Origin of the sequence: Chitinophaga sp. CB10, from assembly GCA_001870995.2 — a bacterium.
In the GTDB taxonomy this organism is placed as follows: domain Bacteria; phylum Bacteroidota; class Bacteroidia; order Chitinophagales; family Chitinophagaceae; genus Chitinophaga.
On sequence record MLAV02000006.1, the window covers coordinates 1 to 115343 of the forward strand.

Consider the following 115343-nt stretch of genomic DNA (forward strand, 5'->3'; position numbering starts at 1 on the left):
TTCATGGTCAAGATTAAAGTTAATGAATCAATTCATAACTCTAATTCTTATGGCCGAAGTTCGGGGAAGTCTACAGCTACTTTCCGTAAGGAACTTCCCGTTATTGCAGAAAATGATTTAAAGAAGGAAGTGCCTCAAAAACAACTAGGTTTATGGTAATTGTACCACTTGGTCTCGGAAGAAGAGTATTTTTATCAATAAAGTAGTTAGGAGCATATAAAAGCCGCTTAAATATAGCATTTAAGCGGCTTTTTTGCTTTAATAAATTGTAACTGTCAGAGTAGGATGCGTTTTTGCATATTCTTTTTATGCTGGAATTAATGGTGTGAGTTTCTGAATGGCTGTGCCATTTTTAATTTCACATTCCCAGACCCTAATGACAATCCAGCTTCGAGTCATCAGATACTCATTTACCACTTTATCACGAGCGATATTGCGTTCACGTTTTTTTATCCAGTATTCTTTGTTTTGTGAGGGGCGTGTATTACGGCAGTCGTGCCCATGCCAAAAACAGCCATCCGTAAAGACCGCCGCCTTTAATGCAGGAAATGCAAAGTCCGGCTTTCCAAAAAGATTATATTTTCTCCTCCAGCCTTTTATGCCTACTGATTTGAATAGCTGTATTAATTTTAATTCGGTTGATGCATTACCAAAAGATTTGACTTTTCTCATCACCTCGCTGCGCTGCCTCTTGTGAAATACATCTGCCATATTTACTGGTTTAAATTTGAAGGAAGCTCTATCATTAAGGATTTATCAATCTCGACTTTATCTACGCGGTTATTATAAGTTTTTACTAGACTTACAATACTTTGTTTTAATTGGTCGCTTGAGAATGTGCTTAACTCTTCAATGTTCTGAGAAATAAACGATTCTAATGATTCGACAGCAATTTGTCCTTCACAAAGTTGCTCTCCTAATTCCCTTGCTGCCGCAAGCTTTGAGTCTGGTACAAGTAAGAATGGTTTAAAGCCTTGATTTATGTTTTGCTGACATTTTTCAAATACAGCAAGCATTGGTGCGACAGTAACGTGAAAAACAGTGTTGTTTATACAAAAATCGCCTAACCTATGAGTAGGTGCATCTGCTGCGCTCGTAGGCTCGTTTGAAATTTCTATGTCAGGAAAACGAAGCTGCAGCTTAGCGCCGACGAGGTGCTGCGCCACAGGGCCGCCTTTATTTTCAATTTGAGATGCTTTTATCAGTTGATGGATGATTTGCCAGGTCGAATGTTTGGCGTCAAACACGAGCTTGAGTTTTTGGCGGTTATGATAATCCCTTACTCTGTCCACTAGATACGCTTGAAATGAAGTCAGTATTTCATTGCGGTCAGTTTCTGGTAAATTTTCCAGCCCCATTGTAGTTAATGCCTGGAGAAGTGGTCCAACTTCAGCCAACACGCCACGATTAGTCCGACCACCCTCGCGTGCAAATGGGCGATTCTCATTAAAGCTTCTAAGGATGGCAGATACGGCGTTGCCACCAGCTCCTTTAATTTGTGCGCCCCCGGCCGCAAGGTGAGAACGCAATTCTAAATCGTAACTTCTTTTTAAACGATCCAACAAAACTAAGCTAGCTGCAATAGTGCCAATTGCGGGACCTCCATTTGCTTTTACTAATTTTAGGGAAGCGTACCAGTTTTCAAAAATAGTGAATGGTTGATTAGCTTGCATTGAGTACTAGATTTTCCGCGTTTTCTTTTAGTTTTATCAGCAGGGGGTTAAGGTAGTTTTCGGCGATCCAGGTTACAACAGGGACACAAACAGCATCTCCAAAACCAAATAAATCTCGATTAATGTTACCAGTTATTGTGTAATTGTCGGCGCCCATTAATCTGGCGCATTCTCTTGGTGATACAAGGCGAACGGAAATTTTGTTTTTCCCGGCTCTAATTAGAATTTGTCGAGCACTACCACCCTTAGGAGTTCTCAGGCAGCCGGCGATTCCATCTGAACGTACTTCAGCCATGGAATTTCCTTCCCTAATCCGACGGAAAGCAGTAAAATAGGTATAATCCTTACCCTTCTTAGCTTCCTCAAGTAGAACGCGATGGCGATCAAACGTCTGGTTAAGTAAATATTCTACTCGCTCCTCACTCCACCATTCTTTTGCTGTATCTGGAAGGTCTTCAATGATGTCCAAAAGCTGTATTTTCCGTTTTGGCAATGCCGGAAGTGACTTAATGTTCCAATTGATTTCTGGATGGTCACATATGAAGTTAGCTAACTTAGTTGGGCGAATCTCGCTTTCATAAAAAGATAATTGTCTTTCTTCAACAACGGTGTCATTTTGCTCAAGCTTCCCGACAATAAACAGCCTAACGCGACTTTGAGGAACAAAATGCGATGCGTCAATAACAAACGCATCAACGGCATATCCTAACTTATTCAGGGCAGTCAATGCGCTGTGAAAATCTTTTCCATTATGCGAGGTTAGGAAACCAATAACATTCTCCAACAAAATCACTGAAGGCTTATTTTCTTGCATTTCCTCCAGAATTCTTACAAACCCCCAAAATGCTGATGATTGCTTACCAGAAAGCCCTTCTCGACGTCCCGCATGAGAAAGGTCAGTACAAGGAAAAGATGCTGTGGCTAAATCAACTTTTGGAATAGATTTGCCTGAAATCTGATGTATATCTCCTAATTGGAAATGGTTTTCTTTATCATTGAAATGTTGCTGATACATGAACTCTTTTGATGGATCGATATCATTTGCATAAGCAATATTCCATCCTGCATTCTCTAGTCCCATTCTCATAAGGCCTATTCCTGCAAAAAATTCAGCAAATACTTTTCCATCACTCTGGATATCTACTATTTTATTTTTTATCGGGGACATGATCAATCAATTTGATATTATAAAATAACATCCTGTATAAGGAGACTATTTTTATAAATTCTATTTGTCAAATATTCAGGCAATAATACTAATTATTTTAGCAATATCCAAAAGAGTATGAGTTGTTATTCATATAATAAAATTTAGTGTTTTTAATTTTACGGAAAATTAGGATGATCCCAGCTATCTAAATTAGCTAAATTTAGGGCCAAATAGGTTGTGTTGTTTTTCCTACCTTTTATTTCCCACCATTTTCCCCTATCTTACCCATCTCATAAAAATCCACATCACCCACATGAAAAACAAACTCACATTCCTCCTCCCGCTACTCTTCTCCCTATCCTGCCAGCAGGCCACACAAGAAACCCACTGGGTCCCCCTCTTCAACGGCAAAGACCTCAACGACTGGATCGTAAAAATCCACCACCACGATGTCGGCGATAACTTCGGCAACACCTTCCGCGTAGAAGACAGCATCATCAAAGTCCGCTACGACCAATATGGCGATTTCAACGACCAGTTCGGCCATCTCTATTATAAAGAACCCTTCTCGCATTATCACCTGAAATTCGAGTACCGCTTCGTAGGCAAATGGTATCCTTCCGCGCCGGAATATACATTACTAAACAGCGGCGTGATGTTTCACTCCCAGGATCCACGCACCATGCCTAAGGAGCAGGACTGGCCCATTTCAGTGGAAATGCAACTACTTGCGGGGCTAGGGGATGGCAATGCCAGGCCCACCGGCAACATGTGCTCTCCCGGAACCAACGTGGTATATCAAGGGAAACTGGACCCGCGGCATTGTATTGAGTCCTCATCCAAAACCTATGACGGTGAGCAATGGGTGAGGGGAGAACTGATTGTACTTGGCGACTCACTCATCACCCATATCATTAATGGCGATACGGTATTGCAGTATTCGCATCCTCAAATTGGCGGCGGTGTAGTAAATAACTATGATCCTAAGTTGAAAATAGACGGAAAGCTGTTGTCGGAAGGGTACATCGCTTTACAAAGCGAAGGGCAGCCGGTGGACTTCAGGAATATTCAAATCCTTGATCTCAGGCCGGCAAAGAAATAGGTTGGGATTATCTTATCATTCCTTAAGCAAAGGCGGTTCTTCAATCGCCTTTGCGTTTAGGCAGGCCTGTAATACTGTACGAATTAAAGTGAAGACCAGCCACTAATCCATACACTCCCTCTCCCCAAAAACTACCAACCATCGCCTTCTCACTAACTACCTCTACTTTATCCTCTTCTTCAATTCCAACCCCAACTCCTTAATAACCGCCGGCTTATCCGTCATAATACGCTTACCCAGCTCTTTCCTCGGGCAATTCTTATTGTACTTCGCACCCCAATCCATTATTTCAATGACGATGGGTAGCAGATCCGCGCCTTTTTGAGTAAGACTATATACAAACTTCGACTTGTTTAAAGGCGAAACTTCTTTTACCAAAATTTTCTCCGATTCTAAAAGGTTCAGTCTGTTGACGAGTATGTTGGTCGCTATCTTTTCTTCAGAGGCCAAAAATTCGCTAAAGGATACCTTACCTCTTAACATGATGTCGCGAATGATCAATAACGACCATTTATCGCCAAAAACCTCCAGAGAACAGCTGATAGGGCAATCCGATCTTTTGTTTTCCATAAAAAAATAAGTTATTGCATTTTGCAATTTCTTTTTATATTTGTTATTGTATTTTGCAATAACAAATTTATCCATTTTGAAACTAACTGATCATGGAAAATCCATTTGAACCAAAAAAGCTATTGGAGGCCTATTACAACGGTTTCTCCAGGAAAGAAAATTGGGAACTTACCTTATCGGACGACTTCCGGTTCATCGGTGGGGATATGACGAACCCAAGCCCTGTAGTAGGGAAGCAGGCCTATATTGAAGTTATCAGGCGCTTTTCACAACGATTTGAAAGTATGCGTGTCCAGCAAATGATTGTGGAAGGGGATAAGGCCAGTGTAATCGGTAATTATGACTTCATCTTTCCAAATGGCGCCAAATAAACGGGAATGTAGCGGAATACTGGACAATTGGCAATGGCAAACTCACCTCTCTGACGATTTTTTTCGACACGCTTACTTTTGCTAATAATATGAAATAGCGTAAGGATTTTACAGTTACTCCAGCTCATACTCACATCATTACATTTGCTATACGATCCAGGTAGCATTGCTCTACTAAGCAATCGCCCCAGGTTACTTCAGCTATATAATCCTGCCAGATCCTCATCTCCAAAACAACCCAACCTCATCAATTTTCAATCTCCCCAACCCACCCCCCCAAAAAAAATCCCCCTCTGTCACCCCATTATCATTTCCCATAGAAACATTTACATCTTTCTATATTTCCCCTATCTTTGCCCCGGAATCAATCTATTCCCCGAATGGACAACAAGAAATTTGAAAAAATATCCCGCGCCCTCAGCGACGCCAGCAGGATCACCATCCTGCAGCAAATCAGGAAAAAGCAGGGATGTTTGTACTGTGCAGAGATAACCGAAATGCTGGACCTTACCCAACCTTCCGTTTCACACCACCTGAAACAACTGGTAGAGGCCGACCTCCTCATACCCGAAAAAGAAGGAAGGAATATCAAATACATCTTAAACCAGGATGTCCTGGCCGACTACATCGCCAGCCTGAACTTCCTGAGAGGCTAATTTTTCTTTAAACACCAGGAAAACAATCTCATCACCCTTATTATATAGATACATTCAAATATTTCAAACTAACATCCCATGAAAAAGTCAATATACGCAATGGCTCTTGGAGCTTTCGGCATTATCACTACAGAATTCGGCGTTATCGGCGTATTGCCCAATCTGGCACAGGTGTTTAAGGTGTCCCTGGAAACGGCGGGCTGGCTCCTTAGTGCGTTTGCGCTGACAGTAGCAGTATCTTCTCCGTTCATAACGGCACTCACGACCAACATCAACCGCAAACTGCTGATGTCATTGGTATTGGCGGTATTTGTTGTATCCAACATCCTCTCGGCATTCGCACCCAACTTCACCGTACTGATGATTGCCCGCGTACTGCCGGCCTTCCTGCACCCGCTCTTCTGGAACATCTCCCTGGCGGCGGCTTTCAAGGAATCAGGCAGCAAGGCAGTATCCATCGTGATGTCCGGCGTAAGCATCGCCACGGTAATGGGCGTACCGATCACCACCTACGCAGCTGAATTCTTCAGCAACTAGCAGGCGTCTTTCTTCCTGGCGAGCTTCGTCAGCCTGATCGCATTCCTCGGGTTGGTATTTTATGTACCATCCATGCCGGCCACCAGGAAGTCGGCAGGGGATAGCCAGCTGTATGTATTAAAAAGCCCGCTGTTATGGTTGAATTTAATTTCCACCATCCTGATGCTCGCCGGAATGTTTTCCAGCTACGGTTACCTGGCCGCCTATATGGAAAAGATCACCCACATGAACGGCACCCAAATCAGCGTCATGCTGCTCCTCTTCGGCGGTATGGGCGTACTGGGCAACTGGCTTACAGGCAAGGCCCTGAGTAAAAACGTCATGCTCACCACCCGCGTATTCTTTACAGCGCTGATCATCGTGCAGATCCTCGCTTATATGTTCGGCGGCCTGTTTGTGCCAATGGTCATCCTGCTTTCCTTATGGGGCGCCATTCATACCGGCGGTTTCCTCATCGGAAACATCCGCACCACCCGCTCTGTTCCGCACAGCGCGCTGGAATTTGTGAACAGCCTGCTCACCTCCTGCTATAATATCGGCATCTCCCTCGGTACCATGCTCGGTGGACTGATCATCGCCAACTTCGGCGTGCACCACGTAGTTTGGATGAGCGTTGGACTGCTGGCAGTCAACCTCGGTCTGAGCTTCGTCACCTTCGGTGAAAAACATCAGCAGCCGGCTCCCGCTACAGAGCTGGAAAAAGAAGCAATGGCGATAATGCATGCATAAAAATGCATACCAACCATAAATAAAGACGCCTGTCGGGATTACCACCCCCGGCAGGCGTTACACCGCTAATCCTGCTCAAGCCCGCACTCCTCCAAACATTTCCCATATCCCTCCCCGTTACCCATGTCGCCACTCCCCACATTTCATTTCTTTTTCTTAACCGAATGCCTTAAATTAAATTTAGATTTGCTCACCTCTGACAATCCAACGCTATGGCTAAATATTCAATTCAGGTAAATGGCAAAAAGCACGAAGTAGACGTGCTGGAAGACATGCCATTGTTATGGGTACTCCGGGATATCATCGGCCTCAAAGGCACTAAATTCGGCTGCGGCAAGGCCCTCTGCGGCGCTTGCACCGTCCACCTGAACGATGATGCCATCCGTTCCTGCAGCTATCCCATCTCCGCAGTTGGCGACGCCAAAATCACCACGATCGAAGGATTGTCCGAAGAGGGAGATCACCCTTTACAACAAGCCTGGGAAAAATTCGTTGTACCGCAATGCGGCTACTGCCAAACCGGCCAGATCATGAACGCGGCAGCCCTGCTGAAAAAGAACGCACACCCTTCCGCACAGGAAATCGAACAGGCCATGCAAGGCAACCTTTGCAGATGCGGTACCTATAACCGCATCAAGGCCGCCATTACAGCAGCAGCCAAATAATTTCTCCATCCTTAACCAGCGTACATTCCATGAAAATATTCGCTCCTTTTCAAAAGAAGAAAGACAGCAACATCAGCACCGAAATTTTCAGCGCTTCCAGGAGGGATTTCCTCAAGGTGGGCGGCCTGCTGACCGGCGGCCTCGTACTGGGCGTCAGCTTTTTTAGCTGTAACGAAAAAGGTAAAAAAATAATAAGCATCGCGCCCAACGTGTACCTGCAAATTGGCTCAGATGGCGTCGTAACCATCGTCGCGCATCGTTCCGAAATGGGGCAGGGCATCCGGACCTCCCTTCCGCTGATCGTGGCGGACGAACTGGGGGCCGACTGGAAAAACGTTCGCATCATCCAGGCGGTAGGGGATGAGAAAAAATACGGCAACCAGAATACCGATGGCTCCTTTTCCATCCGGCAGTTCTATAAACCCATGCGCGAAGCCGGCGCCGTCGCCAGGCTGCTGCTGATAAGGGCCGCAGCCCAACGCTGGCAAGTTCCTGCAGAAGAATGCGACACCGAAAATGGGAAAGTCCTCCATAGAAACTCCGGCAAAAAACTGGATTTCGGAGAACTCGTGGAAGCGGCTAAATCATTACCCGTTCCCGCAATAACCGAAATCAAATTAAAAGACAACAGCCAGTTCAACCTGATAGGTAAGGAAACGCCTATCGTAGACCTGCACGATATCGTTACCGGCAAAGCCGTCTTCGGCATCGATGCCGCCACAGAGGGCATGAAAATCGCCGTCATTAAAAGATGCCCCGTTATCGGCGGCGCAGTAAAATCCTTCGACGACACGAAAGCCCGCGCCATTCCAGGCGTTATCAAAGTAATCGCCATCAAAGGCCCCGGCCTGCCGGCCACGCTGCGCAAACCTCTCAGCGGCGTAGCCGTGATCGCGGATAATACCTGGGCCGCCATCAAAGCCCGCGACCTCCTGGAAGTAGAGTGGGACCTGGGGCCCAACGCCACCTACGATTCCGCCCAACAGATCGAAGAGCTGAAACAGGAGGTAACGAAAAACGGTACCATCCGCAGGAAACGAGGCAACTTCCAGGCGGCAAAAGCCGCTGCCAAAAAAGTAATCGATCATACCTACGTAGCGCCTTATCTCGCCCACGCCACCCTCGAGCCGCCCACAGCCCTCGCCGTGGTGAAAAATGACAGCTGCGAAATCTGGGCCTGCACACAAAATCCGCAGGGAGCGCGGGAAGCGGTAGCGGAAGCGCTGGGTTTCCAGGTCGACAAAGTACGGGTGAATATAACCCTGCTCGGCGGTGCATTCGGCCGCAAATCCAAGCCGGACTTCATCGTCGAAGCGGCCCTGCTGGCAAAGGAATCCGGGTTGCCCGTAAAAGTGCAATGGACCCGCGAAGACGATATTCATTTCGATTATTTCCATGCGCTGAGCGTGCAACGCGTCGTGGCCACGATCGATAATGAAAATAAACTGAGCGGCTGGGAGCATCACATCGCCTATCCCTCCATTTCTGCGACGGAAGATGCAGCCGTACTGCAACCCAGCGATGGGGAACTGGGGCTCGGCGCCACCGACTTCCCATACGATGTGCCTAATATCAACGTCACAACCCACGACGCCAAAGCCCACCTGCGCATAGGCTGGCTGAGGTCAGTACGCAATATCCCGCAGGCCTTCGCCGTCGCTACCATGTTAGACGAAGTAGCGGAAGCCAGGGGAGTGGACCCGGTAGCCAACGCGCTGGAGCTGCTCGGGGAAGACCGTAACATCACCTTCAACGAAGAACTGGTCAAAACTACCTACCAAAACTACGGGGAAGATATCGCCAATTACCCCTGGGAAACCGCCCGCATGAAAGAGGTCATCCGCCGCGTAGCAAAGGAATCCGGCTGGGGGAAGTCCATGCCCAAAGGTTCCGCGCTCGGCTTCGCCGCCCACAGGAGCTTCCTGACCTACGTCGCCTGCGTGGTGGAAGTACAGGTAGACGCCAATAATAAAATCACCATTCCCAATGTGTACTACGCGGTAGATTGCGGCCTGGCAGTGAATGTAGACCGCATCAAATCCCAGTTCGAAGGCGGCGCCCAATTCTCTGCCAGCCTCGCCCTCAAAAGCAGGATCACCGTGAAAAACGGGCAGGTGGAGCAAAACAACTTCGATGGCTACCAGATCATCCGCATGCCGGAATCCCCGGGGCAAATTCATGTGCACATCGTGGAAAGCGCCGCCAAACCAACAGGTATCGGCGAGCCGCCAGTGCCGCCGTTTACGCCGGCGCTTTGCAACGCCATTTACCAGGCCACAGGAAAACGCATCTACACCCTGCCCATCGACCTCGCTACCTGATAAGGTGCAGTTAAACCAAATAAGAAGAGGGGGGAACCCAGCGCAGGGAATCCTGTTAAACATCGTTGCGTCGCACTCTTCAACTGTCAGCTCCCTGTTGGGCAGGATCAGGGAGCCCATGACCCGCCATTGCCTCCCATCCCGTATTAGATAATCTCCATCAATTATTCCCCCTTTCTCTACAATTTTAAATTTTTCCTTCTTAGATTTGTTTTTCATCAATTTTGCCCATACACGCAAAATCTTCCTTTTATACCTGCGTTTGTAACTCCCTGTACACCTAAATATTAAAATTGTCAACCATAGAAGCACACGGGGAATTAGAACTGATCCAATCTTTTCAGCGGGGGGAACGCCTGGCATTACTGGAAGTGTATAACCGCTACCAGAAAGCCTTGTGCTTCTTTGCCGACCAGCTGACCGGCGATACCATGGCCGCTGAAGATATCGTTTCCGAATGCTTCATTAAAGCCTTCCAGCAAAGAGAAAATTTTCCCACCCTGGGTCAGTTGAAATCTTTTTTATACACCGCCGCCAAAAATGCTGCCCTCAATTACCTGAAGGCCGCAAAACGCCACAGTGATATCCATCACGCCCTCGGCGAAGCAGGGGAGCGGTTCTCCGCCGATGTGGAACATGCCTATATCCGCTCGGAAGTCATGCAGCACATCCACCGGGAAATTGAAAAGCTGCCGCCACAATGCCGGCAGGTGGTACGACTCTCCATCCTGGAAGGCCGCTCGGCTTCCGAAATCGCCAGCGAACTTAATATGGCCTACCAGACGGTGCTTAACCAAAAAGCCAAAGGCGTGGCATTGCTGCGCACCGCCATCCTTAAAAACAAGTTACTTTCCCTACCCATGCTTATTGCAGCCCTGTCCATACTGGACCGCTAAAAAAATTTTTAAAACGGACCGGTATATAATGAAGAGATAGTTGTTTTACTAGTATATCATGAGGGAAAAAAGTCATTATATCGCCGAATTGATCGGTAAATACCTGGATAACAGCCTGACCGCTGAAGAACAGCAGGTACTAACGGAATGGACCAACGATTCCGATACCAACCGCGCTCTTTTTGAAGAGATGACGGACGAAAGGCGATTGACAGCACATCTGCAACGACTATACGCTTATGATTCCAACAGGATCATCCAACAGATCAGCCAGGCCGTTCCTGCATTCGCTGAACCGCCGGTGATCCCGGTGCGCTCCTACCGCTCCCTGAAAAAATGGGGCTGGGCGGCCGCAGCAGCGGTGCTCCTGGTGGCAGGCGGCGCTTACTTCTGGTCCGGCCATCAGAAAAATATCAGTCGTGAACTGGCCATGCACCAGGCGGACATCAAGCCCGGTACCTCCGGCGCTGTGCTCACCCTCGCGGACGGCAGCCAGCTTATTCTCGACAGTATGCACAGCGGCGTAATCGCCAGCCAGCAAGGCGCCTCCGTGATACTCGGCTCCGGTGAGCTGATCTATGATCCAACAGCCAGCAAAAACGGCGCACTGGAATTTAATACCATGACTACGCCCAAAGGACGGCAGTTCCAGGTAACCCTGCCCGACGGTACCCGGGCATGGCTCAACGCTGCCAGCTCCATCAGGTACCCTACCACCTTCGCTGCCAACGAAAGAAGAGTGGAGGTCACCGGCGAAGTATTTTTTGAAGTCGCGCAGAATGCCAACAGTCCCTTCTTCGTAGCCGTAGGAGATAAGGCCGCCATTGAAGTACTCGGCACCTCCTTTAACGTAAACGCATACACGAACGAAGCCGCCGTACGTACCACCCTCGCCGAAGGCAGCGTGCGGGTAATGGCCCTGCCCAACGGCAAAACCGCCAGCGTCGTGCTGAAACCCGGTCAACAGGCCGCCGTCGCCAATCAACAGGTCAGCCTCACGCAAAAGGCAGATATGGAAAAGGTAATGGCCTGGAAAAATGGCCTCTTCAACTTCGACGGCGCCAGCCTCGAAGAAGTGATGCGCCAACTGGAACGCTGGTACGATATCGAAGTTGTATATGAAAATGGCATACCGCAGACCCGGTTTATCGGGGAGATGAGCCGGCAAATAGCTTTGGCAGATTTATTAGAGATTTTAAAGAGAACGGAAGTCGACTTTAGAGTGGAAGGACGGAAGCTGATTGTATTGAATAAATAATGTAATAACAGTATAGGAATGTAAAAATAAAAGGCCGGAAATACCGGCTGGGAAGAATATTGCCTGAAAAATTTAACGAAGTAAAAAACCGCCACGGATTCCGGCCGCGACGGTTAAACGACTCAGTTATTTCAAAATGGTCTTTTGCAATTCTCATTTATTAAACAACCAAATCTCATGCAATTTATGCAAAAAAAACGCTATTGGCCCCCTGATTATGCAGGGAAGCGTCGTGGCCTTACCAAAATCTGCCTCGCTATGCGTCTTACCATTATTCTATTAACAATGGCCATCCTGCAGGTTTCAGCCGCAGGACACGCCCAATCCGTTACGTTATCAGGTAAAACTATACCTATCAAACAAGTATTTGCCGCCATCAAACAACAAACGGGCTATGTAGTGTTCAGTAACAGCAACGTCCTCAGTGAATCGGAAACAGTCTCCCTTTCCGCTAAGGATATGGCCTTGGAGGAACTCCTGGACGAAATCCTGAAAGACCTCCCCGTCACCTACCTGATAAAAGACAAAACCATCGTACTCTCCCGCAAACCGGCCGCCACACCGGTAGCCGCGCCGCCCATCAGCATCTCCGGCGTTATCCGCACAAGCGCAGGCGAACTGCTGCCAGGCGTGTCCGTCCGCATCAAAGGCACCAGTAAAGGAACAATCACCTCCAGCGATGGATCGTTTTACTTCACCCACCTGCCGGAAGATGCCGTCCTGCAGATAACCATGCTCGGCTTCGAACCCATGGAGATCGTAGTGCGCCAGTCCGCCGGCGGCTATACCGCCTTCGCCGCCAAAAAGGAACAAAGCAGCTCCCTGCTCGTCACAGACGGGAATAACCTCGTGATGAATATCACCCTCAACCGGAAAGACTATGAAATGAACAACGTAGTAGTAACCGGTTATATGAATGTAAACAAGGATAAATACGTAGGCGCAGTGTACTCCATCCGGGCGGACTCCATCAAGGTCGCCGGGGAAACCACCATCGACCAGATGCTGCAAGGCGTAGTGCCGGGCATGTCCGTAATGGTACAATCCGGCCAGGTAGGCGCTGCTCCTAAAATCCGCATCCGTGGTACCTCCACGCTGCTCGGCAACCAGGAGCCCCTCTGGGTGGTAGATGGCGTGATCCAGCGCGATCCCCTGCCCATCCCCAACGGTAACGGCTCCCTCGCCGGCGACGCAAAAGAACTGCGCCTGCTCGCGTCCAACGCCATCTCCTGGCTGAACCCGAACGATATCGAAACCATCACTGTCCTGAAGGATGCCTCCGCAACAGCGATATATGGCTCCCAGGCAGCCAACGGCGTGATCGTGCTAACCACTAAGAAAGCCCGCCCCGGAACGCTCTCCGTGTCTTACAATAATAACCTTAGTATAGGCCAAAGGCCTGACTATGGCATGTTCGACCTGATGAACTCCCAGGAGTTAATGCAGTTTTCAAAAGAGATGTACGAGGGGCGCGACAGCTATACCAACACCCTGCTGCCCATCGGCTACGCGGCCCTCATCCAGCAGCTGCAATCCAAACAGATTGACTACAATACCTATCTGCAACAATACCGGAAACTGGAACAACAGAATACGGACTGGTTTAAATTACTCTTCCGCAATTCCTTTAACCAGAACCACAGCGTGAGCATCTCCGGCGGCTCTGAAAAAATTACCAACAGAACCTCGCTGAGCATGCAACAGCAGAAAGGGGAAGCCAAAGGCAACGACCTCACTACCTTCTCTGCTTCTTCCAACACCACCCTCCGTTTTGGGAACCGCCTAACGGTGAACTTCCTGCTGAACGGTACTTTCAGGGAAACCAATGGCTTTGCCTACGGCGTAAATCCTTTTGATTACGCGTACAATACTTCCCGCACCATCCCGATGTATAACGACGACGGCACTTTCTTCTACCACGAAAAACTGGGTGAAGGCAGTACCGTCTATCCGAATAAATTCTCCTATCTCTACAACATCCAGAATGAGCTGAACAACACCGGTAATAAAAACACATCTACCACGCTCGCTTCTACGCTGGATGTACGTTATGAAATCGCGAAAGGACTGGAATACCAGGGCTTACTGTCCTATTCATCCGCCACTTCCACCGGCAAGTCCTACGCCACGGAGCTGTCCTACTATATCACCCAGACAAGGGGATATGAATTTGGTACCGTGCTGGCCAACTCCCCGGAGGAACTGGGCAGCCGCCTGCCTTTCGGTGGTATCGCGCAATTTGAGAATGCCAGCAACACCGGCTATACCTTCCGAAACAGCCTGGTATATAACCGCTTCATTGGCCTCAAACACAACATCACCTTACAGGGCGGTATCGAAGCCAGGTCCAGCCTGCTGGAATCCAACAAGGATACCCGCTACGGTTACCTGCGCTACCGCGGGGAAAGCTATGCTCCCGTGCCCTTGCTGCCTGCGCTGATCACCCGTCAGAACGCGGATAACCTGAATGACCTGATGCGCACTAATTCCGGCATCACCAACCAGCGCAGCAACTTCCTGAGCGAATACATTACCGCGGTGTACAGCTACGACTCCCGGTATATCTTCAACTTCAACTCCCGCCTTGATGCGTCCAATCGCTTCGGGCAGGATAAAAATAAACGATTCCAACCTACCTGGTCTGTGGGTGGTAGATGGCGCCTGGCCAATGAGAACTTCATGAGTTCCCAAACCTGGCTGAATGCGTTCGACCTTTCTGCCACCTATGGCTACCAGGGTAATGCGGTGGAAGCGGTTTCCCCTTACCTGATCGCTACAGACGGTGGTTTGAGCAATATCTTCAAACAATATACGCTCAACATTAAGTCCCTGCCTTATCCGGACCTGGGCTGGGAAAAAACAAAGTCCTACAACTTCGGGGTGGACTTATCCTTCTGGAACGGCCGCCTGAACGCTACCGCCAACTACTACGGCAAAGTGAGCGATGTACTGGCTTCCCGCCAGGTGCCGGTGGAAAACGGTATGAGCGCCGCTACCGTATTCGGCTCCCGGATGGAAAATATTGGCTATGACCTCATCATCAGCGTGATGCCGGTAAAAACAAAAGACGTTACCTGGCAGGTATCTGTGAACACGGGTAAAGCAAAAAATAAACTCACGCAGAATGAAAGGACCAATTCAAGAGAAGACTTCCTGAACGGTACCGCCATCGTTAACGGGGAAGCATACTCTACTTTCTATTCCTACTCCTTCGCAGGCCTGAACCATAACAACGGCATACCGATGTTTAATTACATGGACATCAAGCCTACTGCCAACGACCTGGACTTCCTCGTGAAATCAGGGAAGCTCGAGCCGGACTTCACGGGTGGCTTCAATTCCAGCCTGCGTTATAAGAACATCACTTTTTACGCGCAGTTTGCCATGGCGTTTGGCGCTACCAAAAGGGTGCCTTCCTACTATAACGCCAGCGGCGCGCCTACGCCGGAGCAAAATGTGCCGCGCATCCTGAAGGACCGCTGGAAGCAACCGGGCGATGAATTGTACACCAATATCCCGGCCGTGCCGCCAGGTAACCCGCGCTACATCGAAATCAACCTGCCGACATTAAACCCGGGCCTCGGCGTATCTCCATATACGTTATTCAACATGTCTGATTTCATGACGGCCAATGCCGACTTTATCCGCTGCCGTTCCCTCTCGCTCAACTACGAGTTTGACCCGGTATTGCTGAAAAGAGTACGTATCAAACGCCTGAGTACAGCGGTGAGCCTCACGAATCCTTTCCTCCTCACTTTCGATAAAAAATGGAGAGGATACGATCCTGAAACCGCAGGCTGGCCTGCACGCAGAATGGCATCTATTTCTTTTAACATGACACTCTAACAATAGCGCATGAAACTCAAATCATTAATATTAGCTGGTGTTACAGGGCTGCTGACCCTTTCAGGCTGCAGCAAATTCCTGGAAGAAAAATCGCAGAGTGAAGTGATCCCGAAAACAGCGATCGACTACCGCGAGCTGCTGATAGGTTCCGGATATATGAACAATTCCGAACCGATGAACATGGTGTATTTTATGGATGACGACGTGGACCTGTTCATCGAGTACGCAAACGGCCAGGAGTCGCCCGTGGGCCAGTACGACGCCAAATACAATTACCTCACCTATACCTGGCAGCCCAAGCAGGCCGATATGAACGGGGTAGGGGACTACATCAGCGAAGACCCGGCCAATACGCCTTACGCCGGCTATTACAAATGGATCATGGGATGTAATGCCGTCCTGGAAAACATTGATAACGCCATCGGCTCCGATAAGGATAAAGCCCGTGTAAAGGCAGAAGCGCTGGCCGTAAGGGCCTTCTATTACTTCCGCCTGGCAAACCTCTACGGGGAACCGTATAACTACCACCCGCAGTCGCTTTGCGTGCCGCTGAAACTCAATTCCGGCATGACGGACAAGCCCCTGAACCAAAACACGGTGCAGGAAGTGTACGACCAGGTAGTGAGCGACCTGAAGCTGGCCGCCAGCCTCATGGATCCGCTGCCCATCGTCCGCAAGGATTATCATATCAATCAGCCGGCCATCCATATCCTGCTGTCCAGGGTGTACCTCTACATGGAAAAATATAACGAAGCCGTGGAAGAAGCCAACAAGGTATTTGACCAGGGCGGCGTACTGGCTGACCTGACTGCCATGGAGGCCAGCGCCTGGCTTACCTACGCCAACCCGGAAGTAGAGTGGTTGTTTGGCGGTAACACGCAGCCGAACCAATCTACCTACGTACCTGCTCCCGCGTTCAGGGCCAGCTTCGACCCGGCCGATGTGCGGATTACCAAAGGCATCCAGGTGCAGCCTGCGACCTTCACCCCGCTGGTGATCAAACTGCCTACCGGCGCTGACCTCGGGCAAACGCTGCGTACCCCGGAAGCGCTGCTCAACAGGGCGGAAGCCTATGTGCAGCTGGGCAAATTATCCGAAGCTGTGGCGGATTTAAATAACCTGCGCCGCAAGCGCATCCCCGGCTATACGGATATAGCAGTTTCCGATAAAGCCACGCTGCTGCTGGCAGTGCGGGAAGAGCGCCGCAAGGAATTCTGCTTTGAAAACTTCCGCTGGTTCGACCTTCGCCGCTACGGTATGCCAAGCATCACGCACCGTTACCAGCATGAGCTGGGCGAGCCTATCCTGCAATACAAGCTGGCGGAAAAGGACCCGGCCTACACGCTGCCTTTCGCTACCAGCTTGCTGACGAGGAACCCGGCATTGAAACAAAATCCTTCAGGCATGGCGCCGGACAGGATCGGACAATAATATCTCACAACCCAATCAATCATAAAATGAAACATAGATTAATTATCGGTTGTATCTGCAGTGTACTGTTTTTTGCCTGTAAGAAAGACGAAAAGATAGGCCCTCCGGCACCCGTCGCACATGACTACCAGCTGCCCCAGGGCAATGCCTCCGCGGCCGCCAACGACAGGATTCAGCAACTCTACGATACCTACGGGTCCTACTTCCTGTATGTATTTACCCAGAAGGATTTCGTGTGGGTGCCTTCCACCGGCGGCGCCTTCTCCAAGATAGATACCGCCGTACTGGGCAAACCGGAATACGTGATGGATATGCTCAACTTCCTCGATGACATCTGGCTGAAATTCCTGCCGGACTCCTTCAAAAAAGCACAGGGCATCCCTTACCGCGTGCTGCTGGCAGATACCATTAAAACGTATAGGGGTCCGGGTTACCCTCCCGGAATGGAGTACCTGTACTCCGATTACAAGGTGATCGATAAAGCCATCTGCTTTGCCGGCATGAACGACTCCCTGCGGAAAATGACGCCGGCCGATAAGGTGAAACGTAAGAATATATTCACCGGCGCTATCTGGAACTATTACCTGCAAAACAAGATCATCGAAATACCGGCTGCGTTTTACAAGCTGACGGATTACGTGACTACGCCTGCAACGCCGAATACGCCCGCCAATTTGGAAGCCTTCCGGCAAAGGGGTTTTCTCCCGGCCAGTTACAGTACCTTCAACGGCGCTGCGCAGGAGTGGTACTATGGAACGTTTTCCTGGGGTACGGCGCAGTCTTCAGACGCGGGCGCTTATCTTTTCCACCTGACAACCAGAACGGATGCACAAATGGAACCGTTCCTGAAGTATCCGCTTATCAAACAGAAATTCGATTTTTTGGTAACCTACTTTAAGTCCAAATACAACATTGACGTTCGCGCTATCGCGAATGCGACCTATTGATCCTGACTATCCTTTTCACCCGGGGGCGTAAAGTCCCCGGGATTGAAAAAGCAGGTCGCCGCCTTTATTCCCTGCATCTTAAAACACACCAGCATCGTGTAGGCCACGCCTATGCCTGCTATATTATTGAATAAACAATCCGTAATGAATGGAAAACACCATCGTAAAAGTTGAAAACTTATCTCACCGCTACGCAGCGCAATGGGCGGTAAGAGATATAAATTTTGAGATCAACGGTCAGGGCGTTGTTGGCCTGCTTGGATCTAACGGAGCCGGTAAGTCCACGACCATGAACATCATTTGTGGCGTATTAAAACAAACCAAAGGCGAAGTGTATATCGCCGGTGTTAACCTGAAAGATAATCCGGTGGAGGCCAAAAAGAATATAGGCTTTATGCCGCAGAAACTGCCGCTGCATTACGACTTCACCGTAGAAGAATACCTCACCTACTGTGCGGACCTCCGCATGGTAGAAAAATCCCGCGTGAAAAAAGCCGTTGCGGATGCGCTGGAACGCTGTGGCGTAGCGCACTTCAGGGACCGCCTCCTGCGCAACCTCTCCGGCGGTTACCAGCAGCGGGTAGGCATCGCGCAAGCCATTGTACACGACCCGAAATTTGTGGTGCTGGATGAACCTACCAACGGCCTGGATCCTAACCAGATCGTGGAAGTCCGCAACCTCATCAAACAGATATCCGCTGACCGCGCCGTACTACTGTCTACCCACATCCTCACGGAAGTACAGGCCACCTGCCGGGAAATTAAAATGATCGAAGAAGGCCAGATGGTATTTTCCGGATCGCTGGAAATGTTTAACAACTACATAGAGCCGAATACGCTGGTGATTACGCTGGACTCCCCGCCGCTATCCGAAGCGCTGATGGCGCTGGAAGGCGTGAAATCCGTGGAGCAGCTCACCCCATACCGGTTCCGCCTGGGATACGACGGGGAAAAGAAAACCGCGCAGCGCGTGGCCGCCGAAAGCGTAAATAATGAATGGGGACTGATGGAACTCATTGTGGAAAAGAGTTCCCTGGATGCGGTATTCGCCAGGTTATCCAAGAAAACCAACAAATAAAAACCTGATAAAAGATATTTCATGAGACGTGTTTATAAAATCGCCAAGGCTGAATTATTTACCCTCTTCTATTCGCCCATAGCCTGGATGATCCTCGTTGTATTTGCATTCCAGACCGGGATGGTGTTTGCCGGACTGCTGAAAGAAGTGCTGCATGCGCAGAACATCGGCTTCGGCAACTCCTTCATCACTGCCAACTTATTTGCCGGCCAGCTGGGGCTCCTCTCCGCCGTCCAAAAATACCTCTACCTCTATATGCCGTTGCTTACCATGGGGCTCATGAGCCGGGAGTTCAGCAGTGGTTCCATCAAACTGTTGTATTCCTCCCCGGTTACCTCCTCGCAAATCATCCGGGGCAAGTTCCTGGCCATGATGATCTACAGCGGGTTGCTGCTGGCCATCCTCCTGGTGTATGTCATCATCGGGATGATCTACGTAAAGCATTTTGACCTGCCATCCGTACTCTCCGGGTTGCTGGCCATCTACCTGCTGATGTGCGCGTATTCCGCTATCGGCCTATTCATGTCGTCCCTGACTTCCTACCAGGTAGTAGCCGCGCTTGGTACGCTCGTGCTGCTGGCGGCGCTGGGCTATATGAGCCAGGTATGGCAGGATATCAGCTTCGTTAGGGATATCACCTACTGGCTGTCCATCTCCAACCGTTGTAATGAAATGATCCTGGGCCTCATCTGCAGCGAGGATGTACTCTACTTTGTGATCGTAACGGCCATGTTCCTCATGCTCAGCGTCCAGAAGCTGCAGGCAAACCGCACGCATCAACGCTTTGCCATGGTATGGGGCAAATACGCCCTCGTGGTAGTTGCTGCCATGATGCTGGGCTACGCTACATCCAGGCCTATGCTGATGGCGTATTACGACGCTTCCGAAACGAAAAGGAACACCCTCACGCCCAAGAGCCAGGAAATCATGCACAAGCTCACCGGCGGCCTTACCATCACCACTTATGTGAACCTGCTGGACCGCGAATATTACAACGGCATCCCCAGCCAGGTCAATGAAGATAAGGAACGGCTGAAGCAGTACATCCGCTTCAAACCGGAAACCAAAATGAAATACGTGTACTATTACGATAAACCCAGCAATAACCCACGGCTCGATTTCGTGTACAAAGGCAAGAGCCTGGAAGAAATGGCCCGCAAGGAGGCAGAGCTCCGGGAGCTGGATTTCGATATGTTCCTCTCCCCGGCACAAATCAAAAAACAGATCGACCTGACGGACGAAGGCAATACTTTCGTACGCCTGGTGGAAAGAGAGAACGGCCAAAAAGCCTGGCTGAGGATTTATGACGATATGTTCAAATTCCCGACGGAAGCGGAAGTAACGGCCATGTTTAAACGAATGGTGATGAAGCTGCCTAGGATCGGCTTCCTCGGTGGGCAGGGAGAGCGAGCCATCGAAGGCGACCGCATCAGGGATTACACCCTCTTCTCCTCCGTGAAAACGTTCCGTTACGCGCTCACCAACCAGGGCTGCGACGTGGAAACGCTGGACCTTTCCGGCGATAAGGAAATCCCCAAGGGCGTGGACCTGATCGTGATTGCCGATATGAAAGAAGCCATGGACTCCACCGTGAAAAGAAAGATCGACGCTTACATCGCTGCCGGCGGCAACCTCTTCGTAACGCTGAAGCCGGGTTCCAAAGCCATGGAAGATTTCATCGCTCAGTTTGGCGTAAAAACCATACCGGGCCAGCTGGTGCAGCCTAAGCTGGATGTGCCTTCCAACGTAGTGATGTGCGTGGCCACGCCGCAGGCGGAAAAGCTCCAGGAAACCTTTGCCAACATGACGGAGCGCCACCAGTATGTAGGTATGGTGAAAGCCGCAGGGCTCGTAATGGCCGAAGATAAAGGCTTCAAAGCCACGCCCGTGCTGCAAACCGTTGATTCCATGCAAACCTGGAATGAAGTGCAGACCATCGACTACGTCAACGACTCTGCCACCATTGACGCCACTGCCGGCGAACGGGTAGATACCTTTGTAACCGCCATGGCGCTTACCCGCAAAGTGGGCAATAAGGAACAGCGCATCATGGTGCTGGGCGATGCGGACTGCATCAGCAACGGCGGTATGACGCCGCCAATCAGGAGATACGGCGCCGCCAACTTCTCCGTTATCCCCGGTACCTTCGGCTGGCTGTCCTACGGCACCGTGCCCGTGGATGTGAGCCGCCCGCGCTCTTCAGATAACGAAACCACCCTCTCCAAAACCAGCCTGAAAGTAGTGAAAGCCGGCATCATGTACGTGATCCCGGGGCTCCTGCTGATAGGCAGCACCATTTTACTCATCAGAAGAAAAAGAAAATAAATTGTAACGGTATGAGTTTAATGACCGATAAACAAACGCTGTCCGACCTCAACATCTTTGGTAAACAGGGCGCTGATGGCATCTACGCCATCTTCAACAATACCTATACCAGGGGAGGAGCGGAGCTGCTGGAAGAAATGTTCCGCAACCCGCTGTCCGACAAGGATGCGATCAACGCCCGCAGCGGCGTTATCCGCGCCTTTGCCGCAACGGAGCTGCCGTTCCCCTACCAGGTTGCCTGGTTTGACGCTGCGGAACAATACCTGGATAACACGGATGAACGCAGCCGGTTAAACGACCAGCAGGATAACCTGGGCAGGAAGCTGAACCAGCTCATCGCCGGAGACAATGCGTACAAAGGCATTGAAAGGGGAGTGGAGAGCCTCATCCGGATACTGCAAACCACCGTTTCCTTCGCAGCAGCCATCCGGGAAAGGCTACAGCAAGTCCCCCACAACAGGGAGCTGACCATGGCGGATGCCCTCCTGCAAATGGAGGAATTGCAACTCATGCTGCAGGAATCTTTAAAACATAAATTACCTTTTGCCAGGGTAGCGGAGTACGATAAAATACTCCGCTTCCGGCAACGGGAGGCCATAAAGCAATTGTTGCAGCAGCTGTACCTGGCGGACGTATATCTCTCGGTCGCGAAAATAGCGGTCGCCAACAACTTTGCATTCCCGGTAGCATTGGATAAAACACTGCAGCAGGTAACCCTGGAAGATTTTTACCACCCCGCGCTGAAAAGCCCTGTGGTCAACAGCATCAGCATCTCGCTTTCAAACAACGTGGTGTTCCTCACCGGCGCCAACATGGCCGGTAAATCCACTTTCATGAAAGCATTGGGAATAGCGATGTTCCTCGGGCAAATGGGATTTCCCGTGCCGGCGTCTAAAATGGAATTCTCCGTCAGGGATGGCATTTTTACCACCATCAACCTGCCGGATAACCTGACCATGGGCGCCAGCCACTTCTACGCGGAAGTATTGCGTATCAAGCAAATCGCCCGGGAGCTGAGCCGGGATAAATACCTCTTCGTCATCTTCGATGAACTCTTCCGGGGCACCAACGTGAAGGACGCATTTGAGGCCACCGTAGCGGTAACCAGCGCCATCGCCCGCAGGAAGAACTGCATGTTCGTCGTGTCTACCCACATCATCGAAGCCGGCGATGTACTGAAGGAAAAATGCAGCAATATCAATTTCGTATATCTGCCAACGTTAATGGAAGGTAACAGGCCCGTATATACGCACAAGCTCACTCCCGGTATCACGGCGGACCGTCATGGAATGCTGATCATTCAAAACGAAGGGATACTGGATATTCTCAACAGGAAAAAACAATAAAGGATATACCATGCGCTTTATTGCTGATAAACAAACACTGGAAGATTTGTCGTTGCTGGGAAAGTATAACCCCCATTCGATATTCAGCCTGTTTAATAAAGTAAAAACCAGGGGAGCGGAAAAACTGCTGGAAGCAATGTTCCTGCAGCCTTTGACGGATGCCGGCCAGATCAACGCGCGCAGCGCTATCCTGCAGTATTTCACGGCCCACCCGGCGGAATTCCCCTTCGCGGATGAGGCCCTGGATAATATGGAAGCCTATGTGGACGAAGGTACGGACAGCAGCAGCCTGCTCTCTTTCCTCCGCGTGGGCAGGAAGAAGCTGGCCAACGTCATCCTCCGCGATGAAGCTTTTGAACAGGAGCAACAACGGATCAGCAGCACGCTGAAGGTATTGCAGACCTGCAAAATACTGCTCGCAGCTATTGAGGAGAAAGGCTGGCAGCGGGATTCCCCCTGGGAACAGTGGGCCGGCGTAGTAAGGCCCATCGTACAGGATGCCCGGCTGCAGGGCTTATCCGGGGCAAACTTGTCCTTCTCTGCCCTGGCAAAATTACGCCACCTGCTGACCGGCGTATTCCGGGAGCAACTGAAAAAAATGCTGGCCCTCACTTATGAGCTGGACCTCTATATCGCCGTTGCAGGCGTAGCGCGGGAAAGGGGCTTCTCCTTTGCCACGGCGCTGCCCAAAGGTGGCAACGTACTGTCCGCCGAAGGCATCCGGCATCCGGGTTTATCCAACGCCGTAGGCAACGACCTGCGTTTCAGCAGCGCCCGGAACGTCCTTTTCCTCACCGGGGCCAACATGGCGGGTAAATCCACCCTCATGAAATCTACCGGCATCCTGGTGTACCTGGCGCACATGGGGTTCCCCGTGGCGGCGGAAAATATGCGCTTCTCCGTGATGGACGGCATCTATTCCTCCGTGAATGTGCCGGACGATATCAACAAAGGCTACAGCCACTTTTACGCGGAAGTGCTGCGCGTGAAAACCGTGGCGGCAGAGGTGGCGGCCGGCAAATCCCTCTTCATCATTTTCGATGAACTGTTTAAAGGCACCAACGTAAAGGACGCTTACGACGCCACGCTGGCAGTAACGTCCGCCTTTACGGCGTATCACGAATGCTGCTTCATCATCTCCACCCACATTTTTGAAGTGGGCCACGCGCTGATGGAAGCAGGGGAGCAGATCCAGTTCCGCTACCTGCCTACGGTGATGAAAGGGCATGTGCCGCACTACACCTATAAGCTGGAAACCGGCATCACTACTGACCGGCAGGGCATGATCATCATTGAAAATGAAGGCATCCTGCAACTCTTATAGCTTTTAAAATTCCACGTTGTGTTTGCACTCATTGTTACAACAATTTCAAAAACGTATATGCATCATCGTTATAAGGCAGCCGCCGCGCTGATATTATTGTCCGCCTCGCTGCAGACTGCCACCGCACAGCAGCAGGAGCTGATCCCGTTTGATACCGCCGTCAGAACCGGACAGCTGCCCAATGGCTTTACCTACTACATCCGGAGGAATACGGAGCCCCAGCAGCGGGCCCTGTTCTACCTGGTCAACAAGGTAGGCTCCATCCTTGAAGATGACGACCAGCAAGGGCTGGCGCACTTCATGGAACATATGAACTTCAACGGCACCACGCATTTCCCCAAGAATGAACTGATCGACTACCTGCAGAAAGTAGGGGTGCGATTCGGGGCTGACCTGAACGCCTATACGTCGTACGACGAAACCGTGTACCAGCTGCCCATCCCAACCAACAACCCCGCGCTGGTGACCAAAGGCATTGAAATCATGCGCGACTGGGCGCAGGGCGCTTTGCTCGAAACGGATGATATCAACAAGGAACGCGGCGTGATCCTGGAAGAAAAGCGGCTGCGCGAAGGCGTGGGCGCCAGGCTGCAGGAAAAGACGACGCCGGTGATCCTGAATAATTCCAGGTACGCCTACCGCTCGCCCATCGGTATTGACTCCATTTTGAAAACATTCCCGGTAACGGCTATACGCCGTTTTTACCACGACTGGTACAGGCCCGATCTGCAGGCCCTGATCATAGTGGGGGATATCAATCCCGACCAGGTGGAGCAACAGGTAAAGCAACAGTTTGCCAGCCTGAAAAATCCCGCGAACGCCCGCCCAAGGCCTGATTACACTATCCGGCTGACGGGGAAAAATCAATGGCTGTCCCTCACGGACCCGGAGATAACAACAACGGAACTCGAGATCATCATCAAACACCCCGGCACGGAATTGAAGACCACGGCGGATTACCTCAACGCCATGAAACGGGGGCTCTTTAACCAGCTGCTGGCTTACCGCCTGAGCGAGCTGAGTCAACAGCCGAACCCGCCCTTCCTCGGGGTGAAAGCCGGTATCGGCAACCTGACCGGCGGACTGGAGCAGTTCGGCTTTTCCGTTACCGCCAAGCCGGGCAAGCTCAAGGAAGCTTTTGACGTGGCCTGGTCGCAAATCGAACAGGTGAAGCGGTATGGCTTTACCCAGGCGGAGCTGGACCGGGTAAAAACCGCCTACCTGGCCAACCTGGATAAGGCCAGCCGGGAAGTAAGCAAAACTGCTTCCGGCAGCTACGTGGCGGAGTACCAGCAGCACTTCCTCCAGGGCGCCGCCACGCCGGGGTTTGCATGGGAATATGATTTCGTGAAGAAAGTAATGCCGGCCATCAGCCTGGCCGATATACAAGCGGTAGCCAACCAATACATTGCAGCCAATAACCGCGATATTTTCGTGGCAGGTCCGGAGCGCGAGAAGGCAAACCTGCCGGATTCCGCTACCGTACAGGGATGGCTGGCTGCCATCAGCGCCGCATCGTTGCAACAGTATAAAGAGGTAGCGGCCAATGAAGCGCTGCTGCCGAAAATTCCCGCCGGCGGCAAGATCATCTCCCGCAAAAAAATCCCTGCCGTAGGCGTGGAACAGCTCACCCTGAGCAATGGCGTGAAGGTATGGCTCAAACCTACCAGCTATAAAAATGACCAGATACAGTTTACTTCCTTTGCGCCGGGCGGTATCAACAAATACAGCGATGCGGATTATCCCACCGCTTCCAATACCATCGGCATTATTGCCGGCAGCGGCCTGGCGAACTTCTCGCCCATGCAGCTCTCCCGCATGCTGAACGGGAAGTCCGCCTCCGTGGGAGCGTATATTGGTGGCCGTAGTCAGGGCATCAGCGGCGCCTGCACTACGGACGACCTGGAAACCGCCCTGCAGCTGATTTACCTGCGTTACACCGCGCCGCGTAAGGATACGGTGTTGTTCGATAACGCCGTGGCCAGGTCCCGCGAGCAAATCCGCAATAAGTACGATAACCCGGGCAATGTATTCAGCGATACCGTCAGCAATGTGCTGAGTAACTATCATTATCGTTTGAGCCCCGTCACGCAGGAGCGGCTGGATAGCGTGAGCCTGGAAAAAGCTTACGAAATTTATAAGGACCGCTTTGCCGATGCGGCCGATGCCAACTTCGTATTCGTCGGCAACTTCCAGCCGGATAGCATTGCGCCGCTGCTGGCCACTTACCTGGGCGCGCTGCCGGCGCTGAACCGGCACGAACAGCCGGTGATTCTACACTCCTCCGTGCCAAAAGGCAAGCTGGTTAAAACAGTGGAAAAAGGGCAGGATAACAAAGCCACCGTGTTGCTGGTTTATCATGGCGACTGCAAATACAGCGAGGACGAGAGCATGCAGCTGCAAGCCCTGGCGGAAATCCTTCAATACCGGCTGCTGACCAGCCTTCGCGAAACTGCCGGGGAAGTGTACACGCCGTCCGTACAGGCGTCCATGAGCAGGGAACCGGATCAGCGTTTCTCCATCAACATCTCCTTCGGTTGCGCGCCGGAACATGTGGAACACCTGGTAGGACTGGTGCAGCAGGATATTGAGCACCTCCGGAAAGAGGGCGCCACCGCCGATGAACTACAGAAATACAAAGCCGGATTACGCCAGCAGGTGGAGTTACAGGTAAAAAGCAATGAGTTCTGGTTACAGTACATTGCCGCGAAAGTGGAAAGGAAAGAAGCGCTGAAACCGCTGCCTGACCTGGAAAAGCAGCTGGGCAAAATTACCGGCAGCTCCATCAGCAAGGCCACCAGGCAGTATTTGAGCGGGGAGAATTGCATCCGCTTTGTGGCGTTGCCGGAGAAGAAACAATAACAGGAAAGAAAGATTTTCTCATAAGCAAAGACCAATTAAGTTAGATGGCAGCCGGACTTCGCGTCCGGCTGAATCGTTTCCTTACCCTTCCCCTTCAGCTCCACCTCCGAAATCACCGTCGCCACAAATATCATCCCGCCGCCTGCCAGCAGCCGCCACGATAACTCCTCCTGCAACATATAATACGCCGCCAGCGCCCCGAATACCGGCTCCAGCAGGTAAATAATCGCCACCTTCTCCGCGCTGATATACTTTTGCGCAATATTGGACACCGTGTACATATAAGCGGTAGAAAACAGCGCGCAATAGCCCACGCCCGTCCAAAAGCCGGTGCTGACGGGCAGCCAGTTGGCAGAAGTGTCAAACAAGGCAAGGCCACCCGTGATCACCGCGCAGGTTGCAAACATGGGCACAATAGTCGGTATAATCTCTCCCACGGCCGATTTGCGCTCCACCGCAATCAGGTATAAACTAAAGCTCACCGCCCCGGCAATCGTATATAAATCGCCGGCGGAAAATTTAAGCTCGCCTTTAATACAAATTACAAACAGGCCGGCAAGCGCCAGCAGCGCGGAAAACCAGGCTTTAAAAGGCATAGCGCTGCGGTACAGCAGCATTTTGAACAGCGGCACCAGCACCACGCAAATCCCGGAAATAAAGGCCGCCTGCGAGGCGGACGTCTGCCGGATGCCCTGGGTCAGCAGCAGGGTGCCCATTACCAGCGGCACGCCCAGGAAAACGCCCGTTGCCAGGGCTGCCCGGTCCATTTTTTTAAAATACCTCCTGAAAAGCAGCGCCAGCACCAGCGTAGCGCCTATGAACCGCCAGAACAGGAACGTCGCGGTCGACTGTCCGTGGATCGCCCATTTCGTCACCGAATAGGAAATCCCCCAAAACGCAGTGCCAATGATCAGTAATACGAGAAAAAGCCCCTTTCTACTCATGGATTAACTAGCTATAGGCTGCTAATTTAAATCATCCGGGCGGATTAACAGTTTCCGGGGGGAGGGGAGGGTGGGGTACCCGGCGGGAGGATGCCTGTTGAGCCGCCGTTGCGTCGATTTCTATGACACTGCCAAATCATACTGGTAGTTTTTTTGATAGTATTTTCTCGCATTTACACAGGCAAAGATTCTGAGGATTATTTTGTTTCGGATAGCATTGAGAACACTCATTTTAGGCTTTCCCTCTGCCACTTTCCGATCATAATAATCCTTAAGATCCCCTTTAAACCGGATTGATCCTACGGCCAATAGATGAAATAATTTTTTAATGTTTTTATTCGCTTTATGGGATATTCTTTCTCTTTTTTTAAGTTTTCCTGAAGCGTTCATAAATGGAACTACACCACTGTAGCAAGCATATTTTTTAGCCTCCGTGATATTTATGAACTCATTAGTTGTTACGATCATACTAACCGAAGTAATTAAGCCAACCTGGTCTACACTTTGGATATATCCGTCTAGTTCTGCCAATCGTTCATCGCTGGAGATAAGGGACTTCATCTCCTTTTCCAGCTTAATAATTTCTTTCTGAGCGAGTTCTATAGCTACCTTGCAATGACTGGCAATAAGTGTATGGGTTGTCGATGTATTAAATGTTTTACTTTCATTCAGTGTTGTTTCATATTGATGCTGGGTGCTCTTGTATTTATCGCGAAGCATTAATAGGGTTCTTAACTGCAGTATCACCTCTCGTGGTTGGTTCCAGAGCCTTACCTGTTCTAGATTTTTAGATGCATAAATGGCAATCCGTTGTGCATCTTGCTCATCACTTTTTCCACGATCAAGTCCTTTGCTTTCTGTGATTTGGGCACCAGGAATAACCCAGATTTTGGCACTTAATTCTACCAGAATATGTAACAAATGATGATTATAGATTCCAGTATATTCCATTGCAAACAAGCTGCTGTCTATAGTATAACCGAAGCTCTTGCATGTTTGCCGTATCCAGGAATTTATAGCGGCGGGTTTGTTTTTAATTTGTTGTTTATGCAAAACACCTTGTGGTCCATAAATACACATGTCTAACCAGTCTTTACTGATATCTGTTCCAATGAAATACTTAATCTGTGCCATCATTTTGTTTTAATATAGCCAACCATTACCGATTACAATCAAAGCCTTGCTAATGGGGTATTACCCCGAATTTCTATTTGAAGCCTAATCGGTAAAACAACGACACAGGATTAAAACGACGCTTAGGCCTTTAACCTTGCACTCTGTTAATGCGCCTATGCCGTTGGTTGACCTTAATATTCCTTAAAGAACAAAATAGTATTAGTATTTATCCTTTTCCTCAAATATTTAATTATGGACAAATTTAAAGGCACTCTTCAACTGTCGGAATCCTTCCGGGCAGATACGAGAAAGGCGCCCCACTCGCGTGCAGGCGCCCTCTCTTCTTCATCCTCTTATTGCCATTTTCTAACCAAACAATAGTTCCTTAACTGATCTTCGTCATCGATAATTCCCCGTGTATAATCCCCTTCACCGCTGTCAAAGCGTTGGCCAGCTGCTTCAACAGGGATGCTTTTCCTTTTACGGCAATGATCTCCATGCAGTTGTCGTGGTCCAGGTGAATGTGCTGGGAGCAAAGGATTAACTCATGGTAATCATGCTGGATGTCCGTGATCTTGTCCAGCAGATCCCGCTTGTGATGATCAAACAGCAGGGTGATAGAGCCGCCCACCACCTCGTCCGTCTGCCACTGCTTTTCCACCTCCATCCGCCGGATCAGGTGGCGGATAGCCTGCGACCGGTTGGGGAACTGGTTATCCGCCATGTAATTATCCAATAACTCCAGGACATTTTTTTCAATCGAAACCCCGAAACGTACCACTTTCATATAACTTCAACTTAGAATGCATTTACCAGGTACAATACCCCAACGGCAAACAGGCTGGAACGCTGCTGCTCATTCGCGTCCGCTACCAGGCGCCTGTATTTGACCTGGTTGTTATAGTAATAACCAAACAACTTCATGTTTTGGCTGGCAACCGGCTTGTACTCAAAACCGGCCAGCACGCCTATGTTCTGGCGGAAGTTTTTGCCCGCCGCGTTGCTGCCCTTCGTCTGGCTGCTGGTTTCAAAGATGCCTTTGGTAGTAATAAACCATCCCGGCACAAACTCATAATCCAGCCTTAACACCGCTCCCTTATACTGCACATCTCATGCAGGACCCCGACATCATTATCCTCGATGAGCCTACCAACCACCTGGACGTCTACTACCAACACTTTTTAATGCATAAGCTCAAATCCTTTGTGGCGGCGGGCCGCACGGTGATTGCCGTAATGCATAACCCCACGCTGGCCTGCCAGTTTGCGGATGATTGCTATTTTATGGTGGACAGGAGGGTAGTGCCCGCAGGCAGTGGGGGGCCGGCGGAACTGGATATGCTGAAAGCCGTGTATAGCACGGACTTCCTGGAGGTGCCGCATCCGGATTTCAAAATCGTATTGCCGGTAGGGTGCGCGGCCGGCAAGCGGCGCTAAGGTAACCGAAGGGCGTACGCTTACCGGCAACACCGGACCCCTGGCATATGGCAAACGCATTTGCCAGGGTGCGGACGGTAGTATTTTCCGGCAGCAGCCTTAAATCTTTCTCTCCCCCCAAAAAAATTTCGGTGTATTTAATTCATTAATCGTAATATTGCAATAATACAATGATTAAAGATGGGCGCTACCAAGACAGACTTATTTACAAAACAGCAGAATGAGATTGCCGCTATGGCCAAGGCTATCGCGCATCCGGCGCGCATCGCCATCCTGCAATACCTGGTGAAGAAGAACGCCTGCGTATGTGGCGACCTCGTGGATGAACTCGGGCTGGCGCAGGCCACCACCTCTCAGCACCTGAAGGAGCTGAAAACGGCGGGCATCATACAAGGCTCCATCGAAGGCGCCAGCGTTTGCTACTGCATTAATCCGAAAGTCTGGAAGCAGTACCGGGACGTGTTTAAGGCCTTCTTCAAGGAAGTAGACCCGAAAAAGAGCTGCTGCTAAATTTTTTATCATCAATCATTGTAATATTGCAATAATACATTAAATCCACTGCCATGCCTACGGACGAACAAATGAAAGACCTCGTCAGACAGAAATACAGCGAAATAGCCCTGCAGGATAAATCCACCAATGCGGCATCCTGCTGCGGTTCCGGCTGTTGCTCCACGGAGGTGTACAATATCATGAGCGACGATTACTCCGCCCTGGAAGGCTACAACCCGGATGCGGACCTCGCCCTCGGCTGCGGCCTGCCCACGCAGTTTGCGAAAATCAAAAAAGGCGATACCGTGATAGACCTCGGTTCCGGCGCGGGGAACGACTGCTTTATTGCCCGCCATGAAACCGGCGAAACCGGTAAGGTGATCGGCATTGACTTCACCCCGGCCATGATCGAAAAAGCCCGCGCCAACGCGGAAAAGCTGCAGTACAACAACGTGGAGTTCCGCCAGGGCGATATTGAGAAAATGCCCGTTACCGCCAACGTAGCGGACGTAGTAGTGAGCAACTGCGTGCTGAACCTGGTGCCAAACAAAAACGCCGTGATGCAGGAAATCTTCCGCGTACTCAAGCCCGGCGGCCACTTCAGTATTTCCGACGTGGTGCTAATCGGCCAGCTGCCGGCTGGCTTGCAACAAGCCGCTGAAATGTACGCCGGCTGCGTATCCGGCGCCATCCAGCGGGAGGAATACCTGGGCCTGATCGCACAAAACGGTTTTCAAAACATCAGCATCCAAAAGGAAAAACCGATTATCATTCCGGATGATATCCTGGCCAACTACCTGGACGAAACCGCGCTGGCAGCCTTCCGTACAGAGGATACCGGTATTTACAGCATCACCGTATATGCGGAAAAGCCCGCCGCCGCCTGCTGCCCGCCGGGTTGCTGCTAACCGGCTCCTCCATCAAAATCAATCTGTATGAAAAAAATTCTCGTACTCTGCACCGGCAATAGTTGTCGCAGTCAAATTGCTGAAGGCTACCTGCGCCACTTTGCCGGCGATAAAGCGGAAATTTACAGCGCCGGCGTGGAAACGCACGGCGTCAATCCACGGGCCATCGCCACCATGGCGGAAGACGGGATCGACATCTCCGGCCATACCTCCAACAACCTGTCGGAGTACAGCCATATCCCTTTCGATTTCGTAATCACCGTGTGCGACCACGCTAAGGAACGCTGCCCGGTGTTTCCCTCCACGGCGCAGCAGTTTCATGAAAACTTCCCGGACCCGGCCAAAGCCACCGGTTCGGAGGAGGAGGTCCGCCAACAGTTCCGTGCGGTGAGGCAGCTCATCAAAAATTATATGCAGGAATTTGTAAAAAATAACCTCTGATCGCAATGATGCCCGGTTATAATAAAGGATGAGGTGACCAGCGTTGGGATTACTATCGGGCATCGTTGTGTCACTCACTTCAACGGCTGGAATTCTGTTCCCACGGCGGAGGAACGAAACATCCGGTACCCTGATCCGCAACATTTTAACCCCTTGCAAACGCCCGTAAATATTATTTTTACGGCATGACAGCACGGAGCATTTTCATCTTATTTGTACTACTACGCCTTACGGGGCAGGCAGCGGCGCAAACGGCGATGGTCAACCCCGTTGCCCGCAGCAAGCAGTCCCTCAACGGAACCTGGCAGGTAATCATTGATCCTAACAACACGGGGGAGTGGCTCAAGGTCTGGCAGGAACGCAAGCCGGAAAAAAAGACGGATTTTTTTGAATACGGCTTCGACAACGGGCCTATGTTACGCGTTCCGGGCGATTTCAACTCCCAGCTCCCGGAGCTTACCTATTTTGAAGGTACCGTCTGGTACAAACGAACGTTTAACCATACGCCCACGGATAAACGATTATTCCTCTATTTCGAAGGGGTGAACTACCTGGCGGATGTGTACCTGAACGGCGTAAAACTCGGCAGCCACGAAGGCGGCTTTACGCCTTTTCAGTTTGATATTACCAGCCAGGTAAAGGCCGGGGAGAACGCCCTGGTGGTCAAAACCAACAACCAGCGCCAGCTCAGTGGTCTGCCTTCCTTTGGGTTCGACTGGCTGAACTTCGGCGGCATCACCCGCAACGTCTGGCTTATCGAAACGCCCGCTACTTACGTGGACGACTATACGGTACAGCTCAAAAAAGGCAGCCTGAAAATCATCGCCGCCACCGTGCAGCTGAAAGGCCCGCAGGCCGCCGGCAGCGAGGTGCGCCTTAACATCCCCGAACTCCGCATCAGGAAAAAAATAACTGCGGATGCTAACGGTTACGCATATATGGAATTTCCGGCGCAGGTGCAGCCATGGTCCCCGGCCGCCCCTAAGTTATACCAGGTGGTACTGGAAACCTCCGCGGAAGCTGTTACAGATACCATCGGCTTCCGCTGCATTGAAACGAAAGCAGGACAGGTATGGCTGAACACTCACCCCATCTTCCTGAAAGGGGTGAACATCCATGAGGAAAACCCCTACACCGGCGCAAGAGCCGCTACCGCGGCGGACGACAGCGTGCTGCTCCGCGCAGCAAAGGACCTGGGTTGCAACCTGGTACGGCTCGCACACTACCCCCACAATGAACAAACCATCAGGCTGGCGGAAAGAATGGGCCTCCTGGTTTGGGACGAACTGCCCATCTACCAGCATATTAATTTTTCGGACGCTGCCGTGCCCGTGAAGATGGAAACCATGCTGAAGGAAATGATCCGGCGGGATAAAAACCGCTGTGGCGTGGTCATTTGGAGCCTCTCCAACGAAACATACCCTTCCACCCCCGGCAGGAACAAGGCGCTCATTGAACTCACCGCGGCCTGCTGCGCACTGGATTCCACCCGCCTGGTCACCCACGTGACCAACACCCAGCAATACGCCGGCAATGTGGTAACGGTAACGGATACACTCTATCATTTTGCGGACCTCATTTGCGTGAATGAATACATCGGCTGGTACGTGCCCTGGCAGGGCAACCCCGCTGATACAAAATGGCGGCTTGCCTTCGGTGATAAACCCGTGATGATCTCTGAATTTGGCGGGGAAGCTTTATACGGCCAACGGAAGGAACCGGAGGATATGGCCGCCTCCTGGTCGGAAGCCTACCAGGCGGAGATTTACAGGAAGCAGTTGGCGATGTTTGAAAATATCCCGCACCTGGCCGGCGTATGCCCCTGGATATTGTTTGATTACAAATCCCCCGGCCGCATGCACCCCGTGTACCAAAAAGGTTATAACCGCAAAGGCCTGCTGAGCGAGAAAGGAGAGCGGAAGCAAGCCTGGCAGGTGATGAAAAATTATTACGGCAAGCGCTGAGCTTCCCCGGGGAAAGTCAGCGTAAACACCGTGCCCTCGCCCGGTGTAGAGGCCACGCTGATCTCAATATCATGGTACTTCGCAATAGTATGCGCAATGGATAAGCCCAGCCCGTAGCCTTCATTTTCCTTCTTCTCCACTTTTTTGAAACGCTGGAAGATGCTGCCCAGCGCCTCCTTCGGGATGCCGATGCCGGTGTCCCGGATGTGCAGCTGGTAAGGCTTTCCGGGCAGGTTGGTTTCGCTGACGATGATGGCGCCGCCGGGTTTGTTGTACCGGATGGCATTGTTCAGCAGGTTATAGACGAGCTGGAAAATCAGGTCATGGTTCAGGGAAGTGAGGACCGCCTTACCCGGCAGCTGCATGCGGAAGCTCAGCTGCTGTTCCACCAACCGGTGTTCCAGCTCTTCCCGGACCTCCGTCACCAGCCCGCTGACGGCAAAGCTATCCGAAAGGGGAAACTGGTTGTTCTCGATCCGGGAAATCAGCAGGAGCGAATGCACGATCTTTTTGAGGCGCTGCAAGGTCTTCATCATATCCATGATCCTTTTTTCCGTTGCCTCCGGCAACTCTTCGATCAGGAGATTTTCCATCTTATGTTGCAGGATGCCGATCGGCGTCATCAACTCATGGGAAGCATTGGCGGTAAATTCCCGTTCCTTCTCAAACGCTTCCCTTACCTGGCCCATGAGGGCGGTAAGCGCATCGTCCAGGTAACGGAAATCCGTAGTGGTAGTTTGCAACGGCGGAGGGATTTCCTTAAACGGAAACTTCGCCTGCTGCAAGCGTTTGTGAATGATGGCGGATAATGGCCGTAACAACAACCGGGTGTAGATAAAATCGAGTACGATCGTACTCACGATCAGCGCGATGAGCACATACAGCGCCACGCGCTGTAAGGGCTGGTTATATTGCCCGATGCTGGCCGTCGTTTTACCGATTTCCAGCATGTAACTGTGCTGATGATCCCGGAATGTATAGCTCAGCACGCGGTAGGTGAGGGTATCGCCCTCGACTACACGCTGTTGCGTGGTAATGGTGTCCGGCACGGGAATTTTGCCGGCGGGCTCCAGTGAAATATACTCTTCTTTCAGCATGGTATAGCTGCCATAGCTGGGCTCTCCCTGTAAATACGCATCTATGCCGCTTTTGCCAATCACCTGCAATACTTTTTTCTTTTGCATTTTCAGGTAGTAATCGTTGTACTGAAAAGCAATGCGGTTGACCAAAAAAGGCAATAGCCATACGAACAGCGCTACGATGGCCAGTTTGGAAAGCGTGATAAAGAGGGTGAGTTTGGTAAAGAGCTTCACGGTCAGATTTTTACTTTATAACCAACGCTGCGCACCGTTTGAAGCCAGTCCACCGGCGCGCGGGCGGAAAGCTTCTTGCGGATATTTTTTATATGCACGTCAATGTAATTGGAATCGTAATCATCATCGGCAAAGCCGCCCCAGATGTGTTCACTGAGCTGCATGCGCGTCACCGGCCGGTTCTTGTGCAGGAGCAGGTAACTCAGCAGGTCAAATTCTTTTTTGGATAGGGCAATGTCGGCTTCGTCGTTACAGCTCACCGTCCTTTTTTGCAGGTCCACCTTAAAATCGCCGATGACGATGGTGGCATCCTGCATGCCGAATTTCCGGCGCAACACTGCCTGCATCCTTGCCTGCAATTCCAGCAGGGAGAAGGGTTTGGGCAGGTAGTCGTCCGCCCCGAGGTCCAGCCCTTTGATGCGGTCTTCCAGTTGCCCGCGTGCGGACAGGATGATACAAGCCGCATCCGGGCAGCTTTTCCGCGCTTCCTTCAGCAGCATAAGGCCATCTTTGTCTGGCAGGCCGAGGTCCAGCAGGATGAAGTTGTAGGCATTGTCCTCTATTTTTTCCAGTCCTTCCCTGGCCGTGAAAGCCAGGTCGCAGCTGTATTGCGCCTTGGTCAGGAAGGCTTCAATTTCGGCGGCCATCGATCTTTCGTCTTCTACGATCAGTACTTTCATAGCATCAGAACTGGTAATAAAAGCTGACATTAAAAAATGAATTCAGGTTGCCTGCTCCCGTTTCCGCTTTCTGCCCGAGTAAGGACAGCTGGTAGGCTGCTTCCAGCATGTAATGGGCCCTGTGGTAGGCCAGCGGTACCCGGAGGTTATAGGAGAGGAGGTTGAATTGCGTGCTGCTGGTAGTGCCGGTTTCGGTGCTGCTGCTTCCCTGGCCGGGCAGGCCGGGCAGCGGAAGCATGCCCAGCAGGCTATCCCGGAGGAATTTCTCCCGGGTGTAGGTCTGGTAAAAACGCTGGGTGCCGCCGGTAACTTCCAGTTGCGGGGTGAGCGTAACCAGGTCCTTTCCCTTGAAAATGCTGCCGAGGGAAATTTGTTTTTCTGTACTCAGCGTAACAAATACGTCCTGCTGCTTGCCGAAGTGGTAGTCGGCATTGATGCCGGTGGTCATCCAGTACGCGTACTTCAGGCTGGCGCTGGCATTATCCGGGTTGGCCGCCTGCAGGAACGGGGAGTTGGCCGGGTAGAAGGTATGGCTGTAACTCAGGTCGGCCGTGAGTTTTTTGCCCATCTTCCATTCAAATCCCACGCCGGCCGCGCTGGCGGAAACGATCCTGCCGGAGTCGTTGAGGAGCCGGTAGCCGGTGCCTGTGAAGTAGAGTCCGAACGGAAACCGCAAAGCGGCGCTGGCGGCCACGTACGGCATTCTTTCCGCGGCTTTTTGCCCGTAATAGCTGGCGTCCGAAACGTAGGTGGCGCCGATGGTGAGCGTGGTTTTGCTGCGCTCCGCAGTGGTGTCGGCCGCGCTGTGTACAGTTGTAGTGTCGGTTTGCGCAAACGCCGGCCGGCTGAAGAACCAGGCCAGCATCAGCGTCATGATGTATTTGCTCATGGGTGATGCGTTTCTAAAGGGTTATTCCCACCTTGGGCCTGATGATCACAGGCTTGATGATTTTGATGGGTTTAACCGGAATAGGTGCAGGTATTGGCAAAGGCTTTACCTGTCGTCGTGATTTTGGTACTTCTTTGATGATGTCCGGCAATTTTCCGTCCTGCGGGGCCTCGGTGGGCTTAGGCGCGGGAGGTACCGTATCCGATGGGAGAGCTGTGCAGTGCATTCCCGCTACATTCCCCATGGCGCGTGCACTGGCGGCCACCGGCCGGGCAACGGCGAGGATGGCTGCAAATGCAAACTGATATATTAAAAATTGCTTCATTGGACATAAAAATACAGGTTTTTGCGGAAGTTGATACCTGCAAAAACCTGTATTTATTTAGGATTAGAGCCCTTTAAGGCCCAGTGTTCCTGTAGTGATGGTTTGTACCCGTACAGGAGCGGCCTGTATTTTCAGGGAATTATTTACGGCGCTGTGCACGTTGGCGGCGCCTTTTACGCGGGCGGCAGCGGCTTTGGAGGTAGCGGCGCCGGCGTTAACGGCGGTTTCGGTGTGGGTTTTGACTGCTGCATTGGCGGCGTTAACGGCGCTTTCAGTGTGTGCATTTACTGCTGCATTGGCGGCGTTGGCAGCATTGATCGCGCCTTCCTGGGCCTGTGCGGCGTTAGCTTGTACGTTGGCGTTAGCAGTGTTGACTACGCTGATGGCGCTTTCTGTGTGTGCATTCACTGCTCCCATGGTGGTATTGGCGGCATTGATCGCGCCTTCCTGCGCATTACTCTTCGCAGTATTTACCACGGCCGGGTCCACCGTCACAGCGCCTTCCTGGCTATGTGCGGCACTGGCCTGCGTGCCGTTTGAACCGGTTTTGATGTTAGCGGAAGTAGCGGCATTGCCGGATACCTGCTGATTGCCGGCGGTAGCGTTTACGCTGGTTTTGCTGCCGGCTTTCACCTGTGCAGGTTTTACTTCAGTAGTTTGCGCAAAGGCGGCCCCGGACATCAGCAGGGCGGCAACCAGGAATGAACTTGCTTTCATCTTTCAGAATTTATGGTTAATAATTTTTTTGTGTTAACACAAAGCTAGCAGGGGAAGATGAAGGGAAGATGAAGAATGGAATCGGGGAGGCTGCCGGATCAGGATATTTATTACTATCTTTAAGCCCTTCACAGGAAACCCATGGCAAAACAACCCGCGCTACATAAAAAACTGCCGCATTACACCCTTGGCGACTTTCGGCATCTTCACCGGGAAGCGGACGATCGCTCGTCCTTCGGATATAATAATATCTCCCCGGAAAAAAAGATAAAGGGCTTTGAAATATATAGCAGCGAAGGACTGGTATCCTCCATAGGGCCGCTGAAATCGGATTTTTTCCGCATCAGTATCACCCTAAGCGGGGGCGTGGATGTGCAGCTGGGGCTGGAACAGTTTCGCCACCAACCGGGGACCTGTAGTTTTACCTACCCGGGGCTGGTATTCAGCAAATCCAATATTCAACCCGGTACCTTCGGTTATTACGTCCTCTTTGAGGGCGACTTCCTAGGGGACTATATCCGCCCTGACTGCCTGTCGGAAGAATTTCCCTTCTTCTGCGTGGAAGGGCAACTCTTCATCCAGCTCACCCCGGAAGAAATCACCCGGGTGGCCGATTTTGCGGGGCGCATCAACGAGGAGCTGCAAACCCTGCGCCCCGGCCGGGAAAAGGCGGTGCGTATGTATTTCTACCTCCTGCTGCTGGAAATAAAACGCAGTTACATCGCCCAGGGGCTGCACCTGACTAAAACGGATACACGGGTAGGTTACCTCGTGCCGCGGTTCCAAAGGCTGGTAAGCCGGCACTTCCTGAAAAAGCGCAAGGTGGCCGAATATGCCGCCCTGTTGGGCGTTACGCCCAACCACCTGAACCGGACCATCAAAGAGGCCACCGGCCATACCGCTTCCGACGCCATCAGCACCATGCTGGTGCGGGAAGCCAAAGCCCTGCTCCGCTATACGGACGATCCCATTTCTACCATCAGCTTCCAGCTGGATTTCAGCGATCCCGCTGCCTTCACCCGCTTCTTTAAAGAACATACCGGGGAAACGCCCCAGGCTTTCCGGAAAAATGCATAATCCGGTTAAGTGATGGCAGCAATGGGATAACAACCGCCTGCTGCTTTCCTACGAAATTTGCTGGTATAAAATTTCAACGATATGCCAGGAAAATTCGAAAACAAACGCGTAGTGATTGCAGGCGGTTCCACCGGGATTGGTTTTACCACAGCAAAACTGCTACAGGAAGCAGGAGCGGAAGTGATTGTTACAGGTCGCTCCGCGGAAAAGTTACAACAAGCCAAAGCGGCACTCCCACGTATAACCGTTGCCGTTGTCGACAGCAACAACCGGCCGGAGCTGGAACAATTCTTTCAAAGCACCGGCAAGATCGACCACCTGGTGCTGGCCCTCAGCGGCGGCAAAGGCGCCGGGGCATTTGCATCCCTGCCATTGGACGACCTCCGCACCGGCTTTGAAGGTAAATTCTGGCCGCAGTTAAATACATTACAGGCGGCTATACCACACCTCCATACATCGGGCAGCATCACGCTGATCACCGCCGCCTCCGCTGCCATGCACCAGCCGGGAGTGGCAGGCCTTGCCGCTATCAACGGTTCGCTGGAATTGATGATTCCTTCCATCGCCAAAGAATTACAACCTTTACGGGTAAACGCCGTTTCGCCGGGCGTAGTAGACACGCCCTGGTGGGATAGTATGTCCGCCGCCGAAAAGGCAGCCGCATTTGAACACTTCGCCGCTCAAACGCTTACCGGCCGCATAGCACAGCCGGAGGAGATTGCCGATGCGGTGGTATTTCTCATGGGTAATGGCAATACAACGGGAACGGTTATACGTTGCGACGGGGGGCTCTCTTTATAAAGTCTGGCAGACAGGATGAACGTAAAAAAAACCTCCCGCGGGAGGTTTTTTTTTACTCGTATAAAACAACGGCGATGCGGGTGACGCATCGCCGTTACCAGTTTAATACTTCGTCACCAGCTTCACCCACTTGTGCACGCCATCGTACACAAACAAATAATACACCCCGGTCTGGCAAGCCGAGATATCCAGCACAATCTCAAATTTTTTGTCGTTCTTCCGGATCATATTCGATTTTACGAGGAACCCATTTATATCGAACAGCTGCATGAGGTATTGCTTACCGTCATCCTTGTTGTCCAGCTTCACTTTCAGCAGTCCGTGAGTAGGGTTGGGGTACACCATGATCTTGATGCCGTCATGCTTGCTGTCAAGTCCGTATATCAGTACTGATTGCGCAACGCTGTCCGCCGGCAGGTAGTTTTCATTTCCCGCAGCGGTGGCTAGTATGCGCACTTCTCCTTCAGCCGTACCCGTTAGTTGCCCGTTAGCAATGGTTCCCGGCCCAGCGACTACTGCATACGCCACCGGCAGGCCCGCGCTGGAGCTGGCGTTCAGCAGCGTCTGTTCGCCCACCGCCTTGGGAGGGATAGGGGCAAAGGTGATAGTTTGCGCAGCTTTATTTACCGTAAACGAAACCGTATCCGCAGCAGGGAAGTAGAAATCATCCCCTGCCTGGGAAGCCCGCAGCGTTACCGTGCCTGCGCCGGTCAGCGTCAGCATTTCCCCGTCAAATGTGGCGGGGCCGGAGAGCACTTCCAGGGTGGTTTCCAGCTCGGAGCTGGCGGTGGCCGTTACTTCAAAAGGCGCGTCCCCAAAGGTTTTCTCAGGGATGTCGCCAATAGAGACGGTCTGCTTCTTCCGTTGAAATATTTCCCATTCGGCAAACTGCGTACCTGCGTAACCGTTATTGGCGGTTATGTTGAGCCGGTAATACTGGTACGGCGTGGTATTGGTAAAGGTAAACAGGCGCAGCTGGTTCCTGCCGGTAAAGGTTTCATTGCTGCGGGTATCCAGCGTGACCCAGTTCACGCCGTCCGTTGAGCCCAGGAAGGTCCAGTCCTTCGGATCCCGCGTGGCTACGTCGTTAGCGGAAGTAATCGTATAGGAAACTGCAATGGCAGGCACGCTGGACTTGTATTGCACCCACAAGGCGGTTTTGCCGCTGATGTAATATTTGGTAGTCGCCTTATTGTCGATCAGGCTGGGGAAGTTTTCCGCCGGCTTGGAGCTGTTCGTGTATTGCGCAGTGATAACGCCCTTGTTGTCCGTAATATCGAACGGATCCTCCGCTGCGGGTTGCTGCTGCGGATTTTTCAGGAGTTCTATTTCCGCCAGTTGCAGCCCCGCCCCGCCGTTGTTGGCCGTGATGTTCAGGCGGAAGTAGCGGTAGGCGGTTGTATCGGTAATGGGATAGGTTTTAGTGATGCCGGTGGAGTCAAACGTTTCACCGGTGCGACTATCCAGCGTAACCCAACTGAGGCTGTCGTTCGAAGCCTGCAGCTGCCAGTTGCGGGGATTCAACGCTGGCGCTCCTGCGGGAGCGGTCAGCGTATATTTCACCAATACCTCCGGCGTTTTGGAGATGTACAGGATCCACGCTGCCGGCTGATCAATGTAGTAGCGGGTGGATTTTTGATTATCCGTCAGGCTGGTGAAATTCTCAGCCGGGTTGTCAGTATTGGCGTATTGTGCGCGTAACGTCCCGCCGTTTCCGCGGCGTCAAAGAGGTTGTTTTCTATCGTAAAGAATGCGCCGTCCGTGCCCATTTCATCATAGCGGCCATAGCCCCAGACGCGGAATATCTCCGAGCCGTTGCCGGACCCGCCCATGTTCTGGAAAAAGCAGCTGTCCACCTTATTGTAACGGGCGCCCGACGCGTGATTGCCAACGGCCGGCTGGTGGTGGTTCTTGCCGGTGAAGTAACATTTGTCCATCCGGTTATAGGAGCCTTTAAAATACACCCAGTAGTAGCTGGTGGACCTCACCGGTGGATTGTATTTAATGAAGGCGGTATTCGTCAGCCGGCAGTTGGAGGAGTTGAAGTTGACGATAGCCCCGCTGCTCAGCGCGCCGCCTTTAAAACACAACCCGCTGGCCACGAGGTTGGGAGCGGAGAAGGTGAGGGTAGAGGCGCCCGTCAGGATAACTTTCCCCGGCGTTTGCGCCCGCAACACCACCTGCCGGGTAGCGGTGGCCGTAGCGCCGAAGTTGATGCTGACGTCCGTCCAGACGCCGTTCATCATCACGATGGTGTCGCCCGGCGCTGATGCGGCAATAGCGGCGTTTAACTGGGAGCCGCTGGCGGCCGTGCGCACGGTTTGCGCGGTGGTGGTTTGGGTGATCCCTACCGCCAGGAAGCAGGCTGCTATCCAGCTGCGTTGTAGGAAATGCCGTTTTTTTAACGTAGAATTAAGCGTCATAGTTTTGGTTGTTTATATAAGAAAGGGTGATGCGCAAGTACGGGGTATATTCCTTTTTCTCGAAGGGGGGGCACTACCGATACTATGACTAAAATAGGTATTCAATCGATTGCAGAGTGGGATGATTTTAGCGGGGATTGATTGTTTTTTGCTTAAAAGTGCTAAGCCTTAAAAAGATGAAGACACGGTATTACCTTTTGGGGTTTTTATTTTTGATGTGCGTCGCCTTGTATTACTACAATTCAAAAGAACAGCGGCTAAAAAGACAGATCAAATGCTGGAACGAAAGAGTCAGGGAATTTCAGGACAGCGCCAGGCATTAAGGTACTTCTTTCAAGTACGGCATATGGAGCAGTGATATTTTAAAAATAACCAGGCATTTATACCCTGGTTCCTCCTCCATCTCCCCAAAAAAATAAATTAAAATATTTAATAATAACCCTAACGCCAATTTTCTTCCCGGAAAATAATTGTCACAATTACAATTTATTTTTTACTTTAGTCTACGCTTGCACGCCAAGCATCCATTATACTGTTTAGTGAACAGCTGATAGCCTCAGCCCTGCATCCTTTTAGGATATTTTGACACGTTATAAAGATTAGATGCCCAAAAAAAACGTTATGAAAAAAGTTCTTCTTACTGCCAGTCTCTTCATGTTTTATAACTGCGCAGTAACCGCTCAAACCACCCTCCGGCACGCGCCGGAAGGCTTCGATACGCCCCGGCCACAAACCGCCAAAGGCGTCATCGACACCATTCAATACCCGTCCAAAACAGTTGGCGCCACCAGGAGAGCCCTCGTGTACCTGCCGCCGGGATATTCCCCGCAAAAGCAGTACCCCGTGCTGTACCTCCTCCACGGCATCGGCGGGGATGAATTTGAATGGCTCCACGGCGGTCAGCCACAGGTCATACTCGACAACCTGTACGCGGATCATAAGCTGGCCGATATGATCGTAGTCATGCCCAACGGCCGCGCGATGAAAGATGACCGCGCCACCGGCGATATCATGGCCAGGGATAAAGTGGAAGCATTCGCCACCTTCGAAAAAGACCTGCTGCAGGACCTCATCCCCTTCATCGAACAGCAGTACCCTGCCCTGAAGGACCGCGAGCACCGCGCCATAGCAGGGCTCTCCATGGGAGGAGGGCAGTCGCTTAACTTCGGCCTCGGCAACCTAGACCAGTTCGCCTGGGTAGGCGCTTTCTCCGCCGCGCCAAATACCAAAAGCCCGGAGCTGCTCGTGCCCGATCCCGCAAAAGCCAAACAGCAACTCAAACTCCTGTTTCTCTCCTGCGGCGATGGCGACCGGCTCATCACCTTCACCAGCAGAACGCACGAGTACCTCGACCAGCACCAGGTGCCGCATATCTACTACATAGAACCAGGCGTACACGACTTCAAAGTCTGGAAAAATGGCCTCTACCTCTATTCGCAATTCCTCTTCAAACCCGTGGATACCGCAGCCTATAAAAAGTATTCTACCCTTTGAAGATGATTGTCTAACAGTTCTTTGCCGGCACGCCGGCACACAAATGTCAACCACGTTATAAATGAAAAAACTATTCTTTTTCATACTAATCGCTATTGCCACCCCCGCGCTCGCACAGGAATACAAGAGCTACCCCATGTGGAACCCGGCATTGCCCGTGGAGCAACGGGTACAAGACCTCGTATCCCGCCTGACGCTGGAGGAAAAAGTGAAACAAATGCTGAATGCCGCGCCGGCCGTACCGCGACTCGGGATTCCGGCGTACGACTGGTGGAACGAAACCCTGCACGGGGTCGCACGTACGCCATATCCCGTAACGTCCTACCCACAGGCCATCGCCATGGCGGCCACCTGGGATACGGCGGCATTACACCTCATGGCCGATTACTCCGCCACCGAAGGCCGCGCCGTTCATAACCGCGCAACCGCAGAAGGGAAGAGCCACCAGCGCTATATGGGCCTCACCTACTGGACGCCCAACATCAATATCTTCCGCGATCCCAGGTGGGGCCGCGGCCAGGAAACCTATGGGGAAGATCCCTATCTCACCGCCAAACTGGGCGCCGCCTTCGTACGCGGCCTGCAGGGCGATGATCCGAAATACCTGAAAGCAGCCGCCTGCGCCAAACACTTCGCAGTGCACAGCGGCCCGGAACCCAGCCGCCACGTCGATAACTTCTCGCCATCCGCCTACGACCTCTGGGATACCTACCTGCCGGCATTCCATGAGCTGATCGTCAACGCAAAAGTCGCCGGCGTCATGTGCGCCTATAACGCGGTAAACAACCAGCCCTGCTGCGCCAACGACCTGCTGATGGTGGACATCCTGCGGAATAAATGGAAATTCGACGGTTATGTAACGAGCGACTGCTGGGCCATCGACGACTTCTTTAAATACCATAAAACGCATAAGGACTCCGCTTCCGCCGCAGTGGACGCCGTGATGCACGGAACGGATATTGAATGCGGCACCTCCGTGTACTATACGCTGGTGAACGCCGTGAAAAACGGCATGATCTCCGAAGAGCAGATCAATACCTCCGTGAAAAAACTCTTCACCATCCGCTACCGCCTCGGCATGTTCGACCCGCCGGCCATGGTGCCATACGCGCAAACTTCCGGCGCGGAGCTGGAATCCCCGCAGCACGTGGCGCATGCGCTGAAAATGGCCCGGGAGTCCATCGTACTGCTGAAAAACAACAACCAGCTGCTGCCCCTCCGCAAGAACCTGAAAAAGATCGCAGTCATCGGTCCTAATGCGGACAACAGGATCGCCGTGCTGGGCAACTACAACGGCATGCCCTCCCGCGTGGTAACGCTGCTGGATGGCATCAAAGCCAAACTGGGCCCTAACGTGGAGACGATATACGAAAAAGCGATTAATTATACGGACGATACCCTGCTCGTTTACCGCGACATCGCGCCGCTGCTTTCCTTTAATAATCAGCCCGGCGTGCAGGCGGAATATTTCAACAACGACAACCTGGAAGGTACGCCGCTGGCAACCGCCCTGGAAAAGGAAATCGATCACTATTGGCCAGAAGGCCAGACGCCGGCGGCAGGACTCAATACCACCAGGTTTTCCGGCCGTTATACCACCTTCCTGAAAGCGCCCGCCACGGAAACGATGAACTTTGAAGCGGATGCGGACGACGGTTATCGTATATACGTTAACGGTAGACTCAGGATTGACGCCTGGCTGCGTAACCGCTGGGGCGCACGCCAGTTCCAGCTGCCGGTACAAAAGGACAGCAGCTACAAAATCGTCGTAGAGTTCTATCAAAACGAAGGCAACGCCAGCATCCGCCTCAAGGCAGGCAACCGTGTGAAAACGGATTTCAGCGCGCTCGCGCAACGATTGAAAGACGTGGACGCCATCATCTTTGCCGGCGGCATCTCCCCGCAACTGGAAGGAGAGGAAATGCCGGTGAAAGTACCGGGTTTCAACGGGGGCGACAGAACCTCCATCCTCCTGCCTGCCGTGCAAACGCAGCTCCTGCAGGCACTCCAGGCCACCGGCAAACCGGTCGTGTTTGTGATGATGACCGGCAGCGCCATCGCCTGCCCCTGGGAAGATAAACACCTCCCTGCCATCCTCAACGCCTGGTACGGCGGCCAGCAGGCAGGTACGGCCATCGCGGACGTTCTGTTCGGGGATTACAATCCCTCCGGCCGCCTCCCGGTTACCTTCTACCAGTCGGACGATGACCTGCCCGGCTTTAGCGACTACTCCATGAAAGGCCGCACCTACCGCTATTTCAAAGGAACGCCCCTGTATCCCTTTGGCTATGGCCTCAGCTACACCCGCTTTACCTACAAGCAACTGCAACTGAAAGGCAACACCGTTACGGCGGTGGTAACCAATAGTGGTAAGGTGGGGGGAGAAGAAGTAGTGCAGCTGTACATTAGTCACCCGGGTATCAACGGCGCTCCCGTACGGTCACTCCGTGGGTTCCAGCGCCTCTGCCTCCGCCCCGGCGAATCCAGACAAATCAGTTTTACCATTACGCCGGAAGCAACCACGCTGCTGGATAATAACGGGGTCGCCTATACGCCGAAAGGCAACATCATGATCAGCGTCGGGGGCGGACAGCCAAACGTTGCCAACCCCGCCACCAGCAATGTACTGACCACCACCGTTGATCACCTAACGCTTTAACCATGAAAAAACTACTCTTACTGGTATCCATTATATTCGGGTCCGCCCTGGCTGCCTTCGCGCAACAGCAGGGCAACCCGGTGATTTATGCGGACGTGCCTGATATCTCTGTCATCCGCAATGGCGACACGTATTACATGAGCAGCACCACCATGCACCTCTCGCCGGGCGTGCCCATCATGAAATCCAAAGACCTCGTCAACTGGCAGCTCGTCAGCTACGCGTATGATCGGCTCGACAGTTCGGATGCGCTCGACCTCGCCAACGGCGCAAACGCCTATGGTAAAGGCTCCTGGGCCAGCAGCCTGCGCTACCACAAAGGCGCGTACTACGTCAGCACTTTTTCCGGTACTACCGGTAAAACGTATATCTACAGCACGAAGAACATCGAAAAAGGACCCTGGAAAGCAGTGTCGTTCAAACCTTCCCTGCACGACCACTCCCTGTTTTTCGACGATAACGGTCGCGCCTATATGATTTATGGCAGCGGTAAAATCATGCTGGCGGAGCTAAAGAGCGATCTCTCCGGCATTAAACCCGGTACGGAGCCGCAGGTGCTCATCGCCAATGCCAGCAGTCCGGCAGGGCCCAATGTAGGCCTGCCGGCGGAAGGCTCCCAGCTGTTCAAATACAAAGGGAAATACTACCTGTTTAATATCTGCTGGCCTAAAGACGGCATGCGTACGGTGGTGATCCACCGGGCGGACCGCCTTACGGGCCCTTACGAAGGCCGCATCGGCCTGCAGGACAAAGGCGTGGCGCAGGGTGGCCTGATCAGCACGCCGGCAGGGGATTGGTACGCCTACCTGTTCCGCGATTACGGCGCGGTAGGCCGCACGCCTTACCTCGTACCCGTTACCTGGAAGGACGGCTGGCCCGTTCTCGGAACGGACGGCAAAGTGCCGGATACCCTTCACCTCCCGCCCAGCAAAGGTTACAACCCGGGCATCGTTTGCGGGGATGAATTTTCCCGCCAGCCGGGGGAACCCTCGCTGCCGCTGGCCTGGCAATGGAATCATTATCCGGACCGGGAACACTGGTCCCTGACGGCCAGGCCGGGCTACCTCCGCCTCACCACCAGCCGGGTAGACGCTGAGGTGACCCAGGCCCGTAACACCCTCACCCAGCGGACGTTCGGGCCGCTGTCCGCCGGCGCCACGGCCATAGACGCCAGCGGGATGAAAGCCGGCGACTGCGCCGGGCTGGTACTGCTGCAAAAAAATTATGGCTGGGTAGGCGTAAAAGCCAGCGCAAATGGTAAAAGCCTCGTCATGGTGAAAACGCAGGACGGGCAGCCGGTAGAAGCAGCGAGCGTGCCGCTGTCGCAGGACGTCGTGTACCTCAAGGCAGTGGCGGATTTCAGGGACAGGGCGGACAAAGGCTATTTCTATTACAGCCTGAACGGGACCGACTGGCGGCCGATTGGCGACGTGTTGCAAATGGCCTACACCATTCCGCACTTCATGGGCTACCGTTTCGGCCTGTTCAATTTCGCTACCAGCGCGCCTGGCGGCCATGCGGACTTTGATTACTTCCATATCGATGATAAACAGGTTGAAACTGCCTACTCCCCATCCGACAAAGGGTTGAAGGATTACTACCGGGATTATTTTCCTATAGGCGCCGCCGTTACCCCATGGGCCCTGAAAGGGGAGGAGGCGGCGCTGATCAGGCAGCAGTTCAGCAGCCTGACACCGGAGAACGCCATGAAAATGGCCGTTATACATCCCCGGGAAGGGCAGTACAATTTTGCAGGGGCGGACTCCATTGTGGCCTTTGCCGTACGCAACGGCTTAAAGGTCCGTGGCCATGCGCTCTGCTGGCATAACCAGGCCCCGGGCTGGATGTTCAGGGACGAGAAAGGAGATACCGTCTCCAAAGCCGTATTACTCCAACGCCTGAAGGAGCATATCACCACCGTGGTAACGCGGTACAAGGGTAAAGTCTATGCCTGGGATGTGGTGAACGAAGCCATCAGCGACCAGCGGGATGAGTTCTACCGCAACTCCCCCTGGCTGCGCATCTGCGGCCCTGAATTCATTGAAAAAGCTTTCCGCTGGGCCCATGAGGCGGATCCGGACGCGGTCTTGTTTTATAACGATTACAATGAAATCAATCCCGTCAAGCGCGCAAAAATCATCCGCATGATCAACGGGCTAAAGGAACAGGGCGTGCCTATCCATGCCGTTGGCCTGCAGGCGCACTGGGCGGTCAACGAACCGTCGGCACAGCAGCTGGAAACCACGTTGCAGGAGTTTGCAACGCTGCAACTGCCGCTGCAGATCACGGAGCTGGATATATCCGTGTATCCGAAGGAACACGAATCCCGGGCAGCCAAACCGGCGGACTCCCTGACGGCCTACACGGCGGAGCGGGAACGCCTGCAGTCGGAGCAATACAAACGCTGCTTCGACCTGTTCCGCAAATACAGGCAGGTCATTACCGGCGTTACTTTCTGGAACGTGTCCGACCGGTATAGCTGGCTGGATAACTTTCCCGTGAGAGGCCGCAAGGATTATCCGCTGCTGTTTGACCAGCAGCTCAGGCCCAAGAAGGCCTTCTGGCAGGTAGCAGTTTTTTAGAAATTATCTGGTACTGTAAAAACCCGGTAAATGCAGCAGGAAAACCACATCAAAGATTTGCAATTGCGTATAGCCCTGGAGGATATGAAAGCCTACAATGCGCTCTATCTCCTGTTATTCGATGGGCTCCACCGGTTCGCCTATTCCATTGTAAAGTCAAGCGAGGTGGCGGAAGAAGTGGTGTCGGATGCATTTATAAAATTGTGGCAGGTGCGCCATACCATCAATAACATCGATAACCTTAAGGTCTATTTGTATGTGATCACCAAAAACTTCGCGCTCAACTACCACGCGCAAAAGCGCAAAGTGCATATGGTTCAGCTGGACGACCTGGAAGTAACGGCCGTCATGGAATTCAACAGCCCGGAGAACGTGTACATTTCAAATGAGATCATTGGTAAAATACAAGCAGCGATCCGGCAATTGCCCCCGCAATGCCGGATCATCTTTCAGCTCGTCAAGGAAGACGGCCTGCGGTACAAGGAGGTAGCCGCCATCCTGGGCCTGTCCGTACTTACCGTCCGGAACCAGCTGGCCATCGCGATCAGGAAAGTGATGGAAGCGCTGCCCCCGCAATACAAAACCCTCTTCCAGTTCCAGAACCGTTTTTCCCCTTCCTGAACCATCACAAAAAAAATTTTATTTCCCTTTGGTACATTTTCACATTTCCACTTGTCCTTATTATAACAGTTAGCTGTATATGCCGGTAGATCAAAAATTTTGGTTATTAGTAAGTCTGAAGTTAAGCGGAGAAGCAACTCCTGAAGAACTGGCGCAATTGGATCTGCTGGTGGCGCAGGACCCTGAGCTGAAAGCGCAGGAGCAACTGCTTGCTTCCATCTGGCATACTAAACAGCAGGCCTCCGGCGTCAGCAAGGAGGATGCGCTGTCCAAACACCTGGTACGGCTGCAGCAGCTGCAAAAAACTGCGGAACCGCAGGAAGCGCCGCCGGCGCCCGTACAAGGCGCCGCCAAACGCTGGTACTGGCTGGCCGCCGCGGCCCTGGTATTCGGCTGCTTTGCCGGCGTCAAATACCTGTATAACGCTAACGGTTATACGTCCGATCCGCTGGCCAGTCACGTTTATACCGTAAAGCCAGGCCAGCGCATGAAAATACAACTCCCGGACGGCACCGGCGTATGGCTGAACGCAGGCAGTAAAATGTCGTACGCCGGGGATTTTAAAGGAGAGAAGAGGGAAGTGCAACTCTCCGGGGAAGCGTTTTTTGATGTGGCGGCGGATAAGAACAGGCCGTTCATTATCCATACCCACACCATCGACCTGCGGGTGCTGGGTACGGCCTTCAACATCAGGTCGTACGAAGATGAAAGGGAAACGGAAGCGGCGCTCGTAAGAGGAGCGGTAGAAGTAACCCTCCGCAACGACCCGGGAAAAAAGATTATCCTGAAACCAAAAGAAAAAATACTGGTAAACAGCTGCCGCAATGATAGCGCTGTTTACACCCTGACCGGACCAAAATCAACGGAAGAAAGCCCCCTGATAGTACTCAGCAAAATACGCTACTGGGGCAGAGACAGCAGCAACAACCTGGAATCAGCCTGGGTAAAAAACCGCCTCGTGTTCGATAAGGAAACGCTGGACAACATCGCGGGAAAAATCGAACGCTGGTATAATGTTCAAATTAATATTACCGACAGCGGCCTGAACGAAGCAACCTACACCGGTGTGTTTGAAAACGAAAAACTGGAAGAAGTACTGGAAGCATTACGACTCACCGGCGGGTTCCACTATTCTATTAATGGAAATACAGTAACGATCAACCGAAAATAAAAATCTGATACAAAAAGCAAAAACAAAACAGAAGGTAAATGTAATTCTCCACGTGCCTTCAGGCGGAGCTTTGTCCTGCCGGGGCGAATAGTATTATTTCACGTTTGACAAGTTATGAACAACATGGCCAAAAAACTGCTGCCTGCCTGGTCCCTTACCGCAAGGTGTACCCTGCTGATCACCGGCATGCTCTTCCTGCTATCCTTTACCAACGCGCCTTCCCAGGATGCTATCAGCCTGACCTTAGACAAGGTGGACCTCATCCGGGTATTCAAGGCAATTGAAGCGCAGGGGCGCTACCGGTTCGTGTACAAAGAAGAAATTCTTCCGCGCGAAAAGCGTGTAACCATTCACGTTAGAAACGCTTCGGTGGATGAAGTCCTCGGCATCGCCCTGGAAAACACCACGCTCACCTACCGCAAAATCAACAGCAACCTCGTTACCATCGTACCCCTTACGCCGGAAAAAAGTCCTTCCGCCATAGGCGACCCCGTGAAAGGAAAAGTCGTCAACGAAAAAGGCGAACCGCTCCCCGGCGCCTCCGTAGTGGAAAAAGGTACCAGGAACTCCGCCATCACCCGCGCGGATGGCTCCTTTTCCATCCAGGTATCAGACCCTAAGGCGGTACTGCTGGTGACCTTTGTGGGCTACGCCCCGGGGGAAACAACGCTCAAAGCCGGCCAAACCTCCGTAGCCATTCAGCTGCTGCCGGTATCCGTATCCATGAACGACTTTGTAGTCGTTGGTTACGGCCGCCAGAAAAAAGAAAGCGTGGTAGCCGCCGTATCCCAGGTGAACGGGGCGGTGCTGGAACGCGCCGGCGGTGTGTCCAGCGTAGGCGCCGCGCTGACGGGTAACCTGCCCGGGCTCATCACCTCCGCCAGTACGGGCCTCCCCGGCGAAGAAGATCCCCGCATCATCATCCGCGGACGCAGCACCTGGAATAACTCGGACCCGCTCATTCTCGTGGATGGCGTGGAAAGGCCCATGACCAGCGTCGACATCAGCTCCGTTGAATCCATCTCCGTCCTGAAAGACGCTTCCGCCACCGCCGTATTCGGCGTGCGCGGGGCCAACGGCGTTATCCTCATCACCACCAAAAGAGGGCAGGCCGGCAAAGCTTCCATCAGGGGTACAGTCAATACCATCATGAAAGTGCCTTCCAAACTGCCGGGCAAATACGACAGCTACGACGCGCTGCGCATCCGCAACCAGGCCATTGAATATGAACTGGCGCTGCGGCCGGAAGGCTGGAACGACTACCTCCCGGAAGCCATCCTCCAAAAATACCGCAACCCAGCCAGCCTGGAAGAGGCAGAACGCTATCCGAACGTGGACTGGGCTAAAGTGCTGTTTAAGGATTACGCGATGTCCAACAACGCCAGCGTAAACATCAGCGGCGGTACCCGTACGGTGAAATACTTCACCAGTGCCGACTTCCTCAGCGAAGGCGACCTGTTCAAAATATATGACAACAAGCGGGGATATAAACCGGGATTCGGTTTTAAGCGACTCAACGTACGCAGTAACCTCGATTTCCAACTGACTCCCTCCACCTTGTTCAAAACAAATCTCTTCGGCTCCTATGGCGTGCGTAAAAGTCCATGGGGCTTTAACGGTACGCAGTACGGCGCGTGGATAGATGCCTATACCACCGCGCCGGATGTGTTTATGCCGGTATATGCGGACGGCTCCTGGGGCTTCTATTCGCCCAGCGAAGGCAGGGCGGAAAACTCCGCCAGGTCCCTGGCGATCGGAGGTATCCAGTACCAGACGACTACCCGCATCACTACCGACTTTACCATCGATCAAAACCTGGATATGCTGGTGAAAGGCCTCCGCTTCAACGCCACCGTATCCCTGGATAATACCTTCGTGGAAAGCGACAGGGGCGTTACCGACCTCTATAACGATACACAGCGCAAATGGATAGACCCTGAAACAGGCCTCGCCATTTACAAACAAAAACTGGATGGCGTTACCAACTTCGACTTTCAGGAAGGCGCTAAATGGAGAGCCGCCCCGGGCGCCGTTACCGGCAACCAGCGCAGGCTGTTCTACCAGGCGCAACTCAACTATGCTACCACCATCGGCCAGAAACATAATGTATCCGCAATGGGACTGTTTAACAGGAACCAAAGCGCTTCCGGCAGCGAAATTCCCAACTACCGCGAGGACTGGGTATTCCGTACTACCTACAACTACGCCGGCAAGTACATGGTGGAATATAACGGCGCTTACAACGGCTCTGAAAAATTCAGTGAAGCAAACCGTTTCGCTTTCTTTTCCTCCGGCGGGGTAGGCTGGATACTCTCCAAGGAGAAATTCATGGAGTCGCTCAAATTCCTCGATCAGCTGAAAATCCGCGCTTCTTACGGGCAAATCGGGGACGATAATATCAACGGCAGATGGTTGTACATGTCCCAATGGGCATATGGCGGCCAAACGCGCCTGGGCACCTCCGGCGTGGATGCGGAAACCAGCCCTTATACCTGGTACCGGGAGTCCGTAGTAGGCAACCCGGACCTGCATTGGGAAAAGGTAGAAAAGACCAACCTGGGCCTGGACTTCGGGTTTTTAAACGGACTCGTGTCCGGTAAGGTGGACTTCTTCCGCGACCTGCGCAGCGAAATCCTGCTGGCAGGCAGCAGCCGTTCCATTCCTTCCTACTATGGCACCACCGCCCCGGTAGCCAACCTGGGCCGGGTGAAATCGCAGGGCTATGAAATAGAACTGCACCTGAATCATACGTTCAGGAATAAACTCCGCCTCTGGGCCGACCTGAATATGACCCATTCCGAGAATAAAATCCTCGAGGCGGACAACCCTTCCTTGCTGCCGGATTACCAGAAAACAGAAGGCAAGGAAATCGGTCAAACCTACTCTTACGTCAGCCAGGGTATTTACAACACCTGGGATGAGCTGTACGGCAGCACGATCAACAATACGAACGATAACCAGAAACTTCCCGGTAACTATTACCTGGTGGATTATAACGGCGATGGTATCATTGATGCGCAGGACAACATCCCTTACGGTTACTCCTCCTGGCCGCAGAATACCTATAATGCTACCATCGGTGCGGACTGGAAAGGCTTCAGCGTGTTCGTACAGTTTTACGGTACCAACAACGCTACCAGGCAGGTAGTATTCAATAGTCTTAGCTCCCAAAGTCACCTGGTATATGATGAAGGCGCCTACTGGACGAAGGATAACACAACGGGCGTGATCCCCATGCTGCGTTGGTTATCCACGCCGGCGGGCTATTACAGGGGTACCCAGTATATGTACGACGGTTCTTATGTACGCCTGAAAAATGCGGAAGTCGCCTATACGTTTAACAACCGCTTCATCAAACACCTGGGCCTGGCCTCTTTGCGGGTGTACCTCAATGGCAACAACCTCCTTACCTGGACTAAAATGCCGGACGACAGGGAATCCAACTTCGCCGGCACCGGCTGGGCATCGCAGGGGGCTTACCCTACCGTGAAACGCTACAACCTGGGCGCTAACATCACATTCTAAGCTATTCCACTATGACAAAGCATTATATCAAAACTTTACTGCTCGCCTTCGGCATCATCGTTGCCGCCGGCCTGGTATCCTGTAAAAAGTACCTGGACAGGGCGGACGAGTCTATCGTATCCGGTGATGACGCATTCAAGAACTTCACCAACTTCCAGGGCTTTACCGAAGAGCTGTATAACTGCATCCCCGATTTCAGCAATGCCTACTGGACCAACTCCTGGAACTGGGGGGAAGATGAAATCCAATCCACTGCACGTGATTTTCATTTTGTGGTAAAGATCGACAATGGGGACTTCTGGGGCTGGCAGGCCCAATACGATGGCTGGCAGGCGGGCTGGATGGATCGCAACAACACCAATACCAGCGACGACCGCTTTTCCAAATCCCTCTGGCGGCTGGGTTGGTACGGCATCCGCAAAGCCAACCTGGGACTGGCCAACATCGGGAAGCTGAAAGATGCTACCGACGAGGAAAGAAACCTCATCAAGGGGCAACTCCTTTTCTTCCGGGGTTGGTTCCACTTTATGTTCATGCAATATTTTGGCGGCCTGCCTTATATAGACAAGGTGTTGCCGGGAGATCAGAAGCTTACGCTGCCCCGCCTCAGCTACCAGGAATGTGCGGACAAGGCAGCTGCCGATTTCCAGGAAGCCGCTAATATTCTCCCCGTTCACTGGGACAATACGACGGCGGGCAAGCGCACACTGGGAAAAAATGCGCTGCGTATCAATAAAATAATGGCGTTGGGCTACCTCGGTAAAAACTATTTATGGGCCGGTAGTCCGCTGATGAATTTCGTAACCAACGGCAATAAAAACTACAACGCAGATTACTGTAAAAAAGCGGCGGACGCTTTTGGCGCCCTGCTTTCCCTCTGCGAAAGCGGTGAAGCGCCTTACAGCCTGATCGAGTTCTCCAAATACTACACGAATTTTTATACCATCGGCCAGAACTGGCTGATGCCGGGCGGTACAGAGGCTATTTTCAGAGGTCCTTACTTCAATGGAAACAGCTCCAACTGGGGTACCAGCAAGCAATACCAACCTTCATTTTTATCAGGGGGAGATGTAAAGTTCCTCCCCACAGCGAATTACGTGGATTACTACGGCATGGCCAATGGCTTACCTATCAAGGATATCACCCAGGCGGATCCGGAATCAGGCTACGACCCTGCTTATCCCTGGAAGGGCCGTGATCCGCGCTTCTATAATGATATTGTATTTGATGGTGTAAAATGCGTGCAGGGCGCCACTACAGACGAGGCTAACCGCTACGCGAACCTCTATACGAACGGCAGCTACCGCAACATTTCTACGGGTAGCCGTACAGGTTACCTGCTCTACAAATTCATTCCACGTACGGCGAATGAGTATGACCAGGGTTATTCCTACGATAAAAGCCTCAACATCCACATCCCGTATATGCGCCTGGCGGATGTGTACCTGATGTATGCGGAAGCCGCTGCAGCGGGCTATGGCTCGCCAACGGCCAGCGCTTCCAACTACGGCAAAACAGCAGTGGATGCGGTAAACGTGATCCGCGACCGTGCCGGCGTGGGGCATGTGGCCCCCAGGTTCCTCGCTTCGCCGGATGCATTCATGGAAGAGGTGAGGAGGGAACGCGCCGTAGAGCTTTCATTTGAAGGCCACCGCTTCAACGACCTGCGGAGATGGATGCTGCTGATTGAAAGTCCGTACACGCTGAAAAAATCAATCGAATTTGACCGCGCAGGCACTTTCAATACCACTGATCCCAAACTCAACCGCGTGATCAACCTGCGGGAAGCAGTGATCCTGGAACGCAAGTTCAGTATGAAACATTACTGGCTGCCATTGAAAAATTCTGACGCCAGCATGTACCTCGAATTCCCACAGAATCCCGGCTGGTAACAACTAAAAGGAAATAATCATGAAATATATAAAAACAACCATCCTGCCTTTTGTACTGCTGGGCGCCACTTCGTGGAGCCTGCCCGCGCAGGATAAGAACTATAGCGAGATCGTGGCCAAATTGCAGGATACCGCCCGGCCGGTAACACAGCCCCAACAGGTACAGGTAGCCTTCCGCAAGGCCGCCCCGCAGGACCTCGCCGGCTACGTGCCGGTGGTGAACATGGAGGAACTCATGCGCCAGAACTACCTCACCTATCCGCTGGATGGTATGGAAGCGCTGGCCCCCGGCTTCAACGGCAACAGCCTCTGGGGCATGGGTAGCTACCTCCTCCTGATCGACGGCGTGCCACGCGATATCGGGAATGTAATGCCTACGGAAATCGCACAGATCTCCTTCCTGAAAGGAGTGGAGGCAGTGGCGCTCTACGGCAGCCGCGCCGCCAAAGGCGTGATCTGCATAACTACCAAAAGAGGGCAGGCCAATAACACCCGGATCGACGTAAGGGTAAACTCCGGTCTGAACGTGCCTAAGCGCTATCCGCAATACCTGGGCTCCGCCGAGTATATGACGCTCTATAACGAAGCCAGGGCCAACGACGGGCTCGCCAAACTATACAGCGACGAAACGATTTATAACTACGCCGCCGGCAAAAATCCTTATCGCTATCCTAACGTGGACTACTATTCGGACGAGTACCTGAAAAAGATGTATAGTCGCCTCGATGCCACGGCGGAAATTTCAGGCGGTAACGATAAAGCCCGCTACTACACCAACGTCGGCTACTGGACGGCCGGCTCCCTGCTCAACTTTGGCCAGGCGCAGAAAAATGACCGCTCCGGCAGGTTCAATATCCGTGGTAATATCGATATTAACCTGAACGACTATATCTCCTGTAATGTAGACGCTACGGCCATTTTCTACACCGGTAAAGGCGTGAACACGAACTACTGGAGCAGCGCCGCCACCCTGCGCCCTTACCGCTTTGCGCCGCTCATTCCCATCGATATGCTGGAAGCGGATGATGACGCTTCCCAGCTGCTCGTACAAAACAGCAATCATATCATCGACGGGAAGTACCTCCTGGGCGGTACGCAGCTGGATCAAACAAATCCCTTCGCTGCCATCTATGCGGGCGGGTATAACAGCTATACGAGCAGGCAATTCCAGTTTAATACCGGCGTAAATGCCGACCTCCGGAATGTGCTGCGCGGGCTGACCTTCAAAGCCACGATGGCAGTGGATTACGCGACCACTTACAATCTCTCCTATAACAATACCTACGCGGTGTATGAACCGGTGTGGAACAATTACGCAGGTACGGACCTTATCAGCAGCCTGACCAAATACGGGCAGGACGCGACTTCCGGCGTGCAGAACGTGAGCAATACCTGGTACCGGCAGACGATTGCCGCTACCGGCCAGCTGAACTATGTTACCAACGTGGCAAAGGACCATCACATTTCCGCCATGTTCGTGGTAAACGGTTACCAGCAGGGGGAATCAGCCGTGTACCATAAAGTCAGCAATGCCAACCTGGGATTGCAGCTGTCATACAACTACCAGCATAAATATTATTTCGATTTCAGCGGCGCTTATATCCACTCGGCAAAGCTCCCGGAAGGAAACCGGCAGGCATTGTCGCCTACCCTCTCGGTAGGGTGGAAGCTTAGCGAGGAACGGTTTCTCTCGGAAGTGCCCTGGCTGGATATGTTGAAAATACGGGCATCTGCCGGCAGAGTGCACACAGATCTTGACATCTCCGACTATTATTTATACCAGGGATATTACACTGTAGACGGCTCCTGGTACGGCTGGAAAGATGGCTCCGGCATCCCCGCCACCGAATCCCGCAGGGGAGATAATCCGAACATGCGCTTCCCCCGCCGGGACGAGATCAGCGCAGGATTGGAAGCCTCCCTGTTCAACAAGCTCATCACGCTCAATGCGACGGCGTTTAAAAATAAAATCAGCGGCAATATCGTACAGGCGTCAGTGTTATTCCCGTCCTACTTCACTACAGGCTGGCCGGTATCCTCCTTCATTCCCTACGTGAACTACAACGATGATACCCGCTCCGGTTTTGATATAGGCGTTAACGTTAATAAGCGCGTTGGCCAGGTAGACTGGACCCTTGGCGTATCCGCCACCTATTATAAAACGCTGGCCTCCAAACGGGCAGAGGTGTACGAAGATGCGTACCAGTTCCGCCAGGGCCGCCCGCTGGACGCGATCTGGGGCCTGCAAAGCCTCGGCTTCTTCCAGGACCAGGAGGATATCAGCAAATCGCCCACCCAATCCTTCGGCCAGGTAAAACCCGGCGACATCAAATACAAGGACCAGAACGGCGATGGCGTGATCGACGGCCGGGATGAGGTGTACCTCGGAAAAGCCGGCTGGTCAGGCGCTCCGCTCACCTGGGGCGTACACCTGCAGGCCAAATGGAAGGACCTTTCCTTCTTCGCCCTCGGGGTAGGCCGCTATGGCGCTTATGCGTTAAAAAATAATTCCTATTTCTGGGTAGATGGAGAGGACAAGTATTCAGTGGTTACGCGCGACAGGTGGACAGAAGCCACCAGGGCTACTGCCAAATATCCAAGGCTTACGACACTGAACAGCGACAATAATTTCCGCGCTTCTGATTTCTGGCTGTACAGCACCAACCGGTTTGACCTCGGTAAAGTGCAGCTCACCTACGACCTGAATAAGCTGATCGGCAAAAAGAAATTTGTGCGCGAACTGGGCGTGTACCTCAGCGGCGCCAACCTGCTGACCATAGCGGCAGAGCGGGAAACGCTGGAATTGAACATCGGCAGTGCGCCGCAGACCCGTTTCTATAACCTGGGCGTGAAAGCGCTATTTTAAAAATCTGAGAAAATGAATAAGGTAATAGTATTGCTCATCGCTGCAGTGGTCCTGGCCTCCGGTTGTAAAGACCTGCTGGACCCGGCTATAGAAAACAACCGGCAGCTTCAGCCAACTTACCCGGCCAATGATGCAAGGTTCCCCTACGGCATCCTGCTGAATGCATACAACCGCATCCCGACGAACTCCTGGTCGTTCAACGACGTGGCTACCGACGATGCCGTGACCAACGATCAAACCAACGGCTACCTGAAAATTGCGCAGGGGCAGTGGACTTCCACCAACAATCCATTGAGCCAGTGGACCAACTGTTACGCTGCTATCCAATACATCAACATCACGCTTGGCGAAATTCCGAAAGTCCAGTGGACGGCCGACAGCGTGGTGAGCCGCCTCTTTGCCACCCGCGTACGCGGCGAGGCGATAGGATTACGCGGGATGTTTCTCTACTACCTGCTGCAGGCGCATGCCGGCGTGGGTAACAACGGTCAGCTGCTGGGAGTGCCCATCCTGACGGAAGTACAGGGCGCCAACGCGGATTTCAACAAGCCCAGGGCCACCTTCGAAGAATGCGTTAAACAGATTTACAGCGACCTGGATACGGCAATCGCCCTGCTGCCGCTGGATTACGAGAACCAGGGCGTAGTGCCGGATAAATACGGGCATGTAACCGTAGAACAATATAACCGCGCGTTTGGCGGCGCTTTCAGGGGCCTGTTCACCGCGCGTATTGCAAGAGCCATTAAGTCGAAAGTAGCGCTGCTGGCGGCCAGTCCGGCCTATGCAAACGGCAATGCAGCCAACTGGGCTTATGCGGCCAACCTCGCTGCCGACCTGATCAACATGAAAGGCGGCATCGGCGGGCTGGCCACCAATGGGCTGAACTGGTACGCTGCCGCCAGCGAAATAGCCGGCCTGGCAGACGGCGCAAACCCGCCGGAAATCTTGTGGAGGAATAACTATGGCGACAACCGGGACCTGGAACAGAATAACTTTCCGCCTACGCTGTACGGCAACGGCCGCATCAATCCTACGCAGAACCTCGTAGATGCGTTCCCGATGCTGAACGGTTACCCGATTAACGACCCCGCGGCAGGTTATAATCCCAATGATCCGTATGCCAACAGGGACCCGCGGCTGAAGCTCTTCGTACTCGTTAACGGCGGCACTGCCGGGCCTTCCAACACCGTGATCAACACAGCGGCGGATGGCGCTACGAACGATGCGCTGAACAAGGTGGGTACTTCCACCCGTACCGGCTACTACCTCCGCAAGCTGCTGCGCCAGGATGTAAACCTGAACCCTACTTCGGCCAACAACCAGCGTCATTACAAACCGCATATCCGCTATACGGAAATATTCCTCAACTACGCCGAAGCGGCCAACGAAGCCTGGGGCCCAACCGGCATGGGCGAAAACAGCTATTCCGCCTATGATGTGATCAAAGCCATCCGCCGGAGAGCCGGCATCGGCCTCACTAACGGGGACGCCTATCTCGAAATGGCGAAAGGCAGCCAGGAGGCCATGAGAGCGCTGATCAGGAACGAGCGCCGGCTGGAACTGTGCTTCGAGGGCTTCCGCTTCTGGGACCTGCGCCGCTGGAAGGCGGACCTGAAAGAACCCGCCAAAGGCATCAGCATTGCCGGCGGCGTGCCTTCCGTCATCAACGTGGAAGACAGGGTGTACCAGAACTACATGATCTACGGCCCCATCCCGTATGCGGAAAAGCTGAAGTACAACGCGCTGGTGCAAAACGCCGGCTGGCAATAAATTATAACATAAAATCATTGAATTATGAAGATGCGAATTCTCCTGCTGCTTGGGTTATACATCACTGTTGCCGCCTGTAATAAAGACCGGGACTTCCCGGATTACAAATACCAGACGGTGTACTTCGCCTACCAGTACCCGGTCAGAACGCTGACCATGGGCGAAGATGTATTCGATACCCAGTTGGATAATCAACATAAATGCAAGATCATGGCCACCACCGGCGGCGTGTATTATGCGAAGAAAGACGTAAAGGTGGAAGTAACGGTAGACAATACCTTGCTGGGCAACGGCCTCCTGTTTGGCGCGGGTAAAAGCGAAGTGCTGGCCATGCCTACGCACTACTATTCCCTGGCGGCCAACAATATCATTATCCCTGCAGGCGGCCTCTCCGGCGGCGTGGAAGTGCAGCTGACCGATGCCTTCTTCGCGGACCCGAAAGCGACGGGAAATAACTATGTTATTCCACTGCGGATCAAATCCATCTCCGGCGCGGACTCCATCCTGCTGGGGAAGGACTTCATCCTGTACGCCGTGAAATACGTGAATACCTGGCATGGCAACTACCTGCGCCGCGGTAAGGATGTATTCACCGGCAGCGTCAACCAAACGGTTAACCGCCGCAGTCAGTACGTGGAAGACGATGCGGTGAACAAGCTGACCACGCGGAACCTCCACACAGCTGAGTTTCCCGTGGTGATAAAAGATAAGAACGGCGCCAATATTACCTGTAACCTGCTGCTTAATTTCGACGAAGCCAACAACTGTACCATCACTGCCGGCGGCAGCAACTTCGCCGTTACAGGCAGCGGAAAATTTGTGAAGCGGGGAGAGAAGCAGAGCTGGGGCAACCAGGACCGCGATGCGCTCTATCTCAACTACAACATTACGCTGGCAGATATGCAGGTGGCCACCACCGATACTTTGGTCATGAGGGACCGGGCGGTGACCATGGAAACTTTCACCCCTATAGCTAAGTAACACTATGAACAGACGTCATAAATTCCTACTCCCCGTTATCGGCCTGGGCATGCTGGCTGCCTGCGCCAAGTATGAGCCCCTGGACTTCCGGGTAACGGAGCCTGAAAGTGTGTTGGTACAGGAAGATATCAATGCCTACAAGGCGTTGAAGTCCTATATCAACCGGGCCACGCATCCGGACTTCAAGCTGGGCGTTGCGCTGTCGTTATCGCCCTACGTATCCAAAGGAGTAATGTACCGCCTGGCCAACCGCAACTTTGATGAAATTGTGCTGGGTTATGAAATGAAGCATGGAGCGGTCGTGCAATCCGACGGTTCCCTGGCGCTGGATAACGTCAGGAACCTGCTGGAGGCTGCAAAGGCGGCTGGTACGGCCGTTTATGGGCATACGTTATGCTGGCATGCGAATCAGAATGCCGCGTACCTTAACAGCCTGATTGCGCCGCTGATATTCACCTCGCCTGCATATCCGAACGACGTGAATCGCGCCGGCCTGCTGGACGGCACTTTCAGCAACTGGGGTAAAACCGGCGCCGTTACGATAGAGGCGGGAGCTGGCATGAACGGCGGTAAAGCCGTGAAGCTGGTTGCCGGCAGCGGCAATACGCCGGAAGCCCTGCAGCTGGTATCCCCGGCGATTACCGTAGTGCCGGGCCATAAGTATGAAATCATCTGTTATATTAAATCGGACAAGGAAGGAGAGGGGCGCATTGCCTTTGAAGGCCTGCGCAACAACACGCCGTTTACTTCCTTTGCCACCGGCATCTCCTGGAAGGAAGTGAAGGTACAGGTGAGCGATATGACAGGCAGCACGTTCAAAGTGCATCTGGACCTGGGCTATAAGCCCGGCGTTACCTATTACCTGGACGTGAATAACATCTACGTATATGACACGCAGGGCACGCCGGTTATCACCAACCTTATAAAAAACGGCGACTTTGAAACCGGCAGCGCCTGGGGAGGCTGGGGTACCGGCTCTTCCAGGGGCATTACGGCGGATGGTTTGGGCGTGGGCAACAAAGGCAAAGCCTTTTACGTGACCACCACCGCAAAGAGCCCGAACTACTGGGACGTACAAACGTCGTATGCATTCGATAAACCGCTGGACAACGGCGAGACCTACAACCTGAGTTTTTGGGTGAAAGGTACGGCTGAAGGTATCATCAGGCCGGAACTGCAGAGCGCGGATTATTCCTCGAACGGCTTTGGACAGGTGGCCGTCACCAAAGAATGGAAACAGGTGAACATCTCCACCAAAGCTACTGCGGCGGACAGAAGCCGCCTGATCATCAGCTACGGCGAATTTGCCGGCACCGTGTATATAGACGACGTAGTGCTGAGCAATGCCAAAGCCGTTGGCAGCGTGACCACCACGGTAGAAAAATCCCCGGCGGAAAAGGAAGCGATCATCGGCAATGCCCTTGAAACCTGGATCTCCGGCATGGTGACCGCCTGCAAGGATCATGTGCATGCCTGGGACGTAGTCAACGAACCGATGGACGATGGCAAGCCCGCAGAGCTGAAAACCGGCGTGGGTAAGACTTCCCCGGCGGATCACTTCTACTGGCAGGATTACCTCGGCAAGGATTACGCCGTGAAAGCCTTCCAGCTGGCCCGTAAATACGGCAATGCCGGCGATAAACTGTTCATCAACGATTATAACCTGGAATACAGCCTGGATAAGTGCCGCGGCCTCATCGCCTACGTGCAGTACCTGGAAAGCAAAGGCGTGAAGGTGGATGGCATCGGCACGCAGATGCATATCAGTACCACTAATGATAAAACGAAGATCGCAGAGATGTTCCGGCTGCTCGCCGCAACGGGTAAGCTTATCAAAATTTCAGAACTGGATATAGGCGTTGGCGTTAAAACCAGCGCAGCTACTGCGGAGCATTATAAAGCGCAGGCAGAGCTGTACCAGTATGTAATCCAGCAATATTTTGAACTGGTGCCGGCGGCGCAGCGCTACGGCATCACGTTCTGGAGCCCGCTGGATAGCCCTGCCAGCTCCAGCTGGCGCGCAGGGGAGCCGATCGGCATCTGGACGGAAGCGTACGTACGCAAGCTGGCGTATTCTACTTCCTGCCAGGCCCTGGAATCAGGAACGAAATAAGGTTGACATACATGATGAATCCTGCCGGGCGGAGTCTTCCGACTGGCAGGATTTTCTATTTCAATTATTTATCGTACTTTCACGCCGCAATTGGTTTTTAACATCACCTTTCACTGCTGTTAAAATTAAAAGGGAATCAGGTGCAAATCCTGAGCAGACCCGCTACTGTAAGTTCTGTTGCAACACTTCGACATCCACTTGCCACTGTTTTTGTGATGAAAAACGGGAAGGCCGCCGAAAGTGAGAACAAGCCAGGAGACCTGCCATGCAGCCAGTTTCAACGCTCCGAGGAAAGAGCCTTGAATCAACCACACTGAAATTATTTCAGGATTTTTTTAAAGTAGGTCATCCGGTAACCAGCCCGGATCAGTTTAATTTTTTACCTCTATGTCAAACGCATTAAAAACGTTGATGATAACGTTTTTGGCATTTATTGGCACGCATAGCTATGGACAAAAAACCAACCGCGACTCCACCCTGGTGGACTCCGCAGGGGTGAGAACCCTGCGCGGCGTTACCATCTCCACCATCGCGTATAAAGAAGTGATCCCATCCCAAAAGTTGACCGGCGAACAGTTAAAAAGCCTCAACAGCTTTTCCGTGGCGGATGCCATCCGCTACTTCGCCGGCGTACAGGTGAAGGACTATGGCGGCATCGGCGGGCTCAAAACCGTGGATATGCGCAGCATGGGTACCAACCATATGGGCGTGTTCTACGATGGCATACAGCTGGGCAACGCGCAAAACGGGCAGATAGACCTGGGGAAATTTTCCATGGATAACATCGAATCCATTGCCGTGTACAACGGGCAAAAAAGCGATATTTTCCAACCCGCGAAAGACTATGGCTCCTCCGGTACCATTTACCTGCGCAGCCGCAAGCCGGTATTCGATTCCGCCACAACCACCCACCTCAAGGGCGTATTCAAAACCGGCTCGTTTGATTTGATCAATCCTTCCCTGCTGTGGGAACAAAAGCTGGCGGACAACCTGAACCTCTCCCTCAGCAGCGAGTGGATCAACTCCTCCGGCCGTTACCCCTTCCGCTATAAAAGAGTGTATCATAATACCGGCGCCACCGCCTGGGATACCACCGCCATCCGGCAAAACGGGGACATCAACGCATGGCGCGTGGAAAGCGGCTTGTATGGCCGCCTTAACAGGGGGATATGGAACCTGAAAACTTACTTTTACGATTCGGAAAGAGGCATCCCCGGCGCCATCGTCAACAATGTATGGAAGCGCTCCCAGCGCCAGTGGGACCGCAATTTCTTTGTGCAGGGCAGCCTGCAGCAAAACGTTGCGAAAGGATACGACATCCAGGTGAACGCCAAGTATGCGAATGATTACATGCGCTACCTGAACCCGGATACCACCCTCATGTATATCGATAATAATTTCCATCAACAGGAGTGGTACGCTTCCATCGCCAATAAATACAGCGTGTCCAAACATATTGATATCAACCTCTCCACGGACTTCCAATATAACACGCTTGACGCCAGCCTCGATGGATTCGCGTTTCCGAAAAGGCTCACCTCCCTCGTTGCGCTGGCTACAGCAGCGGAATTCGGCAAGGTGAAAATGCAGGGCAGCGTGTTGGGTACTTTCGTCAATGAAAAAATCAACCGGGGTAATTCCGATACTGCGGTGGCCGCGCCATCCAAAAATGAGATTACGCCCGCGTTTTTTATTTCCTATAAGCCCTTTGCCAGGGCGGATTTCAACCTGAGGGCATTTTACAAGAATATTTTCCGGATGCCTACTTTCAATGACCTGTATTATACCGATATCGGCAATATCAGCCTGCAACCGGAATTCACGCACCAGTATAACCTCGGCTTCGCCTACCGTAAAACCCGCCAGGGATCCCTGTTGAGCGAATGGCAACTGCAATCCGATTTTTACTATAACCAGGTCACGAACAAAATAGTAGCCGTGCCAAAAGGCAGCGGCATGTACCGCTGGATGATGATGAACATCGGCGAAGTGGAGATCAGGGGCGTGGATGTGGTAGGGGACCTGGCTTTTACCTTCCCAAAGGACATACTGTTGAATATCAGGGCCGCCTATACGCACCAGACCGCGCAGGACTTTACCACCCGCAAAAATCCGGAGTTGCAAAAAGTGACCTATGGCGGGCAGATACCTTATATACCCTGGCACAGCGGTTCGCTGATTGCCGGTATCCAGTACAACACCTGGCGGCTCAACTATAGCTTCATCTACGTGGGGGCGCGCTACCAGAACTCCGCCAATATCCCGGAAAATTATGAGCAGCCCTGGTACACGAGCGACCTGTCCGCGTCCAAAAACTTTCAGCTGAAACGCTGCCGCTTCCGTGTGGCCGGGGAGCTGAACAACCTCCTGAACCAGGACTATGAAGTAGTCGTCAACTACCCGATGCCGAAAAGAAATTATAAAATCATTTTATCCGTTGAACTATGAGCAGGCATTCCTATTACATCGCCGCATTGCTGTTGCTGTTAGCAGCATCCTCCTGCAGGAAGGATGTGCAGGTTTTTATCAACGAGGATACCTCGCTGGACACTGCCGCCAATAACGGTTTTGCAGGGTTTTACCTGCTCAACGAAGGGAACATGGGCAGCAATAAAAGCACGCTGGATTATTTCGATTACACCACGGGGAAATACCAGCGGAATATTTACGCAGCTATCAATCCGAATGTACCAAAGGAACTGGGGGATGTAGGCAATGACCTCGCGATTTACGGCGGCAGGCTATACGCCGTCATCAACGCATCGAATAAGGTGGAAGTCATGGATGCCCGCACGGCCAAACGCATCGGGCAGATAGATATCCCGAACTGCCGCTACATCAAATTCGACCAGGGCTACGCATACGTGACCTCCTACGCCGGGCCCATACAGGTGAACCCGAACTACACCCAGAAAGGATTTGTAGCGAAGATAGATACCGCCACCCTGCAGGAAGTGGACCGCTGCATCGTTGGCTTTCAGCCGGACGGGCTGGAAATCGCCAACGGGAAAATTTACGTGGCTAACTCCGGCGGCTATATGGGCGCCGGCAGTTCGGATAAATACGAACGCAGCGTATCCGTGATCAACCTGGCTACTTTCCGGGAAGAAAGCCGCATTGATGTAGCGTATAACCTGCATCACATCCTGGCGGACAAACGGGGCGATCTATGGGTGACCTCCCGGGGCGATTATAAGCAGCTGCCATCACGGCTGTACTTCATTGATAAAACGCAGCAAAAAGTGACGGACACCATTCCCGTGGCGGCCGGTAACTATCACCTGGACGGGGACTCCCTGTATATCTACAGCACGGAATGGAGCTATGTTACTTACTCCAACGTGATCACCTACGCGATTGTCAATACCCGCACCCATGCCGTGGTGAGCCGGGCTTTTATTACAGACGGGATGGATAAGGAGATTGAAATCCCCTACGGCATTGTGGTTCACCCGGTGACGAAGGATATCTATGTGACGGATGCCGGCAACTATGTGTCGCCCGGTATGCTCTACTGCTTCTCCAAGGACGGGAAGAAGAAATGGAGCGTGCGCACCGGCGACATCCCGGCGCATATTGTCTTATTACCAAAATCTTAAAATAAGGTCAACCTGACTAACCATGAAACAAACCTTTTTTCTGAGCCTGTTTGCTGCTGCCGTTTCCTTTTCCGCCTGCAGGAAGGAGGAATACCGCGCTCCCGGTATCACCGGCATAACCGCCGATACGCTTGTGATGACCATTGGAGATAAAATGGTACTGGCGCCCAACGTCACCAACCTGAAAGGGAACACCTACGCCTGGCTGGTGAATGGCAGGGAGGCGGCCTCCGGGCAGCTCAGCTATACCTTCGAAGCCACGGCGCCGGGGAATTATGAAATTACTTTTAAAGTGGAAAATAGAGGCGGCGCCGCCAGGCAGTCCTATTACATCCGCGTGCAAGCCCCGCTGGAACTGGCGATTCCAGCGCTGCCGGAAGTGCCCATGGGGCAGGTGTTGCTTGTTACGCCCATGGTAACAGGGCCTGAAACGGCGGACTATTCCTACCAATGGTCCATCGGCGATTCCATCCTCGGCAGGCAGCGGGAGCTGCAGTTTATTTCCCCTGCTGCCGGCACGTTTGCCCTGCAGCTGCGCGTGACTGCCGGCAAGCAAATGGCTACGGCTACACGTAATATATCCGTAAAGCCTGCACAATACGTTCAAAACGCCTACATGGTGCTGGAATACGCGCCCGCGCCGGCTAAGAACCATAACTGGGCCATCATCGGTATGGCGGAGTTCTGGAAGTTTGGCCATGAATACCAGCTGCCTTACAACGAGTTCCTGGCAAAGGCCACGGCTATACGAAAAGAAAGCGCCGATCCATCGCTGGTGCTGGGCTCCTGGGGCGGTTACGCCGTGTTTAAATTCGACCATACGGTAGCCAATGCCGCCGGCGCAGCGGATATTGAAATCACCGCTACCTGCTCCAGGCTGGATCCACCAGCAGTGTACGTGGCGTACGACCGCAATAAAAACGGGCAGCCGGACGAAGGGGAATGGTACGAAATCAAAAATGACGACTACGGCCTGGAAGATATGCCGGACTACGCCATCACCTTCACCTACCTCAAAACCGAAACGGACGCGAAAAGAATTTATACCTATTTCAACTGGAAGGACAACCAGGAAAAGCCTGCACAGGGCGAGGTCCTGACCAATAAAACCTTTACCAGCTCCATGACGGATGCCGGCGGCTTTTCCAGCAGGGGCTTTTTCCCTGGCCTGAGCATGACGGACATCCCGAATAAAAAGGTAGCCATCCTGGATGGCTGGCAAAGCGCCTTCACCCGCAAAGGCAAGCGCATCACGAAAAATCTCACCGGTGCGCCGCCGTTTTCCCAAAAGCTGAATATTGATATAGACATGGCCGTGAACAGCAAAGGAGAGCGGGTGCAGCTGCCGGGTATCGACTTCGTGAAGGTCCGCAAGGTGGCGTATCCTGTGCAGCAGGATTTCATCAACGCGGGCGGGCAAATGGTGGATGCCAACATGGACGAAACGCGGATGCTGCATGTGGCCGGCATATTGGATAAACACCTTAAAAACTAGAAAGCCGGGCGACCCCGATTTAATATCTCACCAAAAAAACTCGACTGATGAAAAAGTCCCATTTTAGTAAAACCCTCATGATAGCATTTGTATCTCTTGTTGTAGCATCGTCCTGTTCCAAGCAAAACGACCTGGCGCCGGATCCGGACGCGCTGGAAAAGGCCGGCCCGACGGGTGCTGCATCCCTGCTGAGCACTTCCTATACCATCACCTTTGAAGGGATAGGCCGCGCTTACATGGCTGATACAACATCCTATGGCGACAATGCCTATTCCACCTGGGGCGGTACGCAGATTGCGCCCTACACCCATTCCCCCAGCAACCTGCGGTTCGCCATTAAAGGCGCGGGCAGCGGTACGCCGGTGGATTATTACAACGGCGGCTTCGTAGTGTCCGACTGGAACTATAAATCCAACATCCCCGGTAAAACCGGCAACTGGTGGTACTCCTACCAGAACCAATGCAGCGTGTACGCCGGTACAGACGGCGCTAAGAACGGCGGCTACGGCGGCAGCAGCAACTTTGCAGTACTGACCGGTTACGTGGATGCCTTCAACTCTTCCTATGCAACCCGCCCCGTAATGAACTTTACCAGCGGCAGCGGCGTGGTAGACGGTATGTACATCTGCCTCTCTTCCTATACCTATGGCGTGATCCAGAACGGTAATTCCTTTGGCTCCGCAGGTTCTTCCGCGCCGCTGAAGGACGTGGCTAACGGCAACGGATATATTAAATTACTGGCGTATGGCTATAACGGCAATACCCCTACGAATAACGGCGACCCGGTTGAAATATACCTGGCCCGCTACAGCAACCACCTGCCTGTGGTAGCCCCGCTGACGGCCTGGACGTATTTTGACCTCTCGGACCTCGGCGCCGTTACCCGCGTGGAGTTCAACTTCGAAGGTAACGACAACGGCGCCTATGGCCTGAACACGCCTGCCTACGTATGCATTGATAATGTGGAAGTGACCTTGTAACGGCATAGTCAGACTCATGCCCGGCTTTCTTTTTGTAAAAAATAATACCAGATGAATAAACGATTTAAATTTCTCGCTTACCTGGCCTGCGGTTTACTTTTAATCAGCAGCTGTAGTAAAGATGAAGCAGAAGCGCCAGAGGCTCCCCCGGTGATCACCGGACTGGATTCCGCCTATTATGTGGTGGTAAAGGAGTCGCTCCTGCTGAAACCAACCATAGCAAATAAAGTAGACTCCATCGTGTGGGTCCTGAATGGCGCGCGGGTGGCTAACGCCCTCCAGTACACGTTCCAGGCGCCTGCCACGCCGGGCACCTTCAACCTGGTGGTGATGGCTTATAACAGGGGCAACCTCATCCAAAAGCCTGTGCAGATCACTACGGGTCAGTACCTGAACCGGCAAACTACCGCCAATACGCTGCTGACGCTGGAAGCTTCGCAGAAATTTGCCGGCAAAACCGATGTGAAATGGACGGTGGTAACCGCGCCGGGCGCATTGTACCGGTTGGCCGCCAATAATAGCACCGCCTTGTTTACCGCGGTGGACAAAGGCGATTACAAGATCAGCGTTTCCTCCGGCGACCTCAGTGATACCCTGCTCGTAACGGTAAAACCGGCCGCGCAGGCGCCATCGCCCTACATTGCAAAGGTCTTCGATTACCTGCCTGCCCCCGGCCAGTTTGTGAACGAAATGCCTAAATACACCGCCGGCGATACTTACGAAACCATGCTCGCGAAAGTAGAGAAGGAACTCAAAGGCGAGGATGCCAGCGTGATTACCCTGGGCGGCTGGGGTGGTTACGTGGTGATTGGCTTCGATCACACTATTGTGAACGTAGCCGGCCGCCGCGATTTCAGGATCAATGGCAACGCCTTTGGGGCTAACTCCAATCCACGCCCCAATGCGCCTTTCGGCGGCAGTTGCGAGCCGGGCATTGTGATGGTGGCGTACGACAAAAATAAAAACGGTAAGCCCGATGAGGACGAGTGGTACGAAATCAAAGGCAGCGGCAACTTCTCCGCGGAGCAGGAGCCATGGTACACTACTGCCGTAAACGGTAAAGTGGATGTGCGTACGTTCCGGAATTATGAAATGACTTATAGTCGCCCTGCGACGGAAACTGCCGGCACGCCTGATAATTACGTTAGCATTCCTAATTATATCGCCTGGAAGGACAACCAGGGCCAGCAGGGCTACAAAATCAAGAATACCTACCATGCGCAAAGCTATTACCCTGCCTGGGTGAAGGACAACCAGCTTACTTTCAAAGGCATCCGCCTGGCGGCCAACGGTGTGGACGAAAGCGGTACCGGCAGCTACTATGTGCTGTATGCCTACAGCTATGGGTATGTAGACAACTATCCGAATGTACATGATAATGCCGGTATTGACATTGATTGGGCCATTGATAAAAATGGCAACAAAGTAGAGTTGCCGGGTATCGACTTCGTAAAAATTTATAACGGCGTAGACCAGGAAAACGGCTGGCTGGGCGAAACTTCGACGGAGGTAAGCCGCGGCGAGGACCTGCATCTCCTGGGCGTCAATATTGCCACCATTAAACAGTAGCAAAGCAAAATCAATTAGTATATATAGATTATGAAAAGAAGCGTATTAGGCGTTGGGGCGATGATCGCCGTGGCAGCAGTATCCTGTTCTAAAAACGACACAACGGATCTTGTACCGGTGGCCCCTGAGGTTGCAATTGTAAATGTGCTCGCGCAAAACGCCGTAGCACAGGAGGATACCCTCCTGTTTAAAGTAAAAGCCAGCCAGGGCAGTACTTTTGCCTGGGCAGTAGACGGGAAGGACGCCGCGGTAACGGACTCCGTTTTTAAATTCGTGTCCACCGGCCTGGGGGAACACAAGATTACCGTAACCGCTGTTCAGAACGGGCAAAAGACATCGGCCCAGGAAACGATTACCGTACACGGTAAATACAAGTTCGGTACCTTCATCCTCAATGAAGGTAATATGACCACGGAAAACGGAAGCCTTACCTTCATCAGCCCCAGGGGCGTGGTGACGGACAGCGCTTACTTCAAAGCCAATGGCACCCAGCTCGGCAATGTGGCGCAGGACCTGTTTATCCGTAACAACAAGATCTACATCATTTCCCAGAACGGGAAGAAGAACGCCACCGGCGCAGCTTTTGAAAACGATGGCCTGCTCATCGTAGCCAACGCGGAAACGCTGAAGAAGGAAGCCGCCTACAACGATGAGCTGAAAACCCTCAGCTGGCCTACGCATGTGGCGGTGCTGAATGAGCAGAACGTGATCATCCGCGATAACAACGGCTTGTCCAGGTTTAACACGGTGACCAAAGAGCTGACGCTGATCAAAGGCTCCCGCTCTGCGAACAAAATGACCATGGCCGTTTCAAATAATAAAATCTTTGCGGCCGCCGGCACTAAGGTGTATGTGATAGAAGCGGATAAAGATTCCATTAGCTACGCGCTGGATATGAAAGCCTCCGTTAGCGGCGTCGTGAAGGCCAGCGACGGCAACATATGGGTGTCTACCACTGGTTCCCCGTCTAAAATCTCCAAGATCAATTACCGGGATTATTCCCTGATCAAGGCCAACGATATCACCACCGGTAGCCTGAGCGCGGGCTTCGGCGCTACGCCGGGTATTACGGCCAAAGGCGATACGCTGTATTTCAGCGGCGCCGGCACAAAGATTTACCGCCATGTGTTTAGTGTGAATACCACGGAGTTTATGGTGGATGCCAAAACCATGGTGGAGAATGCCAATGTGGTGTACAACAATATCGCGGTGCATCCGGTTACCGGCGAGGTGTACCTGAATACGATGAAAGGCTATGGAGGGAATTACCTGTTCAATAGCATCAGTGTGTTCAATTTCAGCAATGGCGCGGTTTTGAGCGCTAACTATAAGGACTATACGAATTTTCCGGCGGGTACTTTCTTTACCTACTCGTTTAATTAATAATTTTGTCTAACAAAAACGCCGCATGTTCCGTGCGGCGTTTTTTTATTTATACATCTTCCTTGCTGTGTTTGGCGGCGGAGAACCGTGCGATGGTCTTTTGCCGCTCCGCCGCGATGGCGGCGAGTTTTTCTTCCCCCAGTTCGTTGACCAGCAGTTCATCGATTGATTTATTGCGGGAGCCTGCCAGCAACTCCTGGTGTTTTTGTTCCGTTTGTTTCAGGAGGTTGATGATCACCTGCTTATCCTGCTGGCTGATGCCGTGGTACATCAGCAGGGTAGGCTTGTACAGCAGCTGGTACAGCTTAAAGAGCGTTTTTTCCCCTGTTTTTGTGATGCTTACTAGCTTGGCCCGCTTATCGTCCGGGTCCGTCTTCTCGCTGACGTAGCCCAGTTTTTTCAGTTTGTTCAGGATATCGATGCCGGTAGTTTGCTCCGTGAAGTTGTATTGTATCAGCTGTGTTTTTTTCACCTGTTTGAGGTGGTACAAGCTGCTGAGGAAATAAAACCATTCCAGTTCAAAGCCAGGCATTTCCTGCAGGGCCATTTTGGAATACACGCTTTGCATGTTCGCGAGGCGCCCAATAAGCTTGGCAAACACGGTATCCAGGTCCGGCGGGGTAAGCCCGCTGAACAGCTGTCCGTTACTTTCCTGCGCTAAAAAATGCATGCAAAATTCCACGGCGGTAGCCCCTTTGTGTTGCTGCTGGTAGCCCTCCCAGGCGGCAATTAGTTTCACCAGTTCACTCATAACATATATCGGATTCGATGTAAATATATAAAATTTACCCCTGGAAACTTTGTTTTTTAGGTTTTATACCTATTTTTACATCGGAATAGATGTAATAAATTAAAAAATATAACTAAAACGATATAATTAATATTATGACAACGGGTTATTTAACGAGGGCAGAAATCTGGCTTTTCCTCACCACCTTAATTTATTTTTTGATGAATGGCGCGCAGCTATTTGAAACGCTGGTATTCGTTCCGAGGTGGGCGGCCAGTCCGCCGGATAACTTCCGGTTATTACTGGATGGGCGGGGAGCGGGGTTAAAGCATTTCTGGATCGTGTTTCATTCCCTTCACGAAGTAACGTTCCTGTTAGCCATCATTTTTTGCTGGAAGCTGGCGTTTGTCCGTAACTGGCTGCTGGCGCTGTTTGCCATCCACTTCGCCGTGCGCGTGTGGACGCTGGCATTTTTTGCGCCGAACATCATTCATTTTCAAAAGATCGCTGAAACGCCCTCGCTGGTAAACGATCTGGCAGCAAGGGTTTCGTTATGGCAAACGCTGAATTACGTGAGGGTAGCCATTTTCATGGCAGTATCCATCGGCCTGGCGCCATTATGCATCCGGGTGTTCCACCTGCGCCATTAGTTTTTTTTAGAGGGAAAAAATAGCTGTTACGCAGCCATAGGGTTACGTAACAGCTATATATCGTCCGCGGCGGTATGCCTAAGCTACGGGTGTGTCCTTAAGCAGTATTTTCTCCGCGACCTGCATGCCGCTGGTCAGCGCTGCCTCCACGGTGCCCATTGCGGGCCCCTCGTAAAGGTATTCCCCTGCAAAATAGAGCTTGCCGGCAACAGGCTGTTGCAATACTTTACGCGCCGCGCTGCTGGGTACTTTATCATAAGCGTAGGACCCGCGGGTAAACGGATCGTTCGTCCAGTTGACAACCCGCCAGCCGGTTAGCTGGGCCTGCAGCGCGCCGGCATCCTGCCGGAAAATATTGGAGAGCGATTGCAGGGTGGCCTGTAAAATGGCTTCCGGGGATTGCGTCCGCAAGTTCCACGCCGGAGGCCCGCCCAGCCAGCCCGTTAGCAGGGTGCTGCCAGGCGTGGTTTGCGTCCAGTAGGTGGGCACCGTTTCCCCGGATACGACCAGCCTGGTGGTATTGCCGGGGAAGGCCGGGTTGCCGAAGGCGGCATCCTCCATCCAGAAAGGTGATGCAAACTGCAGTAATATTTTGATGATAGCGCCGAAGCCAATGTCGTGCAGGGCGGCAGTATAGCCGGGAATAGCAGGGTGGAGGCGGAGGGTATCCGGCTGTTGCAGTACGCCTAACGGCAACGCCAGTACGACTTTTCCTGCCTGGTAAACCTGCCGGTCACGGGTGTGGACCATGGCGGTTGCTTCCGCCCAGTCGATGCGCTCTACTTCCTGCTGCAATACTATCTCCCCACCCCCTTTTATACAAACCTCCTCCAGGTACCTGATCATGGCGCCGTAGCCCGCGGTGACGCGGTGCTGCGCCTCATCGTCCTCATGTTCCCATTCGCTGCGAATGGCAAAGGTGCTCACATCGCTGAGGGAAGCGGTATCGTACCCGTTCACAAACGCGGTGATCTCTTCCCGCATGCCGGCATATTGATCCCCGGCGAAATGCTGATCCAGGAATGCGCCCAGCGGGAGGTCCGCCGGCAGCTGCTGCATTTTTTCCAGCAGTTCATCCCAGCCTTCAATGGGTTCATCCCCTTGCTGTATGCGCCCCTCGTGGTGATGGAACATTTCAAAACGGGTATCGTTATACGAAATACCCGCTTCTTTTAACAGGGCAAGGGTAACGGGTAGGTTGCCATGGATGAACTCCGCACCCAGCTCTGCGAAGGGGAGGCCCTGTTCGTTGCGAATGGTATGTATCCTGCCTCCCGTGCGATCCCGCGCTTCCAGTACCAATACCTTCCTTCCTGCCTTTGCCAGGGTAGCCGCGGCCATCAGCCCTGCGGCCCCCGCGCCGATTACTATAATTTCCGCTTGTTTCATGTTTTCCGTTGATACGTGAAAGTTACTGATAAACTGCCACGTAGGGATGGAGGGCGGGTTATTTCTGTGTGTATTCACGCGGTGGCCGCAGGGCGTCATCACGCGGTTACCCCGCCATCCACCGCCAGCGCTGCGCCGGTGATCATCTTCGCATTGTCTGACAGCAGGAAACCGATAAAAGGCACGACTTCTTCCACCGTGGCAATGCGGCCCAGCGGCATGGCTGCCGCAATTTTTTCCTGCATGCCCGGCGTCTTATTGACGCCTGCCAGCCATTGCGCTGTAGCCACGGCGCTGATCACGAGCGCGTTTACCCGTACCTGTTGGGCGGCATATTCCAGTGCGGCGGCTTTGGTGAGGCCGATGACGCCATGTTTGGCGGCTACATAGGCGGCAATGCCTTTACCAACGCCTTTTACCCCCGCCGTGCTGGCAGTATTGAGGATGCTGCCGCCGCCGGCCTGCATGGCCTGCAGCTCATGCTTTAATGCATAGAACGTACCCGTGAGGTTTACCTGGATGGTCTCCGTGAACTGGGCCGCCGTGGTGTTGGCCACGGAGCCGAAATAGAGATTGGCGCCGGCGTTGTTGAACGCCGCATCCAGGCGGCCGTACTGCTTAATAGCCGTATCCACTACGCGGGCTACCTGCGCTTCGTTGGTGACGTCCGCCTGTACAAAGGTGGCTTCCCCCTGTTGGCCGGCGATGGCTTGTTGCACGGCCAGGCCTTCTTTTTCCCGCCGGCCGCAGAAAACGATTTTAGCGCCCAGGGAGGCCAGCGTTTTTGCCGTAGCGGCGCCCAGTCCGGAGGTGCCCCCGGTGATCAGTATGACCTTGTTTTTCATAAATGCTTAGTTGGATTTTTGTTTAGCGAGGGTGAAGCCGGTGGCGATGAGCCAGATGTAAGACCCGAAGCGGGCTACCGGCAGCAGTATCATCAGCGCCGGGAATAATAAACTGAGGGTGGATAGCTCCGCAATGGCTGCCAGTACGAGGCCCAGCCAGGCTACCCATTTGGGCGCATAGCCCCCCAACAGGCAGGGCACGGCCCCTCCCGCCATCAATAACCCCAACGCCACTACGTGGGCCACGCCGCCGGTGGCAAAGCCCAACAGCTGTATGGCGTGCATGGTGGATACATCCGCCGCAACGCCGGGTTGTGTGAGCACCCAGCTGCACAGGGCGGAAAGGGTCATGAATACGGATGCCGCCAGGCCGCCGAATAACGCAATGCTCACCCCCGTTACATTTACCCCGAGGAAAGTAAGCCTGCTGGTTACCGCCGCCGTAAATAAGCCCAGCGGCACGGCTGCGCCAAACTGCATCAGCGCATTGTAACGCGTAGCGTCCGCAAAATCGAAGAGGCGCTGCTGCGCCTGCGCCAACGGTACAAACGGATTGGGAAAGCCCATGCCTTTGGTGAGTATGCCCAGCAATACCAGGCTGCCCAGGAACAACGTTACATGTACCACCGCAAGGATCCCGGGATGCGGCCCCCGATGCTGCCGGAACGGCGCATGAATAGATGATACCGACATAAAAACTGAATTTAGAATGGATAAATATTAATTCATTAATCTGGTTTATATCATAAACCAAATTGACAAAAAAAAAGGGCGCTATAAATGGAGGTAGATTTTTATATCCGCCACATATTTTTCAAATGCTTTTTTCCCTGTATCCGTCAATTTGCAAATGGTTTGGGGGTAGTTGCCTTTAAACGTTTTGATCACCTCGATGTATTTGGCTTCATTCAGCTTTTTAATCTGCTGACTTAAATTACCCTGCGTGGTTTGGGTAACTTCCATCAGGTAATTAAAATCCGCCTGCCTGACCTTCACCAGTACGGACACGATCGCGAGTCGCACCGGTGTGTTCAATACAGGATCTAAACCATTATACATGCCGTCAAACTGATTTTGAATATTTGAGTAAATACCCCGGCGCCAGGTAACCGCCTATCACGGCAATGCCCTGTAGCAAAGGCTTTAACGCATCGCCCACCATTACGCTGCAGCAGGCGAGCAGCAAAAATAATATTCCTCCGGCAATTAACGGCCTGAATCGCATCACCAATCCGGATACGAGCGTGCCTAACCCGCCTAATAAGAGTGTGTACGTGAACGGTAGTTGATGGTTCAGCAGGCTGATGCCCACCACCAGCAGGAAACAAACGCCTATGGCCAGCCAGAGTTGCTTCAGGAACCAGTTGAGCCAGGTTTCCATACCGGCTTTCAGCTGCCGGAAGTAACGGAGCGTCCATACCACGCCGATTGCCACCGCCAGCGGAAAAGGCAGGAAGTAGAGCCGGGTCGTAGTGAAGGCGTGAAGCCCGTAGAACAGCAGGCTCGCCGCCGCAATCAGCCAGCCCCATAGCAAAAAGCAATCGCTCATCGCTTTGATGTTGTCCCTGGTTTTGGCGATGGTGGCCGTGATCAGCCGGAGGCTCTGCTCCGGGTCCAGCTTCATTTCATTTGCTTCCATGAAATAGCTTTTGGTATTTGCTTACAAATGTAAATGTAGTTTACGGTATAAACCAAATTTATTTTCCGGGGGAGGTAAATTTACCGGCGGGCACAAAAAAGGGCATCCGGTGGAGATGCCCTGCAATGCGGTTATTTATTTGTAATGCGGCCATTACCTGCCGGATGCCGCTTCCCTTAACGTCACCATCCTTTGCTGCGCGGAATCCCAGATCTTCAGCCGGCAGCAGGCTATCACATCTTTCAGCCGCCAGCTCGTGGTTTTGGCGCGCTGCAGCTCGGGGATCTTTGCCATTACCTCCGGCAGGCGGTAAAAAGGAATTTTGGCGTTCAGGTGATGGATATGATGGTAGCCAATGTTGCCGGTAAACCAGTTCATCAGGGGCGACATCACCATGTAGCTGGACGACAGCAGCGCGGCATCATGATAGCACCAGTCCTCATTTTCCCGGAAGGTAACCCCGGGGAAGTTATGCTGGGCATAGAACAGGTAAGCGCCCATGCCGCAGGCCAGGGAAAAAGGCAGGAAAATAAACAGCAGCCAGGCCTCCCAGCCGAGGAAATAAAACACGGCTACAGTGCCGCCGAGGTGCAGCACGATGGCCAGCAGGCTGTCCATATGCTTGCGGGGGCTGCTCAGGAACGACTGCACGCACATGCCCACCAGGAACATGGAGAGGTAGCCGGATAAAATCGTCAGCGGATGCCGGGTGAACAGGTAAGCCCTTCTTTCGCCGGGCGTCATCTGCTCAAACTTATGCCGCGTGGCAATAGGATAGGAGCCAATGCTGGCGCTGAAAAGCTTGGAATTATTTTTATGGTGGTAATCGTGGGAACGCTTCCAGATGCTGGCAGGCGCCAGGATGTAAAGGCCGAATACCGTCATGATAGCATTCGCCAGTGCGGAATGTTGCAGGATGGTATGGTGCTGGTGATCGTGATAGATCACAAACATTCTTACGATGAGTAATCCCGCCAGGATGCTGGCGGCTAACCGCAGTACAAAAAAAGGTAATAACAGGGTGCCGGTCAATGCACCTGCCAGCAATGCCAGCGTGGTCCATAAATGGAACCAGCTGCTGGACCTTACTTCACTGGCAAAAGGTTTCGTGGCCAGGATAAGATCTTTTCCTTCGCGCATAGGTCTTATAGTTTGTATGGTGTAATTACGCAGCGCTGCCGCGTGAGATGAGTCAATGTCAGGCGGCCTGCGGGCGCTTGTGCTTCCAGCGGCGGTGCGACCATAACCAGGTGGCAGGCTCAGCGAGGATGTCCGTTTCCAGTTTTCGTGTGTGCAATACCGTTATATCGCCTTCCGCCGCCGCAGCAGGCTGCTCTACGAGCATGGTAGCGGTTACCGTGTAGTAGCCTCTCTTCACCCGGTTCACGGAAACGTAGACCACGGGGGAATTCATCTTCTGGGCAATCTTTTCCGTGCCTTTGGAAACGGGCGTGTCCTGGTGGAGGAAAGGCACCCATTGGGCCGTGGCCGGCTGGGGCGACTGATCCGCAATAAATGCCGTGGCATTTACTTCCTGCCGGTTCTTCACCATTTCGCGGAAAGTATCCTGCATGGCGATGAGCCTGGTGCCGAAGCGCGTGCGCATCCTGTACATCAGCCCGTTGAAATGCTGGTTGGCCAGCGGGTGGTATATCACATAGAGCGGCTGCTTACATAAAATGCTGAAAGTATTGCCGGCCCATTCCCAATTGCCTTTATGGCCCATCACCAGCACGGCGCTTTTACCCTCCGCCGCCAGCTTGTCGAACAGGGCCAGCGTATCCGGGGTAAACCTGCAGCGCTTCACCATCTCCTCCCGGCTGATGGTAAGGGTTTTGAACGTTTCCAGGAACATATCGCAGAGATAGCGGTAAAAGTCTTTTCCGATCTGCTGCAGTTCCGCTTCGGACTTATCCGGGAAAGAGGCGCGTAAATTGCCCATCACCACTTTCTTCCTGTAAGAAAGAACGTAGTATAAGCCTACAAACATCACATCAGAGAGCAGGTATAATAAGCGGAAAGGAAGCAGGGCAAGCCCGTAAATAACAGGTTGCAGGCAGTAATAAATAACAGTTGACAAGTCAGCAAAGGTTTAGTAGCCGGATCTCCGGGAAACGGCAAATCATAAATGTATGCCTATAGCGGCACTTTTCATAATTATTACGGATAATTAAAGTGTTACGCCGTCGTTTTTGTAAAAGCATGTCCGGGTAAGTTTTAGCATTTCAGCAACCCTGCCAATATCCGGCGGACCGCATCAGCAGGTGATTTTCAGATACGACACGCTACTGCGCCGTTACCCCTATTCTTTCCCCCAAAAAAATAAAATTTTATACCCCCGCCAGGGGGGCAGGTACAGATTTTATTCAGAATGCCTTGCTACCTTAGCCTTTTAGTGTGCCATCATATGAAGATTTTAATTATTGAAGATGAGCAATCGCTGGCCCAAAGCATCAGCGCTTACCTGGCGGACGAGCAATACCGCTGCGAGGTGGCCGTGAATATGGACGAGGCCTACGAAAAAGTGGACCTCTATGATTATGACTGCATCCTGCTGGACCTCATGCTGGCCGGCGGGGACGGGCTGAAGGTGCTGGAAGAAATTAAAAATCAGCATAAGCAAAGTGGCGTGATTATTATCAGCGCCAGGGATTCGGTGGACGATAAGATCAGCGGGCTGCGGCTCGGCGCGGACGACTACCTCGCCAAACCCTTCCACCTCTCGGAGCTGGCCGCCAGGATCTATTCCCTCATCCGCCGCAAGAATTTCGGCAATGACGATGTGATAGCGTTCGATGATGTGCGGGTGGACCTGCAAGGCAAATCCGTGACAGTGGCGGATCAGCTGGTGCCGCTCACCCGCCGGGAATACGACCTGCTGCTGTACTTCCTCAGCAATAAAAATAAAGTGATCTCCAAAAACGCCCTGGCGGAACATTTGTCCGGCGATATGGCCGATGCACTGGATAATTTCAATTACATCTACGTGCATATCAAAAACCTGAAACGCAAGCTCACAGAGGCCGGATGCGGTAATTACCTCAAAACCATGTACGGCACCGGCTACAAATGGGAGATGTGAGCGTCTTAAGAATTTCAACCGAATTGCATTGTAACTATGCAGAAAAAGAATCTGCAGATGCAACGAATGATCTTCTTCCTGTTACTGCTGACCGGCCTCGCCATCGGCGCCAGCGCCCAGCAGGCAACAGTTTCCGGTATGGTGAAAGATGCGGCGACAAAGGAGCCGATGCCCTTTGTAAATATTTCGCTGCGTAAGGCGGGCGACAGCACAGGGATTAAAGGCACTATCTCCGGCGAGCAAGGCCGGTTTCAACTCAGTAACGTAAAAGAAGGCAGCTACCTGCTGCTCGTGTCCTACATGGGCTACCAGCCCCGTTACCTGCCGGTGCGGGTGGGGGAGCTCAATAACTTCCTGGATGTAGGCGCCATCGACCTCGCCCGCGCCGCGAAAACGCTGACGGAAATTACCGTTGCCGGCAAGGAGGCCACCGTATCTCCCAAAATGGACAAGAAAACTTTTAGTATAGCCGGCAACGTTAGTCAGGCCGGCGGGTCCGTACTCGCCGCCATGAAAAACCTGCCCGGCGTAACCGTGACGCAGGACGGGAAGATACAACTGCGCGGCAGCGACCAGGTGATGGTGCTGATAGACGGGCAGCAAACGGCGCTCACCGGCTTCGGCGGCCAAAGCAGCCTGGATAACATTCCCGCTTCCGCCATCGACCGGATTGAAATCATCAACAACCCTTCCGCGAGGTATGATGCCAACGGGAATGCCGGCATCGTCAACATCATCTACAAAAAAGAAAAGAAGGAAGGCTTCAACGGCAAAGTGGGCCTGACTTCCGGCCTGGGCGCACTCTGGATCAAGGAACAGAATTACCCCGGCATCCGCCCGCAATACCAGCGCACGCCTAAGGTGAACCCCAGCCTCGGGCTCAACTACCTGAAAGGAAAAGTGAACCTCTTTGTGCAGGGCGATTACCTGCTGAATAAAACCCTGAACAAAAACGAATTTGTAGACAGGTTTTATGATGACGGTACCGTGGTGAAACAACAGACCAAACGCAACCGCACCACCCGCGTGGCTACGGTGAAAGCCGGGGCTGACTGGGCGCTTAGCAACCAGGACAACTTTTCCATTTCAGGCCTCTACAGCCGGGAACATATCCTGGACCGGGGCGATGAACCTTTTTATAATAAAGATCTGCAGCGGCAGCGCCTCTGGCAGTTCCTGGAAGATGAGGTGAAAACTACCTTCACCGCCGCTTCCTCCTGGCAGCACCGCTTTGCGCAGCCGGGCCGGGTGCTGAATGCCGGCTTCAACTACACCTTCCACCGTGAAGATGAAAAGTACTTTTTCACGAACTTCATGCCTGCATTCACGGGGCTGGATTCGTTCAAGGTATTGTCAGACGAGCGGGTGGCCGACTTCAACCTGGACTACGTGCAACCCCTGCACTACGGCCGTTTTGAAACCGGTCTGAAATTCCGCAACCGCAGCATCCCCGTCAACATGCAGTTCAAGCCCGGCGAAAACTCGCCGCTGGACGTAAGAGCCGGCGGCTGGGCGGATTACCACGAAGTAATTCCTGCCTTGTACGGCAACTACATCCTGGAAAAGGAACATTGGGAAATGGAAGCGGGGCTGCGCGTGGAGTACGTGAAAATAGACTACAAGGTAAACCCGGACCATCCTACGTATAAGAGTAACGGTTATGAGTACACGCAGCCGTTCCCGAATGTGCGGTTAGCGTATAAGCTTAACGACTACAATAAGTTTTCGCTGTTTTATAACCGCCGGGTCGACAGGCCGAATGAAGGCGATATCCGCATCTTCCCCAAGTATGACGACGCGGAGATCATCAAAGTTGGCAATCCCGGGTTGCGGCCGCAGTACACCAATTCCTTTGAGCTGGCGTATAAGACGGACTGGAATGGCGGGTACCTCTCGGCTTCCGTGTACCACAAACGCATGGACGCTACCATTACGCGTATAGCCAGCACCGTGCCCGGCAGTACGCTCATCTATAATATTTTCCAGAACGCCGGCAAGAGCTACAGCACCGGTGTGGAAATGCTGTTCTCCCACCGGGTAACGCCCTGGGCTACACTGGGCCTCAACCTCAACGGCTACCAGCATATCATGGACTCGTTTTCAGTAGTGAACCTCTACCCGGTACCGAATACTTTCAGCGCCGGCAGGGAGTCTATTTTTTCAGGTAATGTGAAACTGAACGGCGCATTCCACTTCCCGCACAGCCTGGAAGGCCAGCTCACGGCTATTTACCAGGCGCCGGACCTGGTACCGCAGGGTAAAACGTATGCGCGTTTTTCTATCGACATGGGTGTTAAGAAAGGCGTACAACACGGCAGGGGAGAGGTGTTTGCCAATGTGACGGATGTGGCTAACACGCTCGCGCCAAAAAAGGAAGTGAATGGGAACGGGTTTCATTACGTAAGCACGGATTATTATGAAACGCAGGTGCTCAGGGTGGGATATAGTTATAAGTTTTAAATAATCGGCCTGTTGACAATATTGCTGCCGGCCGTCCATCGCACGGGCTTTACCTGCAACTGTTACCACTGATGCGTTGGGCGGCAGGGCAGCATAAAAAAAGGACTGCCTTTTCAGACAGTCCTGCATCACACACAGGGTTACAAACAATTACACACTAAAGTTTGTATTGAACAGTACAATAAAAATTACGTTTGTCCGCCGGCAGGATACCAGGCCCCGGGTAACCATCCGCTCTCCTCGTGAAATACTTCGTATCCCCCAGGTTATTGATCCCCGCATAGATGGTGAACGCGCGCCAGTTGTAGCTCGCGCTCAGGTCCATTACGTGGAATGCGTAAATGGCGCCGTCCACAGCCGTTGGCGTGATCTCCGTATTGGTAGCATCGGAATATTGTTTACCCTGGTAGGAATATTGCCAGGTCAGGTTAAACCGCGGATTCCCAAAGCTCACACCGGTGCGGAACAGCACGGGCGGCACATTCTCCACCAGCTTGTCCGCAAAGGCGGTGTTCTTGGTGGCGATGTAACGCGCGTCGATGAGCGAGAGGTTCGTATAGACGTTGAGTTTATACTTCGAACGCGCCTGTGTTAAGGCTTTCAGCACATCTCCTTCCACCAGCATCTCCAACCCGAGGTTACGGCTGTCAGCTACGTTGGTGCGTAACCGGTAGGTCATGAAATTGGAATCCTTCGTGAAGATGGAACCGATCCTGTCGTTGTATTTCAGGTAAAACGCGCTCACGTCCACATACAGCCAGCTTGTGAAAGAACCGCGGTAGCCGAGGTCGATGTTATAGCCGGTTTCGTCGTGGAGGTTCGGGTCCACCCGGGCGTTATTGTTTACAACGCGGATATCATTGAAATTAATGGAACGGTAGTTCTGGGAGATGTTACCGTACAACTCCGTGCCGTTATCGAATTTCCACGAAGTACCGATGCCGAGGAGCGTGAAGGAACGCGGGTTTTCCTTATGCTCGTCGATTTTTTCGTTGTCGATAAAAACGTTTTGTTTATAGTAGTAGCCGTCCGCCTTGGTGTTGATATGCTCGAGGCGGATGCCCGGCGTTACGCTCCAGTGGCTGTTGAGCTGGAAAATATTTTCTACGAAGGCGGCCATGTTATACCCCGGGAAGCGGTAGCGGGATTTATTCGGTTCCGCGGTGGTGAATTCGAAATCAGCTTTGCTGCCGTCGCTGCCATCGCCCTGGCTGCGGTTGGTGAGTCCTTTATAGAAGCGGCCTCCCACGAGGAAGGTGCTGTTATGTCCGCCCAGCAGGGGATAGCGGTGGATGAAGCGCAGCTCGGAGCCGAAGTTGCTGTAGCGGTCTTTCATGAAATCCCGCGGCCCGCCTATGTCAGGCCGATTGATATAGGAGAGAATGCCCAGCGCATCGCGGCCGCCCTGCAGCGTAAAGTTGCGCCAGTTCAGCTGGGAGCGGGGCGAAAATTTATAATCCAGGCTGAGATTAATGAGGTTCCAGTTTACCCGGAACCAGTTTCTTTCCCTTACGGAGACGGAAGGGTCCTCGTTGAACTGTTCATCCGTTAAACCGCCCGGCTGCTGCGCGAGGTAGCGCATAAAGGTATATTCGCCGGTGATCCTGAATTTCGGCGTGAGCTGGTAAGCCAGGTGGATGTAGGCGTTGTGCTGGTCGAAATGACTGTTCGGGCGCCAGCTGTCGCTCCGCTTAAACTGGTAAAACGTGTAGTAGTTCAGTTTACCCCTGGCAACGGTGCCGCCTACACTGTTAAACGAATTGAAGAACCCGAATGAGCCGCCTGTTTGCCGGGTTACCAGCTCAAAAGGTTTATCCGCAGGGCCTTCCTTCATCACAAAGTTGATCAACCCGCCAAACTGCGGACCGTATTGCAGGCTGGCCGCGCCGCGGATAATTTCGATATGGTCCAGCGCTTCCGCGGAAGGCGTGTAGTAGCTTTCCGGGTAGCCCAGGGCATCCGCGCTGATATCGTACCCATCCTGGCGGATGTTGAAGTTGGAGGAGCGGTTCGGACTCAGGCCCCTGCCGCCGATGCCCAGTTGCAGGCCGCCGTTGTCGTATTCCCAGATGTTGAGGCCGGGCACGCGGGCGTAGATCTGCCGGGTGTTGTTGGAAGCCAGGTTGGCGTTGAGGTTTTTCAGCTGAATGATTTCAGTTTTTTTGCCGGCGTAAATAGCGGTGCCTACGACGTCGCGGAGTTTGCCCGAAACGGTTTCCTCCTTGCTGTTGGTGACCACTACTTCAGCGAGGGTATTTTTTTGCAGGTTGACGTCCAGCTTCGCGGAGGAAGCAGGTATCGTCACCTGTTGTTCGTACGTTTTATAACCGGCGAAGCTCACCACCAGCGTATAGGTACCTTTCTCGATTTTTGCGAAACGGAAAAATCCATTTTCGTTGGAAGCCTGGGTGGCATTGCCCGGCATTATCCGCACTATAGCGCCTTCCAGCGGCTCGTTGCCGCTGCGTACCGTACCTTCCAGGGCATACTGGGCAAAGGCTGCCGGCATGCCGATGATAGTCAGTAACAATATGGCTATATATCCAGTTCTCATGTGCATCATTTATAGGGAAGAATCCATTTGTAGTGGCGCCAGCTCAGCGGCTGCGCCGCGAGGTTGACGGTAGAATCAATAAATAAGCGGGAGCGTTGTCCGTTGAGGGCTACGTATATTTCCGCATAGACCTCCGGATTTTTCCATCCCTTTTGTTCAAAATCGTTTCGCAGGTGATAGGCATATTTCAGGATCATGTCCGGTTGGGTGCTCATCATTTTTTCCTGCAGCGGGGTCAGGTAGTCCGCGTTGTTGATGGTGGTTGCCCGCCCGTGCCCGGCTTCCTTTACCGTGAAATAAGCCGTACCGGCCTTTTCCATCAGCATCACCCGCCAGGAAAAGCGGTAGCCTTCCTCGTTCCAGAAGAGATGGTCCGGGTAGAGGAGGAAGCGCAGCGGCAGCAGCAGTTGTACGATGGCATACAGTATGACCGCTGTTTGCAACGCCTGCGGATATACGAACGTATATACTTTGCCGTTAGGCGCTGATGCATATCCCGGCAGCAGGGAAAGCAACCGCTCATGGAAGCTGCCGGAGAAGAATATCAGCGTCGCCACGATCATCACGTAAGGGAACATGCCAATGCCCGGGAAGAACACGGCCGTAGCCACATGGAAGACGACTACTACCGCGTAGGCCCATGGCCGGGTGCGGCGGTTCAGCAGAAAGAACACGATGAAGCAGTCATATATGCAACCGAACCAGGAAAACACGTAGGCTACCCAGGATTGGTACATGAGCGGCCCTACGATGGGGAGGTGGCTGCGTGCCGGCAGCCACGTTTTCATGGGTTCCGCCTGCAGCAACCAGTCAGGGTTGATTTTGGCCAGCCCGGCATAGATGTAGACGATGGCCAGCTGGAACCGGAGGAGGCCGATGGTCCACGCTGGTACCTCATCCCTCCTCAACCCCGGCCATATCACCGTATCCACCGCGTACCTGCGGTTAGCCGGCAGCCATATCATGAGGAAGGCCACCAGGCTGATGAAGTAGTAGTGGTTCAGGTAGGTGGTCACATCGATCAGCTCCACGTAGGTGAACCCAAGGAAGAATACGATGGCGGCTATCCTGTAAAACAGCCCGGCCGCGATGAGCAGGGTGCTGAGCAGGATCACGCCAAACAGTACATACATGCCTGTGCCACTGAACGGCTGTACCCATTCAAATCCCCAGTAGGTGAAGTGAAAGGAGGGCTGGATATAGAGCGTATCCACCCAGCCCCGGAGTACAAAGCGGAGCAGGCTGCCGAACATCAGCAGGCCGAAAACGATGCGGAAGGTGACGAGCGGCGCGATGGACACCGGCCGTTGCCAGCGGGATGCGTTAGTCGCCGTCATTATCCATATAAGTTATCTGTACAGCGGTGGCGGAAGCTACATCCGTTTTAATCAGGGTGAGCAGCTTCTGGGTTTCGCGGTAGGCTGTTTCTACGAGGGCGGCGTTGTTTTTAAAGGCATCGGACATCGGATCAGGAATAGCGTTGATGGCATTCTGCACGAGGTTGAACTGTGCTATTACATCCGTGTTCAGCTGTTGTTTGCCGAGGAGGATGAGGTAATCGTCGATACCATTGCCGCTGCCGCCGGTATAATATTTCTTTAACGCGGTGAGGTTGGCGATGGCCAGGTCTTTCGTATAGGCGGAGAAGTAGCCTTCGCATTTATCCGCGAATACGATACCGTTGGATTGCTTGCCGAAGGGCCAGCCGATGCGGGGGCCTTTCAGGGCGTCCATTTCAAAGGCAAACTGGTTTACGAGGCTGCCGATGGAGCTGCCCACGTTGGTTTGCAGGTTGGTTACGAATACTTCGCGGTAGCCGTTGGCCCATTGCTGCTGCGTATTGTTCAGCAGGGACTTCATGCGCGCGAAAATATCCTTTACATATTTTTTGCGGTTAACTGCCGTAGCGCCGTTGAATTGCTGTACGGCGTCGGTGGAAAAGAAGAGGTAGTCCAGCGCGGGAAAGCCCTGGATGCTGTCGGATGCCAGTACCAGCGCCAGGTTGTAGTTACCCGTCTGGATGCCGGATTCGATTTTGTTAACAGCTGTAGGGAAGGTATTCAATGTATTATTTAACTGCTGAGAGGCGGCCGGGCCGAAGTACACGGCGGATACGCCTTCAAAAGCGATATAGGCATTTTTGAACGGGAGGCGGAGCGCCTGTTGCGTGGTAACGGATGGCGCGGCGAGAAATACATCCGCGGCGGTTTCCAGTACGGTGATGCGTGCCTGCAGGTCGTTATAGGCAGGTGCGATCAGCGTATCGGCGTAGTTCACGAGCATATTCTTTTTGAATACATCCGTGGCGTTACCCGCGCCTGTGCCGGGATTGCTGTCCTTGCCGCATCCGAAGAGGAGGGCGCCGGCAGCGGCGATGATCCAAAGTTTTGTTGATTTCATGGTGTGTGTGCGTTGTGTGTGTGATGCTTATTGGAAAAGCAGGCGCCGGTATTGAAGGCCGGCGCCTGCCTGGAAGTGTGTGTGGTAATATAATTATTGCAGCTGTCCGTATGTATTGGTCAGGATGGTCTGCATTTGTTTCAGTTTTGCGTTGGTAGCGTCGGCTGCGAGGGCATAGAAGTTTGATTGCATGATATCGAGCAGCGTCTGGTAGTTAGCCGCGGTGAGCTTGCTGGTAGCGGGGCGGTATTTCAGCGCCAGTACAAAGCCGTAGCACTCGGAGTAGGCGTGGAATTTCACGGCCAGGTCGGAGCTGCCCTGCGGCAGGGTAGCGTAGGCGTATGCAGCGGCGGCCAGTGTTTTTTCCAGTGTTTCTTTGATGGTGGCGATCGCCTGATCGCGGCCGGCGTAGTCTTTAGCGTTGATAGCGGCGCGGCCTTTACGGAACGCGGAGAAGATGGTACCTCCGGCCTGGATGGCGCGGCCTCTTTCGCGGAAGTATCCGCCGATGGCCAGCGGCCGGTTCACCTCTGTATTAGCGTATGTTTTAGCGGAATCGTAATCTTTGGGAATGCCTACGTAGCCGAATGCGAGGTCCCAGCTGTGCTGCATGGCAGTGCCGGTACCGGCTTTAACGGTGTTGTTATCGTCTTTCCGGGATTGATCCAGCAGGGCGTTGATTTTCGCGATTTGCAGGGCGCCCATCAGGCCTTTGGCCACGAGCTGGTTGAATTCCACGCCCTGGTGGTTAACCAGGCGGGTGCCTACTTTACCGGCTGTGCCGTTAGCTGCCTGCACATTGAAGGAGGCGCTTATTTGCACCATGGAGTCCGCCAGTTGTTTGAAAACAGCGGCATCGGTAGTTTTGGCGGAAAGGCCAAAGCCCAGCGCGTTGATAGCCGTAACGGACAATGGCAGGTTGGTCGCAATTTCTGCCGTATAGGCGTTACCGGTATTGTTCCAGAGGAAGTTGACAGAATCGGCGGACAACTGGCGGCCGGTTCCTTTTCCGAGCCAGGACGTGAAGCCTGCCCACATGGATACGCTGCCGGTAGCTTCCGCGTAGTCAACGTTTTCGAAAGTGTAAGTATCAGGAACGGTGTAAACCGGTGGAGTGGCAGGAGCGTCGTCTTTCTTACAGGATGCAACAGTCAGGATGAAGGAACCAAGGATCAGTGGTGTGCCAAGGAGTTTTTTATATAACATTTTTCGTCTGATTTTGATGCAAAGCAACAAAACAGATACGCCGCATTGTAATCAAATGCGGAATTCGATTTATGTAATCGGGAAAATTTCTCCGGCAATAGGGATTCGGCCCGGGTGGCGGGTGAATGGTGATGCAAGATTAGGGGAAAAAAATTAGAATCTGAAATTATTTGGAATGAAATCTGAAAATATTTTGAATTTTTGAGCAGGGTTGGCAATAAGCCAGCTACATTCCGGTAAGCGCCGGCCATTTACGCGACCCCTTCCCAAACCCCTAAAACCCAATCCTGAATACATGAAACCCGCTTTCAAACTTATACTCCACCTTCCACCCATACCGCCCGGAAATCTGTTTGATCAGCGCCAGGCCAAGCCCCGAGCCGGAAGTAGTAGATGAAGTAATGGCAAACCGCTTAAACAATTGCTCTTCGAGCAAGGGTGTTTTGCCGGAGTTTTTTATGGAGATATAACCTGCATGCAGGGAAAGATGCACCTCGCCGGGCGTGGAGCTATGGCGGACAGCATTGGTCAGTAAGTTCCCCAAAAGGATTTCCAGTAAGATACGATTGCCTTCTACCATTACGCCCGGTGTTATATCCAGGTGCAGGGAGAGTTCCTTTTCTTCAAAGTAAAAAGACAGCTGCGAAAGCAATTCCTCCAGCGCGGCGCTGAGGTTCACCTGTTCTTTATCTGCAAACTGGCTGTTTTCAATCTTTGTCAGCAGGAGGAGGTTCTTATTGATCCGGCTTACGCGGGATAAGGCCAGCAGCGCTTCCTCAATCAGCTGGAACTGCGCATCGCTCAATTGCTCGCTTTGGGAAAGCAGGTCCAGCTTGGACTGTACTACCGCCAGCGGTGTTTGCAGCTCATGGGAGGCATTGTCCGCAAATTCCTTTTGCTGGTTGTAGATGTTAATATTAGCGGTCAGCAGTTTTTCCAGGCTGGTGTTGAGATCATCAAACTCTGTAATGCCGGTTTTTTTGAAGCGGATATCGTGGGGCTGGTTCAGGTTGAAAGCCCTGATCTCCGCCAGGCTTTCGTAAAACGGCTGCCACATTTTTTTGGAAAGGATGCGGTTCATCACGATCAGCGCGCCCAGCAGGAAAATGAAGAAGATCACGCTGAGCAGCGTTACCGCGCCGATGATCAGGAAGCTGTCTTCCCGCGCGGCTTCGGTAGTAAGCATGACGTTGTGTTCATCCATTTCGTACTGCCATAACCGGCTGATGGCAAAGTAATAGATGGGAATACTCAATACCAGCACAATGCCGGCGCAAATGAGTATTTTACGAAGGGAGTAGTTCAGCAGTTTACTCATATCTCCCATTTATAACCTGTTCCGTAAATAGTACGCAGATAGTTACCGCAGCCGCCGTCATGCAACTTCTTCTTTAAGTTTTTAATATGCGCGTACACGTGATCGTAAGAGTCGAAGTCCACCACGCCGGCGCCGGAAATATGCTCTGCCAGCGCCGCTTTGGAGAGTACGCGGTTCGCATTGCTGATGAGCAGCAACAGCAGCCCGAATTCCTTTTTCGTCAATAACACGGGCTTGTCATGGATGGTCACTTCCTTGCCGAGGACGTCCACCTTCAGTTCGTTCTGCTCAATGATATTGACGTTGCCCAGCTGCCTGCGCCTGATGACGGAAAAGATGCGGGCGGACAGCTCGGAGAGGTAAAAAGGTTTGGAAATATAATCGTCCGCACCGAGGTGCAGTCCTTTAATACGATCGTCCAGGGAATTTTTAGCGGAAATGATGATGGTACCTGCGTCCTTTTTGAGTTGCTTCAGTTCCTCCACAATTGCCAGGCCGTTGCCGCCGGGCAGCATGATGTCCAGCAGGATACAGTCGTAGTTGCAGGCGCGGATTTTTTCCAGTGCTTCGTCGTAATCCGCTGCAAAATCGCAGGAATAGCCCTCCTCCCGAAGATAAACGGCGATGCTTTTGGCCAGCTCCGGTTCATCTTCAATAATTAGAATCTTCATCCGATAAAAGTATTGTTCAATTTTGTATAAATTCTGAATTATACAGATATACGGGAATTTGAGCCGGATGGTTGTGTGAGGGGGAATTAAATCTCTGCGAGCCGCTCCTGTATCTCGGCCTGGTGCGCCAGCCCCCACGCGTCAATCTGCGCAAGGATAGGCAGCAGGCTTTCCCCCAGCGGCGTCAGGCGGTATTCCGAACGCTTTGGGTATTCAGTTTCATTGTCCTGGCTTTTTTCAATCATGCCGAAATAAAGTAATTCCGCCAGCTGCATCTCAATTACCCGGGGCGAGGCCTCGCTGATGCTGCGGGTAATTTCGCTGGGCCGGGTCATCCCCCGGCGGATGGCATCCAGGATACAGCATTTCCATTTCCCGCCTAACACTCTCATGGCGAGGTATAATCCGCAATCCGGATCGTCTGCTATTTTTCTTGTGTACATGGTTTAAAGGTAAGGAAAATACGGCGGCGGCATACCGAATCTTTTATCGGTTATTGTACAGGCGCAGGGTTCCGCGGATATTTGTGTCACAAAACCGAAAGCAAAAATGGAAAAGAATATCAGACTACAGTACAGCGACTTATTACCTTTGATCATATGGATAGGCGTATTTTTCGTGACCTGGTTGTTTATGCACGGGGCGGACCATTACCTGCAAATGACGCCGGAAGCGCTGGGTAAATATTTCAAGCAAAGATATTTCCTGATCGCACATATTACCTCCGGCGGCGGCGCCCTGATTTCCGGCGCATTACAGTTCTGGCCAAAGCTGCGGAATTTCAGTCCGCTGCTGCATCGCGGCATCGGGTACGTGTACCTCCTGGCCGTCCTCACCAGCAGCATAGCTGCGCTGGTATTAGCATTTACAGCTGCGTACGTGGTGAGCTGGGCGTATGCTTTCACCCTGCAGGTATGGGCGGCCGTATGGATCAGCAGCAGCTTCATTGCCTGGATCACTGCCGTACGGCGGCAGTTCAAACTGCATAAGGAATGGATGATCCGGAGTTACATCGTGACAGTGGCATTCCTGGTATCCGGATTTTTACTGAAGGTGCCGGCGATACAGCAGCTGGGTAGCTTTGAATCGATTTCCGTTCCGTTTTTCTGGCTCGGATGGGCCGTATCGCTCTACACCTATGAAATAATCCGCAGCGTAAAGCCGAAGCGCTAGCCGGCTTTTGATTTTAGGTGGGCAGGGGTTATCTTTAGGGGTATGATTTACGTAAGCGAGGCAAAGACTACTGCGCCAGAGGAATTTAAGACGCCGCTACAGCAAAAGGTATATGAACTCCTGGCGGAAAAGGCCGTCCCCTTCCAGCGGGTGGATTGTGAACCGGCCATCACCATGGAAGATTGTATCATGATCGATGAAAGGCTGCAAATGAAAACGGTAAAGACGCTGTTCCTTTGCAACCGCCAGCAGACCCGCTTTTACCTGGCGGTAACCACTGCAGACAAACCTTTCGTTACAAAGGATTTTAGCGCCGCGCTCGGGGTTTCCAGGGTGTCCTTTGCGCCGGTGGAATTGTTAAATTCCATGGTGGGCACGGCAGTAGGCGCTGCCACCATCTTCGGGTTGCTGCTGGACGGCGAACAGCAGATCCGGCTGGTGATAGATAAGGAGGTGCTGAAGGAGGAATGGTATGGCTGCAGCGATGGAACGACTACCAGTTATCTCCGGCTGCCTATGGATTGGGTGATGCGGGAGTTCATCCCGGCGACGGGGCATACGCCGCAGCTGGTGGAGCTGTAGGCGGCCATGGCGGCTGCCGGCAGCATTTGATATGGTTGTGAAACATAATCAGGGCAGCGGTTAAAACCGGCCTGCCATGCCATCTTCCGGCAGTATGATAATCATGGCAGCGGTTAAAACCGGCCTGTCATGCCATCTTCCGGCAGTATGATAATCATGGCAGCGGTTAAAACCATCCTGCCATGCCATCTTCCCTCATTTGTTCGCTTTTATACAATTTTACTCCCCCGATTTCCCCGTCCTTTGCCTAAAAAAGAAAAACCCATGAAAAAGTTCCTGTTCTTAACCGCGCTGGTATTCACCTGCTGCCTGGCCTATGCCCAATCGGACGATAAACTCCTGAAAGAAGCCAGAACAGCCATCGAAGCCAGTAATGCCAGGTACGGAGACCTCGCTCTTAAAAATGATGGTAGTATCCTTACTTGTTATACAGATGATGCCTGCCTTTTTCCGCCGGGCGCTCCGCCGGTTTGTGGCAAGGGTAATCTGGCGAAGTTCTTTAAGGATGGTCCTCAGGTGCATGTTAAGTTCACTATACAACACCTGTACGGCGATGGTAAAGGATTTGTAACGGAAGAAAGCTTCTATGAAATGACCGACCTGCAGGGCAATAAGGTGGACGACGGTAAGGTGGTCATCGTTTGGAAGAAAACCAATGCCGGCTGGAAAATGCACCGGGATATGTTCAGCAGCAACCATCCCGCTAAACCATAATACTAAAACCCTATGTTCACCGCCTGCTGATATTCCTTGCCATTCCTGGTGAGGGAGCGCCGGGCTTCAGAAGGCGTAATGCCGGTAAATTTCCGGAACTCCCGGATGAAATGCGCCTGGTCATAATAACCACACTCATAGGCAATCGCAGTCAACGAAGCAGGGGAGTGCAGCACCTGTTGCAGGCCCCTGTTAAACCGTACAATGCCGGCAAAGGCCGCAGGGCTCAGGCCTATATGGGAAAGGTATAGCTTCTGGATATACCTGCTGGAAATCCCGGTATCCCGCGACAAAGAGGACAAATCAGGTTGGGAGAGGCCGGTCAATACCTGCCGGGATAACTGCTGCACCAGCGTTACTTTTTTCAGTTGCTTTTCATTTTTGGCCAGCAGCCGCAGGAAGTAATCTTCCAGGACGCTGATCTGCCGGGCTACCTGGTCCGCCTCCATTACCCGCTGGTACAATTCCCGGCTCTCTTCCAGCCTTACATCATAGAGGTCCGTCGCATAATTCGTAAACGCCGATAACTGGTACGGGAAAAATAAAGCGGCGGCAAAAGGGTAGATGCGCGCAATGAGTACAGTCGTGCCTTCCTTTACCGTCAACCGCGTTGGCAGCGTGAGATGCCCCAGCAGCTCAATGTCCGGCGTATCCTTCTTCCGCCCGTTGATGATGGTAGCGGCATTGCCTGCGGATATATTCAGCACAAGGTCCACATACCCGCTGGGGTAAAATACCTCGTTGTCTATATCCTTGCCTATGGTTACAACCGTATAGTTTTTAATATATGGGGCCAGTAAGGCAGATGGTAAGAATTGCATGTTGGCGGGTTAATATCGTCCCTGCCTAAAGTTAAGCATTTCGGTAAGTCCGTTCGCCAAAATATTTGCGGTACGCATCCCGGTTCCGGAACTATTTTAAGGAAAATGTCCGTTGTGGTCTGGAATTTGTGCAGTAAGGCCGAAATTTGAAAAACCATTAAGCTGTTACTATTTCTTTAACCATATCGCATCTTTTAAATGAACAGGACAATTCAGGCGGACCTCTTCCGGTACGGCGGTTTAACCGGTACCAAAGGGTTGATAAAAGGATTTCGTAAGCCCGGGTTCCGCTATATGTACGTATTCCGCCAGGCTTCCCAGGGAAGCCGCTATTCCCCTAAACGCCTCTTTTTTGCCTGGCTGCGCAGGCGGTATTCCTATAAATTCGGATTCCAGATCCCCGTGGGAACCAGCATAGGGGAAGGTTTCTTCATCGGCCACCACGGCACCATCGTCGTAAACGTAAAAGCCAGGATAGGAAAAAATTGCAACATCGCCCATAACGTCACCATCGGCCAGGCCAACCGCGGGAGGCTGGAAGGGTATCCCACCATTGGGGACCATGTGTGGATAGGTACCGGCGCCGTCATCGTAGGAAATATTCATATAGGCAACAACGTGCTGATTGCGCCGAATGCGTATGTGAACATGGACGTGCCGGAAAACTCCCTGGTACTGGGTAACCCGGCAAAGATCATCAGTAAGGAAAACCCTTGCGAAGGGTATATCAATAATATACTGCATTAATTCCTGCTTTGCTTTTTTATCTTTATGCTTTTAGCCTACAAGAACAATGAAGCAAGTGAAGAAAATTTTTGTCGCCGTATTACTGTCCCTGCACGCGCTGCTCCTGCACGCACAGGACGCCCGCCCGCCCATCATGGGATGGAGCAGCTGGAATAATTTTCGTGTACACATCAGCGAAAGTATGATCCGCGAACAGGCGGACGCCATGATCGCCTCCGGCCTCTATGATGCCGGCTACCGCTTTATCAATATTGATGACGGCTACTTTGGCGGCCGTAACGCTGCCGGCTATTTGTATGAGGACAGCGCGAAGTTCCCTTCCGGCATGAAAGCCCTGGCGGATTATATTCACAGCAAAAACCTGAAGGCAGGGATCTACTCGGACGCTGGCCGCAATACCTGCGGCTCCATCTGGGATAATGATAAGAAAGGCATCGGCGTGGGCATGTATGCACACCTGGAGCAGGACTGCGAATCCTTCTTTACCAAATGGGGGTACGACTTCCTGAAGGTGGACTGGTGCGGCGGTGAAAAAATGAGCCTGGATGAAAAAACGGAATACCTGAAGATCATCGATCATATCAAATCCCTGAAAAAAGATATCGTCTTCAATATCTGCCGCTGGCAGTTCCCCGGGGAGTGGGCCATCAAAGTGGCTGACTCCTGGCGCATTTCCGGGGATATCAGCGCCAAATTTTCCTCCATCATGCATATCATCGACCTGAATGCAGACCTCTGGAAGTACGCCTCACCGGGGCATTATAATGATATGGACATGCTGCAGGTAGGCCGCGGAATGACCTACGAGGAAGACAAAACGCACTTCAGCATGTGGTGCATGCTCAACTCTCCCTTGCTGGCCGGGAACGACCTGCGTCATATGTCCGCCCAAACCCGCGAAATACTCACCAACAAAGAAGTCATCGCCATCAACCAGGACCCCGGCTTTGACCAGGCCCGCCGCGTTTTCAGCGATGGCAGGGTAGAAGTATGGACGCGCTCCCTGGGCGCATCCCGCAACGAAGGCCATGCGATCGCCATCCTGAACAGGAGCGACGCGCCGGTGAAATTTGAACTGGTAGCGGAAAAATTCGGACTCGGTAAAACGGCGGAGCTCCGCGATCTGTGGCAGCATGCGGACCTCGGGAAAATGGGAAAATCCCGGAAATTCGATATCCCGGTTCACGGTATTGTGGTATTGAGAACAAAGGGGTGAGGAAATCCCTGTTCACAACGCCGTAATGGAAATATCCCCGCACGCAAACGGGGTTAAAACGAATGGGGATTGCCCCCATTTACCTGACCGTACGCAAAGCAAACCGCCCCCTCCAACGCCTGACCCTGACATTACTCCGGCACGATTTCAGTACCTGCGTTCATCAAAACTTTTTGCTATGACGAACGCAGGTACAATTCCTCAAATGCCACAAGGCTTCTCTTATTGCGACATCTCCGGCAAACGCATACTCGTTACCGGTGGCACTACCGGTATAGGTCGCTCCATCGCTAAAATCCTCGCCGCGGCGGGCGCGCAGGTACTCCTCTTCGGGCGTCACGACAAAGAACTGCAGGATGCCCTGCAACAGGTTAATGAAGGCGCCAAAGAGCAGGCAAAAGGCATGATTGCAGATGCCGGCACAGCCGAAGGTATCCGGCAAGTGTTTGAAAAAGTAGACCAGGAGCTGGGTGGACTGGATGTTTTAATCAACAACGTAGGATTACCGTTCCAGGGGGTGGATAAAGGCGCCTATGAAGAATGGGACTATGTGGTAAAAACTAACCTGCTCTCTTACATCGCCTGTACGCACGAAGCCATGGCGCGATTAAAAGACAAAGGGCAGATTATTTTTATCGGCTCCATGAGCGCGGAAGACAAGCCGAAAAACAGCTCCGTGTACAGCGCCACCAAAGCGGGCGTGAGGGCATTCGTACAGGCGTTCCGTAAGGAACTGGAAGGCAAGCCCGTGAAAGTTTCCCTCGTGGAACCCGGCCTCGTTTCTACGGACCTCCACGATATGCCCGAAGAAAAACGTACACAGATGCTGGAAGAGGGAACCATCATCCACGGAGAAGATATTGCCCTCATGGTTTGGTTCCTGCTCGTCCAGCCCTGGTACGTTAATACGATGATGAGCCAGGTGTTGCCGTTGAATCAGACTTTATAAAGGCTGAATAAAGTTTGAATCAGAAATTATCAACTTTGAATCATAGCTTATAAACGCTGTATCAGAAATTATAACGCCGCATCAGCCTCACAAAACCACCTGCAGGTGAATAGTAATCTCATCGCCGCCCTGGATATCAAAAGTGATATATTTTTCCGGTGTAGTACTGTATGCAAGCGGCTGATCCCCACGGCTGATTTCCGCACCCAACGTAATGGAGGCGTCCGCAGGAAAAAGCCTGCAAAAGCCCGAGTTGTCTGGCGTTCCGAAAAACGTTACTGTATGACTTCCGCTTTCGTTGGTGGCGATGGATTTAACCGGGAGCGCTGCATACAGTATGATACCGCTATCAGCCAGCTGATGATAATACCGCGTGTACAGGGAAAATGGAATACCCGCGCCGTAAATTTCCAGCCCAACGGTACCCGATTGATTCCAGCCTTCCTGCAGGTCTTCCACCGGGATGTAAATATTGCGCATCGGCTGCCCTTCCCGGGGTTTTTCCGAAAGCATGTCTGCCGGTGCATTGAACGGGTAATAGTAAAAACAGCGGCCGGGCAGGTACTTCAGAAACTCGCAGAGCATAAAAAGTACATCCTGTGGAATGTCCACCCCTTCGGACAGGCGGATGTATTCGTCAAAAGCCATCATCACCTCGTTTTCCTCATAAGCGGCAATATATGGCGCTTCCGGTAAAGGGAATATGGCAAAGAAGGAAGCCCAGTTTTTACCGTTGCCATACCCGCATTGCCAGATCCACATATTGCTGAAGAGGGCGGCTATACAGGTGATGCTGGCGGACAGGAAGCGCTGCTCGCCCGTGGCTTTGAAGAGTTTGAGGCAGGCTACTGCGGCAAAGGCCGTATTGTTGGCCTGGTACATCAGTTTAAATCCCTTGTTGAACAACTTCCCCGCAGCCTGGTAGGCTTCGCGCAGGTACTTGTCATCCCCGTAGAGCTCCCAGGCTTTCAGCATCACATAAGCATACAAACCCGGAACGTCATTTTCCCCGTCTTCTCCCGGCCGCGTTTCTGCCCGCACTACTTCCAGCGTACGGATATTATACATCACCGGCCAGTCGTAGTTGAAATGCTGCGCTACCCGTATGCCGTAATCCAGCGCATTACGGGTTTGCGCATCCGGCATATGAATACCCATTTGTTCGCAGGCCAGCAAATGCAGCAGGGGATGGTACAGATACCAGCTGTCCATCGTATCCGGCTCCTTGTGGTCCTCGTCGTTATTGAGGTGGTCCGACATCTCCGGCAGCCAGCGTACAAGTGTTTTAAGCTGCTTGTCATAGAAGCTGAAGATATTCTGCTGCAGCACGTTTACAAGCGGCATGTCAATGCCTTTATAAATACTGTATTCCTTCAAAGGTCGCATGACAGCCAGTTGTACCATGATCTCCGGAGGATTGTCGTAATCGCAGTAATAGGCATTCAGGTACGACCTTTCCTTTACATTCTGCCAGCAGCCGTGGTTCCGCTCCAGCTCCTGCAGCGTGCCTTCCGCAATTTGCGGCCAGTGGAAATAACCCAGTTCCGGTTTCGATATTTTTTTGTAGAGCGTAGCGAGCATCTCCATAAAGGTCCGGGTCAATGCTTCCGTATCAGCAACCGGCCCTGGCTGGTAGAGAAGGTACGCATCGTAAATCACATACTCCGTTCCCGGCTGCAGCAGATGCGCTGCATTCCCCGGCAGCAAAAAGCCGGGCTCCGGCCATTCGCCGGCCACCGTGCCCGCGACGCTGCAATGCGCAGCTTCGCAGTAGGGCGATAGCGAAGAAAGATCCTGCCAGTATAATACCAGTGTTTCCGGAGCCGCGCCTGTGCTGAAGTACAGCAGCCCGGTGCGCGGGCCTACCTGGTTAAAGTGAATGTTGCCCGGTGGTATGCTAATGCTGCCTTTTTCCGGGAGCGGGAAAACATCGCGGCCACTGGGCTTTAAATACTGTTCATGCGCCGGGGTGAAACTGGTGCGGAGCCGGCAGCCCGCCGCCTCTCTGAAGCAGTCCACCACAGCGGTGTAAGCGCCGGCAGCGCAGTCCGCCTTAAGGGTTAACCCGCCCGCCTGTTTGTCCACTGCGGTAATGCGGAGTTCGGGGTCGCGGGAATTAATTACCCGGTAAGCAATCCGTTCGTTGTTGGCGTTGGTAGTCAGCAACCAGATGTCGCCTGCATCCCTGACCAGCTCGTATTGCATATCACCGGTATGCAGCGCTGCCAGGGACTGGCGGACGTCTTTGTTAAACAATGTGTACACGTGGATCGTGTGGGTCGACATGCCTTTCATATAGATCTATTTTTTTTGTGCCTGGGTAATGGGTGCAATAAACGTGGACGCAGCGCAAATGGAGCACTGCCTGGGGGCTTTATCATATCGTTTGCCGCAATGACTGCAAACAGCATGCTCGTGGTCGGTCACTTGTTGGGCAAGAAATAAAGGGTCGGTGGTGGGCAAGATGGGCAACCCGCTTTCGGGTTGTTTGTTCTGCACCAGGGTAAAGTTACCGTCTGCCTCAAAATAGAGGCGGTCCACCATACCCAGGTGCATTACCCCCTCGCTACGCAGCTGCGCAAAAAGCCGCTCTTTGGAAAGCCGTACTTTTTCCATCTGCTCCAGGTGTATGTGGCCATTGCCGATGAGGATGCCCACTTTGCCCTGCAGGATGGTGTTGACCTTTTCATTACGCGTGGCGTACATGGCCAGCATGCGCTGGATCGCCACCACCGCCAGCGCTGCCAGCAAGGCCGTAAGCAGGCCCCGTTGGAAATTCAGCAGCACCGCCCCGCCGGTAGCCGCCAGCGAGGAAAGGGCCGCAATTTCAAGCCGGGTCAGCTGCGTCGCCATGCGCTTTCCGATCAAACGCATGCATACGACCATCAGCAGGAACACAAACGCAGCCCGCACCAGTAGCTCGAAGTACATGGCCGCGGGGTAATTGCCGATCAGTATCCTATGCCAATCGTCCAAAAAAATCTGGTATGCTTTCATATCACGAAGCTTTTATAGTTACAGCGGGTATCCATTCCTCTCTGCCGCAGACGTCGCATACCTTGCCATCATCCGGAATGCCGGGGCGGGAATTGCCGCAACTGGTGCAGCTTACCTGCTGCGCTGCAGCGTCATAGAGCTTTTCGTTGGATAACTGGGGTAATGGCAGTATAGGTAACCCCGGCCGTTGTTCCGGGGCATGGTAAACAGTGAACAATCCACATGCTTCCAGGTACACCCGGCTGAGTTCTCCCAACTGGTACACCTTCTTCTTTCGCAGGATGGCAAATAATTGTGTGCGGGGAATGCCCGCCTGCTGTAACTCCCGCAATTGCAGTACGCCGTCTTTCAGGAGAATGTTGAGGTCGCCCTGGACCCTGCTTTCAAAGCGTGCGTACCTGGCGCCCCACCACGTGATTCCCTGCTGGAACAGCAGGATGGCCAGCAAGCACAAAGCGCCGGCAATAATGCCGGTTTCCGGGGTGAGCGCAGCAGGCGATATGATAGCCCCGAGCATAATCCAGATAGCAAATTCAAGGATGGTCAGCTGCCCGGACATGCGCTTGCCTAACTTGCGCACCATGATCAGCAGCAGTACGTATAATATAAGCGTACGGATAAGTACTTCTATAAGAAAAGATGCCGGGGCTTCACCAATGAGCAACCTGTGCCAGTCAAAAACTTTCAGCTCCATATTACACTGTTTGTGTACAGGAAAATGATACAAAATGTGTGCTGTATATGAGATGATTCGAATTCCTTACTGAATAAGTGATTTTATACCTCTCCAATGAAATTTGTAGAAAATAGTGCATGCCAGCGTTCCCCTTCCTGTAACGGAAAAGCTACTTAAAGCAGACAGGAAAAAAACAGCAAAATTAAAAGTCCGCCACCACCTTAATACGCACGCGAATCAGCCTGTTATCCGCTTATTGAGGCATTGTATTGGAAGCGGTATATACTTACTAAACTGACAACTATGTTTTATCACGTTAAAGAATTACAATTCGACGCGCGGGTAACCAAGCCGGACCCCGCATTCGCTACGTTGCTGCTCGAGCAGTTTGGCGGCGCTAACGGCGAACTGGCAGCCGCCCTCAGGTATTTCGGTCAGGCTTTCGCCGCACGTCATCCGTATCCGGATAAATACGATATGCTGATGGACATTGCCACGGAAGAGTTTAGCCACCTGGAAATAGTAGGGGCCACCATCCAGATGCTGCTCCAGGGCATCAACGGGGAACTGAAAAAAGCAGCCGATGAATCGGAGATCATGGGATTGCACAATGGTAAGAGCGCCCGGGAAGACTACATTCACCAGGCCTACGTAGCCCCTCAAATCCTGACGTCTACCGGCGGAGGGCCCGCCTATACAAACTCCCAGGGCGTGCCCTGGTCCGCAGCGTATATCAACGGGGATTGCAACGGCGATCTGACGGTTGACCTGCGGTCCGATATTGCAGCGGAGTCACGCGCTAAAATCACTTACGAATACCTCCTGCAATTCACGGACGACCCGGAAGTAAAACGTACCCTCAACTTCCTGATGACCCGCGAAGTAGCCCACTACCAGATGTTTGAGGCGGCGTTGAATACCATTACACCTAACTTCCCCCCGGGCGTCAAACAGGCGGACCCGCGCTACAGCAACCTTTATTTCAATATGTCCAGCGGCGCGGATATGCCGGGCCCATGGAACCAGGGCCAGTCCTCCCAGCTTGGGGAAGAATGGCAGTATGTGAATGATCCCGTACAATATGTATTGGATACAAACGGACTGCGGAATATCGAACCTAACGGTACCGGCAGAACGGTGCAGGAAACCCGCGACCTGGACCTGCAACTCGGGCAGGAGAGAAGCGCGGAAGTAAACAGCGCCGTGCCAATCGGAGAGGCATGTTGGAGTCAAAGCAGTATGGATAAATTTTAAGCTATGCAAATCCAGGTAGTGTATTATACCGACCCGCTCTGTTGCTGGTCATGGGCGTTTGAGCCGGTTGTCCAGGCTTTCCGGGATCAATACGTCGGTGAGATAGATTTTCGTTTTTGTATGGCCGGCATGATCGCCGGTTGGGATAGTTATCACGATGATTTGCTTGCCATCCGGAGGCCCCTGCAAATGGGGCCTTCCTGGATGCAGGTCAAATACCAGGCACAGATCAATATCGATGAAAAAATATGGCACGACGATCCGCCGGGCTCCTCATACCCCTCCTGCCTAGCCGTCAAGTGCGCCGGCCGGCAGTCGCCCCAGGCGGAAAATATCATGCTGCACGAACTGCGCAAAGCAGTCATGACCCAGCGTAGAAATATTGCAAAAAGAGAAGTCTTGTTAGAGGTGGCCGCAACAGTATCGGCCAACTATTCCGGCCTGCTGGACCTGCCCCAGTTTGAAGCCCAGCTGACGGAGCCAGCTACCGTAGAGGCTTTCCGGAAGGATCTCCAGGAAAGACAGGTGAATAATATCAAACGGCTCCCGTCCCTGATGATCAGCAACCCCGCCGCCAATAAGCGTGTATTGCTTACCGGTATGCGGCCCCTGGATGATTTGCACAATGTGATGGCGCAGGTGAACAGCGGGGAGGATAGGGTGTATAGCCAGGTGTAAGGCTGCAATAACGGATTAGCAACTCAACACCGCCCGGCCTGAAACCCGGGCGTAACTTTTAAATTACAATCCCGGGTAATTTCCAAACGACCCGGTCTTGCTCATCAAAAATTTCCAGCCCTACTCATCCTCCGTTGAAATATAATCCCAATCAATCTCCAAGCGGCTCAGCAAACGCTCAAACCGCTTATTATCCTGCGTCCCGATAAATATCCCCGCCCAATTCCCCTGCTGGTCCACAGACACGCTGATCACCTCCTCGAATTGATCCGTAAATATCCGCTGCGATTGTAAAGTAATATCCTTTACTTCCTCCCAGTTAGCCATAATATAATCCGCCAACTCCGGCGATACCGTGTCAAAACTGTTGGCATTGTAAGTCAGCCCGCCCATCGTCCCGTTGTAAATCGCCATCAGCAACAGGAAGTTGTCCGCCGTCGTAGCATCCAGGTACCATTCCGTACCGTCCGGGTAATAATTTCCATACACCGGCGGATTGTCCGCCTGCAGGTCCGACTCCTTAATACCCCAATACGCCACCACCTGGTTCTCCTCGTAAAACACCAGGTAACGGTCATCCGTAAACGATACCTGGTCAGGCGGGAGCAACTGGTTGTGGGACCGGTTTACCTGGTCGTTTTTTCCCAGCGCCCGGTAATACGCCGCCAAAGCGTCCGGCAGCCGTATGCCCAGCCGGGCTTCCGCAGCCGCTATATCCGCAGCCGTATAGCCATCCGCTGCATCCTCCGGCAGCTGGTATAAACGTCGTATCTGTGCTAACATTGTCATTGGTTTCAGGAGAAAGTGATGCCGCAAATGTAACTTTTTTCAACGCGCAGGGCAGAAGCTTTGGGAATAATTTTATAATTTGTCAGGCTAACAATTAATGATGGACACTATGCCTTTTTTCCGCGTTAAGCAATGGCTGCTCCTGCCGGTATTGCTTGTACACATTGCCTCCGCGCAGGTGCGGCAGGAAATAACGCTGCACGACAACTGGAAGTTTTCCAGGGGTAAAAACGACCAGGCCATGCAACTGAACTTTGATGATAAAAACTGGCAAACCGTTTCCGTGCCGCACGACTGGGCGATCTACGGCCCGTTCGATAAAGAAATTGATAAACAAAACGTCGCCATCGTCCAAAATAACGAAAAGATCTCTTCTGAAAAGACCGGCCGCACCGGCGCGCTGCCCTACATCGGGGAAGGCTGGTACCGCAAAACTTTCCAGCTCCCCGCCTACAAAAACGGCCAGAAAGTAATACTCCTCTTCGAAGGCGCCATGAGCGAGCCGGTAGTGTACCTCAACGGAAAGAAGGCAGGAGAGTGGCACTACGGCTACAACTACTTCTACCTCGACGTAACGGACCTCTACCAGGCCGGCAGGGAAAACCTGCTGGCTGTACACCTGCAGAACGTCGCGCAATCCTCCCGCTGGTACCCCGGCGCAGGCCTCTACCGCAACGTGCGCGTGATCGTTAAAAATCCGGAAAGCATTGACCAATGGGGTACCTATATCACCACGCCCGTCGTGACGGACGAATTCGCAAAAGTAAATATCAAAACAAAAGTCAGCGGCAAAGGCCTGCTGCTGATCACGGATATCCTCGATCCGCAGGGGAACAAGGTAGCCGCAGATACCGCCGCCACTGCCTTTGGCAACGAGTTTGACCAAAACATCGCCGTGCCCCGCCCGGCCCGCTGGAGCCCCGAAACGCCGGTACGCTACACGGCCATATCCCGCCTCTTCGCAGGCCATGAACTGAAAGATGAAGTGACAACGAAATTCGGCATTCGCACCATCGCCTACGATCCCGCCACCGGCTTCTCGCTCAACGGGCGGGTACGCAAGTTCAAAGGCGTATGCCTGCATCACGATCTCGGCCCCCTCGGCGCAGCAGTCAACAAAGCCGCCCTGCGCCGCCAGATGCAAATCCTCAAGGACCTCGGTTGCGACGCTATCCGCAGCTCGCATAACATGCCCTCACTTGAACAGCTGGAACTGGCGGATGAAATGGGCTTCCTGTTCCTCGCGGAAAGCTTTGACGAATGGGCCAAACCAAAGGTCAAAAACGGCTACGCACGCTTCTTTGCCACAGATGCAGAAAAAGATATCGTGAACCTGATACACGCCACCCGCAACCATCCCTGCATCGTCATGTGGAGTTCCGGCAACGAAGTGCCGGACCAGTGGGGCGCAGAAGGGGTAAAACGGGCCAAATGGCTGCAGGATATCTTCCACCGCGAAGACCCCACCCGGCCCGTAACCGTGGGCATGGACCAGGTGAAAGCTACCATGGCCTCCGGCTTCGGCGCCCTGCTGGACATCCCCGGCCTCAACTACCGGACACACCTGTACGAAGAAGCCTATAAAGCTTTCCCGCAGGGCCTCCTGCTTGGCTCTGAAACCGCTTCCACGGTAAGCTCCCGGGGCGTCTATCACTTCCCGGTCGTGAAAGCAAAGGATAAACAATACCCGGACAACCAATCCTCCTCCTACGACCTGGAATATTGCAACTGGTCAAACCTGCCGGAAGAAGATTTTATGCTACAGGAGGATAAACCCTGGGTGATAGGGCAGTTTGTATGGACCGGGTTCGACTACCTCGGCGAGCCTACGCCCTACGATGATAAATGGCCTTCCCGCAGTTCCTACTTCGGCCTGTGCGACCTCGCCGGCATTCCTAAAGACCGCTATTACCTCTATCGCAGCGTCTGGAACACCGCTTCCCCCACACTGCACATACTGCCGCACTGGAACTTCCCCGGCAGGGAAGGAGCGGTAACCCCGGTGTTTGTGTACACGAGCTACGACAGCGCAGAACTCTTCATCAACGGTAAAAGCATGGGCGTGCAACGGAAAGACAGCAGCACCCCGCAAAACAGGTACCGGCTCATGTGGATGGATACCAGGTATGAACCGGGTACGGTAAAAGTAGTGGCGTTCGGAAAAGATGGCAAGCCCGCCGCGGAACAAACCATCGTTACCGCCGGCCGCCCTTATCAGCTCCGCCTCGAGGCGGACAGGCCGCAGCTTATAGCCGACGGGAACGACCTCTCCTACATCACCGTTACCGTTCTCGACCAGGCAGGCAATGTTTGCCCGGATGCGGCGGAGCAACTGCAGTTCTCCGTCACCGGCAACGGCGCCTACAGGGCCGCTTGCAACGGGGACGCTACCTCCCTGGAACTTTTCCACTTACCCACCATGAAAACCTTCAGCGGCAAACTGGTGGTAGTGGTGCAGGCAGGCAACAAACCAGGGAATATCGAACTAAAAGTCACCGGCAAACGCCTGAAGACCGCGAAAATCCAACTGCTGGCAACGGCGCCATAATAAAAAAAGAGGCTATCTCACAGGTTGAGATAGCCTCTTCGTATATTCATCCTTTCAGTTATTTCCAGCGGTCATTCTGCTCCATCGCAGAATTGGACGTCAGCTCATTCTGCGGAATCGGGAAATAATCATGCTTCCCGTTCACAAAATACTGCCTGCCCACTTTATCACTATTGGTGATCTCCTGCTGCAACAGCCCCCATCTTTTCAGGTCGTAAAAACGCTGGCCTTCACGGGCAAACTCAATCATGCGCTGGTGCCTGATCTCCGCCATCATCGCGTCCTGGCCCAGTCCTGTGGTCAGCGGTCCCAGCTTAGCCCTGGACCTTACATCCTGCAGGAAAGGATAAGCCTCGCCGGTTTTACCCTGCATGGTGAGCGCCTCTGCCAGCAGTAGTTCCACATCTGCGTAACGCAATACGCGCTCGTTGATGCTGGACGTATAGTCGCCACCGTTACTGCCCTTCAGCTCATTATCCTGCGTATAATTCTGGTATTTCTTAAACATGGATTTAAAGCCAAACTGCAGCTTGAAATCCGAAAACGGCTTGTTGTAGAACCGCGCGCCGGGGTAATCCCAGATCAGCGTGGCATACATGCGGGGGTCCAACTCATTGTCTACCGTCTTCTCTTTCTGAAACTCGTTAAAGAGTTTATCGGTCGGACTCACCTCAAACCAGCCGGCCACTTCGCCGGGCGCAAATTCCTGCGCAGTGGTAACGCCCAGGGTCTCGTTCGCATTCTCGCCGGCCCAGGGGTTGGTACCGCCCACATCGGCCAGCTGGATTTCAAACAGCGATTCGCTGTTGTTCTCCGTAGAGGCTTTGAAGTTATCCTCGTAGTTGGCGGTCAGGTGATAGTTGAAAGGCGCCGCCGTCAGCTGTTTCAGCGTAGTCTCTGCATTGGCGTAATCTTTCGTATATACGTAAGCTTTACCCAGCATGCCCAGCGCCGCGCCTTTGGTAGCCCTGCCGATGTTGATGCCGGTATAGGCCACAGGCAGGTCCGCCGCGGCTTCCGTAAAGTCCTTGATCACGAGCGCCCATACATCCTTCTCCGGCGATTTGGCCACAAAGTAATCGCTAATCGCTACCGGCACTTTCGTGCGGATGGCCACATCCCCGAAGTTGGTCACCAGTATAAAGTAGTTCAGTCCGCGGAGGAATTTCGCTTCTGCGATATACGCCTTCTCCTTATCCGCCTCCAGCTTGGCCTTTCCCACGTTCTCCAGGATCTGGTTGGCGCGGAAAATAGCGCGGTAGCAAACGTTGAACACATCTCCGGCTACGCCGTTGTCCGGCGTATTCGTGAAGGTGGAAAGCTGGTACAGCGCGGCCACGTCGTTGCGGATGAAGAAGTCATCCCCGCGGCCGTTGGATAATTCCACGCCACGCACGCCCCACATGCCGCCGTTTACATTTTTAAACAGGCCGTAAGTGGCAGCCATCGCGCTTCTTACGTCATCTTCCGTTTTCCAGTAGGTATCTGTAGTAGTTTGGTTCGGGTTCGTGAGCTCTAACGTATCGCGGGAGCAGCTGGCAAATACCAGCGTGGCCGCGACCGAAATCAATATCTTTCTCATGGATTGAATTTTTAAGTGATTACAATGACAGTTGTACACCAACAGAAACGGTGCGGGCAAGCGGATAGGACACATGACCGAAGTCTACGCCCCTGTCCAGGATGGTACCGGTTCTGCCAATATCCGGGTTGTAACCCTTGTATTTGGTAATGGTAAACAGGTTGTCCGCACTTAGGTAAGCCCTGAGGGAGCTGATTTTAGCCCGCTCCATCAGTTTCACCGGCACGGTATAACCCAGCTGCACTGTCTTAAACCTAAAGTAGGAACCGTTTTCCAGGAAGCGGGACGACGTACGTGCGTTGAAGTTAGGATCGTCGATCACGGCGCGTGGGATGTCCGTATTTTTATTGGTCGGCGTCCAGGCGTTCAGCGTGCTGCGCGCATAGTTGTATTCCAGGTTCATGCCTTCCAGGTCCTGGCGCAGACCGTTGTAGATCTTATTGCCCTGGGTGCCCTGCAGGAAGAGGTTCAGGTCAAAGTTGTAGGCATTCAGCGTAATCCCTAAACCATATTCAAAGGAAGGGAAGGAGCTGCCCATGTCAATCCGGTCGGCATTGCTGATCTGTCCATCGCCATTGGCGTCAAGGAATTTGATATCGCCCGGTTTAGCGGAAGGCTGTATCAGCTGGCCATCTTTACCCCTGTACGCGTCAATCTCTTCCTGCGATTGGAAGATGCCGAGCGCTTTGATCAGGTAAAACGCGGCAATTTCGCCGCCTGCCTGCGTCAGCGTAGCCTGCGCGCCGTGGTGGGTAGGCTGGCCGCCGGCAATTTGCTGGGTGCCGGTACCCAATGCCAGTACCTTGTTTTTGATGGAGGCAAACGTACCTCTCACGCTGTAGCTCAGCGCGCCAACGGTATTGCTGTAGCCAAGGCCCATCTCAATACCCTTGTTCAGGATGTTACCGCCGTTCACGTACGGGTTGGAAGAAGAACCGGCAGATCCCGGGATAGGCACCTGCAGCAGCAGGTCCGTCGTGTTCTTACGGAAATAGTCCGCTGTGAAAGTCAGTTTATCATTGAGGAAAGCCGCGTCAATACCCACGTTCACGGTTTCGGTGTTTTCCCATTTAAGATTGGGTGATGCATAGGCCGTTTGAATAGCGCCAAACCATTTGGATTGGTCGCCGCCATTTACATAGTTGATGTTCGAAGCAATGGCCGCAGAGTAGCCATAGTCGGTAATTTCCTGGTTGCCCAGCTGACCGTAGCTGCCGCGCAGTTTCAACAGGGAAACAGCGCTGGATGGCACGGACCAGAATTTCTCGTTGGAGATATTCCATCCCGCCGCCAGCGATGGGAAGTTACCGTAACGGTTGCCCGGCGCAAAGCGGGAGGAACCGTCGCGGCGCAAACTGGCCGTAAACAGGTAGCGGTTATCGTAGGAGTAAATCACGCGGCCCAGCAGGGATACCAGCGTGCTTACGTATTTGTTGCCTCCCACAGAACCTGTGATGGCGCCGTTATCCAGCTCGCTGATACCGTCGGCCAGTCCGCTGCGGGCAGCGCCCTGGTACGTTTTAGTAGCTTTCTGATAGGCGTAACCTGCCAGCGCCTGGATGCTGTGTTTTCCAAAATCTTTGGCGTAGTTCAGCGTATTCTCCGCCATCACCAGGTTGGTGCGGGTGCTGGATTGAGAAAGGTTGTTGGTAGGGTTGGCAAAGAGGCCGCCTACCTGGTAACGCCGGGTGTAATCCTTATCTTCCTGGAACGCATCGGTATAACCGAGGTTGAAACGGTATTTCAGGGAAGAGAGGATGGTTACTTCCGCAAAAGCGTTGGCAATAATGGAAGTGGTATTGGTCGTAATATCTTCCAGGTGCAGCTGCGCAACCGGGTTGGCCACATTCACCACGGAACCGCTGGCGCCGGAATAGCCGCCGATGGCATTCTCGTCATAGATCTGGAATACCGGGATCATTTTCACCGCGGAACCCACCGGGTTACCGCCTTGTCCACCCCAGCCGCCGGGCATTTTCGTCCAGTTCTCCCTCGTCAGTATCAGGGATTGCCCCAGCTTCAGCCGGCCTTTCGTCGTCTCCGTTTTCTCGCGGATGCCATAGCGTTTATAGCCTGTCACATCTACGATACCATCCTGGTCGTTATACTGCCCGGAAAAGCTGTAACGGGTATTTTCATTACCGCCGCTAACAGACAGGTTGTATTGTTGCATAATGGCAGTTCTGTATATCGCGTCCTGCCAGTCGGTGCCAGCGCCCAGCTGATCAGGGTTTGCGGCGATGCTCAGTCGCGGCAGGCCCGCGTTGTCGTGCGCCATATTGCTCACGGTCGCCCATTCCTGCGCATTCAGCACATCGTATTTTTTAATGATTTTCTGTGAACCCACGTTCGCGTTAAACTGAATCACCGGCGGGCCGTTCTTACCGGTTTTGGTAGTCACCAGCACTACGCCGTTGGCCGCACGGGAACCGTAGATAGCGGCCGCGGAAGCGTCTTTCAGCACGTCCATGGACTCAATGTCCCCCGGCGCAATGTTGTTGATATTTTCCACCTGCACCCCATCCACCAGGTAGAGCGGGTTGGCATTGTTGATCGTGCCCGCGCCGCGGATCAATACGCGCATGCCTGATCCGGGATCGCCCCCGGCTGATTCCACGGTTACGCCCGCGAGCTTGCCCTGCAGGGCCCTGCTCACGTTGCTCACGCCTTCCGATTTGATATCCGTCGCTTTCAGCGTGGCAATGGAACCGGTCAGGTCTTTTTTCTTCACAGTACCATAACCGATGATCACTACTTCATTGAGGCCGGCGGTACTTTTTTTCAACACAATCTGAATCGTATTTTCCGCGCCTACGGTAATCTCCTGCGACTCATATTCCATCGATGATACGAGCAGTTTATCCCCCGGGTTGGCCGTCAGCGCAAACTGGCCTTTATCATCCGTAATAGCGCCGCGGGAGGTGCCTTTCACCTGGATGGACGCCCCGAATACGGGCTGGTGGGTGCCCTCTTCCGTTACTTTTCCTGTAATTTTTTTCTGTGCATGTACTGCGAGCGTGCAGAGTAATAGAAACAAAGTGATCGCATGCCTTCTCCAGGCTGGTGGTGAAATGCTCACCCCGGTGTAATTCTTCATACGGGAAAGTTTAGATATTCAGATTTTAGTTGGACTTACTGTACGGTTAAGATTAAATTGTCAATAAACGTGGATCCTTCAGGTGAAAAAATGGCAAAACCGGGTTCTCTTTTTTCACCCCTGCGCAATATAGTTTTTAATTGTCAAAATGACGCGTAAAAATTTTGATGCCATCGGTTGCGTAATAAAAATTTAACCGGGCCTGATAAAAAAAGTCTTTTAAAGTGTTAGAATAAAATTATTTTCCACTGAAGTTTTACAGATATTTGATTTTTTTAGGGGAGAGATTTAATGCCGCAAGGGACGTGGCAAAGACCCTGTCGGTAGCTGCCCGGCGGCAGTATGCCGGATAAGGGAAAGGAAGCGGTACGCAGTACCGTACCCCTAAAACCCGGTGCAATGGCGCCGCAAAATGCCTCCATCTAAAAAAAATATAAATATCGCCAACGAACCGTATATCAATTAATTGTAACAATGACATTTAATATATTTAAATTGTCCGCCCATTTCAGCAAATTCCGTTATGAATAAATTTTTATTTTCCTGCTGCCTCTCGTTATCGGCAGCAGCGGCTTTCAGCCAGCAAAAAACTTTTACGGTCAACACCGCACAGGTAGGCGCTGCCATACAGCCTACGATGTACGGCGTTTTCTTTGAGGACATCAACATGGGCGCCGACGGTGGCATCTACGCGGAACTGGTGAAAAACCGTTCCTTTGAATTCAACAACCCCCTCATGGGCTGGACCATCAACGGCAAAAAGGAAGAAGGGGACCTCCTCGTACTCAACAGTCCCGCCTACAACAAAGCCAACCCAAACTACATCCGCGTAAAAGTCAACCACCGCCGCAAAGGAGAGTGGGGCCTTACCAACGAAGGCTTCCGCGGCATGGGCATCCGTGCCGGGGTGAACTACACGCTCTCCCTGCAATACCGCACCGCCCAACCCGGCATCACCATCCACGGGGAACTGGTGAATGCGGCCGGGAAAGTCATCGGCAGCGCCTCCTTCTCCCCGGCAGGCACTAACGGTAACTGGCAAACGAAATCCCTCAGCTTCACGGCCGCCGCCCAGGATACCACCGCAAAACTCACCCTCTGGCTGGAAGGGGACGGCGTCATCGACCTCGATATGATTTCCCTCTTCCCCGGCGATACCTGGAAAAACAGGCCCAAAGGGCTCCGCGCGGATATGGTGCAGATGCTGGCAGATATGAAGCCGGGCTTTATCCGCTTCCCCGGCGGCTGTATCGTGGAAGGGCGCGACCTCGCCAACCGCTTTCAATGGAAGAAGACCCTCGGCCCGATCGAAAACCGGGAGCTGATCATCAACCGCTGGAATACGGAATTCAATCACCGCCTGACGCCGGATTATTACCAAAGCTTCGGCCTCGGCTTCTTCGAATACTTCCAGCTCGCGGAAGACATCGGCGCAGCGCCCCTGCCTATCCTCAACTGCGGCATGGCCTGCCAGTTCAACACGGCTGAACTAGCGCCCATGGAAGAGCTGCAGCCCTATATCCAGGATGCGCTCGACCTCGTGGAATTCGCCAACGGCCCGGCCACCAGCACCTGGGGCAAAGTACGCGCAGATATGGGCCACCCGGAACCTTTCCATCTCACCATGATCGGCGTTGGAAACGAAAACTGGGGCCCCCAATACATTGAACGCGCCCGCGCTTTCGCCGCCGCGCTCAAAGCCAAGCACCCGGAAATCAAACTGGTATTCAGCTCCGGAACGGACCCCAACGGCCCGCGCTTCGATTACCTCAACGATACCTTGCGCAAAATGAATGCGGACTTCATCGATGAACACTATTACCGCAGCCCGGAATGGTTCCTCTCCAATGCCGCCCGCTATGATCAATACCCCCGCACCGGCTCCAAAGTATTTGCAGGCGAGTACGCCGCCCATGAAGGGAAAGACTTCACCGGCGCGGAACGTAACACCCTGCGCGCCGCCATTGCGGAAGCGGCCTTCCTCACCGGCCTGGAACGCAATGCGGACGTAGTGCACATGGCCTCCTATGCGCCCCTCTTTGCGCATGCCGCCGCCTGGCAATGGGCGCCGGACCTCATCTGGGTGAATAACTTGCAGGTAGTAGGCACGCCCAGCTACCAGGTGCAAAAACTCTATTCGCTCAATAAAGGCACGAATGTGCTGCCCCTGCTCAGCGATGGGAAGCCGGTTACCGGGCAGGACAGCCTGTATGCCTCCGCCGTGATAGACCAGCACAAAAAAGAGATCATCGTAAAACTTGTGAATGTAAGCCAGCAGCCGGTTAGCGGCAAAATAGCCCTGCAGGGTAAAAACAACCTCGCTAAAACCGCCGTGCTGACCACCCTTTCCGGCAACGATCCAGTTGCTGTCAACAACTTCAGCGCACAGCCCATCGTACCGGTGGATAGGGAAGTAGTAGTCAGCAAACAATCCGTTGCGCTGACCCTTGCGCCGAATTCCCTGCAAGTCCTGCGGGTGAAATTCAAATAGGCAACAAAACTCAAAAACAGCCCTTCGTATAGCCATATACGAAGGGCTGTTTCTTATCATTTACCAACCACCGGGAACATATAAAACGCCCGCTCCGGCTGAAAGTCTATCATCCACTGATCCACCACCACATGGTTATCCAGCGCGGTGATCCGCAGCGTATGCTTCCCTTTGGAAAGGGGATGCCGGGTAACCTTCACCGCCTGCCCCCGCAGTACATTTTCCTTCCACCCGGCGGACCGGTAGGGCTCTTTAAACGAGCATACCTGCGGCGCTTCGTCGTCTATCTGTACGCTGAAGCGGATGTCCCCCTTGTCGTTAGGCTGTGTAGGTATCACCGCCGTGCGCAATACCGCCGGGCCTTCCATATCCGTTTCAAAGGAGTATTCCAGGCTGCCGCCTTTCGGCAAAGCCACCGCCTGCATGCTATGCCCCAGGGATTGAATCACGCGGACGGCCCCCGTAGATTTCGTGTACCCGGCAGCGTTAGTTGCTACCACGCCTTTCAAATCCGGCGCCGGTAAGCTTTCCGGGCGTGCGTTCCGTACATCCTTTAATCCATTTGGCGCCGCCGGCAGCTGCGGCGCTTCAAACACCGGCAGGTCACGCGGCTGCGCGCATAAACTATACCGCCATTTACCGCCGGCCATCACGCGATTGTAATGATCCGTCAGCTGCATGATCTCTTCATAAGCCTGCTGACTCCTGTTGCAAGCCTGCTGCAACGCCGCCTCGTCCCGTACGGGCGCTGCCGCCAGCCTCCGTGCCCGCT

Annotated in this window: 92 protein-coding genes and 1 riboswitch (1 of these 93 running past the window's edge); of the genes, 54 read left to right on the top strand and 38 right to left on the bottom strand. The window is 52.8% G+C overall.

What is annotated here, in order from left to right:
• Positions 1 to 306: 306 nt before the first annotated feature.
• Genes BOC67_RS10180 through BOC67_RS10190 form a run of 3 tightly spaced genes read right to left on the bottom strand, consistent with a single transcriptional unit; the run spans position 307 to position 2841 of the window.
• Positions 307 to 711, bottom strand: a complete 405-nt coding sequence (locus tag BOC67_RS10180) for a very short patch repair endonuclease (protein WP_291909980.1) — start codon at positions 709 to 711, stop codon at positions 307 to 309.
• Positions 712 to 713: 2 nt separating this feature from the next.
• Positions 714 to 1673, bottom strand: coding sequence for a DUF4928 family protein (locus tag BOC67_RS10185; protein WP_291909982.1), 960 nt, complete (start codon positions 1671 to 1673; stop codon positions 714 to 716).
• On the bottom strand, positions 1663 to 2841 hold the full coding sequence (locus BOC67_RS10190) for a DNA cytosine methyltransferase (protein ID WP_291909983.1): 1179 nt from the start codon (positions 2839 to 2841) through the stop codon (positions 1663 to 1665). Before BOC67_RS10190 ends, BOC67_RS10185 begins: the two co-directional genes overlap by 11 nt.
• A gap of 295 nt (positions 2842 to 3136) precedes the next feature.
• Here BOC67_RS10190 and BOC67_RS10195 point away from each other — a divergent pair, with 295 nt between their 5' ends.
• Positions 3137 to 3925, top strand: a complete 789-nt coding sequence (locus BOC67_RS10195) for a DUF1080 domain-containing protein (protein WP_291909984.1) — start codon at positions 3137 to 3139, stop codon at positions 3923 to 3925.
• A gap of 162 nt (positions 3926 to 4087) precedes the next feature.
• Here BOC67_RS10195 and BOC67_RS10200 read toward each other — a convergent pair whose 3' ends face one another.
• Entirely contained in the window at positions 4088 to 4495 is a 408-nt protein-coding gene (locus tag BOC67_RS10200) for a helix-turn-helix domain-containing protein (RefSeq protein ID WP_291909986.1), read from the bottom strand.
• 92 nt (positions 4496 to 4587) lie between these two features.
• On the opposite strand from BOC67_RS10200, the gene BOC67_RS10205 reads away from it, so the two are divergent.
• The 16 genes from BOC67_RS10205 to BOC67_RS10280 all read left to right on the top strand — a co-directional run bounded on the left by BOC67_RS10205 (position 4588) and on the right by BOC67_RS10280 (position 27087).
• Positions 4588 to 4866 (top strand): nuclear transport factor 2 family protein, encoded by a 279-nt coding sequence (locus BOC67_RS10205; protein ID WP_291909987.1) that lies wholly within the window; start codon positions 4588 to 4590, stop codon positions 4864 to 4866.
• Between the two features lie 380 nt (positions 4867 to 5246).
• On the top strand, positions 5247 to 5522 hold the full coding sequence (locus tag BOC67_RS10210) for a helix-turn-helix transcriptional regulator (RefSeq protein WP_291909988.1): 276 nt from the start codon (positions 5247 to 5249) through the stop codon (positions 5520 to 5522).
• A 78-nt stretch (positions 5523 to 5600) separates the two neighbouring features.
• Positions 5601 to 6059 carry an MFS transporter gene (locus BOC67_RS10215; protein WP_291909990.1) on the top strand — a complete coding sequence of 153 codons (459 nt, stop codon included), beginning with the start codon at positions 5601 to 5603 and terminating at the stop codon, positions 6057 to 6059.
• 72 nt (positions 6060 to 6131) lie between these two features.
• On the top strand, positions 6132 to 6788 hold the full coding sequence (locus BOC67_RS10220) for an MFS transporter (protein WP_291909992.1): 657 nt from the start codon (positions 6132 to 6134) through the stop codon (positions 6786 to 6788).
• A 212-nt stretch (positions 6789 to 7000) separates the two neighbouring features.
• Entirely contained in the window at positions 7001 to 7453 is a 453-nt protein-coding gene (locus BOC67_RS10225) for a (2Fe-2S)-binding protein (RefSeq protein WP_291909995.1), read from the top strand.
• Positions 7454 to 7482: 29 nt separating this feature from the next.
• Positions 7483 to 9774 carry a molybdopterin cofactor-binding domain-containing protein gene (locus BOC67_RS10230; RefSeq protein ID WP_291909997.1) on the top strand — a complete coding sequence of 764 codons (2292 nt, stop codon included), beginning with the start codon at positions 7483 to 7485 and terminating at the stop codon, positions 9772 to 9774.
• 293 nt (positions 9775 to 10067) lie between these two features.
• A complete protein-coding gene (locus BOC67_RS10235) occupies positions 10068 to 10670 on the top strand; it encodes an RNA polymerase sigma factor (RefSeq protein ID WP_291909999.1) in 603 nt (200 codons plus the stop codon).
• A 58-nt stretch (positions 10671 to 10728) separates the two neighbouring features.
• Positions 10729 to 11928, top strand: a complete 1200-nt coding sequence (locus tag BOC67_RS10240; RefSeq protein WP_291910000.1) for a FecR family protein — start codon at positions 10729 to 10731, stop codon at positions 11926 to 11928.
• Between the two features lie 258 nt (positions 11929 to 12186).
• Positions 12187 to 15774, top strand: coding sequence for a SusC/RagA family TonB-linked outer membrane protein (locus tag BOC67_RS10245; RefSeq protein WP_291910001.1), 3588 nt, complete (start codon positions 12187 to 12189; stop codon positions 15772 to 15774).
• A gap of 9 nt (positions 15775 to 15783) precedes the next feature.
• Positions 15784 to 17205, top strand: a complete 1422-nt coding sequence (locus BOC67_RS10250) for a RagB/SusD family nutrient uptake outer membrane protein (protein WP_291910003.1) — start codon at positions 15784 to 15786, stop codon at positions 17203 to 17205.
• A 26-nt stretch (positions 17206 to 17231) separates the two neighbouring features.
• On the top strand, positions 17232 to 18152 hold the full coding sequence (locus tag BOC67_RS10255; RefSeq protein WP_291910004.1) for a hypothetical protein: 921 nt from the start codon (positions 17232 to 17234) through the stop codon (positions 18150 to 18152).
• A 148-nt stretch (positions 18153 to 18300) separates the two neighbouring features.
• A complete protein-coding gene (locus BOC67_RS10260; protein WP_291910005.1) occupies positions 18301 to 19230 on the top strand; it encodes an ABC transporter ATP-binding protein in 930 nt (309 codons plus the stop codon).
• Between the two features lie 21 nt (positions 19231 to 19251).
• On the top strand, positions 19252 to 21555 hold the full coding sequence (locus BOC67_RS10265) for a Gldg family protein (RefSeq protein WP_291910006.1): 2304 nt from the start codon (positions 19252 to 19254) through the stop codon (positions 21553 to 21555).
• A gap of 11 nt (positions 21556 to 21566) precedes the next feature.
• The gene (locus BOC67_RS10270; RefSeq protein WP_291910007.1) at positions 21567 to 22901 is read left to right on the top strand and encodes a DNA mismatch repair protein; all 1335 of its coding nucleotides are present in this window, start codon (positions 21567 to 21569) and stop codon (positions 22899 to 22901) included.
• A 10-nt stretch (positions 22902 to 22911) separates the two neighbouring features.
• A complete protein-coding gene (locus BOC67_RS10275) occupies positions 22912 to 24225 on the top strand; it encodes a DNA mismatch repair protein (RefSeq protein ID WP_291910008.1) in 1314 nt (437 codons plus the stop codon).
• Between the two features lie 57 nt (positions 24226 to 24282).
• Positions 24283 to 27087 carry a pitrilysin family protein gene (locus BOC67_RS10280; RefSeq protein WP_291910010.1) on the top strand — a complete coding sequence of 935 codons (2805 nt, stop codon included), beginning with the start codon at positions 24283 to 24285 and terminating at the stop codon, positions 27085 to 27087.
• Between the two features lie 35 nt (positions 27088 to 27122).
• On the opposite strand, the gene BOC67_RS10285 is transcribed toward BOC67_RS10280, so the two are convergent.
• From BOC67_RS10285 to BOC67_RS10300, 4 genes are all read right to left on the bottom strand, one after another.
• On the bottom strand, positions 27123 to 28031 hold the full coding sequence (locus BOC67_RS10285) for a DMT family transporter (protein WP_291910011.1): 909 nt from the start codon (positions 28029 to 28031) through the stop codon (positions 27123 to 27125).
• Between the two features lie 120 nt (positions 28032 to 28151).
• Entirely contained in the window at positions 28152 to 29168 is a 1017-nt protein-coding gene (locus BOC67_RS10290) for a transposase (protein ID WP_291910013.1), read from the bottom strand.
• Between the two features lie 364 nt (positions 29169 to 29532).
• The gene (gene nikR / locus BOC67_RS10295) at positions 29533 to 29934 is read right to left on the bottom strand and encodes a nickel-responsive transcriptional regulator NikR (protein WP_291910014.1); all 402 of its coding nucleotides are present in this window, start codon (positions 29932 to 29934) and stop codon (positions 29533 to 29535) included.
• A gap of 11 nt (positions 29935 to 29945) precedes the next feature.
• On the bottom strand, positions 29946 to 30254 hold the full coding sequence (locus tag BOC67_RS10300; RefSeq protein ID WP_291910015.1) for a hypothetical protein: 309 nt from the start codon (positions 30252 to 30254) through the stop codon (positions 29946 to 29948).
• 5 nt (positions 30255 to 30259) lie between these two features.
• On the opposite strand from BOC67_RS10300, the gene BOC67_RS10305 reads away from it, so the two are divergent.
• The 5 genes from BOC67_RS10305 (at position 30260) to BOC67_RS10325 (ending at position 34388) form a co-directional block, all read left to right on the top strand.
• Positions 30260 to 30583, top strand: a complete 324-nt coding sequence (locus BOC67_RS10305) for an ABC transporter ATP-binding protein (protein WP_291910016.1) — start codon at positions 30260 to 30262, stop codon at positions 30581 to 30583.
• Positions 30584 to 30763: 180 nt separating this feature from the next.
• Positions 30764 to 31093, top strand: coding sequence for a helix-turn-helix transcriptional regulator (locus tag BOC67_RS10310; RefSeq protein WP_291910017.1), 330 nt, complete (start codon positions 30764 to 30766; stop codon positions 31091 to 31093).
• 53 nt (positions 31094 to 31146) lie between these two features.
• On the top strand, positions 31147 to 31983 hold the full coding sequence (locus BOC67_RS10315; RefSeq protein WP_291910019.1) for an arsenite methyltransferase: 837 nt from the start codon (positions 31147 to 31149) through the stop codon (positions 31981 to 31983).
• A gap of 27 nt (positions 31984 to 32010) precedes the next feature.
• A complete protein-coding gene (locus BOC67_RS10320; RefSeq protein ID WP_291910020.1) occupies positions 32011 to 32424 on the top strand; it encodes an arsenate reductase ArsC in 414 nt (137 codons plus the stop codon).
• A 185-nt stretch (positions 32425 to 32609) separates the two neighbouring features.
• Entirely contained in the window at positions 32610 to 34388 is a 1779-nt protein-coding gene (locus tag BOC67_RS10325) for a glycoside hydrolase family 2 protein (protein ID WP_291910021.1), read from the top strand.
• On the opposite strand, the gene BOC67_RS10330 is transcribed toward BOC67_RS10325, so the two are convergent.
• The 5 genes from BOC67_RS10330 to BOC67_RS10350 all read right to left on the bottom strand — a co-directional run bounded on the left by BOC67_RS10330 (position 34373) and on the right by BOC67_RS10350 (position 38312).
• The gene (locus tag BOC67_RS10330; protein WP_291910024.1) at positions 34373 to 35701 is read right to left on the bottom strand and encodes a HAMP domain-containing sensor histidine kinase; all 1329 of its coding nucleotides are present in this window, start codon (positions 35699 to 35701) and stop codon (positions 34373 to 34375) included. The two genes, BOC67_RS10325 and BOC67_RS10330, sit on opposite strands and share 16 nt — an antisense overlap.
• A gap of 2 nt (positions 35702 to 35703) precedes the next feature.
• Positions 35704 to 36381 carry a response regulator transcription factor gene (locus BOC67_RS10335; RefSeq protein WP_291910026.1) on the bottom strand — a complete coding sequence of 226 codons (678 nt, stop codon included), beginning with the start codon at positions 36379 to 36381 and terminating at the stop codon, positions 35704 to 35706.
• 4 nt (positions 36382 to 36385) lie between these two features.
• Positions 36386 to 37270 carry a hypothetical protein gene (locus BOC67_RS10340; RefSeq protein ID WP_291910028.1) on the bottom strand — a complete coding sequence of 295 codons (885 nt, stop codon included), beginning with the start codon at positions 37268 to 37270 and terminating at the stop codon, positions 36386 to 36388.
• Between the two features lie 13 nt (positions 37271 to 37283).
• Entirely contained in the window at positions 37284 to 37595 is a 312-nt protein-coding gene (locus tag BOC67_RS10345; RefSeq protein ID WP_291910030.1) for a hypothetical protein, read from the bottom strand.
• Positions 37596 to 37658: 63 nt separating this feature from the next.
• Positions 37659 to 38312, bottom strand: a complete 654-nt coding sequence (locus BOC67_RS10350) for a hypothetical protein (RefSeq protein WP_291910032.1) — start codon at positions 38310 to 38312, stop codon at positions 37659 to 37661.
• A 141-nt stretch (positions 38313 to 38453) separates the two neighbouring features.
• On the opposite strand from BOC67_RS10350, the gene BOC67_RS10355 reads away from it, so the two are divergent.
• Positions 38454 to 39389: an AraC family transcriptional regulator gene (locus BOC67_RS10355; RefSeq protein WP_291910034.1), complete on the top strand. Its 936-nt coding sequence runs from the start codon at positions 38454 to 38456 to the stop codon at positions 39387 to 39389.
• 81 nt (positions 39390 to 39470) lie between these two features.
• The gene (locus BOC67_RS10360) at positions 39471 to 40190 is read left to right on the top strand and encodes an SDR family oxidoreductase (protein ID WP_291910035.1); all 720 of its coding nucleotides are present in this window, start codon (positions 39471 to 39473) and stop codon (positions 40188 to 40190) included.
• 102 nt (positions 40191 to 40292) lie between these two features.
• On the opposite strand, the gene BOC67_RS10365 is transcribed toward BOC67_RS10360, so the two are convergent.
• Positions 40293 to 41753 carry a T9SS type A sorting domain-containing protein gene (locus BOC67_RS10365; protein ID WP_291910036.1) on the bottom strand — a complete coding sequence of 487 codons (1461 nt, stop codon included), beginning with the start codon at positions 41751 to 41753 and terminating at the stop codon, positions 40293 to 40295.
• An 83-nt stretch (positions 41754 to 41836) separates the two neighbouring features.
• On the bottom strand, positions 41837 to 42613 hold the full coding sequence (locus BOC67_RS10370; RefSeq protein ID WP_291910038.1) for a chondroitinase-B domain-containing protein: 777 nt from the start codon (positions 42611 to 42613) through the stop codon (positions 41837 to 41839).
• Between the two features lie 621 nt (positions 42614 to 43234).
• On the opposite strand from BOC67_RS10370, the gene BOC67_RS10375 reads away from it, so the two are divergent.
• The 17 genes from BOC67_RS10375 to BOC67_RS10455 all read left to right on the top strand — a co-directional run bounded on the left by BOC67_RS10375 (position 43235) and on the right by BOC67_RS10455 (position 73313).
• Entirely contained in the window at positions 43235 to 44107 is an 873-nt protein-coding gene (locus tag BOC67_RS10375) for an alpha/beta hydrolase-fold protein (protein ID WP_291910039.1), read from the top strand.
• A gap of 61 nt (positions 44108 to 44168) precedes the next feature.
• Complete coding sequence (locus BOC67_RS10380; RefSeq protein WP_291910041.1) at positions 44169 to 46766, top strand: glycoside hydrolase family 3 C-terminal domain-containing protein; 2598 nt, start codon at positions 44169 to 44171, stop codon at positions 46764 to 46766.
• A gap of 2 nt (positions 46767 to 46768) precedes the next feature.
• Positions 46769 to 49348, top strand: coding sequence for an endo-1,4-beta-xylanase (locus BOC67_RS10385; protein WP_291910043.1), 2580 nt, complete (start codon positions 46769 to 46771; stop codon positions 49346 to 49348).
• Between the two features lie 30 nt (positions 49349 to 49378).
• Positions 49379 to 49969, top strand: coding sequence for an RNA polymerase sigma factor (locus tag BOC67_RS10390; RefSeq protein ID WP_291910044.1), 591 nt, complete (start codon positions 49379 to 49381; stop codon positions 49967 to 49969).
• 79 nt (positions 49970 to 50048) lie between these two features.
• Positions 50049 to 51140, top strand: a complete 1092-nt coding sequence (locus BOC67_RS10395) for a FecR domain-containing protein (protein ID WP_291910046.1) — start codon at positions 50049 to 50051, stop codon at positions 51138 to 51140.
• A 123-nt stretch (positions 51141 to 51263) separates the two neighbouring features.
• Positions 51264 to 54665: a SusC/RagA family TonB-linked outer membrane protein gene (locus BOC67_RS10400; protein ID WP_291910047.1), complete on the top strand. Its 3402-nt coding sequence runs from the start codon at positions 51264 to 51266 to the stop codon at positions 54663 to 54665.
• A gap of 11 nt (positions 54666 to 54676) precedes the next feature.
• Complete coding sequence (locus tag BOC67_RS10405) at positions 54677 to 56557, top strand: RagB/SusD family nutrient uptake outer membrane protein (RefSeq protein ID WP_291910048.1); 1881 nt, start codon at positions 54677 to 54679, stop codon at positions 56555 to 56557.
• Positions 56558 to 56576: 19 nt separating this feature from the next.
• Entirely contained in the window at positions 56577 to 59423 is a 2847-nt protein-coding gene (locus BOC67_RS10410; RefSeq protein ID WP_291910049.1) for a SusC/RagA family TonB-linked outer membrane protein, read from the top strand.
• Between the two features lie 12 nt (positions 59424 to 59435).
• Positions 59436 to 61193 (top strand): RagB/SusD family nutrient uptake outer membrane protein, encoded by a 1758-nt coding sequence (locus BOC67_RS10415; protein WP_291910050.1) that lies wholly within the window; start codon positions 59436 to 59438, stop codon positions 61191 to 61193.
• A 24-nt stretch (positions 61194 to 61217) separates the two neighbouring features.
• Positions 61218 to 62174, top strand: coding sequence for a DUF5627 domain-containing protein (locus BOC67_RS10420; protein WP_291910051.1), 957 nt, complete (start codon positions 61218 to 61220; stop codon positions 62172 to 62174).
• 4 nt (positions 62175 to 62178) lie between these two features.
• Positions 62179 to 64287, top strand: a complete 2109-nt coding sequence (locus tag BOC67_RS10425; protein WP_291910053.1) for an endo-1,4-beta-xylanase — start codon at positions 62179 to 62181, stop codon at positions 64285 to 64287.
• Between the two features lie 74 nt (positions 64288 to 64361).
• Positions 64362 to 64570: riboswitch (cobalamin riboswitch) on the top strand.
• Positions 64571 to 64674: 104 nt separating this feature from the next.
• Positions 64675 to 66735, top strand: coding sequence for a TonB-dependent receptor (locus BOC67_RS10430; protein WP_291910055.1), 2061 nt, complete (start codon positions 64675 to 64677; stop codon positions 66733 to 66735).
• Complete coding sequence (locus BOC67_RS10435; protein ID WP_291910057.1) at positions 66732 to 67886, top strand: YncE family protein; 1155 nt, start codon at positions 66732 to 66734, stop codon at positions 67884 to 67886. Before BOC67_RS10430 ends, BOC67_RS10435 begins: the two co-directional genes overlap by 4 nt.
• A 22-nt stretch (positions 67887 to 67908) precedes the next feature.
• Entirely contained in the window at positions 67909 to 69381 is a 1473-nt protein-coding gene (locus tag BOC67_RS10440) for a PKD-like domain-containing protein (protein WP_291910059.1), read from the top strand.
• A 47-nt stretch (positions 69382 to 69428) separates the two neighbouring features.
• Positions 69429 to 70361 (top strand): DUF4465 domain-containing protein, encoded by a 933-nt coding sequence (locus tag BOC67_RS10445; protein ID WP_291910061.1) that lies wholly within the window; start codon positions 69429 to 69431, stop codon positions 70359 to 70361.
• A gap of 51 nt (positions 70362 to 70412) precedes the next feature.
• A complete protein-coding gene (locus BOC67_RS10450) occupies positions 70413 to 71930 on the top strand; it encodes a hypothetical protein (RefSeq protein ID WP_291910063.1) in 1518 nt (505 codons plus the stop codon).
• A 30-nt stretch (positions 71931 to 71960) separates the two neighbouring features.
• Positions 71961 to 73313: a DUF5074 domain-containing protein gene (locus tag BOC67_RS10455; protein ID WP_291910065.1), complete on the top strand. Its 1353-nt coding sequence runs from the start codon at positions 71961 to 71963 to the stop codon at positions 73311 to 73313.
• A gap of 49 nt (positions 73314 to 73362) precedes the next feature.
• On the opposite strand, the gene BOC67_RS10460 is transcribed toward BOC67_RS10455, so the two are convergent.
• On the bottom strand, positions 73363 to 74064 hold the full coding sequence (locus BOC67_RS10460; protein WP_291910068.1) for a winged helix DNA-binding protein: 702 nt from the start codon (positions 74062 to 74064) through the stop codon (positions 73363 to 73365).
• A 200-nt stretch (positions 74065 to 74264) separates the two neighbouring features.
• On the opposite strand from BOC67_RS10460, the gene BOC67_RS10465 reads away from it, so the two are divergent.
• The gene (locus BOC67_RS10465; protein ID WP_291910069.1) at positions 74265 to 74693 is read left to right on the top strand and encodes a transposase; all 429 of its coding nucleotides are present in this window, start codon (positions 74265 to 74267) and stop codon (positions 74691 to 74693) included.
• A 78-nt stretch (positions 74694 to 74771) separates the two neighbouring features.
• Here BOC67_RS10465 and BOC67_RS10470 read toward each other — a convergent pair whose 3' ends face one another.
• The 7 genes from BOC67_RS10470 to BOC67_RS10500 all read right to left on the bottom strand — a co-directional run bounded on the left by BOC67_RS10470 (position 74772) and on the right by BOC67_RS10500 (position 80646).
• Positions 74772 to 76082, bottom strand: a complete 1311-nt coding sequence (locus BOC67_RS10470) for an NAD(P)/FAD-dependent oxidoreductase (RefSeq protein ID WP_291910071.1) — start codon at positions 76080 to 76082, stop codon at positions 74772 to 74774.
• Between the two features lie 98 nt (positions 76083 to 76180).
• On the bottom strand, positions 76181 to 76927 hold the full coding sequence (locus BOC67_RS10475) for an SDR family oxidoreductase (protein ID WP_291910073.1): 747 nt from the start codon (positions 76925 to 76927) through the stop codon (positions 76181 to 76183).
• Positions 76928 to 76933: 6 nt separating this feature from the next.
• Entirely contained in the window at positions 76934 to 77620 is a 687-nt protein-coding gene (locus BOC67_RS10480; RefSeq protein ID WP_291910075.1) for a hypothetical protein, read from the bottom strand.
• Positions 77621 to 77701: 81 nt separating this feature from the next.
• Positions 77702 to 77986 (bottom strand): transcriptional regulator, encoded by a 285-nt coding sequence (locus BOC67_RS10485; protein WP_291910077.1) that lies wholly within the window; start codon positions 77984 to 77986, stop codon positions 77702 to 77704.
• 4 nt (positions 77987 to 77990) lie between these two features.
• Positions 77991 to 78566: a hypothetical protein gene (locus BOC67_RS10490; RefSeq protein WP_291910079.1), complete on the bottom strand. Its 576-nt coding sequence runs from the start codon at positions 78564 to 78566 to the stop codon at positions 77991 to 77993.
• Positions 78567 to 78719: 153 nt separating this feature from the next.
• Complete coding sequence (locus tag BOC67_RS10495) at positions 78720 to 79706, bottom strand: fatty acid desaturase (RefSeq protein WP_291910080.1); 987 nt, start codon at positions 79704 to 79706, stop codon at positions 78720 to 78722.
• 58 nt (positions 79707 to 79764) lie between these two features.
• Positions 79765 to 80646, bottom strand: coding sequence for a lysophospholipid acyltransferase family protein (locus BOC67_RS10500; RefSeq protein WP_291910082.1), 882 nt, complete (start codon positions 80644 to 80646; stop codon positions 79765 to 79767).
• 327 nt (positions 80647 to 80973) lie between these two features.
• Here BOC67_RS10500 and BOC67_RS10505 point away from each other — a divergent pair, with 327 nt between their 5' ends.
• Both BOC67_RS10505 and BOC67_RS10510 read left to right on the top strand, forming a co-directional pair.
• Positions 80974 to 81648, top strand: coding sequence for a response regulator transcription factor (locus BOC67_RS10505; protein WP_291910083.1), 675 nt, complete (start codon positions 80974 to 80976; stop codon positions 81646 to 81648).
• A 36-nt stretch (positions 81649 to 81684) separates the two neighbouring features.
• Positions 81685 to 84108, top strand: a complete 2424-nt coding sequence (locus BOC67_RS10510) for a TonB-dependent receptor (RefSeq protein WP_291910085.1) — start codon at positions 81685 to 81687, stop codon at positions 84106 to 84108.
• A 157-nt stretch (positions 84109 to 84265) separates the two neighbouring features.
• On the opposite strand, the gene BOC67_RS10515 is transcribed toward BOC67_RS10510, so the two are convergent.
• The 7 genes from BOC67_RS10515 to BOC67_RS10545 form a co-directional block, all read right to left on the bottom strand.
• Positions 84266 to 86662 carry a TonB-dependent receptor gene (locus tag BOC67_RS10515; protein WP_291910086.1) on the bottom strand — a complete coding sequence of 799 codons (2397 nt, stop codon included), beginning with the start codon at positions 86660 to 86662 and terminating at the stop codon, positions 84266 to 84268.
• A gap of 5 nt (positions 86663 to 86667) precedes the next feature.
• Positions 86668 to 87999: an HTTM domain-containing protein gene (locus BOC67_RS10520; RefSeq protein ID WP_291910087.1), complete on the bottom strand. Its 1332-nt coding sequence runs from the start codon at positions 87997 to 87999 to the stop codon at positions 86668 to 86670.
• Positions 87986 to 89062: an imelysin family protein gene (locus tag BOC67_RS10525; RefSeq protein ID WP_291910089.1), complete on the bottom strand. Its 1077-nt coding sequence runs from the start codon at positions 89060 to 89062 to the stop codon at positions 87986 to 87988. The genes BOC67_RS10520 and BOC67_RS10525 overlap by 14 nt, the downstream gene beginning before the upstream one ends.
• Before the next feature lie 93 nt (positions 89063 to 89155).
• Positions 89156 to 90268 (bottom strand): DUF4856 domain-containing protein, encoded by a 1113-nt coding sequence (locus tag BOC67_RS10530; protein ID WP_291910090.1) that lies wholly within the window; start codon positions 90266 to 90268, stop codon positions 89156 to 89158.
• A gap of 274 nt (positions 90269 to 90542) precedes the next feature.
• Positions 90543 to 91586, bottom strand: coding sequence for a HAMP domain-containing sensor histidine kinase (locus BOC67_RS10535; protein WP_291910091.1), 1044 nt, complete (start codon positions 91584 to 91586; stop codon positions 90543 to 90545).
• Complete coding sequence (locus BOC67_RS10540; protein WP_291910093.1) at positions 91583 to 92257, bottom strand: response regulator transcription factor; 675 nt, start codon at positions 92255 to 92257, stop codon at positions 91583 to 91585. The genes BOC67_RS10535 and BOC67_RS10540 overlap by 4 nt, the downstream gene beginning before the upstream one ends.
• 86 nt (positions 92258 to 92343) lie before the next feature.
• Complete coding sequence (locus BOC67_RS10545) at positions 92344 to 92700, bottom strand: helix-turn-helix domain-containing protein (RefSeq protein WP_291910095.1); 357 nt, start codon at positions 92698 to 92700, stop codon at positions 92344 to 92346.
• Between the two features lie 106 nt (positions 92701 to 92806).
• Between BOC67_RS10545 and BOC67_RS10550 the strand changes: the two genes are divergently transcribed.
• From BOC67_RS10550 to BOC67_RS10560, 3 genes are all read left to right on the top strand, one after another.
• Entirely contained in the window at positions 92807 to 93430 is a 624-nt protein-coding gene (locus BOC67_RS10550; protein ID WP_291910096.1) for a DUF2306 domain-containing protein, read from the top strand.
• Between the two features lie 42 nt (positions 93431 to 93472).
• Positions 93473 to 94012 (top strand): prolyl-tRNA synthetase associated domain-containing protein, encoded by a 540-nt coding sequence (locus tag BOC67_RS10555; RefSeq protein ID WP_291910098.1) that lies wholly within the window; start codon positions 93473 to 93475, stop codon positions 94010 to 94012.
• A 264-nt stretch (positions 94013 to 94276) separates the two neighbouring features.
• Entirely contained in the window at positions 94277 to 94726 is a 450-nt protein-coding gene (locus tag BOC67_RS10560) for a nuclear transport factor 2 family protein (RefSeq protein ID WP_291910099.1), read from the top strand.
• A 2-nt stretch (positions 94727 to 94728) separates the two neighbouring features.
• Here BOC67_RS10560 and BOC67_RS10565 read toward each other — a convergent pair whose 3' ends face one another.
• Entirely contained in the window at positions 94729 to 95547 is an 819-nt protein-coding gene (locus tag BOC67_RS10565; RefSeq protein WP_291910100.1) for an AraC family transcriptional regulator, read from the bottom strand.
• Between the two features lie 198 nt (positions 95548 to 95745).
• Here BOC67_RS10565 and BOC67_RS10570 point away from each other — a divergent pair, with 198 nt between their 5' ends.
• The 3 genes from BOC67_RS10570 to BOC67_RS10580 all read left to right on the top strand — a co-directional run bounded on the left by BOC67_RS10570 (position 95746) and on the right by BOC67_RS10580 (position 98459).
• Positions 95746 to 96294, top strand: a complete 549-nt coding sequence (locus BOC67_RS10570; protein ID WP_291910102.1) for a serine acetyltransferase — start codon at positions 95746 to 95748, stop codon at positions 96292 to 96294.
• Positions 96295 to 96349: 55 nt separating this feature from the next.
• Entirely contained in the window at positions 96350 to 97510 is a 1161-nt protein-coding gene (locus tag BOC67_RS10575) for a glycoside hydrolase family 27 protein (protein WP_291910103.1), read from the top strand.
• 178 nt (positions 97511 to 97688) lie between these two features.
• Entirely contained in the window at positions 97689 to 98459 is a 771-nt protein-coding gene (locus tag BOC67_RS10580) for an SDR family oxidoreductase (RefSeq protein WP_291910105.1), read from the top strand.
• 87 nt (positions 98460 to 98546) lie between these two features.
• Here the strand turns inward: BOC67_RS10580 and BOC67_RS10585 are convergent, their stop codons facing one another.
• From BOC67_RS10585 to BOC67_RS10595, 3 genes are read right to left on the bottom strand one after another with little or no spacing between them, the layout of a single operon-like run.
• Entirely contained in the window at positions 98547 to 100754 is a 2208-nt protein-coding gene (locus BOC67_RS10585) for a hypothetical protein (RefSeq protein WP_291910106.1), read from the bottom strand.
• A gap of 6 nt (positions 100755 to 100760) precedes the next feature.
• The gene (locus tag BOC67_RS10590; RefSeq protein WP_291910107.1) at positions 100761 to 101456 is read right to left on the bottom strand and encodes a DUF421 domain-containing protein; all 696 of its coding nucleotides are present in this window, start codon (positions 101454 to 101456) and stop codon (positions 100761 to 100763) included.
• Between the two features lies 1 nt (position 101457).
• Positions 101458 to 102150 (bottom strand): DUF421 domain-containing protein, encoded by a 693-nt coding sequence (locus BOC67_RS10595; protein ID WP_291910108.1) that lies wholly within the window; start codon positions 102148 to 102150, stop codon positions 101458 to 101460.
• A gap of 285 nt (positions 102151 to 102435) precedes the next feature.
• Between BOC67_RS10595 and BOC67_RS10600 the strand changes: the two genes are divergently transcribed.
• Both BOC67_RS10600 and BOC67_RS10605 read left to right on the top strand, forming a co-directional pair.
• Positions 102436 to 103386: a manganese catalase family protein gene (locus BOC67_RS10600; RefSeq protein WP_291910110.1), complete on the top strand. Its 951-nt coding sequence runs from the start codon at positions 102436 to 102438 to the stop codon at positions 103384 to 103386.
• A 3-nt stretch (positions 103387 to 103389) separates the two neighbouring features.
• Positions 103390 to 104064 (top strand): DsbA family protein, encoded by a 675-nt coding sequence (locus BOC67_RS10605; protein ID WP_291910111.1) that lies wholly within the window; start codon positions 103390 to 103392, stop codon positions 104062 to 104064.
• Between the two features lie 120 nt (positions 104065 to 104184).
• Here BOC67_RS10605 and BOC67_RS10610 read toward each other — a convergent pair whose 3' ends face one another.
• Positions 104185 to 104847: an SMI1/KNR4 family protein gene (locus BOC67_RS10610; protein WP_291910112.1), complete on the bottom strand. Its 663-nt coding sequence runs from the start codon at positions 104845 to 104847 to the stop codon at positions 104185 to 104187.
• 115 nt (positions 104848 to 104962) lie between these two features.
• Here BOC67_RS10610 and BOC67_RS10615 point away from each other — a divergent pair, with 115 nt between their 5' ends.
• Positions 104963 to 107401 carry a DUF4982 domain-containing protein gene (locus BOC67_RS10615; protein ID WP_291910113.1) on the top strand — a complete coding sequence of 813 codons (2439 nt, stop codon included), beginning with the start codon at positions 104963 to 104965 and terminating at the stop codon, positions 107399 to 107401.
• A 58-nt stretch (positions 107402 to 107459) separates the two neighbouring features.
• Here BOC67_RS10615 and BOC67_RS10620 read toward each other — a convergent pair whose 3' ends face one another.
• A complete protein-coding gene (locus BOC67_RS10620; RefSeq protein ID WP_291910115.1) occupies positions 107460 to 108983 on the bottom strand; it encodes a RagB/SusD family nutrient uptake outer membrane protein in 1524 nt (507 codons plus the stop codon).
• A 19-nt stretch (positions 108984 to 109002) separates the two neighbouring features.
• Positions 109003 to 112080 carry a TonB-dependent receptor gene (locus BOC67_RS10625; RefSeq protein ID WP_291910118.1) on the bottom strand — a complete coding sequence of 1026 codons (3078 nt, stop codon included), beginning with the start codon at positions 112078 to 112080 and terminating at the stop codon, positions 109003 to 109005.
• 523 nt (positions 112081 to 112603) lie between these two features.
• Here BOC67_RS10625 and BOC67_RS10630 point away from each other — a divergent pair.
• Positions 112604 to 114571 carry an alpha-L-arabinofuranosidase C-terminal domain-containing protein gene (locus BOC67_RS10630; protein WP_291910120.1) on the top strand — a complete coding sequence of 656 codons (1968 nt, stop codon included), beginning with the start codon at positions 112604 to 112606 and terminating at the stop codon, positions 114569 to 114571.
• 56 nt (positions 114572 to 114627) lie between these two features.
• Here the strand turns inward: BOC67_RS10630 and BOC67_RS10635 are convergent, their stop codons facing one another.
• Positions 114628 to 115343, bottom strand: the 3' end of a protein-coding gene (locus BOC67_RS10635; protein WP_291910121.1) for a glycosyl hydrolase 115 family protein. 1783 nt of this gene lie beyond the right edge of the window; the window shows 716 of its 2499 coding nt (coding positions 1784-2499); its start codon lies beyond the right edge, outside the window; its stop codon occupies positions 114628 to 114630.

Bases quoted from the DNA above. Each gene is read 5' to 3' on its own strand.
- nikR (WP_291910014.1), bottom strand. From the start codon at position 29,934: ATGAAAGTGGTACGTTTCGGGGTTTCGATTGAAAAAAATGTCCTGGAG.
- BOC67_RS10240 (WP_291910000.1), top strand. From the start codon at position 10,729: ATGAGGGAAAAAAGTCATTATATCGCCGAATTGATCGGTAAATACCTG.
- BOC67_RS10225 (WP_291909995.1), top strand. From the start codon at position 7,001: ATGGCTAAATATTCAATTCAGGTAAATGGCAAAAAGCACGAAGTAGAC.
- BOC67_RS10605 (WP_291910111.1), top strand. From the start codon at position 103,390: ATGCAAATCCAGGTAGTGTATTATACCGACCCGCTCTGTTGCTGGTCA.
- BOC67_RS10425 (WP_291910053.1), top strand. From the start codon at position 62,179: ATGAACAGACGTCATAAATTCCTACTCCCCGTTATCGGCCTGGGCATG.
- BOC67_RS10345 (WP_291910030.1), bottom strand. From the start codon at position 37,595: ATGAAGCAATTTTTAATATATCAGTTTGCATTTGCAGCCATCCTCGCC.
- BOC67_RS10480 (WP_291910075.1), bottom strand. From the start codon at position 77,620: ATGTCGGTATCATCTATTCATGCGCCGTTCCGGCAGCATCGGGGGCCG.
- BOC67_RS10510 (WP_291910085.1), top strand. From the start codon at position 81,685: ATGCAGAAAAAGAATCTGCAGATGCAACGAATGATCTTCTTCCTGTTA.
- BOC67_RS10410 (WP_291910049.1), top strand. From the start codon at position 56,577: ATGAAATATATAAAAACAACCATCCTGCCTTTTGTACTGCTGGGCGCC.
- BOC67_RS10610 (WP_291910112.1), bottom strand. From the start codon at position 104,847: ATGTTAGCACAGATACGACGTTTATACCAGCTGCCGGAGGATGCAGCG.
- BOC67_RS10465 (WP_291910069.1), top strand. From the start codon at position 74,265: ATGAATGGCGCGCAGCTATTTGAAACGCTGGTATTCGTTCCGAGGTGG.
- BOC67_RS10590 (WP_291910107.1), bottom strand. From the start codon at position 101,456: ATGAAAGCATACCAGATTTTTTTGGACGATTGGCATAGGATACTGATC.
- BOC67_RS10615 (WP_291910113.1), top strand. From the start codon at position 104,963: ATGCCTTTTTTCCGCGTTAAGCAATGGCTGCTCCTGCCGGTATTGCTT.
- BOC67_RS10315 (WP_291910019.1), top strand. From the start codon at position 31,147: ATGCCTACGGACGAACAAATGAAAGACCTCGTCAGACAGAAATACAGC.
- BOC67_RS10630 (WP_291910120.1), top strand. From the start codon at position 112,604: ATGAATAAATTTTTATTTTCCTGCTGCCTCTCGTTATCGGCAGCAGCG.
- BOC67_RS10525 (WP_291910089.1), bottom strand. From the start codon at position 89,062: ATGAAATCAACAAAACTTTGGATCATCGCCGCTGCCGGCGCCCTCCTC.
- BOC67_RS10220 (WP_291909992.1), top strand. From the start codon at position 6,132: ATGCCGGCCACCAGGAAGTCGGCAGGGGATAGCCAGCTGTATGTATTA.
- BOC67_RS10540 (WP_291910093.1), bottom strand. From the start codon at position 92,257: ATGAAGATTCTAATTATTGAAGATGAACCGGAGCTGGCCAAAAGCATC.
- BOC67_RS10320 (WP_291910020.1), top strand. From the start codon at position 32,011: ATGAAAAAAATTCTCGTACTCTGCACCGGCAATAGTTGTCGCAGTCAA.
- BOC67_RS10200 (WP_291909986.1), bottom strand. From the start codon at position 4,495: ATGGAAAACAAAAGATCGGATTGCCCTATCAGCTGTTCTCTGGAGGTT.
- BOC67_RS10520 (WP_291910087.1), bottom strand. From the start codon at position 87,999: ATGACGGCGACTAACGCATCCCGCTGGCAACGGCCGGTGTCCATCGCG.
- BOC67_RS10340 (WP_291910028.1), bottom strand. From the start codon at position 37,270: ATGAGCAAATACATCATGACGCTGATGCTGGCCTGGTTCTTCAGCCGG.
- BOC67_RS10280 (WP_291910010.1), top strand. From the start codon at position 24,283: ATGCATCATCGTTATAAGGCAGCCGCCGCGCTGATATTATTGTCCGCC.
- BOC67_RS10625 (WP_291910118.1), bottom strand. From the start codon at position 112,080: ATGAAGAATTACACCGGGGTGAGCATTTCACCACCAGCCTGGAGAAGG.
- BOC67_RS10460 (WP_291910068.1), bottom strand. From the start codon at position 74,064: ATGAGTGAACTGGTGAAACTAATTGCCGCCTGGGAGGGCTACCAGCAG.
- BOC67_RS10335 (WP_291910026.1), bottom strand. From the start codon at position 36,381: ATGAAAGTACTGATCGTAGAAGACGAAAGATCGATGGCCGCCGAAATT.
- BOC67_RS10485 (WP_291910077.1), bottom strand. From the start codon at position 77,986: ATGTATAATGGTTTAGATCCTGTATTGAACACACCGGTGCGACTCGCG.
- BOC67_RS10475 (WP_291910073.1), bottom strand. From the start codon at position 76,927: ATGAAAAACAAGGTCATACTGATCACCGGGGGCACCTCCGGACTGGGC.
- BOC67_RS10370 (WP_291910038.1), bottom strand. From the start codon at position 42,613: ATGACGCTTAATTCTACGTTAAAAAAACGGCATTTCCTACAACGCAGC.
- BOC67_RS10545 (WP_291910095.1), bottom strand. From the start codon at position 92,700: ATGTACACAAGAAAAATAGCAGACGATCCGGATTGCGGATTATACCTC.
- BOC67_RS10250 (WP_291910003.1), top strand. From the start codon at position 15,784: ATGAAACTCAAATCATTAATATTAGCTGGTGTTACAGGGCTGCTGACC.
- BOC67_RS10570 (WP_291910102.1), top strand. From the start codon at position 95,746: ATGAACAGGACAATTCAGGCGGACCTCTTCCGGTACGGCGGTTTAACC.
- BOC67_RS10455 (WP_291910065.1), top strand. From the start codon at position 71,961: ATGAAAAGAAGCGTATTAGGCGTTGGGGCGATGATCGCCGTGGCAGCA.
- BOC67_RS10390 (WP_291910044.1), top strand. From the start codon at position 49,379: ATGCAGCAGGAAAACCACATCAAAGATTTGCAATTGCGTATAGCCCTG.
- BOC67_RS10205 (WP_291909987.1), top strand. From the start codon at position 4,588: ATGGAAAATCCATTTGAACCAAAAAAGCTATTGGAGGCCTATTACAAC.
- BOC67_RS10430 (WP_291910055.1), top strand. From the start codon at position 64,675: ATGTCAAACGCATTAAAAACGTTGATGATAACGTTTTTGGCATTTATT.
- BOC67_RS10420 (WP_291910051.1), top strand. From the start codon at position 61,218: ATGAAGATGCGAATTCTCCTGCTGCTTGGGTTATACATCACTGTTGCC.
- BOC67_RS10560 (WP_291910099.1), top strand. From the start codon at position 94,277: ATGAAAAAGTTCCTGTTCTTAACCGCGCTGGTATTCACCTGCTGCCTG.
- BOC67_RS10375 (WP_291910039.1), top strand. From the start codon at position 43,235: ATGAAAAAAGTTCTTCTTACTGCCAGTCTCTTCATGTTTTATAACTGC.
- BOC67_RS10555 (WP_291910098.1), top strand. From the start codon at position 93,473: ATGATTTACGTAAGCGAGGCAAAGACTACTGCGCCAGAGGAATTTAAG.
- BOC67_RS10310 (WP_291910017.1), top strand. From the start codon at position 30,764: ATGGGCGCTACCAAGACAGACTTATTTACAAAACAGCAGAATGAGATT.
- BOC67_RS10210 (WP_291909988.1), top strand. From the start codon at position 5,247: ATGGACAACAAGAAATTTGAAAAAATATCCCGCGCCCTCAGCGACGCC.
- BOC67_RS10265 (WP_291910006.1), top strand. From the start codon at position 19,252: ATGAGACGTGTTTATAAAATCGCCAAGGCTGAATTATTTACCCTCTTC.
- BOC67_RS10325 (WP_291910021.1), top strand. From the start codon at position 32,610: ATGACAGCACGGAGCATTTTCATCTTATTTGTACTACTACGCCTTACG.
- BOC67_RS10355 (WP_291910034.1), top strand. From the start codon at position 38,454: ATGGCAAAACAACCCGCGCTACATAAAAAACTGCCGCATTACACCCTT.
- BOC67_RS10580 (WP_291910105.1), top strand. From the start codon at position 97,689: ATGACGAACGCAGGTACAATTCCTCAAATGCCACAAGGCTTCTCTTAT.
- BOC67_RS10515 (WP_291910086.1), bottom strand. From the start codon at position 86,662: ATGAGAACTGGATATATAGCCATATTGTTACTGACTATCATCGGCATG.
- BOC67_RS10585 (WP_291910106.1), bottom strand. From the start codon at position 100,754: ATGAAAGGCATGTCGACCCACACGATCCACGTGTACACATTGTTTAAC.
- BOC67_RS10470 (WP_291910071.1), bottom strand. From the start codon at position 76,082: ATGAAACAAGCGGAAATTATAGTAATCGGCGCGGGGGCCGCAGGGCTG.
- BOC67_RS10185 (WP_291909982.1), bottom strand. From the start codon at position 1,673: ATGCAAGCTAATCAACCATTCACTATTTTTGAAAACTGGTACGCTTCC.
- BOC67_RS10415 (WP_291910050.1), top strand. From the start codon at position 59,436: ATGAATAAGGTAATAGTATTGCTCATCGCTGCAGTGGTCCTGGCCTCC.
- BOC67_RS10260 (WP_291910005.1), top strand. From the start codon at position 18,301: ATGGAAAACACCATCGTAAAAGTTGAAAACTTATCTCACCGCTACGCA.
- BOC67_RS10405 (WP_291910048.1), top strand. From the start codon at position 54,677: ATGACAAAGCATTATATCAAAACTTTACTGCTCGCCTTCGGCATCATC.
- BOC67_RS10535 (WP_291910091.1), bottom strand. From the start codon at position 91,586: ATGAGTAAACTGCTGAACTACTCCCTTCGTAAAATACTCATTTGCGCC.
- BOC67_RS10350 (WP_291910032.1), bottom strand. From the start codon at position 38,312: ATGAAAGCAAGTTCATTCCTGGTTGCCGCCCTGCTGATGTCCGGGGCC.
- BOC67_RS10620 (WP_291910115.1), bottom strand. From the start codon at position 108,983: ATGAGAAAGATATTGATTTCGGTCGCGGCCACGCTGGTATTTGCCAGC.
- BOC67_RS10230 (WP_291909997.1), top strand. From the start codon at position 7,483: ATGAAAATATTCGCTCCTTTTCAAAAGAAGAAAGACAGCAACATCAGC.
- BOC67_RS10595 (WP_291910108.1), bottom strand. From the start codon at position 102,150: ATGGAGCTGAAAGTTTTTGACTGGCACAGGTTGCTCATTGGTGAAGCC.
- BOC67_RS10290 (WP_291910013.1), bottom strand. From the start codon at position 29,168: ATGATGGCACAGATTAAGTATTTCATTGGAACAGATATCAGTAAAGAC.
- BOC67_RS10285 (WP_291910011.1), bottom strand. From the start codon at position 28,031: ATGAGTAGAAAGGGGCTTTTTCTCGTATTACTGATCATTGGCACTGCG.
- BOC67_RS10190 (WP_291909983.1), bottom strand. From the start codon at position 2,841: ATGTCCCCGATAAAAAATAAAATAGTAGATATCCAGAGTGATGGAAAA.
- BOC67_RS10530 (WP_291910090.1), bottom strand. From the start codon at position 90,268: ATGTTATATAAAAAACTCCTTGGCACACCACTGATCCTTGGTTCCTTC.
- BOC67_RS10490 (WP_291910079.1), bottom strand. From the start codon at position 78,566: ATGGAAGCAAATGAAATGAAGCTGGACCCGGAGCAGAGCCTCCGGCTG.
- BOC67_RS10180 (WP_291909980.1), bottom strand. From the start codon at position 711: ATGGCAGATGTATTTCACAAGAGGCAGCGCAGCGAGGTGATGAGAAAA.
- BOC67_RS10380 (WP_291910041.1), top strand. From the start codon at position 44,169: ATGAAAAAACTATTCTTTTTCATACTAATCGCTATTGCCACCCCCGCG.
- BOC67_RS10440 (WP_291910059.1), top strand. From the start codon at position 67,909: ATGAAACAAACCTTTTTTCTGAGCCTGTTTGCTGCTGCCGTTTCCTTT.
- BOC67_RS10450 (WP_291910063.1), top strand. From the start codon at position 70,413: ATGAATAAACGATTTAAATTTCTCGCTTACCTGGCCTGCGGTTTACTT.
- BOC67_RS10600 (WP_291910110.1), top strand. From the start codon at position 102,436: ATGTTTTATCACGTTAAAGAATTACAATTCGACGCGCGGGTAACCAAG.
- BOC67_RS10360 (WP_291910035.1), top strand. From the start codon at position 39,471: ATGCCAGGAAAATTCGAAAACAAACGCGTAGTGATTGCAGGCGGTTCC.
- BOC67_RS10495 (WP_291910080.1), bottom strand. From the start codon at position 79,706: ATGCGCGAAGGAAAAGATCTTATCCTGGCCACGAAACCTTTTGCCAGT.
- BOC67_RS10385 (WP_291910043.1), top strand. From the start codon at position 46,769: ATGAAAAAACTACTCTTACTGGTATCCATTATATTCGGGTCCGCCCTG.
- BOC67_RS10275 (WP_291910008.1), top strand. From the start codon at position 22,912: ATGCGCTTTATTGCTGATAAACAAACACTGGAAGATTTGTCGTTGCTG.
- BOC67_RS10255 (WP_291910004.1), top strand. From the start codon at position 17,232: ATGAAACATAGATTAATTATCGGTTGTATCTGCAGTGTACTGTTTTTT.
- BOC67_RS10550 (WP_291910096.1), top strand. From the start codon at position 92,807: ATGGAAAAGAATATCAGACTACAGTACAGCGACTTATTACCTTTGATC.
- BOC67_RS10505 (WP_291910083.1), top strand. From the start codon at position 80,974: ATGAAGATTTTAATTATTGAAGATGAGCAATCGCTGGCCCAAAGCATC.
- BOC67_RS10195 (WP_291909984.1), top strand. From the start codon at position 3,137: ATGAAAAACAAACTCACATTCCTCCTCCCGCTACTCTTCTCCCTATCC.
- BOC67_RS10215 (WP_291909990.1), top strand. From the start codon at position 5,601: ATGAAAAAGTCAATATACGCAATGGCTCTTGGAGCTTTCGGCATTATC.
- BOC67_RS10400 (WP_291910047.1), top strand. From the start codon at position 51,264: ATGGCCAAAAAACTGCTGCCTGCCTGGTCCCTTACCGCAAGGTGTACC.
- BOC67_RS10270 (WP_291910007.1), top strand. From the start codon at position 21,567: ATGAGTTTAATGACCGATAAACAAACGCTGTCCGACCTCAACATCTTT.
- BOC67_RS10435 (WP_291910057.1), top strand. From the start codon at position 66,732: ATGAGCAGGCATTCCTATTACATCGCCGCATTGCTGTTGCTGTTAGCA.
- BOC67_RS10305 (WP_291910016.1), top strand. From the start codon at position 30,260: ATGCAGGACCCCGACATCATTATCCTCGATGAGCCTACCAACCACCTG.
- BOC67_RS10565 (WP_291910100.1), bottom strand. From the start codon at position 95,547: ATGCAATTCTTACCATCTGCCTTACTGGCCCCATATATTAAAAACTAT.
- BOC67_RS10445 (WP_291910061.1), top strand. From the start codon at position 69,429: ATGAAAAAGTCCCATTTTAGTAAAACCCTCATGATAGCATTTGTATCT.
- BOC67_RS10395 (WP_291910046.1), top strand. From the start codon at position 50,049: ATGCCGGTAGATCAAAAATTTTGGTTATTAGTAAGTCTGAAGTTAAGC.
- BOC67_RS10245 (WP_291910001.1), top strand. From the start codon at position 12,187: ATGCGTCTTACCATTATTCTATTAACAATGGCCATCCTGCAGGTTTCA.